108 protein-coding genes and 2 tRNA genes (2 of these 110 only partly in view) are annotated in these 111318 nt (G+C 68.6%); 49 read left to right on the forward strand and 61 right to left on the reverse strand.

The window, feature by feature from the left end; all coding sequences use genetic code 11:
• From DFP88_RS05555 to DFP88_RS05585, 7 genes are all read left to right on the forward strand, one after another.
• Positions 1-789, forward strand: the 3' portion of a protein-coding gene (locus DFP88_RS05555; RefSeq protein WP_425450819.1) for a flagellar basal body P-ring protein FlgI. It extends 294 nt beyond the left edge of the window; only the last 789 of its 1083 coding nucleotides appear in the window; its start codon lies beyond the left edge, outside the window; the stop codon is at positions 787-789.
• Positions 789-1085 carry a rod-binding protein gene (locus DFP88_RS05560; protein WP_110813483.1) on the forward strand — a complete coding sequence of 99 codons (297 nt, stop codon included), beginning with the start codon at positions 789-791 and terminating at the stop codon, positions 1083-1085. Before DFP88_RS05555 ends, DFP88_RS05560 begins: the two co-directional genes overlap by 1 nt.
• Positions 1082-1429: a hypothetical protein gene (locus DFP88_RS05565; protein ID WP_110813484.1), complete on the forward strand. Its 348-nt coding sequence runs from the start codon at positions 1082-1084 to the stop codon at positions 1427-1429. The genes DFP88_RS05560 and DFP88_RS05565 overlap by 4 nt, the downstream gene beginning before the upstream one ends.
• Before the next feature lie 182 nt (positions 1430-1611).
• A complete protein-coding gene (locus tag DFP88_RS05570; RefSeq protein WP_110813485.1) occupies positions 1612-2499 on the forward strand; it encodes a flagellin N-terminal helical domain-containing protein in 888 nt (295 codons plus the stop codon).
• A 103-nt stretch (positions 2500-2602) separates the two neighbouring features.
• Entirely contained in the window at positions 2603-3037 is a 435-nt protein-coding gene (locus tag DFP88_RS05575) for a flagellar biosynthesis regulator FlaF (RefSeq protein WP_110813486.1), read from the forward strand.
• A gap of 10 nt (positions 3038-3047) precedes the next feature.
• Positions 3048-3455: a flagellar biosynthesis repressor FlbT gene (locus DFP88_RS05580; RefSeq protein WP_110813487.1), complete on the forward strand. Its 408-nt coding sequence runs from the start codon at positions 3048-3050 to the stop codon at positions 3453-3455.
• Positions 3452-4288 carry a DUF1217 domain-containing protein gene (locus DFP88_RS05585; RefSeq protein ID WP_110813488.1) on the forward strand — a complete coding sequence of 279 codons (837 nt, stop codon included), beginning with the start codon at positions 3452-3454 and terminating at the stop codon, positions 4286-4288. Before DFP88_RS05580 ends, DFP88_RS05585 begins: the two co-directional genes overlap by 4 nt.
• On the opposite strand, the gene DFP88_RS05590 is transcribed toward DFP88_RS05585, so the two are convergent.
• The 13 genes from DFP88_RS05590 to DFP88_RS05650 form a co-directional block, all read right to left on the reverse strand.
• Positions 4285-4473 (reverse strand): hypothetical protein, encoded by a 189-nt coding sequence (locus DFP88_RS05590; protein WP_110813489.1) that lies wholly within the window; start codon positions 4471-4473, stop codon positions 4285-4287. The two genes, DFP88_RS05585 and DFP88_RS05590, sit on opposite strands and share 4 nt — an antisense overlap.
• A gap of 65 nt (positions 4474-4538) precedes the next feature.
• Entirely contained in the window at positions 4539-5588 is a 1050-nt protein-coding gene (locus DFP88_RS05595; protein ID WP_110813490.1) for a phosphatase domain-containing protein, read from the reverse strand.
• A gap of 43 nt (positions 5589-5631) precedes the next feature.
• Positions 5632-6828, reverse strand: coding sequence for a PQQ-dependent sugar dehydrogenase (locus DFP88_RS05600; protein ID WP_110813491.1), 1197 nt, complete (start codon positions 6826-6828; stop codon positions 5632-5634).
• A complete protein-coding gene (locus DFP88_RS05605; protein ID WP_110813492.1) occupies positions 6825-7046 on the reverse strand; it encodes a hypothetical protein in 222 nt (73 codons plus the stop codon). Before DFP88_RS05605 ends, DFP88_RS05600 begins: the two co-directional genes overlap by 4 nt.
• A gap of 75 nt (positions 7047-7121) precedes the next feature.
• Positions 7122-7787: an FtsZ-binding protein FzlA gene (fzlA, locus tag DFP88_RS05610; protein WP_110813493.1), complete on the reverse strand. Its 666-nt coding sequence runs from the start codon at positions 7785-7787 to the stop codon at positions 7122-7124.
• 71 nt (positions 7788-7858) lie between these two features.
• Complete coding sequence (mtgA, locus tag DFP88_RS05615) at positions 7859-8548, reverse strand: monofunctional biosynthetic peptidoglycan transglycosylase (RefSeq protein WP_110813494.1); 690 nt, start codon at positions 8546-8548, stop codon at positions 7859-7861.
• Between the two features lie 112 nt (positions 8549-8660).
• Complete coding sequence (gene gltB / locus DFP88_RS05620) at positions 8661-13208, reverse strand: glutamate synthase large subunit (protein WP_110813495.1); 4548 nt, start codon at positions 13206-13208, stop codon at positions 8661-8663.
• A complete protein-coding gene (locus tag DFP88_RS05625) occupies positions 13208-13642 on the reverse strand; it encodes a GFA family protein (RefSeq protein ID WP_110813496.1) in 435 nt (144 codons plus the stop codon). The genes gltB and DFP88_RS05625 overlap by 1 nt, the downstream gene beginning before the upstream one ends.
• Complete coding sequence (locus DFP88_RS05630; RefSeq protein ID WP_110813497.1) at positions 13639-14100, reverse strand: GFA family protein; 462 nt, start codon at positions 14098-14100, stop codon at positions 13639-13641. The genes DFP88_RS05625 and DFP88_RS05630 overlap by 4 nt, the downstream gene beginning before the upstream one ends.
• Positions 14101-14167: 67 nt before the next feature.
• Complete coding sequence (locus DFP88_RS05635) at positions 14168-14947, reverse strand: hypothetical protein (RefSeq protein ID WP_110813498.1); 780 nt, start codon at positions 14945-14947, stop codon at positions 14168-14170.
• Positions 14948-15055: 108 nt separating this feature from the next.
• Complete coding sequence (locus tag DFP88_RS05640; RefSeq protein ID WP_110813499.1) at positions 15056-16492, reverse strand: NAD(P)-dependent oxidoreductase; 1437 nt, start codon at positions 16490-16492, stop codon at positions 15056-15058.
• A 149-nt stretch (positions 16493-16641) separates the two neighbouring features.
• Positions 16642-17439 (reverse strand): undecaprenyl-diphosphate phosphatase, encoded by a 798-nt coding sequence (locus tag DFP88_RS05645; RefSeq protein ID WP_245904706.1) that lies wholly within the window; start codon positions 17437-17439, stop codon positions 16642-16644.
• A 3-nt stretch (positions 17440-17442) separates the two neighbouring features.
• Positions 17443-18426: a complex I NDUFA9 subunit family protein gene (locus DFP88_RS05650; protein WP_110813500.1), complete on the reverse strand. Its 984-nt coding sequence runs from the start codon at positions 18424-18426 to the stop codon at positions 17443-17445.
• 179 nt (positions 18427-18605) lie between these two features.
• Here DFP88_RS05650 and DFP88_RS05655 point away from each other — a divergent pair.
• Together DFP88_RS05655 and DFP88_RS05660 are read left to right on the forward strand one after the other, a co-directional pair.
• Positions 18606-18692, forward strand: a tRNA-Leu gene (locus tag DFP88_RS05655).
• Between the two features lie 151 nt (positions 18693-18843).
• On the forward strand, positions 18844-20493 hold the full coding sequence (locus DFP88_RS05660) for a hypothetical protein (RefSeq protein ID WP_220032294.1): 1650 nt from the start codon (positions 18844-18846) through the stop codon (positions 20491-20493).
• A 34-nt stretch (positions 20494-20527) separates the two neighbouring features.
• On the opposite strand, the gene DFP88_RS05665 is transcribed toward DFP88_RS05660, so the two are convergent.
• The 3 genes from DFP88_RS05665 to DFP88_RS05675 are packed head-to-tail and all read right to left on the reverse strand — an operon-like array spanning position 20528 to position 22580.
• A complete protein-coding gene (locus tag DFP88_RS05665; RefSeq protein WP_110813501.1) occupies positions 20528-21325 on the reverse strand; it encodes a metal ABC transporter permease in 798 nt (265 codons plus the stop codon).
• 2 nt (positions 21326-21327) lie between these two features.
• On the reverse strand, positions 21328-22095 hold the full coding sequence (locus tag DFP88_RS05670) for a metal ABC transporter ATP-binding protein (protein WP_110813502.1): 768 nt from the start codon (positions 22093-22095) through the stop codon (positions 21328-21330).
• Entirely contained in the window at positions 22092-22580 is a 489-nt protein-coding gene (locus tag DFP88_RS05675; protein ID WP_110813503.1) for a transcriptional repressor, read from the reverse strand. Before DFP88_RS05675 ends, DFP88_RS05670 begins: the two co-directional genes overlap by 4 nt.
• 94 nt (positions 22581-22674) lie before the next feature.
• On the opposite strand from DFP88_RS05675, the gene DFP88_RS05680 reads away from it, so the two are divergent.
• The 11 genes from DFP88_RS05680 to DFP88_RS05730 all read left to right on the forward strand — a co-directional run bounded on the left by DFP88_RS05680 (position 22675) and on the right by DFP88_RS05730 (position 30768).
• Positions 22675-23607 (forward strand): zinc ABC transporter substrate-binding protein, encoded by a 933-nt coding sequence (locus tag DFP88_RS05680; protein ID WP_110813504.1) that lies wholly within the window; start codon positions 22675-22677, stop codon positions 23605-23607.
• Between the two features lie 85 nt (positions 23608-23692).
• Positions 23693-24391: a zinc uptake protein ZrgA gene (zrgA, locus tag DFP88_RS05685; protein ID WP_245904707.1), complete on the forward strand. Its 699-nt coding sequence runs from the start codon at positions 23693-23695 to the stop codon at positions 24389-24391.
• A gap of 4 nt (positions 24392-24395) precedes the next feature.
• A complete protein-coding gene (locus DFP88_RS05690) occupies positions 24396-25112 on the forward strand; it encodes an ABC transporter ATP-binding protein (RefSeq protein WP_110813505.1) in 717 nt (238 codons plus the stop codon).
• Positions 25112-26362, forward strand: coding sequence for an ABC transporter permease (locus tag DFP88_RS05695; RefSeq protein WP_110814149.1), 1251 nt, complete (start codon positions 25112-25114; stop codon positions 26360-26362). Before DFP88_RS05690 ends, DFP88_RS05695 begins: the two co-directional genes overlap by 1 nt.
• 14 nt (positions 26363-26376) lie before the next feature.
• Complete coding sequence (locus DFP88_RS05700; protein ID WP_110813506.1) at positions 26377-26892, forward strand: DUF3299 domain-containing protein; 516 nt, start codon at positions 26377-26379, stop codon at positions 26890-26892.
• Between the two features lie 82 nt (positions 26893-26974).
• A complete protein-coding gene (locus DFP88_RS05705; protein ID WP_110813507.1) occupies positions 26975-27586 on the forward strand; it encodes a ribonuclease D in 612 nt (203 codons plus the stop codon).
• Positions 27587-27590: 4 nt separating this feature from the next.
• Positions 27591-28178 carry an LPS export ABC transporter periplasmic protein LptC gene (gene lptC / locus DFP88_RS05710; RefSeq protein WP_110813508.1) on the forward strand — a complete coding sequence of 196 codons (588 nt, stop codon included), beginning with the start codon at positions 27591-27593 and terminating at the stop codon, positions 28176-28178.
• A gap of 11 nt (positions 28179-28189) precedes the next feature.
• On the forward strand, positions 28190-28690 hold the full coding sequence (locus DFP88_RS05715; protein WP_110813509.1) for an LptA/OstA family protein: 501 nt from the start codon (positions 28190-28192) through the stop codon (positions 28688-28690).
• Positions 28690-29442: an LPS export ABC transporter ATP-binding protein gene (gene lptB, locus DFP88_RS05720; RefSeq protein WP_110813510.1), complete on the forward strand. Its 753-nt coding sequence runs from the start codon at positions 28690-28692 to the stop codon at positions 29440-29442. Before DFP88_RS05715 ends, lptB begins: the two co-directional genes overlap by 1 nt.
• Before the next feature lie 224 nt (positions 29443-29666).
• Positions 29667-30251 carry a ribosome hibernation-promoting factor, HPF/YfiA family gene (gene hpf, locus DFP88_RS05725; protein ID WP_110813511.1) on the forward strand — a complete coding sequence of 195 codons (585 nt, stop codon included), beginning with the start codon at positions 29667-29669 and terminating at the stop codon, positions 30249-30251.
• A 52-nt stretch (positions 30252-30303) separates the two neighbouring features.
• Entirely contained in the window at positions 30304-30768 is a 465-nt protein-coding gene (locus DFP88_RS05730; RefSeq protein ID WP_110813512.1) for a PTS sugar transporter subunit IIA, read from the forward strand.
• On the opposite strand, the gene DFP88_RS05735 is transcribed toward DFP88_RS05730, so the two are convergent.
• The 6 genes from DFP88_RS05735 to cysQ form a co-directional block, all read right to left on the reverse strand.
• Positions 30765-32192, reverse strand: coding sequence for a sulfotransferase family 2 domain-containing protein (locus tag DFP88_RS05735; protein WP_110813513.1), 1428 nt, complete (start codon positions 32190-32192; stop codon positions 30765-30767). The genes DFP88_RS05730 and DFP88_RS05735 overlap by 4 nt on opposite strands.
• 1 nt (position 32193) lies before the next feature.
• A complete protein-coding gene (locus DFP88_RS05740; protein WP_110813514.1) occupies positions 32194-33891 on the reverse strand; it encodes a DUF5927 domain-containing protein in 1698 nt (565 codons plus the stop codon).
• A complete protein-coding gene (locus DFP88_RS05745; RefSeq protein WP_245904708.1) occupies positions 33888-34892 on the reverse strand; it encodes a glycosyltransferase family 2 protein in 1005 nt (334 codons plus the stop codon). Before DFP88_RS05745 ends, DFP88_RS05740 begins: the two co-directional genes overlap by 4 nt.
• A 99-nt stretch (positions 34893-34991) precedes the next feature.
• The gene (locus DFP88_RS05750; protein ID WP_342767689.1) at positions 34992-35993 is read right to left on the reverse strand and encodes a glycosyltransferase family 2 protein; all 1002 of its coding nucleotides are present in this window, start codon (positions 35991-35993) and stop codon (positions 34992-34994) included.
• Positions 35994-36054: 61 nt separating this feature from the next.
• Positions 36055-36948 (reverse strand): UTP--glucose-1-phosphate uridylyltransferase GalU, encoded by an 894-nt coding sequence (galU, locus tag DFP88_RS05755; RefSeq protein WP_110813516.1) that lies wholly within the window; start codon positions 36946-36948, stop codon positions 36055-36057.
• Positions 36949-37161: 213 nt separating this feature from the next.
• Entirely contained in the window at positions 37162-37962 is an 801-nt protein-coding gene (cysQ, locus tag DFP88_RS05760) for a 3'(2'),5'-bisphosphate nucleotidase CysQ (protein ID WP_110813517.1), read from the reverse strand.
• A gap of 109 nt (positions 37963-38071) precedes the next feature.
• Between cysQ and DFP88_RS05765 the strand changes: the two genes are divergently transcribed.
• Together DFP88_RS05765 and DFP88_RS05770 are read left to right on the forward strand one after the other, a co-directional pair.
• Positions 38072-38878, forward strand: a complete 807-nt coding sequence (locus tag DFP88_RS05765) for an ABC transporter permease (RefSeq protein ID WP_110813518.1) — start codon at positions 38072-38074, stop codon at positions 38876-38878.
• A 57-nt stretch (positions 38879-38935) separates the two neighbouring features.
• Positions 38936-39868 carry an arginase family protein gene (locus DFP88_RS05770; protein WP_110813519.1) on the forward strand — a complete coding sequence of 311 codons (933 nt, stop codon included), beginning with the start codon at positions 38936-38938 and terminating at the stop codon, positions 39866-39868.
• A 6-nt stretch (positions 39869-39874) separates the two neighbouring features.
• On the opposite strand, the gene DFP88_RS05775 is transcribed toward DFP88_RS05770, so the two are convergent.
• Complete coding sequence (locus DFP88_RS05775; protein WP_110813520.1) at positions 39875-40480, reverse strand: alpha-ketoglutarate-dependent dioxygenase AlkB family protein; 606 nt, start codon at positions 40478-40480, stop codon at positions 39875-39877.
• Positions 40481-40681: 201 nt separating this feature from the next.
• On the opposite strand from DFP88_RS05775, the gene dnaK reads away from it, so the two are divergent.
• The 3 genes from dnaK to radC all read left to right on the forward strand — a co-directional run bounded on the left by dnaK (position 40682) and on the right by radC (position 44715).
• Entirely contained in the window at positions 40682-42604 is a 1923-nt protein-coding gene (dnaK, locus tag DFP88_RS05780; protein ID WP_110813521.1) for a molecular chaperone DnaK, read from the forward strand.
• A 77-nt stretch (positions 42605-42681) separates the two neighbouring features.
• Positions 42682-43848, forward strand: a complete 1167-nt coding sequence (gene dnaJ / locus DFP88_RS05785) for a molecular chaperone DnaJ (protein WP_110813522.1) — start codon at positions 42682-42684, stop codon at positions 43846-43848.
• Between the two features lie 36 nt (positions 43849-43884).
• Complete coding sequence (gene radC / locus DFP88_RS05790; RefSeq protein WP_110813523.1) at positions 43885-44715, forward strand: RadC family protein; 831 nt, start codon at positions 43885-43887, stop codon at positions 44713-44715.
• 140 nt (positions 44716-44855) lie between these two features.
• Here radC and DFP88_RS05795 read toward each other — a convergent pair whose 3' ends face one another.
• From DFP88_RS05795 to secA, 3 genes are all read right to left on the reverse strand, one after another.
• On the reverse strand, positions 44856-46421 hold the full coding sequence (locus tag DFP88_RS05795) for a phosphate ABC transporter substrate-binding/OmpA family protein (RefSeq protein ID WP_181418568.1): 1566 nt from the start codon (positions 46419-46421) through the stop codon (positions 44856-44858).
• A 136-nt stretch (positions 46422-46557) separates the two neighbouring features.
• The gene (locus DFP88_RS05800) at positions 46558-46743 is read right to left on the reverse strand and encodes a hypothetical protein (protein WP_146227428.1); all 186 of its coding nucleotides are present in this window, start codon (positions 46741-46743) and stop codon (positions 46558-46560) included.
• Positions 46744-46888: 145 nt separating this feature from the next.
• A complete protein-coding gene (secA, locus tag DFP88_RS05805; protein ID WP_110813526.1) occupies positions 46889-49636 on the reverse strand; it encodes a preprotein translocase subunit SecA in 2748 nt (915 codons plus the stop codon).
• A 186-nt stretch (positions 49637-49822) separates the two neighbouring features.
• Between secA and DFP88_RS05810 the strand changes: the two genes are divergently transcribed.
• The 4 genes from DFP88_RS05810 to DFP88_RS16995 all read left to right on the forward strand — a co-directional run bounded on the left by DFP88_RS05810 (position 49823) and on the right by DFP88_RS16995 (position 52664).
• On the forward strand, positions 49823-50737 hold the full coding sequence (locus tag DFP88_RS05810) for a peptidylprolyl isomerase (RefSeq protein ID WP_181418569.1): 915 nt from the start codon (positions 49823-49825) through the stop codon (positions 50735-50737).
• Between the two features lie 7 nt (positions 50738-50744).
• On the forward strand, positions 50745-51962 hold the full coding sequence (gene argJ, locus DFP88_RS05815) for a bifunctional glutamate N-acetyltransferase/amino-acid acetyltransferase ArgJ (protein ID WP_110813527.1): 1218 nt from the start codon (positions 50745-50747) through the stop codon (positions 51960-51962).
• The gene (locus DFP88_RS05820; protein ID WP_110813528.1) at positions 51959-52360 is read left to right on the forward strand and encodes a (deoxy)nucleoside triphosphate pyrophosphohydrolase; all 402 of its coding nucleotides are present in this window, start codon (positions 51959-51961) and stop codon (positions 52358-52360) included. Before argJ ends, DFP88_RS05820 begins: the two co-directional genes overlap by 4 nt.
• Positions 52361-52517: 157 nt before the next feature.
• Positions 52518-52664 (forward strand): hypothetical protein, encoded by a 147-nt coding sequence (locus tag DFP88_RS16995; protein WP_181418570.1) that lies wholly within the window; start codon positions 52518-52520, stop codon positions 52662-52664.
• 190 nt (positions 52665-52854) lie between these two features.
• Here DFP88_RS16995 and infB read toward each other — a convergent pair whose 3' ends face one another.
• From infB to rimP, 4 genes are read right to left on the reverse strand one after another with little or no spacing between them, the layout of a single operon-like run.
• Positions 52855-55377 carry a translation initiation factor IF-2 gene (infB, locus tag DFP88_RS05825; protein ID WP_110813529.1) on the reverse strand — a complete coding sequence of 841 codons (2523 nt, stop codon included), beginning with the start codon at positions 55375-55377 and terminating at the stop codon, positions 52855-52857.
• A 9-nt stretch (positions 55378-55386) separates the two neighbouring features.
• Positions 55387-56004 (reverse strand): RNA-binding protein, encoded by a 618-nt coding sequence (locus tag DFP88_RS05830; RefSeq protein ID WP_110813530.1) that lies wholly within the window; start codon positions 56002-56004, stop codon positions 55387-55389.
• Positions 56004-57623 carry a transcription termination factor NusA gene (gene nusA, locus DFP88_RS05835; RefSeq protein WP_110813531.1) on the reverse strand — a complete coding sequence of 540 codons (1620 nt, stop codon included), beginning with the start codon at positions 57621-57623 and terminating at the stop codon, positions 56004-56006. The genes DFP88_RS05830 and nusA overlap by 1 nt, the downstream gene beginning before the upstream one ends.
• Positions 57624-57629: 6 nt before the next feature.
• Complete coding sequence (gene rimP, locus DFP88_RS05840; RefSeq protein WP_110813532.1) at positions 57630-58211, reverse strand: ribosome maturation factor RimP; 582 nt, start codon at positions 58209-58211, stop codon at positions 57630-57632.
• 208 nt (positions 58212-58419) lie between these two features.
• Here rimP and DFP88_RS05845 point away from each other — a divergent pair, with 208 nt between their 5' ends.
• Positions 58420-59820 (forward strand): MFS transporter, encoded by a 1401-nt coding sequence (locus DFP88_RS05845; RefSeq protein ID WP_220032295.1) that lies wholly within the window; start codon positions 58420-58422, stop codon positions 59818-59820.
• Between the two features lie 3 nt (positions 59821-59823).
• Here DFP88_RS05845 and DFP88_RS05850 read toward each other — a convergent pair whose 3' ends face one another.
• From DFP88_RS05850 to dapF, 5 genes are all read right to left on the reverse strand, one after another.
• Entirely contained in the window at positions 59824-61071 is a 1248-nt protein-coding gene (locus DFP88_RS05850) for an Hsp70 family protein (RefSeq protein WP_110813533.1), read from the reverse strand.
• Between the two features lie 61 nt (positions 61072-61132).
• A complete protein-coding gene (locus DFP88_RS05855) occupies positions 61133-62173 on the reverse strand; it encodes a DUF475 domain-containing protein (protein WP_220032296.1) in 1041 nt (346 codons plus the stop codon).
• 83 nt (positions 62174-62256) lie between these two features.
• Complete coding sequence (locus DFP88_RS05860) at positions 62257-63696, reverse strand: ABC transporter substrate-binding protein (RefSeq protein WP_245904709.1); 1440 nt, start codon at positions 63694-63696, stop codon at positions 62257-62259.
• Between the two features lie 128 nt (positions 63697-63824).
• Positions 63825-65075 (reverse strand): tRNA (N(6)-L-threonylcarbamoyladenosine(37)-C(2))-methylthiotransferase MtaB, encoded by a 1251-nt coding sequence (gene mtaB / locus DFP88_RS05865; RefSeq protein ID WP_110813536.1) that lies wholly within the window; start codon positions 65073-65075, stop codon positions 63825-63827.
• On the reverse strand, positions 65075-65899 hold the full coding sequence (dapF, locus tag DFP88_RS05870; RefSeq protein WP_245904710.1) for a diaminopimelate epimerase: 825 nt from the start codon (positions 65897-65899) through the stop codon (positions 65075-65077). The genes mtaB and dapF overlap by 1 nt, the downstream gene beginning before the upstream one ends.
• A 96-nt stretch (positions 65900-65995) precedes the next feature.
• Here dapF and DFP88_RS05875 point away from each other — a divergent pair.
• Positions 65996-66071, forward strand: a tRNA-Lys gene (locus DFP88_RS05875).
• Between the two features lie 209 nt (positions 66072-66280).
• On the opposite strand, the gene DFP88_RS16825 is transcribed toward DFP88_RS05875, so the two are convergent.
• The 3 genes from DFP88_RS16825 to DFP88_RS05885 all read right to left on the reverse strand — a co-directional run bounded on the left by DFP88_RS16825 (position 66281) and on the right by DFP88_RS05885 (position 68546).
• Positions 66281-66934 carry a hypothetical protein gene (locus DFP88_RS16825; protein ID WP_146227430.1) on the reverse strand — a complete coding sequence of 218 codons (654 nt, stop codon included), beginning with the start codon at positions 66932-66934 and terminating at the stop codon, positions 66281-66283.
• A gap of 295 nt (positions 66935-67229) precedes the next feature.
• Complete coding sequence (locus DFP88_RS05880; RefSeq protein WP_110813538.1) at positions 67230-67706, reverse strand: dihydrofolate reductase; 477 nt, start codon at positions 67704-67706, stop codon at positions 67230-67232.
• A 9-nt stretch (positions 67707-67715) separates the two neighbouring features.
• On the reverse strand, positions 67716-68546 hold the full coding sequence (locus DFP88_RS05885; protein WP_110813539.1) for a thymidylate synthase: 831 nt from the start codon (positions 68544-68546) through the stop codon (positions 67716-67718).
• A 154-nt stretch (positions 68547-68700) separates the two neighbouring features.
• Here DFP88_RS05885 and hslV point away from each other — a divergent pair, with 154 nt between their 5' ends.
• Genes hslV through hslU form a run of 3 tightly spaced genes read left to right on the forward strand, consistent with a single transcriptional unit; the run spans position 68701 to position 71640 of the window.
• Positions 68701-69267 carry an ATP-dependent protease subunit HslV gene (gene hslV / locus DFP88_RS05890; RefSeq protein ID WP_110813540.1) on the forward strand — a complete coding sequence of 189 codons (567 nt, stop codon included), beginning with the start codon at positions 68701-68703 and terminating at the stop codon, positions 69265-69267.
• On the forward strand, positions 69264-70328 hold the full coding sequence (locus tag DFP88_RS05895; protein WP_110813541.1) for a hypothetical protein: 1065 nt from the start codon (positions 69264-69266) through the stop codon (positions 70326-70328). Before hslV ends, DFP88_RS05895 begins: the two co-directional genes overlap by 4 nt.
• A 10-nt stretch (positions 70329-70338) precedes the next feature.
• A complete protein-coding gene (gene hslU / locus DFP88_RS05900; protein ID WP_110813542.1) occupies positions 70339-71640 on the forward strand; it encodes an ATP-dependent protease ATPase subunit HslU in 1302 nt (433 codons plus the stop codon).
• 86 nt (positions 71641-71726) lie between these two features.
• On the opposite strand, the gene DFP88_RS05905 is transcribed toward hslU, so the two are convergent.
• Positions 71727-72518, reverse strand: a complete 792-nt coding sequence (locus DFP88_RS05905; RefSeq protein ID WP_245904711.1) for a metallophosphoesterase family protein — start codon at positions 72516-72518, stop codon at positions 71727-71729.
• The gene (locus DFP88_RS05910) at positions 72515-73453 is read right to left on the reverse strand and encodes a diacylglycerol/lipid kinase family protein (protein ID WP_110813543.1); all 939 of its coding nucleotides are present in this window, start codon (positions 73451-73453) and stop codon (positions 72515-72517) included. Before DFP88_RS05910 ends, DFP88_RS05905 begins: the two co-directional genes overlap by 4 nt.
• A gap of 126 nt (positions 73454-73579) precedes the next feature.
• Between DFP88_RS05910 and DFP88_RS05915 the strand changes: the two genes are divergently transcribed.
• A complete protein-coding gene (locus tag DFP88_RS05915) occupies positions 73580-74821 on the forward strand; it encodes an MFS transporter (RefSeq protein WP_245904712.1) in 1242 nt (413 codons plus the stop codon).
• Here the strand turns inward: DFP88_RS05915 and DFP88_RS05920 are convergent.
• From DFP88_RS05920 to DFP88_RS05930, 3 genes are read right to left on the reverse strand one after another with little or no spacing between them, the layout of a single operon-like run.
• Positions 74804-75415 (reverse strand): Smr/MutS family protein, encoded by a 612-nt coding sequence (locus DFP88_RS05920; protein ID WP_110813545.1) that lies wholly within the window; start codon positions 75413-75415, stop codon positions 74804-74806. The two genes, DFP88_RS05915 and DFP88_RS05920, sit on opposite strands and share 18 nt — an antisense overlap.
• A complete protein-coding gene (mltA, locus tag DFP88_RS05925; protein ID WP_110813546.1) occupies positions 75412-76470 on the reverse strand; it encodes a murein transglycosylase A in 1059 nt (352 codons plus the stop codon). Before mltA ends, DFP88_RS05920 begins: the two co-directional genes overlap by 4 nt.
• Complete coding sequence (locus tag DFP88_RS05930) at positions 76467-77126, reverse strand: Tim44/TimA family putative adaptor protein (RefSeq protein ID WP_110813547.1); 660 nt, start codon at positions 77124-77126, stop codon at positions 76467-76469. The genes mltA and DFP88_RS05930 overlap by 4 nt, the downstream gene beginning before the upstream one ends.
• A 140-nt stretch (positions 77127-77266) precedes the next feature.
• Here DFP88_RS05930 and DFP88_RS05935 point away from each other — a divergent pair, with 140 nt between their 5' ends.
• Positions 77267-77776: an FxsA family protein gene (locus tag DFP88_RS05935; protein WP_110813548.1), complete on the forward strand. Its 510-nt coding sequence runs from the start codon at positions 77267-77269 to the stop codon at positions 77774-77776.
• 79 nt (positions 77777-77855) lie between these two features.
• Positions 77856-78386 carry a protein-export chaperone SecB gene (secB, locus tag DFP88_RS05940; RefSeq protein ID WP_110813549.1) on the forward strand — a complete coding sequence of 177 codons (531 nt, stop codon included), beginning with the start codon at positions 77856-77858 and terminating at the stop codon, positions 78384-78386.
• Between the two features lie 4 nt (positions 78387-78390).
• Here secB and dnaQ read toward each other — a convergent pair whose 3' ends face one another.
• From dnaQ to DFP88_RS05960, 4 genes are read right to left on the reverse strand one after another with little or no spacing between them, the layout of a single operon-like run.
• Entirely contained in the window at positions 78391-79089 is a 699-nt protein-coding gene (gene dnaQ, locus DFP88_RS05945) for a DNA polymerase III subunit epsilon (RefSeq protein ID WP_110813550.1), read from the reverse strand.
• On the reverse strand, positions 79064-79687 hold the full coding sequence (gene coaE / locus DFP88_RS05950) for a dephospho-CoA kinase (RefSeq protein WP_110813551.1): 624 nt from the start codon (positions 79685-79687) through the stop codon (positions 79064-79066). Before coaE ends, dnaQ begins: the two co-directional genes overlap by 26 nt.
• Complete coding sequence (locus DFP88_RS05955) at positions 79684-80520, reverse strand: shikimate dehydrogenase (RefSeq protein WP_110813552.1); 837 nt, start codon at positions 80518-80520, stop codon at positions 79684-79686. The genes coaE and DFP88_RS05955 overlap by 4 nt, the downstream gene beginning before the upstream one ends.
• Complete coding sequence (locus DFP88_RS05960) at positions 80517-81101, reverse strand: Maf family protein (protein WP_342767690.1); 585 nt, start codon at positions 81099-81101, stop codon at positions 80517-80519. Before DFP88_RS05960 ends, DFP88_RS05955 begins: the two co-directional genes overlap by 4 nt.
• A 430-nt stretch (positions 81102-81531) precedes the next feature.
• Here DFP88_RS05960 and hemJ point away from each other — a divergent pair, with 430 nt between their 5' ends.
• The 7 genes from hemJ to DFP88_RS05995 all read left to right on the forward strand — a co-directional run bounded on the left by hemJ (position 81532) and on the right by DFP88_RS05995 (position 88845).
• Positions 81532-81984, forward strand: a complete 453-nt coding sequence (hemJ, locus tag DFP88_RS05965; RefSeq protein ID WP_110813554.1) for a protoporphyrinogen oxidase HemJ — start codon at positions 81532-81534, stop codon at positions 81982-81984.
• A 130-nt stretch (positions 81985-82114) separates the two neighbouring features.
• Complete coding sequence (gene rho / locus DFP88_RS05970) at positions 82115-83389, forward strand: transcription termination factor Rho (protein WP_110813555.1); 1275 nt, start codon at positions 82115-82117, stop codon at positions 83387-83389.
• 7 nt (positions 83390-83396) lie between these two features.
• On the forward strand, positions 83397-84683 hold the full coding sequence (gene mnmE, locus DFP88_RS05975; protein WP_110813556.1) for a tRNA uridine-5-carboxymethylaminomethyl(34) synthesis GTPase MnmE: 1287 nt from the start codon (positions 83397-83399) through the stop codon (positions 84681-84683).
• Between the two features lie 2 nt (positions 84684-84685).
• Positions 84686-86563: a tRNA uridine-5-carboxymethylaminomethyl(34) synthesis enzyme MnmG gene (mnmG, locus tag DFP88_RS05980; RefSeq protein WP_110813557.1), complete on the forward strand. Its 1878-nt coding sequence runs from the start codon at positions 84686-84688 to the stop codon at positions 86561-86563.
• Complete coding sequence (rsmG, locus tag DFP88_RS05985) at positions 86563-87168, forward strand: 16S rRNA (guanine(527)-N(7))-methyltransferase RsmG (protein WP_110813558.1); 606 nt, start codon at positions 86563-86565, stop codon at positions 87166-87168. The genes mnmG and rsmG overlap by 1 nt, the downstream gene beginning before the upstream one ends.
• Positions 87158-87970, forward strand: coding sequence for a ParA family protein (locus DFP88_RS05990; RefSeq protein ID WP_281268155.1), 813 nt, complete (start codon positions 87158-87160; stop codon positions 87968-87970). The genes rsmG and DFP88_RS05990 overlap by 11 nt, the downstream gene beginning before the upstream one ends.
• Positions 87967-88845: a ParB/RepB/Spo0J family partition protein gene (locus tag DFP88_RS05995; protein ID WP_110813559.1), complete on the forward strand. Its 879-nt coding sequence runs from the start codon at positions 87967-87969 to the stop codon at positions 88843-88845. The genes DFP88_RS05990 and DFP88_RS05995 overlap by 4 nt, the downstream gene beginning before the upstream one ends.
• Before the next feature lie 14 nt (positions 88846-88859).
• On the opposite strand, the gene hemW is transcribed toward DFP88_RS05995, so the two are convergent.
• From hemW to rph, 3 genes are read right to left on the reverse strand one after another with little or no spacing between them, the layout of a single operon-like run.
• On the reverse strand, positions 88860-90002 hold the full coding sequence (gene hemW / locus DFP88_RS06000) for a radical SAM family heme chaperone HemW (protein ID WP_110814155.1): 1143 nt from the start codon (positions 90000-90002) through the stop codon (positions 88860-88862).
• A gap of 19 nt (positions 90003-90021) precedes the next feature.
• Positions 90022-90660 (reverse strand): RdgB/HAM1 family non-canonical purine NTP pyrophosphatase, encoded by a 639-nt coding sequence (gene rdgB / locus DFP88_RS06005; protein ID WP_110813560.1) that lies wholly within the window; start codon positions 90658-90660, stop codon positions 90022-90024.
• Positions 90657-91364, reverse strand: coding sequence for a ribonuclease PH (rph, locus tag DFP88_RS06010; protein ID WP_110813561.1), 708 nt, complete (start codon positions 91362-91364; stop codon positions 90657-90659). The genes rdgB and rph overlap by 4 nt, the downstream gene beginning before the upstream one ends.
• A 167-nt stretch (positions 91365-91531) precedes the next feature.
• On the opposite strand from rph, the gene hrcA reads away from it, so the two are divergent.
• Together hrcA and DFP88_RS06020 are read left to right on the forward strand one after the other, a co-directional pair.
• Positions 91532-92563, forward strand: coding sequence for a heat-inducible transcriptional repressor HrcA (gene hrcA, locus DFP88_RS06015; RefSeq protein WP_425450813.1), 1032 nt, complete (start codon positions 91532-91534; stop codon positions 92561-92563).
• A 41-nt stretch (positions 92564-92604) separates the two neighbouring features.
• Complete coding sequence (locus DFP88_RS06020; protein WP_110813563.1) at positions 92605-93237, forward strand: nucleotide exchange factor GrpE; 633 nt, start codon at positions 92605-92607, stop codon at positions 93235-93237.
• An 81-nt stretch (positions 93238-93318) separates the two neighbouring features.
• Here the strand turns inward: DFP88_RS06020 and mutS are convergent, their stop codons facing one another.
• Together mutS and msrA are read right to left on the reverse strand one after the other, a co-directional pair.
• On the reverse strand, positions 93319-95937 hold the full coding sequence (mutS, locus tag DFP88_RS06025) for a DNA mismatch repair protein MutS (protein WP_110813564.1): 2619 nt from the start codon (positions 95935-95937) through the stop codon (positions 93319-93321).
• Between the two features lie 61 nt (positions 95938-95998).
• Positions 95999-96649, reverse strand: coding sequence for a peptide-methionine (S)-S-oxide reductase MsrA (gene msrA, locus DFP88_RS06030; protein ID WP_110813565.1), 651 nt, complete (start codon positions 96647-96649; stop codon positions 95999-96001).
• A 199-nt stretch (positions 96650-96848) separates the two neighbouring features.
• Between msrA and DFP88_RS06035 the strand changes: the two genes are divergently transcribed.
• Both DFP88_RS06035 and DFP88_RS06040 read left to right on the forward strand, forming a co-directional pair.
• Positions 96849-97538 carry a sulfotransferase-like domain-containing protein gene (locus tag DFP88_RS06035; RefSeq protein ID WP_110813566.1) on the forward strand — a complete coding sequence of 230 codons (690 nt, stop codon included), beginning with the start codon at positions 96849-96851 and terminating at the stop codon, positions 97536-97538.
• A gap of 61 nt (positions 97539-97599) precedes the next feature.
• Positions 97600-98208 carry a histidine phosphatase family protein gene (locus DFP88_RS06040; RefSeq protein ID WP_220032297.1) on the forward strand — a complete coding sequence of 203 codons (609 nt, stop codon included), beginning with the start codon at positions 97600-97602 and terminating at the stop codon, positions 98206-98208.
• Positions 98209-98343: 135 nt separating this feature from the next.
• Here the strand turns inward: DFP88_RS06040 and DFP88_RS06045 are convergent, their stop codons facing one another.
• Together DFP88_RS06045 and DFP88_RS06050 are read right to left on the reverse strand one after the other, a co-directional pair.
• The gene (locus DFP88_RS06045; RefSeq protein WP_110813567.1) at positions 98344-99447 is read right to left on the reverse strand and encodes a 5-methyltetrahydropteroyltriglutamate--homocysteine S-methyltransferase; all 1104 of its coding nucleotides are present in this window, start codon (positions 99445-99447) and stop codon (positions 98344-98346) included.
• A 172-nt stretch (positions 99448-99619) separates the two neighbouring features.
• Complete coding sequence (locus DFP88_RS06050; RefSeq protein ID WP_110813568.1) at positions 99620-100855, reverse strand: argininosuccinate synthase; 1236 nt, start codon at positions 100853-100855, stop codon at positions 99620-99622.
• 128 nt (positions 100856-100983) lie between these two features.
• On the opposite strand from DFP88_RS06050, the gene DFP88_RS06055 reads away from it, so the two are divergent.
• Positions 100984-101742 carry a hypothetical protein gene (locus DFP88_RS06055; protein WP_110813569.1) on the forward strand — a complete coding sequence of 253 codons (759 nt, stop codon included), beginning with the start codon at positions 100984-100986 and terminating at the stop codon, positions 101740-101742.
• Here the strand turns inward: DFP88_RS06055 and DFP88_RS17000 are convergent.
• The 7 genes from DFP88_RS17000 to DFP88_RS06090 all read right to left on the reverse strand — a co-directional run.
• The gene (locus DFP88_RS17000; protein WP_110813570.1) at positions 101739-103256 is read right to left on the reverse strand and encodes a PhnE/PtxC family ABC transporter permease; all 1518 of its coding nucleotides are present in this window, start codon (positions 103254-103256) and stop codon (positions 101739-101741) included. The two genes, DFP88_RS06055 and DFP88_RS17000, sit on opposite strands and share 4 nt — an antisense overlap.
• The gene (locus DFP88_RS06065) at positions 103249-103908 is read right to left on the reverse strand and encodes an ATP-binding cassette domain-containing protein (RefSeq protein ID WP_110813571.1); all 660 of its coding nucleotides are present in this window, start codon (positions 103906-103908) and stop codon (positions 103249-103251) included. Before DFP88_RS06065 ends, DFP88_RS17000 begins: the two co-directional genes overlap by 8 nt.
• Entirely contained in the window at positions 103905-104756 is an 852-nt protein-coding gene (locus DFP88_RS06070; protein ID WP_110813572.1) for a putative selenate ABC transporter substrate-binding protein, read from the reverse strand. Before DFP88_RS06070 ends, DFP88_RS06065 begins: the two co-directional genes overlap by 4 nt.
• Positions 104757-104834: 78 nt before the next feature.
• Positions 104835-107054 (reverse strand): FepA family TonB-dependent siderophore receptor, encoded by a 2220-nt coding sequence (locus DFP88_RS06075; protein ID WP_110813573.1) that lies wholly within the window; start codon positions 107052-107054, stop codon positions 104835-104837.
• A gap of 173 nt (positions 107055-107227) precedes the next feature.
• Entirely contained in the window at positions 107228-111049 is a 3822-nt protein-coding gene (locus DFP88_RS06080; protein WP_110813574.1) for a non-ribosomal peptide synthetase, read from the reverse strand.
• On the reverse strand, positions 111046-111282 hold the full coding sequence (locus DFP88_RS06085) for a phosphopantetheine-binding protein (protein WP_110813575.1): 237 nt from the start codon (positions 111280-111282) through the stop codon (positions 111046-111048). Before DFP88_RS06085 ends, DFP88_RS06080 begins: the two co-directional genes overlap by 4 nt.
• Positions 111269-111318, reverse strand: partial view of a (2,3-dihydroxybenzoyl)adenylate synthase gene (locus DFP88_RS06090; RefSeq protein ID WP_245904713.1) — the 3' end only. 1591 nt of this gene lie beyond the right edge of the window; 50 of the gene's 1641 nt are visible here — the last part of the coding sequence; its start codon lies beyond the right edge, outside the window; it ends in the stop codon at positions 111269-111271. Before DFP88_RS06090 ends, DFP88_RS06085 begins: the two co-directional genes overlap by 14 nt.

A 111318-nucleotide genomic window follows, 5' to 3' on the forward strand; every position in this document is an offset into this window, starting at 1 on the left:
AACACCATCGACGTGGTGGTCAGCAGCCTCGGCGATGCGGACAGCCTGCGCGGCGGCACGCTGATCGTCACCCCGCTCTCGGGCGCCGACGGCGAAGTCTATGCCGTGGCACAGGGGCCGATCGCCGTGGCCGGCTACGCGGCGCAGGGCATCAATGCCAGCATCGTCGAGGGCGTCCCCACCGTCGCCCGGATCGAGAACGGCGCCACGGTCGAGAACGAGATCGCCTTCGCCTTCGACAGCCTCGATTCGGTGCGCATCTCGCTCCGGGTGCCGGATTTCACCACCGCCCAGCGGGTGGAAGAGGCGATCAACGGCGCACTCGGCGCCAATACCGCCCGCGCGCTCGATGCCACGACGATCGAGGTGAACCCCTATGAGAAGGGCGATCTGCCCGGCTTCATGGCCGCGATCGAGGGGCTGCGCGTGACGCCCGACAGCATGGCCCGCGTGGTGATCGACGCCCGCTCCGGCACCATCGTGATCGGCCAGAACGTCCGCATCGACCGCGTCGCCGTCAGCCAGGGCGGGCTGACGGTCACCGTGCGCGAGGATATCGAGGTCAGCCAGCCGGAGCCCTTCAGCATCGGCGAGACGGTCGTGGTGCCGCAGACCTCCGTCGCGGTGGAAGAGCGCGAGGCGAATTTCTCGATCCTCGAGGGGGACGTCAGCCTGCAGCGGCTTGTCGACGGGCTGAACGCCATCGGCCTCGGCGCGACCGAGACCATCAGCATCCTGCAGGCGCTCAAGGCGGCGGGCGCCCTTCATGCCGATCTGGAGATCATCTGATGACCGAGGTGACAGCCCCCCAGCCCGCCCTGCCCTCCCGCACCCCGGCGCGCGAAAGCGAAGCCGCAGCCACCGCGCGGGAGTTCGAGGCGATGTTCCTGACCCAGACCGTCGAGGAGATGCTGCGCACCGTCGACATGGGCAGCTTCGGCGGCGGCGAGGCCGAGGAGATCTGGCGCGGCTTCCTGGCGCAGGCCTATGCCAGCGAGATCGCCGCTGGCGGCGGCACCGGCATCGCCCGCAGCGTCGAGGCCAGCATCGAGGCCTATCAGGCCCGCATGGGTGAGGACGAATGACCGCGCCCGTCGCCGCCCTCACCGTGCTCCTGACCGAAGAGATCGCCGCCATCCGCCGCGGCGACCTGCCGGTGATCGACAGGCTCGCGCCAGAGAAGGCCCGCCTCGCCGCCCTGATCGAGGCGCAGGATCCGTCCAAGACGCCCGAGGGCCTGCCCGAGCTGCGCGCCCTGATCGCCGAGGACGCGCGGTTGCTGGACATGCTGACCGAGGCGACCGCCGGCCTTGCCGCCGAGCTGCGCCGGGTCCGCGACCGCCATTCGCTCAAGGGGCTATACGGCCGCTCCGGCGATCCGGCCCCCGCGCAGCCCGGCGCATCGGGCCGGTTCGACCGGACCTGGTAGGGACCGCGCCCGCACAATTGCGGCGCAAAAGGGGCGCAAACACCCCGCAAGCCACGGATAAGACACACAAACCGTAACCCGCGCAAAACCGGGGCCGCCAATATCACCATCACGGCCCCGCAGCGGGCTCGCTTCGTCAGAAAGACGAAACCAGTGACCAGAACAGATCACGGAGAAGACGCATGTCGTCCATTCTGACCAACAACAGCGCGATGAATGCGCTGACCACCCTTCGCGGCATCAACAGCAACCTGTCCACCACGCAGGACCGCATCTCGAGCGGCCTGAAGGTCGCCAGCGCGAAGGACAACGCCTCCTACTTCTCGATCGCCAAGACGATGAGCTCCGAGAGCTCGATGAACAAGGCGGTCAACGACGGCCTGACGCTGGCCCGCGGCTCCATCGCGACCGCGTCGCTGGGCGCCGAGAGCATGGTCGAGATGACCACCCAGCTGAAGGACCTGCTCTCCACCGCGCTGCAGGACACCGTCGACAAGGAGACGATCCAGGAGTCTGTCAACAACCTGCTGTCGAACATGCGCAACTCGATCAGCCAGGCCAGCTACAACGGGCAGAACCTCCTGGCCGCCGACAGCACGGGCACCACGATCATCACCGGCGTCAGCTCCTCCTACGACTCGGCGAACAAAACCGGCTCGGTCAGCACCACCGAGATCACCGTGGCCGCCACGGACCTGGGCACCATGCTGATTAGCGCAGCCGACGGCGGCACCGGCATCGGTTCGATCGACCTGACGACCGACGCTGATGGCGATGGCACTCCCGACATGAGCGTTGCGGATGCGCTCGCGCTCGCCAGCGCTGCCGTCGCCCAGTCCACCTCCGCCGCCGCCACCCTCGGCTCGGCCGAGAAGACGCTCGAGCAGCAGCAGGAGTTCCTGACCAACCTGACCGACAAGATCGACAGCGGCGTCGGCTCGCTCGTTGATGCCGACATGGAGAGCGAGGCCGCGCGCCTTCAGGCCCTTCAGGTCCAGCAGCAGCTGGCCAGCCAGGCTCTGTCGATCGCGAACTCCGCGCCGCAGAACATCCTGAGCCTGTTCCGCTAACGGGTGATCGCGGGGCGGGCCTTCGGGCCCGCCCCGTCCTTTTCGGCCCGCGGTGGCCGGAACACGCGCCCGCAGAAGCGGGCCGCAGCGAGGAGCAGAAGCCATGAGCGTTGCCGCCTACAGAAATACCCTTCGCGAAAGCGATTCCCCCCGCCATATCGAACGCCGCCTGCTGGCCGAGGCCGCCGCCCGGATCGAGGCCTTTGCCCCGGCCTTCGACGGCGACAGCGCCCGCACCGCGCGGCTGTCGATCCTTGCCTCGGGCCTGCGCGAGGCGCTGGTGCGCAATCAGAGCCTCTGGGCCGCGCTGCGCCTCGACCTCGCCGAGGCCGGGAATGGCCTCGCTCCGGCGCTGCGGGCACAGCTCATCTCGATCTCGGCCTGGGTCGACCGCCAGACTACCGCCGCCCTGCGCGGCAGGGACAGCGTCGGCCCGCTGGTCGAGGTGAACCGCGCCATCGTCGACGGCCTCTCGGCCCGCCCCGCGCAGCCCGCGACCGAGGCGCAGGCCGCCGCCTCCGTCTCTCTGGCGACGTGAGGGGGACGGCATGGCACTCAAGCTGACGCTCAAGCCGAACGAACGGATCATCGTCAACGGCTGCGCCCTGCGCAACAGCGGGCGGCGGCACGTGATGATCGTCGAAAGCCAGGCCGATGTCGTCCGCGGGCAGGACCTGCTCGATGCCGAGGCCGCCGCCACCCCGGCGGCGCAGGTCTACTTCCTCGTGCAGACCGCCCTGACCCGCTCCGACCTGCGCGAGGCGCTGGCCCCCGCGATCCGCGACCGCCTCGCGACGCTCTCGGCGACCAGTTTCGCCTCGGCGCATCGCGGCGACCTGATGGAAGCCGCGACCTTCATCGCCATGGGCGATTTCTACAAGGCGCTGCGCGCCCTGCGCCCGATGATGCGCGAAGAGGCCGCGGCCCTGCCGCAGGCAGAGGACAGCGCGGCATGATCCCGATCGCCGGCATGGGCGCCTCGGTGGGGCTGACGCTCTCGACCGCCACGCGCGAGCGGCAGATGGCGCTGATCGAGACCGGCGCAATGCAATCGCGCGAGATCGAGGCCTTTCGCAGCCGGATCGACGATATCCAGACCGTCGACCAGCTGATCGCCGATCCTGAGGTCTACCGCTTCGTGATGAAGGCCCATGACCTCGAGGATCAGATCTTCGGCAAGGCGATGATCCGCAAGATCCTGCAAAGCGACGACAGCGAGCCGGGCGCGCTGATCAACAGGATGACCGACCCCCGGTTCGAGGCGCTCTACGACGGCCTCGGCTTCACCGAAGGCGGCACCGTCAACGAGAATACCAAGGATCCCGCCTGGATCGAGGGCCTGGTGGACCGCTACGTCGAGCAGGCCTTCATCAACGACGCCGCCGCGCAGAACGAGGCCGTTGGCCAGGCGCTGACCTTCCGCCGCGACGCAGCCTCGGTGCGCAGCTGGTACGACGTCCTCGGCAATCCCGCGCTCAGCCGGGTGCTGCGCGGCGCCTTGGGCATCCCGGAAGCCGTCGCCGGCATCGACCTCGACCGGCAGGTCGAGATGTTCGCGGGCAAGATGGATCTTTCGGACCTGAAGGACCCGCGGGAAGTCGAAAGCATCCTGCGCCGCTACACCGCCCTGACGGATGCCAAGAGCGGCGCCGCCGCGGCCTCGAGCGCGGCGGTCCAGCTCATGGCGGGCGCGCAGGCCAGCGCCTCGGGAAACTGGACGCCGCGGCTGCTGGATATCAGCGCCATCGACGTCTCGGTCCTTTCCGGCGCCTCGGCCTACCGGCGCTAGGCCCGCACCCCGCGCGCGATGCGCATGAAATGCGCCAGCCGGCTGTCGCTGCGGCTTTGCGGGCGTGCATGCAGCAGGCGGGCCTGCTTCATGGGCGCATCCATCCGGTCGATGACGAGGTAGCGCTTCACCCTGTCGCTGCCGCGCGGCTGATGCGTATGGGCGATGATGCCGCTGTGGTCCATGCCGATTCCTCCCCAGGTCCTGAGCATGGGTTACCATAGCGTAAATCACGCCGGATTCATCATGGTCATTCCGCCGAAACGGCCCTCGGTACGGCGGCGGACCCTGCGGCAAAGGGCGCCTCGTCCCGCGGCATCCCCCCCGGCATGACGGCTCCGTAGTGCTGAACGAGATCGGTCGGAACGCCGGCCTCCTCCAGCGCGGCCAGCGCCTCGGGCTCTGCCTCGCGGCCGGCGTTGCGCAGGACGACGCGCAGGATACGGCCCGGATGCCGCGCGGCGGCGGCGGCATAGATGGCGGCGTCGTGCTGGCCGGTATCGCCGATCAGCACGAAGCGCAGGCCCGGATTGGCGGCCAGGATCAGATCGATCGCTCGCCCCTTGTGACCGAAGTGCCCCGAGGGGGCCTTCTCGGCGGCGCTGAGGCCGAGGTCGCGCAGGAACAGCGGCCCGCGCACCAGCCCGGCGCGGGCGAAGATCGCCTCGAGGAAGTCATGCAGGTTCCAGGGCGAGGAGCTGACGTAGAAGACCGGGCTGCCGCGCAGCGCGAGGCGGTCCAGAAGCTCTGCCGCATCGGGATGCACCCGCCGGGTCAGCACGTTGCCCGTCAGCGATACCCAGAGGTTCCGCGGCAGCGACCATGCGCCGGTATGCATGAGCGTGTCGTCGATATCGCTGATCGTGCCGAAGCGCGCCCCGGGCTGCGTCGCCAGAACCGGCAGGACCGCCCGCGCCTCGGGCGTATCCGCGATCTCGACCGGGACCTGCAGCCAGCCGCTGCGCCCGGCGCGCGGGACGGTCAGGGTGAAATACCCCTCGGCATCGGTGACCGCGCTGACCCCGGCATCCGGGACACGGACCGTGACGCCCGCCACCTCGTCGGTCAGGAACAGAGACAGCATCTGGCGCAGGTTGATCCAGACACTCTGGTCCGCCCGCGGCTCGTGCCGCCGCACGTGGCTCAGGACGCGGCCCCGCGCGACAAGGCTGTCCGGCGTGGAATAACCGACGTAGCCGGCGATGACCGGGGCGCTGTCGCCCCGGCGGTGGCTGCGGGCCCAGAGCCAGTCGAGCGCCCGCTCGACCCGCAGGCCGAGACGCCGCAGCAGCCGGCGCAAGGGCCGGGGCGATCTGCGGCGCCTCTGCGTCACCGAACCGCGCTCATTGCGCCGGGCTGATCCGGACAACGGCGCCGTTGTCGTAGTCGGTCAGCGCCAGCACATCGCCGTTCGGCGCCACCTCGACGTCGCGGACACGGCCGAGGTCCGTGGCTATCCGCTCCTCGCCGACGACGCGGCCGTCCTTGATCTGCAGCCGGACCACGCCGCCCGGGCGCAGCGAGGCGATCAGCAGGTCGCCCTCCCAGCCCTCGAAGGCATCGGCGTCGTAGAACTGCGCACCGCTGGGCGCGATCACCGGGTCCCAGTAGTAGACCGGCTCCTCGAAGCCTTCGGCCCGCGCCTGCGCACTGCCGATGGCGCCGCCGTCGTAGCGCAGCCCGTAGCTGACCTCGGGCCAGCCGTAGTTCAGCCCCGGCTCGACAAGGTTCAGCTCGTCGCCGCCTGCGGGCCCATGCTCGATCTCCCAGAGCTGGCCATCCGCATCCATGGCAAGGCCCTGCGGGTTACGGTGCCCGGTGCTCCAGATCGCCGGCTCCCAGCCCTCCAGCTGCGGATTGCCCTCGGGAATGGATCCGTCGGGCAGGATGCGGATCACCTTGCCGTAGGTCGTGGAGTTGTCCTGCGCCAGCTGCCTGTTCGCATCCGAGAAATGCTCGCCCATGCTGACGAAGAGGTGCCCCTCGCCGTCGAACATCAACCGGCTGCCGTAATGCGCCGGGGTATCGGCGGGCGGCGTCTGCAGGAAGATGTCCTCGACCCCGCTCAGCCCCGACAGATCCTCGGCCAGGGTGCCACGGGCGACGGCGGTGACGGTGCCCCCCTCGACCTGCTTGGAATAGGTGAAATAGACCATGCGGTCGCTGCCGAAATCGGGGCCGGTCGTGACGTCCAGCATCCCGCCCTGCTCGCGGGCATCGACCTGCGGCAGGCCCGACAGCGGCTCCGACAGGCTGCCGTCCTCGCCCAGCACGCGCAGGCGGCCCGCCCGCTCGGTCACCAGCCAGCCGCCTTCGGGCAGCGGCGCGATGCCCCAGGGATGGACCAGCCCGTCGACCACCGTGGTGGGGCTGACGGCGGTTTCGGCCAGCGCCGGGGCGCGGGTCTGGTTCTCGAAGGCCGGCTCGAAATCGGCGTTCTTCGGCCCCTGCTCGACAGGGGCGCCGGTCGGTACGGCATCCTGCGCCGCGGCGCAGGCCGGAAGCAGCGCGGCGAGCGCCAGTGTCAGTCGCGTCGTCATGTCTCGTCCTCCTTGGATTGCGAGACAAGGGTAGGACGCGCCGCCGCGCCCGCCAGCCGCGACGGGGCCCGGCGCGCCGCCCCGGCGATCACCCGATCGTCATCGCGCGCCAGCGCTCGCGCCCCGGGACTCGCATCGGCCCGGCAGAGGCCCAGCGCGGCGACCCTGTCGTCGAAGGCGCGCGCGTGACACCGCTGCGTAAGACCCGTGCTCTTCATGTTTCCTCAAGTACTCTCGGGGGGAGTCGCCGCAAGGCGACGGGGGGCAGACAGCCCCCCTCTCCGGCCAGAGGATCAGAAATCGAGGTCGGCGTAATGCGCGGGCTGCGGGAACCCCGGCACCTGGTCGGCAAGGATGGACCGGAAGGCCGGCCGCGACTTGATCTTGGCATACCAGTCCTTGACCGTCTCGGAGCGGTTCCAGTCCACGTCCGAGATGTAGTCGAGGCAGCTCAGATGCGCCGCGGCGGCGAAATCGGCCAGGCTCAGCTCGGGCCCGGCCAGCCAGCGCCGCTGCTCCAGCAGGTAGTGCATGTAATCGAGGTGGTACTTGATCGCCCGGGCACCGGCCTTGACCATGGTGCTGTCGGGATAACCGCCGCCCATCAGCTTCTTGAACAAGCGCTCGGTCATCAGCCGGGTGGTGACTTCCTCGTTGAACTTGTCGTCGAACCAGGCGGTCAGGCGGCGCACCTCGTAGCGGGCTTCGGGGTCCTTGGGCATCAGCGCCGGCTCGGGATGCGTTTCCTCGAGGTATTCGCAGATCGCCTGGCTCTCAGCCATCATGCGGCTGCCGAACTTGAGGATCGGCACCTTGCCCGCAGGATTGCGGCGCAGGAAGTCCGCCTCCTTGTCCCAGTATCGCTCCTCGACCAGCTCCACCTCGATGCGCTTCTCGGCCAGGACCAGGCGGACCTTGCGGCAATAGGGGGACAGGGCGAAATGATACAGACGGTTCATCGGGAAAGGCTCCGGTCGGCACGGTGCTGGCCGCTTGTGCAGCATGGGCCGCGTGGCTTCAAGGGGCGGGCTCAGCCCTGCTCGAAACAGGCGGCGCGGCCGTCGGCCTCGATGGTGGCGGCGCCGGACAGGATGGACCGCGCGCGGGCCCGCAGCGCCTCCGTCGGGTTGGCCGGATCGCGCGTCCTCGGGCTGGGCAGGATCGCGGCAAGGCGCGCGGCCTGCACCGGGGTCAGATCCGCCGCCGAGACGCCGAACCAGTGCCGTGCCGCCGCCTCCACGCCGAAGACGCCCTCGCCCATCTCGGCGACATTGAGATAGATCTCGAGGATGCGGCGCTTGGGCCAGATGGCCTCGCTGACCGGCGTGATCGCTGCCTCGATCCCCTTGCGCAGCCAGCTGCGGTCCTGCCAGAGGTAGACGTTCTTGATCACCTGCTGGCTGATAGTGCTGCCGCCACGGCTGCCGCCCGCCTCCAGCGCGGCGCGGATCGCATCGAGGTCGAGGCCCCAGTGCTCGCAGAAATCCGCATCCTCCGCCGCGACGGCGGCGCGGGCCATGACGGGGGCGATACGCTCCATCGGCACCCACTCCCGCTCGACACTGCCCAGGCGCCGGGCCTCGGACAGGATATAGGGCGTCGTCGGCGGCGGCAGGACGCGCAGCACCAGAAGCGATAGCGCCAAGGCCCCGACCAGCGCCAGAAGGCCCAGCACCAGCCAGCGGCGCAGCCGCCGCAGGGGCCGTCTCAGCAGCCTCATCGCGGGCCTCGGGTCGGGGCGGAAGAAAGGGTCGTCGTCATGCCCGCATAAGCGCCATGGCCGGCGGGGCGGTCAAGCGGATCGGGGGCGACTGCTGCCGCCCCCGCATGGGTCATTCCGCCGGAACGGCCCGCTCCTCGATCGAGAGGGGGTGCGAGAGATGGCGCAGCATCTCCTTGGGGCAGACCTGCAGGAAGTTCGCCTGCTCCTGGTCCCAGTGCTGCAGGATCTCGGCGGCCTTGAGGCTGCCGGTCTCCTTCTGGTGCCGCTCGATCAGCGCGTGCAGCTGGCGCTGCCAGTGGCTGACCGTGACCGGGCAGGTCACCAGCGTCTCCATGTTCATCAGCGCGGGGGCCCGCCCCTCGGGGTCATAGAGATAGGCCATGCCGCCGGTCATCCCGGCCCCGAAGTTCGCGCCGATGGAGCCGAGGATCACCGCGACGCCGCCGGTCATGTATTCGCAGCCGTTGGTGCCGACCCCCTCGACCACGACATGCGCGCCCGAGTTGCGGACCGCGAAGCGCTCACCGGCGCGGCCGGCGGCGAAGAGGTACCCCTCGGTCGCGCCGTAGAGCACCGTGTTGCCGATGATCGTGTTCTCGGCAGCGACCAGCGGGCTGGCCATCGGCGGGCGCACGACGATGGTCCCGCCCGAGAGGCCCTTGCCGACGTAGTCGTTGGCATCGCCCGACACCTCGAGCTTCAGCCCCGGCGCGGCAAAGGCGCCAAGCGATTGCCCGGCCGATCCCTTGAGCTTCACGTGCAGGTGGTCGGGCTGCAGCGCGTTGCGCATGCCGAAGTTCTTGACGATATGCGCCGAGACCCGCGTGCCGATGGTGCGATGCGTGTTCTGCACCGCGTATTCCAGCTGCATCTTCTCGCCGTCGTTCAGGAAGCGCGCGGCATCGCGCACGATCTCGGCGTCGAGCGTGTCCATCACCTCGTTGCGCGGCTTGTTGCGGTCGTAGGTGATGTGCTGGGCGCCATCGACGGTGATCAGCAGCGGGTTCAGGTCCAGATCGTCCAGATGCGCCGCGCCGCGGCTGACCTGCGTCAGCAGATCCGCCCGCCCGATCACGTCATCAAGGCTGCGCGCCCCGATGGAGGCGAGGATCTCGCGCACCTCGGTGGCGTAGAAGGTGATCAGGTTCACCACCTTGTCCGCCGTGCCGGTGTACTTCTCGCGCAGGGCCTTGTCCTGCGTGCAGACGCCGACGGGGCAGGTGTTGGACTGGCACTGGCGCACCATGATGCAGCCCATGGCGATCAGCGCGGCGGTGCCGATGCCGTATTCCTCGGCCCCCATCATCGCCGCCATGACGATGTCGCGGCCCGTGCGCAGCCCGCCGTCGGTGCGCAGCGTGACCCGGCTGCGCAGGTTGTTCATCGCCAGCACCTGATGCGCCTCGGTCAGGCCCATCTCCCAGGGCAGACCCGCGTACTTGATCGAGGTCGCGGGGGATGCCCCGGTGCCGCCGTTGTGCCCCGAGATCAGGATCACGTCGGCCTTGGCCTTGGCCACGCCGGCGGCAATCGTGCCGACGCCGGAGGATGAGACCAGCTTCACCGTCACCTTGGCGCGCGGGTTGATCTGCTTGAGGTCGTAGATCAGCTGCGCCAGGTCCTCGATCGAGTAGATATCGTGGTGAGGCGGCGGGCTGATCAGCGTCACGCCAGGCGTCGAATGGCGCAGCCTTGCGATCAGCTCGGTCACCTTCATGCCCGGAAGCTGGCCACCCTCGCCGGGCTTGGCGCCCTGCGCGACCTTGATCTCAAGCTCTTCGCAGGCGCCGAGGTATTCCGCCGTCACGCCGAAGCGGCCCGAGGCGACCTGCTTGATCTTGGCGCTGGGGTTGTCGCCATTGCTCTCGGGGTGGAAGTGCGCCGGATCCTCGCCGCCCTCGCCGCTGTCGGATTTCGCGCCGATGCGGTTCATCGCGACGTTCAGCGTCTTGTGCGCCTCGGGCGAGAGGGCGCCCAGCGACATGCCGGGCGTGACGAAACGCTTGCGGATCGCGGTGATGCTCTCGACCTCTTCGATCGGGATCGCCTCGCCCAGCGGCTTGATCGCCAGAAGATCGCGCAGGTGGATCGGCGGATTCGCCTGCATGGCGCGCGCGTACTGCGTCCACAGCTCGTAGCTCGCGCGGTCGCAGGCGGCCTGCATCATGTGCATGGTCGTCGCTTCCCAGGCGTGCTTCTCGCCGGCGCGGCGCGCCTTGTAGAAGCCGCCGATCGGCAGGGTGGCGACGGAATTGCCGGCCTGGATCCAGCCCCTGGCATGGACCTCTTCCAGCTTCTTCTGGATGCCGGCGACGCCGATGCCCGAGATCCGGCTGTGCATGCCGGGGAAATACTCGGCGCACATCGCACGCGACAGGCCCACCGCCTCGAAGTTCAGACCGCCGCGATAGGAGGAGATCACGCTGATCCCCATCTTCGCCATGATCTTCAGCAGGCCGGCATCGACGGCGGCGCGGTAGCGGCGCATCGCCTCGCTCAGGGTGCCGTCGATCAGCCCGCGCGCGATGCGGTCGGCGATGGAATCCTGCGCCAGATAGGCGTTCACCGTCGTCGCGCCCGAGCTGATCAGGACCGCGAAGTAATGCGGATCGATGCATTCAGCCGACCGCACGTTGACCGAGCAGAAGGTGCGCAGACCCTTGCGCGTCAGCCACGAATGCACGGCCGAAGTCGCGAGGATCATCGGCATCGCGACGCGCGTCTCGTCCTGGTTCTGATCGCTCAGCACGATGTGCCCGGCGCCGGAACGCACGGCCTCTTCCGCCTCGCCGCGGATCCGCTCGAGCGCGCGGCCCAGCGCGTCCCGCCCGCCGCCGGCGGGGAAGGTGCAGTCGATATGCGCGACACTCTCGCCGAACTGCTCGACCATGGCGTCGAATTCGGAATTGGCGACGAAGGGGCTTTCGAGGACGAGGATCTCGGTCTGGCCCGAGTTCTCGTCGAGCACGTTCTTGAGGTTCCCGAACCGGGTCTTGAGGCTCATCACCCGGTTTTCACGCAAGGAGTCGATCGGCGGGTTCGTCACCTGGCTGAAGTTCTGCCGGAAGAAATGCGACAGCGGCCGGTACTTGGTCGAGAGCACGGCGGAAGGGGTGTCGTCGCCCATCGAGGCGATCATCTCCTTGCCGTCCTCGGCCATCGGCGCGAGCACCTGCTCCAGCTCTTCGAGGCTGTAGCCGGCGGCGATCTGGCGGCGGCGCAGCTCGGCGCCGTCGAACAGCGGCTCTTCGGGGACGTCGTGCAGGATCTGGCTGAGGTCGGTGACCTTCTCGATCCAGTCGCCGAAGGGCTGGCTGGCGGCCAGCTTGTCCTTGATCTCGGTGTCGTGGAACAGCGCACCCTCGGCCATGTCCACGGCGATCATCTGCCCGGGGCCCAGCGCCCCCTTATCGACGGCGTCACGCTCGTCGAAGGGGACCATGCCGGCCTCGGATCCGGCGACCAGCAGCCCCTCGCCGGTGACGACGTAGCGCAGCGGGCGCAGCCCGTTGCGGTCGAGCCCGGCGCAGACCCAGCGGCCGTCGGTCATCGCCAGCGCGGCGGGCCCGTCCCAGGGCTCCATCACCGCGTTGCAGTAGGAATACATGTCCTGCCAGGCCGCGGGCATCTCGTCGGTGGATTTCGCCCAGGCTTCGGGGACCAGCATGGTCTTGGCCATCGGCGCGTTGCGGCCCGCGCGCACCAGCGCCTCGAACACCGAATCGAGCGCGGCGGAATCGGAGCTGCCCTGCGGCACGATCGGCTTGATGTCCTCGGCCAGCTCTCCGAAGGCCGAGGAGGCCATGCGGATCTCGTGGGACTTCATCCAGTTGACGTTGCCCTTGAGGGTGTTGATCTCGCCGTTATGGGCCAGCATCCGGAAGGGCTGGGCCAGCCACCACTGCGGGAAGGTATTGGTCGAATACCGCTGGTGATAGATCGCGAAGGCGGACTCGAAGCGGTCGTCCAGCAGATCGGGATAGAATTCGGCCACGTCCTGCGCCAGCATCATCCCCTTGTAGATGATCGACCGGCAGGACAGCGAGGCGAGATACAGCTCGCGCACCCCTGCGGCGGCGCTCGCGCGCTCGATCCGGCGGCGGGTGATGTAGAGCTCGCGCTCGAACTCTTCCTCGGACTGGTCCTTCTCGCAGCGGATCAGGATCTGCTCGATCTCGGGGCGGGTGGCATTCGCCTTCTCGCCCAGAACGCCGATGTTCACCGGCACGTGCCGCCAGCCGTAGATGTAATGCCCCATCCGCAGCACCTCGGTCTCGACGATGGTGCGGCAGGTCTCTTGCGCGGAAAAATCCGTGCGCGGCAGGAAGACCTGGCCAACGGCGACGGGCTTGCCCTCGACCGGCTCGTGGCCGGTGCGGCGGATCTGGTCGTCGAAGAAGCTGCGCGGGATCTGCACGTGGATGCCGGCCCCGTCGCCGGTCTTGCCGTCGGCATCGACCGCGCCGCGGTGCCAGACCGCCTTGAGCGCCTGGATGCCCTTGACCACCACGTCGCGGCTGGCGCTGCCGTCGATCGCCACCACGAGGCCGACGCCGCAGGAGGCATGCTCGTCATCCTCGCGGTACAGGCCCTCGCGCGCCATGCGGGCGCGCTTCGCGGTCTCGTCCCGGACCCAGGAGTCGTCGTAATTGGTCATCAGGCGTCTCCTTCGACATGTTGATTACCGGCCTCCCATTCCGCGCGGGTGGCGCGGGCATGGGCTCCGGACAGACGGACCGAGGCCATGGCCCGGTCGGTGTAGATTTCCGAATGCAGCGGCCAGTCGGCCGCCGCGTCGAACAGGCCCGGCATCAGGTCGTAACCCGGTGCCGCGCGATCAGTGTCGCGCATCCACAGATGCGCGCCGCAGGTGCCGCAGAAGGCCCGCTCGGCAAAGCCGGTCGAGGCATGGCGCACCACCGGGCCAGTGACCTGCACGGCCTCGTCCTCGGCATGGAAGCTGAGGAAAAGCCCGCCGGTCCAGCGCTGGCACAGGCGGCAGTGGCAGGCGCCGAGGCGCGCATCATGGGCGCCCTCGACGCTCAGGGTGACGGCGCCGCAGAGGCAGTGGCCGGTGATCGCGGCGCTCATGCCGTGGCTCCTTCCGCAGGGGCGTAGAGCGCCAGGATCTCGGCCTCCGTCCGGCGCGGGTGGTCGCCGTGCAGGGCATAGGCCTCTGGCTTGCGGTCGATGAAGATCTCGCCCGTCATCGCGATGCCCGAGGGATCGTCGAAGAGGCCCAGCAGCACCTCGAAGACATCGCGCTCGCGCTTGCCCGGATCGGTGACCCGGTACCACAGCGCCGATCCGCACTGGCGGCAAAAGGCGCGCTCGGCCCAGCAGGAGGACTGGTAGGTGCCGATGTGCCAATCGCCCGTCACCGCCAGCCCCTCCGCCGGCACGGAGACAGCCATGAAGGGGCCGCCGACCCAGCGCTGGCACATGCGGCAATGGCAGGCATTGAACTGCTCGTCCGCCCCCTGCGCGGTAAAGCGGACGGAGCCGCAGAGGCAGCCGCCGCTGCGTGCCGGACCCAAGGCGCCGCTCATCCCCGGGCCTCCGCCTGCGGCAGGCCGCGGCGCACCGCCGCCAGGGGCCGGGGGCCGATTGCGCGGATCACGCCGGAGCCTCGGACAGGCCGAGATCGAGCTGCGACATCATCGCTGAGCAGCCGTAGCGCGGCACGGAAGAGAGGAACCCTTCCTCCCCCGGAAAGGCGAAGGCCGCGGGGCGCGAATCGCTGCTGTAGCTGTCGTTCGGCGTGGTCACGCTGCGGGTGCCCGACACGAAGCTGCGCCAGTCGCGGTTGATGAACTCGTTCCCCTCGCTGCGCCAGACTTCCTGCTTGGTCGCGGGGTCGATGGCCCGCACCTGGAACTCCGTCTGCTCGAGCGTGACGCCATCGACGGTCACCGTCTCGCCGGTCAGGCGGTCCTCGCCGACGTAGCGGGTGCGCAGGCCGGTCCCTTCCTGCCGGGTGATGAAATCGAACCCGTCGCGGCCCGTCGCGGCCAGCTCTGTGAAGGAGGCGGGATCGCGCGGGCCGGGCTGCAGCGTCTCGACGCTGCCGGCCAGCAGGTGACGGCTTTCGATCCATTGCGTCTCGGCGTCGATGAGGCCGATGTAGGTCATCCCCTCCTCGTCCATGTCGACCCGGCGCTGGTGGCCGCCGGGATCGCCGGAGCAGGTGAACATGTGGCTGACGACGCAGTCGCGCTTCTGGACGGTGACATAGGCCTCGCAGCCGGCGGGCAGCTGGAACAGCTGCTCGGGCAGGCTGCTGTCGGGCAGCGCCTCCTGCGCCGGGGTGGCGACGGGCGCCAGGCACAGCGCGGCAAGGGCCGTCCGCAGCGAGGCGACGGCGAGGCGATGGGATAGAGGCAGTCCTTCGATCATGCGACCTCTCAGAAGATCCCTGCGGCGGCGGGAGGGGCCCTGCGCGTGCCCCGGCGGCAGCCTCAGCGTAGCATCGGTATCGGCGCCGGACAGAGCCGGCCCTCGGCCCTATTCGGCCGCGACGGCCGCGGCGCCCTGCCCGAGGTAGTCCAGGATCGCCTGCGCGCACTCGCGCCCGTCGCGGATCGCCCAGACCACGAGGCTGGCGCCGCGCACGATGTCGCCGGCGGCATAGACCCCATCGAGAGAGGTCTGGCCGGTCCCGAACTCTGCCCGCACTGTGCCCCAGCGCGTAACCTCGAGCCCATCGGTGCCCCAGAGCTGCGGCAGATCCTCGGGTTCGAACCCCAGCGCCTTGATGACCAGATCGACCGGCTCCGAATAATCGGCCCCCTCGACCAGCTCGGGCGCGCGGCGGCCGGTGGCATCGGGCGGGCCAAGGCGCATCTGGTGGATCTCCACCGTTTCGACGCGGTCACCGGCAAAGCCCTTGGGCGCCGAGAGCCAGGCGAACTCCACGCCCTCTTCCTCGGCATTGGCGACCTCGCGCTGGCTGCCGGGCATGTTCGCCTTGTCGCGGCGGTAGAGGCATTTGACCGACTCGGCGCCCTGCCGAATGGCGGTGCGCACGCAGTCCATCGCCGTGTCGCCGCCGCCGATGACGACGACGCGCTTGCCGCGGGCGTCCAGCTCTCCGCTGTCGAACTCCGGCACCTCGTCACCGAAGCTCTTGCGGTTCGAGGCGGTGAGGTAATCGATCGCGCGGACGATGCCGCCCGCCTCGCTGCCCGGCGCCACAAGGTCGCGCGTCTTGTAGACGCCCGTGGCGATCAGCACCGCGTCGTGCCGGCCGCGGATCGCGTCGAAGCTGAGATCCTCGCCCACGGTGCAGTTCAGCACGAATTCCACGCCGCCGTCCTGCTGCTGCTTCACGCGGCGCATGACCACGTCCTTCTCCAGCTTGAAGCCGGGGATGCCGTAGGTCATCAGCCCGCCGGCGCGGTCGTAGCGGTCGTAGATCGTGACCTGCACACCGGCCTGCCGCAGCATGTCTGCCGCCGCCATGCCGGCAGGGCCGGCGCCGATGATACCGACGCTCTCGGGCCGCTCCTGCGCGGGAGAGACGGGTTCGACCCAGCCCTCGTCCCAGGCGGTGTCGGTGATGAACTTCTCGACCGAGCCGATGGTGACGGTGCCGTGGCCCGCCTGCTCGATCACGCAATTGCCTTCACACAGACGGTCCTGCGGGCAGATGCGGCCGCAGATCTCGGGGAAGGTATTGGTGGACTGGCTGATCTCCCAGGCCTCGCGCAGGCGGCCCTGCGCGGTCAGCCGCAGCCAGTCGGGGATGTTGTTGTGCAGCGGGCAATGCGTCTGGCAGTAGGGCACGCCGCACTGGCTGCAGCGCCCGGCCTGCTCGCCGGCGCGGTCGCGGGCGTAATCGGCGTAGATCTCGCCGAAATCCTCGCGGCGCAGCATCGGCGGCCGCTTCTCGGGCATGCTGCGCTCGACCGAGACAAACTTCAGCATCTTTTCTTCGGCCATGACTCGCTCTCGTGCTAGCTGCTGAATGCCCAATACAGCAGGCTAGGACGACATAAAAGTCAGCAATACTGACCCTTCTGGCAGTATTATTGCGTCAGAGGCAATTTTCTACTTGGAGAAAGCCCGAAAAGGGTCAGCTATGCTTACCCTCAGGCGCCCAGCGACAGGCCGATCAGGGCCAGCGTCCCCACCACGATGCGCCACCAGCCGAAAAGCGCATAGCCCCGGCGACTGACGAAGCCGAGCAGCCAGCGCACCACCAGCGCCGCGCTGACGAAGGCCGAGACGAAGCCGATCACGATCAGCCAGGTTGCCGACCAGTCCAGCATGTCGCGCGTCTTGTAGATGTCGTAGGCCACGGCGCCCATCATCGTCGGCATCGACAGAAAGAAGCTGAACTCTGCCGCGGCCCGCTTGCTCACCCCCATCAGCAGCGCGCCGACGATGGTCGCGCCCGAGCGGCTGGTGCCGGGGATCATGGCAAGGCACTGGACGAAGCCGATGACGATGGCCGTGAGGATCGGGATATCCTCGGTCTCCTGATACCGGGGGGTCAGCGTCATCTTGTCGACGTAGATCAGGACGAAGCCGCCGAGGATCAGCATCACGGCGATCAGCATCGGCGTCTCGAAGAGCACCGTCTTGATGATCGGATGAGCGATGACGCCGATCACGGCCGCCGGCAGGAAAGCCAGCAGCACCGCCGCGACAAGCCGCCGGGCCCGGGGATCGTGCGGCGCATCGCGCAGGATGGTGAAAAGACGCCCGGACCAGACCAGAAGCAGCGCCAGGATCGCGCCCAGCTGGATCACCACCTCGAAGGTGCGGCCCGCGCTTTCGAAGCCCAGGAAATGGCCCAGCAGCAGCAGGTGCCCGGTCGAGGAGACCGGCAGGAATTCCGTGATCCCCTCGACGGCGCCGAGGATCAGCGCGATCAGCGCCTGCAAGGGTCAGTCCCGCCGCAGGTTGCGGGCGGATTCCTTGATCTCGGCGTATTGGCCCGAGGTGCGGAAGCGCCAGAGATACTCGGGCAGGATCGAGCCCATGGAGATCGGCTTGAGGCCCAGCGCGTCGAAGCCGCGCGCCCCCTCTGCCACCACGTTGTCGCGGCGCAGCTGCGCGACCTGGTCGCCGGTCAGCGGCGCCTTGATCAGCCCGAAGCTAAGGCGCTCGACCAGCCCCATCCCGCCGGCCATGAGACCGGCCAGGCCGAAGGGCATGTTCACGATCAGCTTGCGGCGCCGGATGACGCCCAGCATCTCCTGCATCAGCTCGCGGAAAGTCATCACGTCCGGGCCGCCCAGCTCGTAGACCCCGGGCTCTGCGGCGCCGGTGGCCACCAGCTCGACCGCGCGGGCGACGTCGTCGACATAGACCGGCTGGAACCGCGTGTCCGCGCCCACCACCGGCAGGATCGGCCCGCTCATGGCGGCGAAGCGGTTGAAGAACTCGTCCTCGCGCCCGAAGATGATCGAGGGGCGCAGGATGACCGCCTGCGGCATGTGCCGCAGCACCGCGGCCTCGCCGGCGGCCTTGCTGCGGGCATAGTCGCTGTCGCTGTCCGCGTCCGCGCCGATGGCCGAGACATGGACCATGCGCGCCACGCCAAGCTCGGCGGCGATGCGGGCGATCCGCTCGGGCCCCTCGTGCTGGATGGCGTCAAAGGTATTGGCGCCGCTCTCGGACAGAACGCCGACGCAGTTGATGACGACATCGGCGCCCTGCATCACCGTGCGCACGCTCTCGTCGTCGCGGATGTTGCACAGCACCGGGGCGACCTGTCCGACCACGCCGTAGATGCGCGTGCCCGAGGCGTCCTCGTCGTAGGGATGGCGGCAGGCGATGCGGATGCGCCAGCCCTGCGCCGCCATGCGCTGCGCGATGTACCGGCCGAGGAACCCCGATCCGCCGTAGATGGTCACCAGTCCGCTCATCGGCCCCGTCCTTTCACGCGTCTATCCGCGGTCTAGCGTCATGGCCCGCCTGCGGCAAGCGGGCTCCGGCACGCCAGAGAAACCCGTCGCCCTGTCGCCGCCCTTACGTCACCCGCCGCCTTGGCGAAATCGCGTTGACACCGCAACGAGGCCCCTCTAAACGCCGCTCCACGCAACCTGCCCAGGTGGCGGAATTGGTAGACGCGCTGGCTTCAGGTGCCAGTGATCGAAAGGTCGTGGAGGTTCGAGTCCTCTCCTGGGCACCATATCCCCTCCCTTAGCATTCCGCACGGTATCGCGCAGCCCTTCGGGCCGATCTCGTACAGTAAGCCGTGATCGCCGTCTTGTGCGTCTATGGCCTTCGCCTTCCGCGCGATCGCGTGCTAGGTGGCGCGGGACATCAAGGGGATCTCCAGCATGGCTTCTGCGACCTTCGACATTTCGGCGCTCAACCTCGTGGAAGGCCGCGACGGCTTCTTCACGGTAGAGGCCGAAGGCACCTACGAGACGCTGTCCGTCTCGCTCCTCGTCGCGAACGGCCTGGGCGCGGCGGATTTCTCGCTGCGGCAGGTTTCCTCCGCGACGGTGGAGACGAACGGCTACAAGCGCGAGAGCGCGAACTACAGCTATTCCGCGCTGGCCGACGGGCTGGCCGAAGGCACGGAGCGGGCGCAGCTGCAGGTCACGCTCGACGGCCAGGTCTACGACACCATCGCCCTGAGCATCACCGACAACCGGCCCGCCACCGGCGCTGTCGGCATCGCCGGCACCGCGGCGCAGGGGCAGCTTCTGCAGGCCCAGAACCAGTCCCTCGGCGATCCCGAGGGGCTGCAGTCCATCGCCTGGTCCTGGACCCGCGACGGGGCCGTCATCGCCGGGGCGCAGGGCCAGTCCTACCGCCTGACGCAGGCCGATGTGGGCAAGGCCATCGCCGCCCGCGCCACCATCACCGATAACCTCGGCGAGACGAGCACCGTTACCAGCGATCCGACCCGCGACGTGACCAATGTCAACGACAGCCCCCGGGGCGCCGTCACGATCCAGGGCAACGCGGCCATCGACGAGACGCTGAAGGCGGATCTGTCGGGCCTGTCGGATGCCGACGGGCTGGGAACGCCGCGCTACCAGTGGCTGGCCGACGGCGAGGCGATCGCCGGCGCGACCGCCGCGACGCTGCTGCTGGACGAGACGCTCGTCTCCTCGCGCATCTCGCTGCAGGTGGCCTATACCGACGGCTACGGCACGCAGGAAAACGTCACCAGCGCAGCGACGGCCGCCGTTGCCGCGGGGCTGACGCTGACCGGCACCCCGCAGGCCGACCGGCTGCAGGGCGGCAACGGCGGCGACGTCATCTCGGGCCTCGCGGGGAACGACCAGCTCTTCGGCGGCAACGGCGATGACCGGCTTTACGGCGGCGGCGGCGACGACCGGCTGCTGGGCGAGGCGGGCGACGACCGGCTCGAGGGCGGCGACGGGCGCGACATGCTGAACGGCGGCGACGGCGACGACATGATCTTCGGCGGCAGCTCCGCCGCGGACCTGCGGGACGTCATCTACGGCGGCGCCGGGAACGACGTGATCGACGCCGGCTACGGAAACGACCTGATCATGGGCGGCGCCGGCGCCGACAGCATGGCGGGCGGCTACGGGGCCGATACGGTCATCGGCAACGAAGGCGCCGACATCCTGACCGGCGCGGCCTTCGGCGACCTGCTCTACGGCGGCGACGGCTTCGACTTCCTCAACGGGGGCTTCGGCTCGGACCGTCTGAACGGCGGCGCCGGCCCGGACCGCTTCTACCATGCCGGCGTCGCCGGGCATGGCAACGACTGGATCCAGGACTACGCGGCGACCGACGGGGACCGTCTGGTCTGGGGCGGCGATCCGGCGGCAACGGCAGAGCAGTTCCAGATCAACCTCGCGCAGACGGCGAATGCCGGCGGCGCGGCGCAGGAGGCCTTCGTGATCTACAAGCCGACCGGCCAGATCATCTGGGCCCTCGTCGACGGCGGCGCGCAGCAGGATATCCGCCTGCAGATCGGCGCGGACGTCTTCGACCTCGCCTGATCCTGCGGCCCCCGCCCGTCCCGGGCGGGGGCACTCAGCCTCGGTTCCCCGCGAACCGCCCGGCCAGCCGCGACAGGGCGTAAAGCAGCGCGGCGACGCAGACGATCGCCGGGCCTGTCGGCGCATCGGTCCAGAGAGACCCGTAAAGCCCGCCCAGCGCCGCCAGAACGGCAAGCCCCGTCGCCAGCGCCGCCATGCCCTCGGGCGTGCGGGCGAAGGGGCGTGCGGCGGCGGCGGGAATGACCAGCAGCGCGCCGATCAGCAGCGCGCCCACCACCTGGATCGCCACCGCCACCACCAGCGCAAGCGCCATGGTCAGCACCAGCCGCTCGCGCGCGGGGTGCAGGCCGGCGGCATGGGCCAGCTCCGGCCCCAACGTCGTGGTCAGCAGCGCCGACCAGCGCCAGACGACCAGCGCCACCACCAGCGCGGCACCGCCCCAGATCATCCCCAGATCATAGCGCGAGACGGCGAGGATATCGCCGAAGAGGTAGCTTTGCAGGTCGACCCGGACCTGCGGCAGGAAGGACACCGCCACCAGCCCCACCGCCAGCGCCGAATGAGCGACCACGCCCAGAAGCGTATCGGTCGCCTGGCTGCGCCCCGACAGGGCTGCCACCGTCAGCGCGGCGATCAGGCAGACCGCCAGAACGCCCAGCGCCAGCGGCAGGCTCAGCGCCAGCGACAGCGCCACGCCCAGGATCGCGGCATGGCTGGTCGCATCGCTGAAATAGGCCAGCCGCCGCCAGACGACGAAGCAGCCCAGCGGCGCCGCGGCCAGCGCGACACCCACGGCCGCCAGGGCGGCACGGGTCAGGAAATCGTCCAGCATGGTCAGCCCGCCGCCCGCGCGTCGTCGTGGTGATGATGGTGGTGGTGGCCCGGATCGTGCCGGTGGCCGCGATGCTCGTGCCGGTACAGCGCCAGCGCGCCCTGCGTCCCCTCGCCGAAGAGGCGGCGGTAATCGGGCGCCTCGGCCACGACCTCGGGCGTGCCCTCGCAGCAGATATGTCCGTTCAGGCAGATCACCCGGTCAGAGGCGCTCATCACCACGTGCAGGTCATGGCTGACCATGAGCACGGCGCAGCCGGTCTCGGCGCGCAGATCCTCGATCCGGCGGTAGAAGGCGGCCGCCCCCGGCTGGTCGAGGCCGGCGGTCGCCTCGTCCAGCAGCAGAAGATCGGGCTCGGCCAGCAGCGCCCGCGCCAGCAGGACGCGCTGAAGCTGCCCGCCGGACAGGCCGGCGACCTGCCGGGTGGAGATGTCGGGCACCCCGGCCCGCTCGAGCGCCTCCTGCGCCGCCGCGGCGCTGGTCCGGCGCGGCAACCCGAGGAAGCGGCGCACCGTCAGCGGCAGCGTCGGATCGATCGCCAGCCGCTGCGGCACATAGCCCAGCCGCAGCCCCGGCGCGCGGGTGATGCGCCCGGCAAAGGGCCGTTCTGAGCCGACGATGGCCCGCAGCAGGGTCGACTTGCCCGAGCCGTTGGGGCCGACGACGGTCACGATCTCGCCGCGCCCGATGCTGAAATCGACATCGCTCAGCGCCGTGGCGCCGCCGTAGCGCACGCTCAGGCCCTTGGCCTCGATCAGCGGCCGGCTCACGCCGGGGCGCCTTGCGGGGCATCCTGGCAGAGGGGGCACAGACCCTCGGCCTCGCGCACCGTGCGCTCGATTCGAAAGCCGCTTTCCACGGCGGCGCGCCCCAGCTCGCCCTGCGCGGGATCGGTCTCGGATTCGACCACCAGCGCGCAGTTGCGGCAGATCAGGAAGGCCGGCGTATGGCCGCTGCCGAAATGGGCGCAGGCAATGAAGCCGTTCAGCCGCTCGATCCGGTGCACGAAGCCGTGCTTGACCAGAAAATCGAGCGCCCGGTAGGCGACGGGCGGCTGCGATCCCAGCCCCTCGGCGCGCAGGATGTCGAGGATCTCGTAGGCGCCCATCGCCTTGTGCTCGCTCAGCAGGATCTCGAGGACGCGGCGCCGGACGGGGGTGAACTGCAGCTTCTCCGCGGCGCAATGACGCTCCGCGGCCTCCACGCCCCCGGCGACGCAGCTGGCGTGATCGTGGCTGTGGAAACCGATGGACATGGGCCCTCCCGGGGGGACGTAGAAAAGCGTTGTGATACAGTGGCGGCAGGGCTATGCGCCTCCGTCGTCTGTTATGTAATCACAGGAACGTCCCATGTCCAACATCCCGGCGCGCCTCATTGCCTTTGTCGCCGCCTGCCTTGCCTGCGGCGCCGCCGCGGCCGAGGTGCCGCGCGTGGTGACGGACGTGGCCCCGGTGCAGTCCCTCGTGGCGCGGGCGATGGAGGGGCTGGGCGAGCCTGCGATGCTGGTCCAGCCCGGCACATCGCCGCACAGCTACACGCTGCGCCCCTCGGATGCGCAGGCGCTGCAGCAGGCCGACCTCGTGGTCTGGATCGGGCCTACCCTGACCCCCTGGCTGGCGCGGCCCATCGCCTCGCTGGCCGAGCAGGCCGAGATCCTGCCGCTGCTGGAGCAGGAGGGCACCATCCGCCTGCCGCTGCGGGCGCAGGAGGATTTCCTCGCGCAGGATCAGGGCGAAGAGCCGGCCGGGCATGACCACGGCACCTTCGATCCGCATGCCTGGCTCGACCCCGAGAACGGCAAGCGCTGGCTGACCGTCATCGCCGAGGCACTGCAGAGGCTGGACCCCGAGAACGCCGAAACCTACGCCGCCAATGCCGAGGCGGGGCGGGCCGAGATTGACGCCGCCACCGCCGAGACCGCGCAGGCGCTGCAGCCCGTGCGGGGCCTGCGCTACATCGTGTTCCACGATGCCTTCCACTACTTCGAGGACCGCTTCGACATGCCCGCCGCGGGCGCCGTGGCGCTGTCGGACGCCACCGATCCCGGCCCCGCCCGGCTGCAGGCCCTCAAGCAGGAGGTCGCGGACCTCGACGTGACCTGCGCCCTCGCCGAGCCGCAATTCGACCCCGGCCTGCTGGAAAGCGTGATCGAGGGGAGCGGTGCGCGGATCCGCCTTATCGACCCGCTGGCCAGCCGGATCGAACCCGGCCCGGACCTCTATCCCCAAATGCTGCGAAGCCTCGGGGCAGAGCTTGCCGCCTGCGCCGAGGAGGGCGCCTGACCTCCGGGCCGCGCGAGGCGATCGCTTGCGCATCCTCCGCTCCGGCGAATAAGGTATAACGTAACAAGCTTTAGCGAGGATTCCCATGACGCACCGCCTTATGATCGCCGCCCTCGGGCTCGCCGCCGCTGCCGGCACCGCGCAGGCGCAAGAGACCCGCGAGCTCGGCCCGCACGAGCATGGCACCGGGCTGCTGAACATCGCCGTCGACGGCGACCAGCTGCTGATCGAGCTCGAGGCGCCGGGCGCCGACATCACCGGCTTTGAACATGCGCCCAGCACCGAGGCGCAGGAAACCGCCGTCGAAGAGGCCCGCGAGGCGCTGTCCCGCCCGCTGGAGCTTTTCGTGCTGACGGGCGATGCCGGCTGCACGCTGGACGACGCCACGGTCGAGATCGTCGCCGGCGCGCATGACCACGGCGACGAAGAGCATGAGCATGAGCACGCCGAGGACGCAGGCGAGCATGACCACGATCATGACGAGGCCGAGCACGAGGATCACGAGCACGAAGAGCACGATCACGATCACGAAGAGGCCGGGCACGACGACCACGACCACGACCACGACCACGACCATGCCGAAGGCGCCCAGCACAACGAGTACCACGCCAGCTACGCGATGACCTGCGAGTCCATCGACGCGCTGACCGGCATCGACTTCGCTTACTTCGAGCGCTTCGAGAACGCCCAGCGCCTGAACGGGCAGATGATCTCGGATGCCGGCACCTCGGGCTTCGAGGTCACCCGCGACGCGCCGAGCGTCGATCTCGCCGACCGCATCTGATCCGATGGCCGAGGCGCTCGCCCTGACGGATGTCGCGTTCCGCTGGCCCGGGCGGGCAGGCTTCGGCCTGTCCGTGCCGGGCTGGCGCGTGGCGGCGGGCGCAAGGCTGCTGCTGCTGGGCGAGAGCGGGTCGGGCAAATCCACCCTGCTCAGCCTGATCTGCGGCATCAACCGGCCCGACAGGGGCCGGGTCGAGGTCGATGGCACCGACCTCGGCGCGCTGGGGTCCACCCGGCGCGACAGGGTCAGGGCCGAGCGCATCGGCGTCGTCTTCCAGCAGTTCAACCTGCTGCCCTATGCCTCGCCCACCGACAACATCTGCCTGCCGCTGCGCTTCGCGCCCGAGCGGCGGCAGCGGGCCGAGGCGGCGGGCCGTGGCGGCGCGCGGGCCGAGGCGCGGCGCCTGATGACCGCGCTGAAGCTGCCGGAAGAGGCGATCGACGCGCCCCGCGCCGGCCTGCTGAGCGTCGGCCAGCAGCAGCGCATCGCCGTGGCCCGCGCGCTGATCGGCGCGCCGCCGCTGCTGATCGCGGACGAGCCGACCTCCGCGCTGGACGCGGGCAGCCAGGATGCCTTCCTCGACTTGCTCTTCACGCAATGCGAGGCCGCGGGCACGACGCTGATCATGGTCAGCCACGACGACCGCCTTGCCCCCCGCTTCGACGATGCGATCCGGCTCGAGGATATCGCGACGATTCAAAGGACCGGCTTCGCCGCATGATACTGACGCGCCTTGCCTTTCGCTCTCTCATCGCCCGGCGGATCACCGTCGGGCTTACCATTTTGTCGATCGCGCTGTCGGTCGCCCTCTTCATGGGCGTGGAGAAGGTGCGCACCGGGGCCAAGGGCAGCTTCGCCGACACGATCTCGGACACCGACCTGATCGTCGGCGCGCGCTCGGGGTCTGTGCAGCTGCTGCTCTACTCGGTCTTCCGCATCGGGAACGCGACCAACAACATCACCTGGCAAAGCTACCAGGAGATCGCGGAACGCCCCGAGGTCGACTGGATGGTGCCGATCAGCCTTGGCGACAGCCACCACCAGTTCCGCGTCATGGGCACGACAGAGGCCTATTTCGACCGCTACCATTTCCGCGGCGGGCGCAGCCTGTCCTTCGCGCAAGGCGGGCGCATGGACGACCTCTTCGACGCGGTGATCGGCGCCGATGTCGCGCGCGAGCTGGGGTACGAGCTCGGCGATCCCATTGTCGTGGCCCATGGCATCGCCTCCTTTACCGAGCATGACGACCTGCCTTTCCGCGTGGCGGGGATCCTCGACCGGACAGGAACGCCGGTGGACCGCACGGTGATCGTCGGCCTCGATGCGATCACCGCGATCCACGTCGACTGGCAGGGCGGCGCCCGTGCGCCCGGCCAGACCACCCCGGCGGAGGAGCTGCGGCAGATGGACCTGACGCCGGACGCGGTGACGGCGGCCATGGTTGGCGTGAAGAACCGCATCCAGATCTTCCAGCTTCAGCGCTGGATCAACGAGTACCCCTCCGAGCCGCTGCTGGCGGTGCTGCCCGGCGTCGCGCTGCAGGAGCTTTGGGGCATCGTCGGCATCGCCGAGACGGCGCTGATCGGCGTGTCGGGCATGGTCGTGGCGACCGCGCTGATCGGCATGGCGGCGATGATCTTCTCGGGCCTGAACGAGCGGCGGCGCGAGATGGCGATCCTGCGCGCCAATGGTGCGAGGCCCCTCACCATCATGGGGCTGCTGACGCTCGAGGCGGCGATGATGGCGCTGGCGGGCGCGCTTCTCGGTGCCGTGATGCTTTATCTGGGGCTCTGGCTAGCGCAGCCCTGGATCGATGCCGCCTTCGGGCTTTATCTAACCATCGACGCGCCCAGCGCGCGCGAGGGGATGGTGCTGGTCACCGTCGTCCTGGCCGGCGCGGCGACCGGGCTGCTTCCGGCGCTGCGCGCCTACCGGCTGTCGCTGGCCGATGGCATGACACCGCGAACCTGAGACGGAGACCGAGGATGACCAAAGGCCCCACCCGCCGCACCCTTCTGGCCGCCGGCACCGCCTTCGCCGCCCTGCCCCGTGCCGCCCGCGCGGACCAGCCCATCGAGCTGGGCTGGGACGATCTGCTGCCCACGGGCGAAGAGGCCGTCTCCCTCGAATCGCTGGGCGGCAGCGGCGTGGTCGAGCACGAGCAGCTCTCGACCGGGTTCGAGCAGGCCCCCGCCGCGGGCGTGACGACCGAATATGACGGCAAGGTGATCCGCCTGCCCGGCTACGTGGTGCCGCTGGATTACGCCGGCACCGGGGTCACGGCCTTCCTTCTGGTGCCCTATGTCGGGGCCTGCGTGCATGTCCCGCCGCCGCCGGCCAACCAGCTGGTCATGGTCACCAGCGACACGCCCTACGAGGTTTCGGGCCTGTTCGACCCGGTCTGGGTTGAGGGGCTTTTCGGGTCTGCCGCAACCGCGACGGAGCTGGCCGATGTGGGCTATTCGCTGGCGGCGCAGGACATCCGGCCCTACCGCGGCTGACCCATCGCCTTGCCCGTGCCGCAAGCGGTGCGTATCTGTCGCCCCGAGATCACGAGCCAGGATCACAAGGCGGAGCACGGGCATGGCGAACTTCCTCTACCAGGGCGACCTGCCCGACGGGTTGGATCTGGGCCCCTCCGTCGCCATCGACTGCGAGGCGATGGGGCTGAACCACAAGCGCGACCGCCTGTGCCTTGTGCAGATGTCCTCGGGCGACGGGAACTGCCACCTCGTGCAGGTCGCCCCCGGCCAGACCGAGGCGCCGAACCTGCAGCGCCTGCTGGCCGACCCCGAGGTGTTGAAGCTGTTCCATTTCGGCCGCTTCGACATCGCCGCCATGGCGCAGACCTTCGGCACGCTGGCCGCGCCGGTCTATTGCACCAAGATCGCCTCGAAGCTGGTGCGCACCTTCACCGACCGCCACGGGCTCAAGTACCTGCTGAACGACCTGTGCGGCATCGACGTCTCCAAGCAGCAGCAGCAATCCGACTGGGGCGCCGAGACGCTGACCGAGGCGCAGCTGGACTACGCCGCCTCGGACGTGCTGCACCTGCACAAGCTGAAGGATGCGCTCGACGTGATGCTGGCGCGCGAGGGGCGCACGGCGCTGGCGCAGCAGTGCTTCGATTTCTTGCCGACGCGCGCGCAACTCGATCTCGAGGGCTGGCCCGAGATCGACATCTTCGCGCATTGACCCGGTGGCGGGCAGCATCTCCCGCCACTCCCGCCTCGTCGGCTGGGCCAAGGTCCTGCTGCCGCTGGCGGCGCTTTGCCTGCTGTCGACCATGTTCCTGCTGGCCCGCGCGCCCGGCGGCACCTCCGACATCCCCTTCGCCGAGATCGAGGAGATCGCGCGCGAGCAGCGCATCGCCGCGCCGCGTTTTTCCGGCGTCGCGGCGAATGGCGCGGATATCGAGGTTTCGGCCCGCACCGCCCGCCCTGAAGGCGCACTCTTCACCATCGACGCGCCGCGCGCGCGCATGCTCCTGCCCGGCGGCGGCGAGGTGACCGTCACCTCGGGCAGCGGCACGATCAGCGCCGATGGCCGCAGCGCGCGCCTTACCGACCTTGCGCATGTCGACTCCACCCTCGGCTACCAGATGGAGACCGCGGGGATGGAGGCCGATCTCGATACCGGCAGGCTCTCCTCGCTGGGCCCGCTGGAGGTGCGCGCACCCTACGGCGCCCTGACCGCGGGGGCGCTGACCCTCGATGCCTCGGACGCGGGGGGCGAGAGCCTGGTCTTCTCCGGCGGCGTCCGCCTCCTATATCGACCGGAACCCTGAAGGATATGCCGATGCGCCGCCTGACCGCCCTGCTGTTCGTCCTGATCGCCGATATGGTCGCCGGGCTGATGCCCGGCATGGCCTCGGCCCAGACGGGCGTGGCCCTTGGCGGGCTGTCGGTCGATCCCTCGGCCGAGGTCGAGGTGACGGCCGACAGCCTGACGGTCGACCGCGCCGGCGGCGGCGCCACCTTCGCCGGCAACGTGGTGATCGGACAGGGCGAGATGCGCCTCTCGGCAGCGCGGGTCGAGGTGACCTACGACGAGGCCTCGGGCGATATCACCCGCCTCGCCGCCAGCGGCGGCGTGACGCTGGCCACCGCGAGCGAGGCGGCCGAGGCCGAGGAAGCCGTCTACGACCTGACCGCCGGCACGGTGACCATGACCGGAGAGGTGCTGCTGACGCAGGGCGGCACCGCCCTGTCCTCCGAGCGGATGGTGGTCGACATCGCCTCGGGCAACGCCCAGCTCGACGGGCGGGTGCGCACCGTCCTGAACCCGGACGCCCCGTGATGCCGGAGCTGACCGTGACGCAGGGCGATGCCGGCCTCGAGGTGCGCGGGCTGCGCAAGAGCTATCGCCGCCGCCCGGTGATCCGCGACGTCTCGCTGCACCTCGACCGGGGCGAGGTGGTGGCCCTTCTCGGGCCGAACGGATCGGGCAAGACGACCTGTTTCTACGCCATCGCCGGGCTGGTTCCGGCCGACGGTGGGCAGGTGCTGATCGACGGGCAGGACGTCTCGCGCCTGCCGATGTACCGCCGCGCGCGGATGGGCATCGGCTACCTGCCCCAAGAGATGAGCATCTTTCGCGGCCTCTCGGTCGAGGACAACATCCTCGCCATCCTCGAGCTGAGCGAGCCGGATCGCACCAGCCGCCGCGAAAAGCTTGAGGAGCTGCTGTCCGATTTCTCCATCGGCCACCTGCGCCGCGCGCCCGCGCTGGCCCTCTCGGGCGGTGAGCGGCGGCGGGTCGAGATCGCCCGCTGCCTCGCCGCGGGGCCGGATTTCGTGCTGCTGGACGAACCCTTCGCCGGGGTTGATCCGATCGCGGTGAACGATATCCGCACCCTTGTCGCCGACCTCAAGACGCGCGGGCTGGGCGTGCTGATCACCGATCACAACGTCCGCGAGACGCTGGGCATCGTCGACCGCGCCTATATCCTGAACGAGGGCGTCGTGCTGATGAGCGGCTCCGCCGAGGAGGTGGTCCGCGACGAGAACGTGCGCCGCGTCTACCTCGGCCAAGGATTCAAGGTTGATTGACCTTGGCGCAGCCGCGCGATTGACAGGACACCGCCGGCCCGTGTCATCTTGGTGTCATGACGACTCCGGTTGCCACGTCCAGCTTCGCCATCCGGCAGGCCCAGCCCGCCCGGTACCGCGCTGCGACAAGGGCGGAGCCGTCGCATTTCCCGGAGCCGGCAGCCGACGACCGCGCAGCGCGCGGCCCGGCTGACCGAGCCCGGGGCAACCTCAGGAGGGTTCGGATGCGCTACCAGATCAGCGGAAAGCAGATCGATATCGGCGAGGCGCTGCAGACGCATGTGCGCACGCAGCTTGGCGAGACGCTGGAGAAATATGCCGGTCGGCCGACCGACGCCTCAATCGTCTTCTCGCGCGTCGCGCATGAGTATTCCTGCGAGGCGGTGGTGCATCTGTCGACCGGGCTGAACCTCTCGGCGCGCGCCCGCGCGACCGAGATCTACGCCGCCTTCGATGCCTGCGACGAGAAGATGGGCAAGCAGCTGCGCCGGTACAAGCGCCGGTTGAAAGATCACCACCGGACGCGCCCGGATCCTGTTGAACTTCTCGGCGCCGACTCCTATATCCTCGCGCCGACGGAAGAGAACGACGACATGGAAGGCGCCGACCACGATTCCCTGGCCCCGATGATCGTGGCCGAGATGGAGACGCAGATCCCGTCTCTTTCCGTGGGGGAAGCCGTCATGCAACTTGAACTGGCCGAGGCGCCGCTGCTCGTCTTCCGCAACGAGAAGCATAGCGGGATCAACGTGGTTTATCGCCGCGAAGACGGCAATTTCGGGTGGATAGACCCACGCGGCTCGCGCTAAGGGGCGCGCGAGCGACCAGAGGGCCGGGCAGCCGGCGAAAGGGAACGACGCGATGCATATTTCCCAGATCCTTCCTCCGGACGGCGTGAAGGTCCTGTCCTCCATCAGCAGCAAGAAGCGGCTCTTCCAGGATCTGGGAGAGCTCGCCGAAACCCGCTACGCGCAGGCCGCCCCCCTGGTTGTCGAGGCCCTGATGGAGCGCGAGGCCCTGGGCCCCACCGCCGTGGGCCACGGCGTCGCCCTGCCCCATGCCCGGCTGGACAAGCTGGACCGCGTGCTGGGCCTCTTCATGAAGCTCGAGAAGCCGCTGGATTTCGACGCCATCGACCGCCAGCCCGTCGACCTGATCTTCTGCCTGCTGGCCCCCGGCGGCAGCGGGGTCGAGCACCTCAAGGCGCTGGCGCTGGTCTCTCGCACGATGCGCGATAGCAACGTCTGCAGCAAGCTGCGCGCGAACAGCGACACCGCAACGCTGCATGCCATCCTGACCGAGGCGCCGGCGATCAAGGCCGCCTAGGTCGGCGCCCCTCCGCGCCAGTCGGAGAAGCCCAGAAGATCGTAGTCCCGGGCGAAGGCTCTTCGCACCGCGGCCTCGACATCCGGCCCGTAGAGCGCATCCAGCCGCGCGATCAGCGGATCCTCCGCCAGCGCGAGCGGCGGGGGATCGCAGTCCACCAGCGCGGCGATCACCCCCAGCTCCGCCTCTAGCGTTTCCTCCCGCAGGATCATGTCCGGCGGCAGCGCCGCGCCGAAGCCGCGCAGGATGTCGACCTGCGGCATCCAGGCCCGATCGATGCGATGCGGCGTCCGGCCGGCGAGGTTGTCCGACAGAAAGGCCAGAAAGGCGAGGAAGGCGGCGCGCTCCTCCTCTGCCGGCCAGCCGGGCTGCGCGCTGACCCTCATGCCGTAGCGGCGCCAGACCCAGGCACGGATGGCCGCGAAGCACTCTGGCCCCTGCGCCACCATGTGCCGGCGAAAACAGGCATAGGCCCGCAGCACCGGGTGGCGCAGGACGGTAAAGCGCCGGTGCTGCGGATGCGCCCGCTGCCAGTCTCGCAGGCTGCGCCAGCGAAAACCGCTGCGCGGCGCCGCCCCGCCGTCCAGCGCGGAAAGCCATTCGCCGACGACGGCCTCTGGCCCCGAGGCGATGGGCTGGAACAGCAGCGGCGCGGCAGGCGCCGCGATGTAGCGCGGGATTGCCGCACCGGGCGGGCGGGGCGCGCCGAAATCGGGCGCCGCGCCCGCCTCCAGCCCCCAGGCGTCCAGACCGGCCAGCGCCTCTTGCATCTGTCCAGGATTCTCGACCCGCTCGCAGAGCGGCAGGATGCCCTGCCGCTTGAACCTTGTCTGCAGCCGCTCGAGCCGCGCAGGCACCCCCAGCCATGCGGCGAGGCCGTTCAGCACCTCGAGCGAATTCAGATCCTCGTAGTCCAGCGCGAATCCCGACTGGCCGGAGCATTGCAGCGCGCGCTGCACGTGGTGGTGAAAGCGCGCCGTCTCATCAACATGCGCCTCGAAGGCCTCGGCGTCGAAGCGGACGCGTGCGGTCTTCGCGCGGCGCGCGTCGGTCAGCCGCCACTGCCCCGTCGCCACCGCGATCCCGCGGCTGACGTAGGTTTCCAGCGGATTGCGCGTGAGGATGACCTTCGCGACCCCCGGATCCTCCAGCAGCGCCGGCAGCACGCGCGGGTCGTGATCCGAGAAGTAGCGAAACCCGTTCAGCCCGGGCGCCGCCCTGATCCGCGCCAGCAGAGCCAGCGGATCGGCGTCGCGCTCCTCCTGGGTCATGCCAAGCAGCTGCGGCGTGTTCGGATGACCGAGGAAGGAGGGATTGAAGGCCTCGCCATGGCACATGACCCCGTCCAGCGCCGCGAGATTGCTGTCGAGGAAGTTCGACCCGGTCCGCATCCCGGCCAGCACGACGAAGCTGTGGAAAGGCATCTCAGGCGCGCTCCGCGCGGCGGGCGGGGGGCGCGGGGACGGCCCGCAGCTCTCCGGTCAGCTGGGGGTGCATCCCGGCGTTGCGAAGCGCCTGCAGGAAATCCGGCAGGCCCTCCATATCCGCCAGCGCCGGCAGGGCGCGGCGCGGGGCGGGGCCACCGAGGGTATCCTCGATCGCCTCCTGCAGCCGCTCCTCCGGCGCCTCCAGCGCCTCGGCCAGGGTCCAGATGCGGACGCGCGCCCTCGCCCAGGGCGAGCGAAGCGCGGCCAGATGCTCGGCCTCGATGCGCTGAAGCCGCGCCGCCTCCGCGCGGCGGCGGGCAAAGGGCATCGGCGCCCGGTGCAGCGGGATCATCCAGGCGCCAGAGATCACGCTGATGACGGCATTGGGATCCTTGGCGAGATCCCAGTGGATGGCCTGAGTGTCGCGCGGCCCGAAGGAGAAGCACTGCCTCTGGCCGCGGGTGTTCCAGATCAGGTTCGAAAGGAACATCTGGGCATGGTAGTCGCGCAGCGTCGCGCTGTCCGAAAGCCCGCCGGCATAGCCGGTGGCGCCGCCCGCGAACTCCGCCCGCTCGGGCGCGAAGAGATGGCCGTGCACCGCAGCCCCCTGCCCCGCCTCTGCCAGCTGCCGCGCCAGCCATGGGGCAAAGCCGTCGAAGACCTCTGCGACCCCCTCGAAGACGCTGTAGGGCGCCGCGGTGAGCGGCAGGTTCAGGTGCGGTGCGGGCAGCCGTCCTTGCATGATCAGCCCCGCGCGCCCGCGCAACCGCTGCTCCGCCGCGCGGGCGAAGACCCGTTCAATCCGGCCCGGATCGGGCAGGCGCAGCGGCTCCGCCGGGGCGCTGTCGGCCTGCAGGAAGGCCTCGTAGAGACGCTCTGCCCCCGGCCAGGCCTTGCGCGCGACAAAGCAGCCCGACCGCCGCAGCAGCGGCAGGTGATCGTCGTAAAGGATATGGGGCCGGCCGAGGAAATCGAAGGTCGAGGCCGTGAGGCTGCGGCTTTCGATCCGGTCGGACCAGCGGCGCGCCATGGTCTGGAAATAGCTTTCGTCCGGGATCCAGACCTGCCGGAAATACCGGTCGATCGCCGCGCGATCCGGGTCGTTCAGGATACGCTGCAGGGTCTGGCGCGTCAGGCACCACCACTGCGATCCCATATGCGGCACGAGGCCAGCGGGCATGCGCCGCCGCACCCCCAGCCGCCGCTGCAGCGCGACATGGGCATCAAAGAGCCGCCGCTGCCGCTTCCAGGAGAAGGGAAAACGCAGGGTGAACCGTTCCTCGCCCAGCCCGCCGCGGGTCCAGGTGACGTCCCGCACGGTCGCGCTTTCGATGAAATTGGTCTCCGGATGCGCCTCGAGGTAGGCCCGCAGCTCCGCCACAGGGCGCAGCGGCAGGCAGGAACCGGAGGCGAGGAAGACGCGATCGGCCTCTTCGAAGCGGTCCAGCATCAGCGCGGCGGCGGCCTGCGTGGCGGCGACCAGCTCCCAGCTGCCCCATTCGCAGCGAAAGCGCGGCGCGAAGACCAGCCTGTCGCGCAGGTCGGCCAGCGATCCGGCGAAGGCCCGGTAATCGGCTTCCGGCACGGCGGCATCGACATGCACCACCAGCGGGCAGCCGGCGGCGTACCAGTGCCGGATCACCTGCTCGGCCCGGTCGAGGGCGCTGTGCACCAGCATGACGATCCCGAGGCTCATGCCCAGTGTCCCCGCGAGATCAGGCCAAGCCCCTCGAGCTGGCGCCAGCCGGCATAGCGCTCGCTCCAGCTGCCCCAGAGCGGCGCGAGGCCGATCGCGGCATAGGCGCCGTATTCGCGTCCGCCGGCGAAATGCTGGCGGCGGGCCCGTTCCTCTCCGGCCTTGGCGGTGAAGGAGGCGAGCATCTTGGTGTGCAGCAGGACCCCGCAGGCGGTCTCGCCACCGTCGCGGTCGTAGGTCTGGTTCAACCCGCGCGGCAGCATCATGTGCGTGGCGCTGACGTAGACGCTGCGGCGCGACCAGCGCACCAGCGGCACCTTGTTCAGGGCCGGGGCGCACCATGGCTCTGCGGCGAAGTAGGCACGGGCGCGCGGCCCGCCCTGGATCCAGGGGTTCTTGTGGCCGGGATTGCGCTGCAGCACGTAGTTTCCGCCATCGAACCAGGACAGGATGCGCAGCGGATCCTCGCCGCGGCGGTAGGCCGCCACGTCTTCGGGGTTGCGGGGGTAGAGGTCCAGCAGCATGGCGGCAAAGCTGCGCAGGTCGGAGGCATCCAGCCAGTCCGCCAGCGCCGGCAGCGGGCGGCTGTCGCAGAAGGGAAAGACCAGAAGCTCGTCGGGATCGACGGTCAGGCACCAGCGGCCGCAGCCGTGCCGGCGCAGCAGCGCGTTCATCCAGTCCATGCCGCAGCGCGCGGCGCGGTAGCTCGCCCCGGTGGCATAGAGCGTCACATCCGGCTGTCTCGCCGCCCAGTCGCCGCCGCCGTCGGTCGAGGCATTGTCGACCATCACGAAGTGGCGCACGCCCAGCGCGCGGTAATAGTCCAGAAAATGCGGCAGGCGCAGGTATTCATTGCGAAAGACGGTAAAGACGGTGACCCCGCCCGCCGGGGCGGGCGCGTCGCGGCCCGAGACGAGCCGAAGCTCGCGCGCCTTGCGCCGGGCGCGCAGCTGCAGGCGGCGGCGCTGCAAGCGCAAGCGATAGGCGTCGAGCAAGCTCACCTGAAACAGCGCTCCCGTTCCGGGCCGGAAGTGATTCCGCGGCCCTGTCAGAGCGTCCAGCCTATTGCGCCAATGGTTTACCGCGGCTTACCCACGATTTCAGGGCCAGCCCCCGCGCGACATCAGCCCCAGCGCCACCAGCTGCCGCCAGCCGGTGTAGCGGGTCGATTGCGGGGTCTTCAGTACCGGATCCCCCATCAGCGCGCGTTGGTAGGCCGCGGCGCGGGCGGGATCGCCGAAGTGCTGCCGGCGCACCAGCTCCTCGGCGGATTTCTCGACGATGGCGCCGAGGAACTTGCCGTGCAGCAGCACGCCGGTCAGCGCCTCGCCGCCCGCGCTGGCGTAGGTGCGGTTCAGCCGGGGCGGCAGCAGGGTATGGGCGGCATTGAGGTAGGCGTAGCGCCGGTGCCAGCGCACCAGCGGCACCTTGTTCAGCGTCGGCGCCCGGCGCGGCGCATCGGCGAAGAAGGCCCGGGCCCGCGGCCCGCCCTGGATCCACAGCGCCTGACCCGGGGCCTGCTGGCGCAGGGTGTAGTTCCCCGCGTCGAACCACAGCAGATCCTCGGGCGCCCCCGCCTCGGACAGCCGCCCCTGCGGGTAGAGATCCAGCATCAGCGCACCAAGCGCCTCCTGCCCGCCGTGATCGAGCCAGGCGGTCAGCGCCGGCAGCGGACGCGTGGTCCAGAAGGGGTAGATCAGCCGCTCGTCGGCATCGAGGGTCAGGCACCAGCGGCCATGCCCGTGCCGCATCAAAAGCCAGCCCAGCCAGTCCATGCCGAAGCGCGCGTCGCGGTAGCTGGCGGCAGTGCTCCAGACAGAGACGTCGGGCTGTGCGGCCAGAAAGGCGAGGCTGCCGTCGTCGCTGCCGTTGTCGACGAAGAGGAAGTGATCCACGCCCAGCCTGCGGTGGTGGTCGAGAAACAGCGGCAGCTGCGCCATCTCGTTGCGCAGGCAGCACAGGCACAGGATCGCGCCGCGCGGCAGGCCGCGGGTCCGGTCGATGCGGGGGGTGAGGGCGTGGCGGGCGCGGAAGGCCCGCCAGAGCAGGCGCTGGCGTTTGCGGCGCAGGCGCAGCGCCTGCCGAAGCTGTGCGGTCCGCACAGCCGTCAGGCCGGGGCGCGATGCAGCCGTTCCGCCGTCATCGCCCCCCAGCCACCGGGCCCTACTGGGCCGCGTCCTTGATCGAGACCATCTCGCGCAGGTAGGCGCCGAACTCCTCGGAGAGGTCGTCGCGCGCCAGGCCGTAGGCCACGGTCGCCTGCAGGAAACCGGCCTTGGAGCCGCAGTCGAAGCGCTCGCCGCGGAAGCGGAAGCCGTAGACGCCCTTGTCGCCGTTCAGCTGCGCCGCGATGGCATCGGTCAGCTGGATCTCTCCGCCCGCGCCCTTCTCGACCGACTCGAGGCTTTTCATCACCTCGGGTGTCAGGATGTAGCGGCCGATCACGGCAAGGTTCGACGGCGCCTCTTCCGGCTTCGGCTTCTCGACCATGGAGCGGACGCGCACCGTGTCGCTGCCGTCGTCCTCGACGTCGAGGATGCCGTAGGAGCTGGTCTTGTCGTTCGACACTTCCATCGCCGCGACGATGCTGCCGCCGGTCCTTTCGTAGGCCTCGGTCATCTGCTGCAGGCAGGGCTTGTCAGCAGAGATGACGTCGTCCGGCAGGATCACGGCGAAGGGCTCGTCGCCGATCAGCTTGCGCGCGCACCAGACCGCATGGCCGAGGCCCAGCGCCTGGTGCTGGCGGATATAGGCGATCGCGCCCGAGGGCATGTAGGTGGACTTCAGCGTGTCGAGCAGCTTGTCCTTGCCCTTCGCCTCGAGCTGACGCTCGAGCTCGGGGGAGTGGTCGAAGTAGTCCTCGAGCGCGGACTTCCCGCGCGAGGTCACGAAGATGAACTCCGTGATGCCGGCGGCGCGCGCCTCGTCGATGGCGTATTGGATCAGCGGCTGATCCACGAGAGTCATGATTTCCTTCGGCACCGATTTGGTCGCCGGCAGAAAGCGCGTTCCAAGTCCCGCGACGGGAAAGACAGCCTTGGTGACACGTTGCGTCATCTGAATTCCTCTTGCTCCGCGCCACGAACTCGGCGCGGGTTATGTTGGGCGAAGCCTAGCATCAGACGTAGCACGGCGGGAAGCGCGCAGAGCGTTTCCACGTCCATACCCGCGTATTTTCGCCATCAAACTGCCCGAATCGGATAAAGCTCCGGCGCCCTTCAATCAACCCTGCGTTGATCCTATCCGAGGCCCGCGGTCGTCAAGGCAGAATCACTCTGCCGACTTCAGATCCGTGCCGGGGGAATGGGCGATGAAGAAAGGGTTCTCGAAGCCGGGCTTGCCGTAGGTCAGCGGGCTGTGATCGTCGAAGCGGACGACATAGCCGCCCGCCCCCGACAGAACGGCATGGCCAGCGGCCGTGTCCCATTCCATCGTCCGGCCAAGGCGCGGGTAGAGATCGGCCTCGCCCGTCGCGACGAGGCAGAACTTGAGCGAGGATCCCGCGCTCTTCATGTCGGCGATGCCGTACTTGTTGATGTAGGTATCGGTCGCCTCGTCGCGGTGCGACTTGGAGGCGACGACGCGCAGCGCGGCATTGTCCGGCGTGGCGACCGAAAGCGGCTGCACCGGCCCGGCAGCATCGGGATCGAAGGCGCCGCTTTCCTCGACCGTGCGGCCATCGGCCTCGGTGTAGAACAGGCGGTTGCGCGCCGGGGCGAAGACCACGCCGCGGACCGGCACGCCGTTCTCGACATAGGCGATGTTCACGGTGAAATCGCCGCGGCGCTGGACGAACTCCTTGGTGCCGTCGAGCGGATCGACGATCAGGAAGGTCTGCGCGCTTTGCCCATGGGTCGCGGCCTGCTCCTCGGTGACGAGGGGCACATCCGGGAAGGCGTCGCGCAGCCCCTCCGAGATCAGGGCATCGGCGGCCTCGTCGGCCCGGGTCACGGGAGAGTCGTCCTCCTTGGACCGGACATCGAAATCCTCGGATTGGTAGATGGTCATGATCTCCGATCCGGCCCGGATCGCGAGGGACCGCATCACCTGCGTCAGCTTGTCCATGTCCATGGCGGCGCTCCTTGCTGTGCCGGGACCGTTGCCCCGGCGGTTGCGCGCCACTATGGTCAGCCTTGGGTGGATGGGCAACTCACGGTGCTGCCGGTGGCAGCGGAGGATCATGGTCCCTTCCTATGCACGCGGCGCCGCCGGGCTGGCGCACCGCATCTACCACACTGCCGTCAGGGACATCCGCAAGGCGCATCGCAACGCGGTGGCCGGCCTTCTGATGACCATCGCGCAGGCGGTGATCTTCCTCAGCGCCTTCTGGCTGATGTTCACCCTGCTGGGGCAGCGCGGCTTCGCCATCCGCGGCGATTTCCTGCTGTACCTGATGACCGGCATCTTCCTGTTCCTGACCCATACCAAGACGCTGACGGCGGTGGCCAAGGCCGAGGGGCCGACCTCTCCGATGATGGCCCATGCGCCGCTGAACACCGCGATCACCATCAGCGCCGCGGCGCTGAGCACGCTTTACCTGCAGATCCTCTCGCTGACCGCGATCCTCGGCGCCTACCACGTGATCGTCACGCCGATCGCCATCGACAAGCCCGTCGGCGCGCTGGCGATGCTGCTGCTCGCCTGGATCACAGGCGTGGGGGCCGGCACGATCCTGATGGCCCTCAAGCCCTGGTACCCCGAGGCGGTCACGCTGGTCTCGCAGATCTACTCCCGCGCCAGCATGATCCTTTCGGGCAAGATGTTCGTCGCCAACATGTTGCCGGGCTACCTGCTGGGGCTGTTCGACTGGAACCCGCTGTTCCACGTCATCGATCAGGAGCGGGGCTTCGTCTTTCGCAACTACAACCCGCAGTTCACCTCGCCGTGGTATCCGCTCTGGGTCGGGCTGGCGCTGATCGTGATCGGCATGATGGGAGAGTTCTATACTCGACGCCATGCCTCGATCAGCTGGGGCGCGGGGCGCTAGCTTGCACCCGCGCCGCCTCTGCGCTTGTCTGCCGCCGCAAGGCACAGGAGGCAGGTGATGGCGGCAGGAACGCTGGGACGGATGTTCGGGGCGACGCAGACAGGGACCTTCCTCGGCCTGCCCGCCGCCCGGGCCGAGGCGCTGGAGGGCGCGCGTGTCGCCATCCTCGGCGCCGATACCGCGACGCCCTACCCCTCTGTCGGGGCCTATTGCGCCGGCGGTCCGGCGGCGATCCGGGCCGGGTCGGGCGATCTTGCCGCGAACAGGGGGCATGTGAACTTCGACCACGGCGCCCTTGCCCTGCCCGAGGGCAGCGCCGTCGATTGCGGCGACATCCCCCTGGCGCAGGACCCGGCCGAGACGCGCATGCGGATCGCCGAGGCGATCGAGGCCGTGGCCCGTGCGGGCGCCGTGCCGGTGCTTCTGGGCGGCGATGATTCCATTCCCATCCCGGTGATCGAGGCGCTTGGCCGCGCCTCACCCGAGCCGCTGTGGATCGTGCAGATCGACGCGCATATCGACTGGCGCGACGAGGTCGAGGGCGAGAGGTACGGACTGAGCTCCACCATCCGCCGCGCCTCCGAGATGGCGCATGTCGAAGGCATCATCCAGATCGGCCAGCGCGGCATCGGCTCCGCCCGCATGAGCGACGCCGAGGATGCGCGCGCCTGGGGTGCCACGCTGGTTTCGGGCCGGGCCATGGCCGGTGGTGCCGATCCGCTGGCCACCCTGCCCGAGGGGGCGCGGGTCTGCGTGGTCTTCGACTGCGATGCGCTCGACCCGTCGATCATGCCGGCCATCGTCGCCCGCACCGCCGGCGGACTGGGCTATTGGCAGGCGGTGGATCTGGTCGAGCGCATCGCCGCGCGCGGCCGTATCGCCGGGCTGACAATGGCCGAGTTCATGCCGGAGCGGGACATCGACGGGCTGGGCGCCGCAACGGCGGCGCAGCTTCTGACAAGCTGGCTGGGGGTGCTGACGCGGGCCTAAGCCGCCTCAGGTCACCACGCGCAGCGTCAGGTTGATCCGCCCGCCGCCCTCGAGCAGGCTCGAGGACCCGCTGCGCACCCGGTCGATGCCGTGATGCGCCAGCCGCGCCGGCCCGCCCAAAACCGCCACGTCGCCCGAGCGCAGCCAGACCGACCCGCTCGGGCTGGGCTTCTCGACCTGGCCGACGCGGAAGAGCGCCTCGTCCCCGAGCGAGATCGAGACGACCGGGCAGTCGAAATCCGCCTCGTCCTTGTCCTGGTGCAGGCCCATCTTCGCGGCCCCGCGGTAGAGGTTGACCAGGCAGCACTCCGGCGCCCGCGCGCAGCCCGAGACGTCGTTCCAGATCGCCAGGACCTCCTGCGGGATCGCGGGCCAGGGCTGCCCCGTCTCGGGATGCGCCTCCTCGTAGCGGTAGCCGCGGCGGTCGGCGACCCAGCCGAAGCGCCCCGCGGCGGTCATCCGCACGCTCATCGGGCCGCGCCGGGTCACCGGGCGGTAGAAGGGCGCCTGCGCCACGACCCGGCGCAGGGCCGCGACGAGAGCCGCCTGATCCTGCGGCCCGAGGTAGCCGTGCAGGATGCGCGCGCCGTTCAGGCTGGTTTCAGAGGTCATCGCCCAGTCTCTCCAATTCGGTCTATCGGGGGTGAAATTTGCCCTCAGGCCCGATCACGGGGCCGTTGCAGCGCCAAAACCGCCTCCCTATATAGCCCAGTGATCGGCAGTGGGTGTCACCCGGTGCCGTTTCCTGCAAGGGGCGGATGCCTCGACGGGTCCGCCCCGTTCAAACCGCCTGATAAAGAGGGATTTGACACTATGGCCAAAGTCATTGGCATCGACCTCGGGACCACCAACTCCTGCGTCGCGATCATGGACGGCAGCCAGCCGCGCGTGATCGAGAACGCCGAGGGTGCCCGCACCACACCGTCCATCGTCGCCTTCACCGACGACGAGCGTCTCGTCGGCCAGGCCGCCAAGCGGCAGGCCGTGACGAACCCGAACAACACCATCTACGCCGTGAAGCGCCTGATCGGCCGCCGCACGACCGACGCCGAAGTGGACAAGGACAAGGACCTCGTCCCCTACAAGATCGTCGACGGCGGCAACGGCGACGCCTGGGTCGAGGTGAAGGGCGACAAGTACTCGCCCAGCCAGATTTCCGCCTTCACGCTGCAGAAGATGAAGGAAACTGCCGAAAGCTATCTCGGCGAAGAGGTCACGCAGGCGGTCATCACCGTCCCGGCCTACTTCAACGACCAGCAGCGTCAGGCCACCAAGGACGCCGGCAAGATCGCCGGCCTCGAAGTCCTGCGCATCATCAACGAGCCGACGGCCGCCGCTCTGGCCTATGGTCTCGACAAGAAGGAAACCAAGACGATCGCGGTCTACGACCTCGGCGGCGGGACCTTCGACGTCACCATCCTCGAGATCGACGACGGCCTCTTCGAGGTGAAATCCACCAACGGGGACACCTTCCTCGGCGGTGAGGATTTCGACATGCGCATCGTGAACTACCTCGCCGAGGAGTTCAAAAAAGAGCACAACGTCGATCTCAAGAAGGACAAGATGGCGCTGCAGCGCCTGAAGGAAGCGGCCGAGAAGGCCAAGATCGAGCTGTCCTCCTCGACCCAGACCGAGATCAACCAGCCGTTCATCTCGATGGACCCCTCGGCCGGCACGCCGCTGCACATGGTCATGAAGCTGACCCGTGCGAAGGTGGAAAGCCTCGTCGGCGACCTGATCAAGCGTTCGATGAAGCCCTGCGAGGCCGCGCTCAAGGATGCCGGCGTCAGCAAGGACGAGATCGACGAGGTCGTCCTCGTCGGCGGCATGACCCGCATGCCCAAGGTCGTCGAAGAGGTGACGAAGTTCTTCGGCAAGGAGCCGCACAAGGGCGTGAACCCCGACGAGGTCGTGGCCCTCGGCGCCGCCATCCAGGCGGGCGTGCTGCAGGGTGACGTCAAGGACGTCGTGCTGCTGGACGTGACCCCGCTGTCGATGGGCATCGAGACGCTGGGCGGCGTCTTCACCCGGCTGATCGACCGCAACACCACGATCCCGACCAAGAAGAGCCAGATCTTCTCGACCGCCGAGGACAACCAGAACGCCGTGACGATCCGGGTCTTCCAGGGCGAGCGCGAGATGGCGGCCGACAACAAGATGCTCGGCCAGTTCAACCTCGAGAACATCCCCCCGGCGCCGCGCGGCATGCCGCAGATCGAGGTGACCTTCGACATCGACGCCAACGGCATCGTCAACGTGTCCGCCAAGGACAAGGCGACGAACAAGGAGCAGAAGATCACCATTCAGGCTTCGGGCGGTCTCAACGACGACGAGATCGAGCGCATGGTGAAAGAGGCCGAGACCAACGCCGAGTCGGACAAGAAGCGGCGCGATCTGGTCGAGGCGCGGAACCAGGCCGAGAGCCTGATCCACACCACTGAGAAGTCGCTCGAAGAGCACAGCGACAAGGTCGATCCCTCCACCGTCGAGGCGATCGAGCTGGCCATCGCCGCGCTCAAGGACGAGGTCGAGGGTGACAACCCCGACAAGATCCGCAGCGGCATCCAGAACGTCTCGGAAGCGGCGATGAAGCTGGGCGAGGCGATCTACAAGTCGCAGCAGTCCGGCGAGGATGACGGCGAGGCGGCGCCCGAGGGGGCCGACGAGCAGGGCAGCGACGAAGACGTCGTCGATGCCGATTTCGAGGACCTGGGCGAAGACAAGCGTGGCCGCTAAGCCACGATCCTGACGGATAAGGACCGGTCCGGCCAGCCGGGCCGGTCCTTTACGTTTGGCGAGAGGTAGCAACACGCATGGCTAAACGCGATTATTACGATGTGCTGGGCATCCAGAAGGGTGCCGGGGCAGACGAGATCAAGAAGGCGTACCGGCGCAAGGCCAAGGAGCTTCACCCGGACCGCAACGCCGACAATCCCAATGCAGAGACCGCGTTCAAGGAAGCGAACGAGGCCTATGACGTCCTGAAGGACGAGAACAAGAAGGCGGCCTACGACCGCTACGGCCACGCTGCCTTCGAAGGCGGCATGGGCGGCGGACGCCCCGGTGCCGGCGGCGGAGCCGGCGGGTTCCGCGGGCAGGGCGACTTCGCCAGCGCCTTTTCCGATGTCTTCGACGATCTCTTCGGCGATTTCATGGGCGGCCGGCAGGGCGGCGGCGGTGGCCGGCAGCGTGCCAGCCGCGGCAACGACCTGCGCTTCAACCTGAAGATCAGCCTTGAAGAGGCCTACAGCGGGCTGTCGAAGACCGTTCAGGTCCCCACCGCCGTCACCTGCGGCGCCTGCCACGGCACCGGCGCCGAGGACGGATCCGAGCCGGTGACCTGCCCGACCTGTTCGGGCATGGGCAAGGTGCGCGCGCAGCAGGGCTTCTTCACGGTCGAGCGGACCTGCCCCACCTGCAACGGCCTGGGCCAGATCATCAAGGATCCCTGTCAGGTCTGCCACGGCGCGGGCCGGGTCGAGAAGGAAAAGAGCCTCTCGGTCAATATCCCCAGGGGGGTTGAGACCGGCACTCGCATCCGGCTTGCCGGTGAGGGCGAGGCCGGCCTGCGCGGCGGGCCGACGGGCGATCTCTACATCTTCATCGAGGTGAAGGATCACCCGCTGTTCCAACGCGAGGGCAACGACCTGCACTGCCGCGTGCCGGTGTCCATGGCGACGGCCGCGCTTGGCGGCGACATCGAGGTGCCCAGCATCGACGGTGGCCGCAGCCGGGTGAAGATCCCCGAAGGCAGCCAGACCGGGCGGCAGATGCGCCTGCGCGGCAAGGGCATGCCGGGGCTGCGCGGCGGCCCCTCGGGCGACATGTACATCGAGCTGCTGGCCGAGACGCCGGTCAACCTGACCACGCGCCAGAAGGAGCTGCTGCGGGAATTCGACGCCCTGAGCGAGGCAAACAACCCGCAGACCAGCAAGTTCTTTTCGGCCGTCAAAGGCTTCTGGGATTCGATGAAGGGTTAACCTGCCGGTAACCATCTGGATGATCTAACGAATTCCATGGTTACAGACTCTCATTTCTCCGAGGCCCCGCTGCCGTTCCCAGAGTTGTCTCAGGGGACGGCGGCGCTCCCCCTTCCCAATCCGGAGCCTGCGCCTCTGCCGGAGGCCGACAGCGACGAGGCCACCGCCGGACAGCCGCTGAAGGGCGGAAAACTGCCCTCCTACATCGCGGATCACCGCAAGCGCCTGCGCGAGCGGTTCATGGCCGGCGGCACCGGGGCCATGCCGGATTACGAGCTTCTGGAACTGCTGCTCTTCCGCGCCATTCCGCGTCAGGACGTGAAGCCGCTGGCCCGCCGCCTCATCGATGCCTTCGGCGACCTGAGCGGCGTCCTGTCGGCCCCCCAGGGCCGCCTGCTGAAGATCGCGGGCGTGGGAGAGGCCGTGGTGACGGAGCTGAAGATCGCGGAGGCCGCCGCGCATCGCATGGCCCGCGCCAAGATCATGCAGCGGCCCGTGATCTCGAGCTGGGATTCGGTTCTGGACTATTGCCACACCGTCATGGCCCACCGCGAGACGGAGCAGTTCCGCATCCTCTTTCTAGACCGGCGCAACGTGCTGATCGCCGACGAGGAGCAGGCCAAGGGGACGGTCGACCATGTCCCCGTCTATCCGCGCGAGGTGGTGAAGCGGGCGCTGGAGTTGAACGCGAGCGCCCTGATCCTCGTGCACAACCACCCCTCGGGCGATCCCACCCCGTCGGACGCCGATATCCGCATGACCGCGCAGATCGAGGCGGCGGCCAAGACCATGGGCATCACGGTCCACGACCACCTCGTGATCGGCCGGTCTCGAGAGTTGAGCTTCAGGTCGGAGGGCTTGCTCTAGCGGCGCCCCGGGAGCGGTGGACGCCCTCGGGTCAGATCGCCCGCGGGGCAGCCCGGATGACAAGGAAACCGGGTAGATCGCGCTCTCTGCCGAATATCACAGCCAGCCCTGCGGCGGCCCATCGCCCGCGCGCTGCCCGGTCACTCCTCCTGCACCCATAGCTCTACCCGGCGGCTCGCGGTGCGGCCGAGGGTCGATCGAGAGCAGCCCATCGGCAGCGCCTCGCCCAGCCCGGCGATCTGCACCGTCACGCCTTGCGGCAGGCCTCCGCCCAGCAGGCGCAGCAACTCGTCCCGCACCGCCCGCGCCCGGTCCTCCGACAGGCTGCGGTTCGAGACCCAGTCCCCCAGCCCGTCGCTGAACCCGGCCAGCAGAAGCCGCCGCCCGCGGTAGCTGCCGTCCCGGATCGCCTGGGCCAGCTGCCGCAGGTGCGACTCCGAAAGCGGGTCGAGCTGGGCGTCCCCGCTGTCGAAGCGGAAGGTCGGCGACAGCCGCAGGCGCGCGCCCAGCACACGCATCACGCGCTGCAACTCGGTCAGCGGGACACCGTCGGCCCCGGGGCCGGCGGCAGCGATCGCGCTCGCCAGCCGGCCGCCCTGGGCCGAAAGCGGGATGCGCAGCGGCAGGGTGCCCGCGACGCCAGAGCGGCGCAGGACCATCTGCGCCTCAGGCGTGTCGATCCAGGCAAGGAAGGCCGCCGCCTCGGGCGCGAAGCGCCGCGCCGGCAGGTAAAGGGCGAGCGGCTGCGTCAGCGGGTAATCCGCGGTGGCCACCGTCTCGGGCAGGGCGTGGCCCTGCAAGCCGCAGCCCCCGTGCAGCGCCAGAGGCTCTGCCGGATCGGTGGCGCCGAAGGGCACGAGGCCGATCCCGCCCGCGTCCCGCGCCACCGCCGCCGCCACCGCGCCGGCGGAGGCGTGCCGGACCGCGTCCGGGGCCAGTTCCCCGTCGCCCAGCAGCGCGAGCAGCGCCCCCTGCAGCTGCCCGTCGTCTTCGGGCCCGAGGTGCAGCGTCAGCGGCAGCGCCGCGCCGCCGAGGTCCTGCCAGTCGGTGATCCGTCCGGCCAGCACCTCGGCCAGATCCTCGGGCGTCAGGTCGCGCAGGCCCTGGCCCGGGGCGGCGATCGGCACCAGCGCGTCGAAGGCGATCAGCCGCGCCCGCCGCGGCGCCTCCATCGCGCCGAGCCCGGCGTCCCGCGCGAGGGCGATCTCCTCTGCCGTCATCGGGCGGGCGGCGAGCGCGACGTCGGCCTCCTCCGCAAGGAGATCGGCGATGCCGTCCTCGGTCGAGGTGCGGCGCAGGCTCAGCGCCAGAACCGGCCCCTCCTCGTCCTCAATCAGGTAGGCGGTGCGCCCACCCGGGACCGCCTCTTGCGACAGCGCATGGCCGAGGCTGCGGGCATAGCCCTCGATCAGCGCCGGCAGGATCAGATCCCCGAGGCGACTTGCGCCCGATAGGCGCAGCTGCGGAACGAAGTTTTTGGGGTCGGGGCAGGCGGCGCCGGTGCAGAGATCCGCGTCGTAGACAAGCGACACCGCGCCTTCGGGCGTCGCGAGCCGCAGGTAGGTCCCGTCAAAGCCGAGAACCGGCCCCGTCAGCACGAGGCCGCCGGCCCCGACCCGCGCGCTGCCGGGAGGCGGCGGAAAGACCGGCGCCGCGATGTCGGGGCTGTGCTGCGCCGTGGCCGCAGCCGGGACCAGACAGATCAAGGCCAGACAGGGGCCGATCCGGCCAAGGCGCCGTGCGTGCCGTGATATCCACCCTACCGCGATCATCGAGCAGCCAGTCTCGGTCCCGGCAGGCGGTTTGGCAAGTACGGGCGCCTGCGCCCGCGAGGGCCGGGCATCAGGCGGACACGACCACGCCCAGCGACGCGAGATGGGAATGCAGGGCCAGCTCATGCGTCATGTGAAGCGGCTGGCCGTCCTCCTCGCCATAGAAAAGTTCGATCAGGGCGGCGCCATTCAACACGATGACCAGCGCCGCTGCCGCGACGGCGAAGCCGACCGCCGCGATGATGATGCCTTTCATGGAAACCATGGCCACTCCCTCGAACTCGCTTGCGCGAGAGGATCACCGCCGAAACGGGCTTCCTGCGGACGAAGAGTGGTCCCCGCCGGGGCGAGACCATGGCCAGACTGGGGCGCGCCGACGCATCACGCGCCGGCGCTGCCTGTCACAGCTTGCCGTGGCAGTGCTTGAACTTCTTGCCCGAGCCGCAGGGGCACAGGTCGTTCCGGCCGGGATTGCCCCAGCTGGCCGGATCGTTCTCGTCGAAGCCGTCAACGGGCGCACCGGCCCCTTCGAGCGCGGGCTGCGCGGCGGCGGGCGTGGCCGCAGCCGCCGGGGCGCTGGCCGTCGCGCTGCGCGAGGCGACCGCCTGCTCCTGCGTCCGGCGCTGCTGCTCGGCGGCGCGTTGCATCATTTCTTGCTGCTCTTCGGCGGTCATCGGGCGCAGATGGGCCAGCCGCTCGGTCACGTCGCTGCGCAGGCTGTCGAGAAGCGTCTCGAACAACTGGAAAGCCTCGGTCTTGTATTCGTTCAGCGGGTCGCGCTGCGCGTAGCCGCGGAAACCCACGACCGAGCGCAGATGCTCAAGCAGCAGCAGATGCTCGCGCCACTTGGCGTCGATGGTCTGCAGCAGCACCTGCTTTTCGATGTTGCGCATGGTTCCGGCGCCGAAAGCCTCGGCCTTCTCGGACATGTACTTGTCCGAGGCCTCTTCGAGCCGCTCGCGGATGTCGCCGTCGTCGACGCCCTCTTCCTCGGCCCAGGCCATGACCGGCAGGTCCTGGTTCAGGACGCGGATCACCTCGGCATAGAGGCCCTCGGTGTCCCACTGGTCGGCATAGGCGCGGGCCGGAACGTGCTGGGCGACCATGTCGTCGATCACCTGATGGCGCATGTCGCGCGCGATCTCGGAAAGGTCCTTGGCTTCCATGATCTCGCGGCGCTGCGCGAAAATCACCTTGCGCTGCTCGTTCATCACGTCGTCGAACTTCAGCAGCTGCTTGCGGATGTCGAAGTTGCGTCCCTCGACCTTGGCCTGTGCACGCTCGAGGCTCTTGTTCACCCAAGGGTGCACGATGGCCTCGCCGTCTTTCATGCCCAGCGTCGAGAGGACCTTGTCCAGACGCTCGGAGCCGAAGATCCGCATCAGGTCGTCTTCCAGCGACAGGAAGAAGGAGCTGCGGCCCGGATCGCCCTGCCGGCCGGAGCGGCCGCGCAGCTGGTTGTCGATGCGGCGGCTCTCGTGCCGTTCGGTCGCGAGGACGTAAAGCCCCCCGGCCTCGAGGACCTTGGCCTTGTCGCCGGCATGCTCGGCCTCGATCCGGGTCCGCACCGCGTCGGGATCGGCCTCGGGGTCGGCGTCGAGCGCGGCGAGCACCTTCATGTCGACGTTGCCGCCCAGCTGGATGTCGGTGCCGCGGCCGGCCATGTTGGTGGCGATGGTCACCGCGCCCGGACGCCCGGCCTCGGCGACGATATGCGCCTCCTGCTCGTGGTGGCGGGCGTTCAGCACGTTGTGGGCGACATCGGCGCTCGTCAGAAGCTGGCTGAGCACCTCGGACTTCTCGATCGAGGTGGTGCCGACCAGCGTCGGCTGGCCCTTGGCGTGGGCGACCTTGATCGCCTCGACGATGCCGGCGAACTTCTCCTGCGCGGTGCGATAGACCTGATCGTCCTCGTCGACGCGGGCGATGGGCCGGTTCGTCGGCACCTCGACCACGCCGAGGCCGTAGATCTCGGCGAATTCGTCGGCCTCGGTCAGTGCGGTGCCGGTCATGCCCGACAGCCGGTTGTAGAGGCGGAAGTAGTTCTGGAACGTCACGCTCGCGAGGGTCACGTTCTCGGGCTGGATCTCGGTCCGCTCCTTGGCCTCGATGGCCTGGTGCAGGCCATCGGAGAGGCGGCGCCCGTGCATCATCCGACCCGTGAACTCGTCGATCAGCACGACGTTGCCGTCGCGCACGATGTAGTCCTTGTCGCGGGTATAGAGCTTGTGCGCCCGCAGGGCCTGGTTGACGTGGTGCACGACGGTCGTGCTCTCGGGATCGTAGAGCGTCTGCTCCTCGGGCAGGATGCCAGCGCGGTGCAGCCGCTCCTCGAGGAACTCGTTCCCGTCGTCGGTGAAGGTCACGCCGCGGGTCTTTTCGTCCAGCGTGTAATGCTCTTCCGTCAGCTCGGGGATCAGCAGGTCGACCTGGCGATACAGATCGCTGCGGTCCTGGCTGGGGCCAGAGATGATCAGCGGCGTCCGCGCCTCGTCGATGAGGATGGAGTCCACCTCGTCCACGATCGCGAAGTTGTGGCCGCGCTGGTTCATCTGGCTGAGATCGGCCTTCATGTTGTCGCGAAGGTAGTCGAAGCCCAGCTCGTTGTTGGTGGCGTAGGTGATGTCGGCGGCGTAGGCGCCCTTCTTCTCGGCCTCGGGCTGCTGCGGATAGACCACGCCCGTGGTCAGGCCGAGCGCGCCGTAGACCTTGCTCATCCATTCGGCGTCGCGCTTGGCGAGGTAGTCGTTCACGGTGACGACATGCACGCCCTTGCCGGACAGCGCGTTGAGGTAGGCCGGGAAAGTGGCGACAAGCGTCTTGCCCTCACCCGTCTTCATCTCGGCGATATTGCCCTGGTGCAGGAAGATGCCGCCCATCAACTGCACGTCGAAGGCGCGCAGCCCGAGGGCGCGCTTCGCGGCCTCGCGGCAGGTGGCAAAGGCCTCTGGCAGCAGGTCGTCCAGGCTTTCGCCCTTCGCGGCCCGCTCCTTGAAGGCGGCGGTGCGCGCCTTCAGCCCCTCGTCGTCCAGCGCCTGAACCTCTGGCTCGAGCGCGTTGATCTTCTCGACCAGAGGCCTTGCGGCCTTGACCTTGCGATCGTTCGGAGTCCCGAAGACCTTCTTGGCGAGCGATCCAATACCTATCATTCGAGGCTTCCTCGGCGACTGTCTGCGATGTGAGGGAGAGGTCGCTTGCTGCGCCGTCGGCTCCGACCTAAGTAGTGGTCCAGCGCGGCCCGCCCTGCGATGCCTGCTGGCGATGTAGGGGTGGGCCGCAGGACTGTCAACGTCGCGCCCATGGTCCGACCATCGGTGTGGCGAAGGAGGAATTCCATGAACTATCGCAGCCTATCGCTGGCCGCCATCCTGGCCGCCGGAACCGCGATGCCCGCCCTCGCGCAGGACGACACCGCCACGACCGAGACCGAGGCCACCACCACCGAGGCCGAGAGCACCGGCGGTGACGAGGCCCAGAGCACGGCCTCTGCCTCCGACGTCGTGGTCACGGTCAACGGCACCGAGATCACGCTGGGCGAGATGATCATCGCCCGCAACCAGCTGCCGGCGCAGTACCAGCAGCTTCCGCCCGAGGCGCTGTTCGACGGGCTGGTCAACCAGATCGTCCAGCAGCAGGTGCTGGCCGACACCGTCGACGGCACCCCCGAGCGTGTCGAGTTCGCGCTGAGCAACGAGCGGCGCAGCCTGCTCGCCGGCGAGGCGGTGAACGCGCTGATGGGCGAAGGCCCCTCGGACGAAGAGCTGCAGGCCGCCTACGACGAGGCCTTCGCCGATGTCGAGCCGGTGACCGAGTACCACGCCCGTCACATCCTGGTGGACACTCAGGACGAGGCCACCGCCGTGATCGAGCGCCTGAATGCCGGCGAGGATTTCGACGCCGTCGCGCAGGAAGTCTCGACCGACACCGGGTCGGGCGCGCAGGGCGGCGACCTTGGCTGGTTCGCCGATGGCATGATGGTCCAGCCGTTCCAGGACGCGGTCTCCGAGCTGGAGCCGGGCGAGATGTCCGAGCCGGTCGAGACCCAGTTCGGCTGGCACGTGATCGAGCTGCAGGACACCCGCATGCAGGAGGCGCCCAGCCTCGACGAGGTGCGCGACCAGCTGACGCAGCAGATCCAGCAGCAGCAGGTCGAGGATCGCCTGGCCGAGCTCGAGGGCGAAGCCGAGATCACGCGTAACGAGGACATCGCCCCCTCGGCCCTGTCCGACACGTCCCTTCTCGCGGACTGACACGGGCATGGCAGTCTCTCCGCTGGCCCCCGCGGCCTTTCCGGACCTGCCCCAGATCGGCGGCGTGCGCTTTTCCAGCGCCGCCGCCGGTGTGCGCTACAAAGGGCGCACCGATGTGATGCTGGCGGTCATTGATCCGGGCAGCACCGTCGCCGGGGTCTTCACCCGGTCCGCAACGCGCAGCGCCCCGGTCCTCGATTGCGAGGCCAAGCTCGCGGCCCCGGCCTCCGAGGGGGGCTATGCCTTCCTCGTGAATTCCGGCAACTCCAATGCCTTCACCGGTTCGGCCGGCGAAACCGCCGTCCACGGCCTGACCGCGGCGACCTCCGCCGCGACCGGCGTGCCGGAGGCCAACATCCTGACCGCCTCGACCGGCGTGATCGGAGAGCCGCTGCCCTGGGAGCGTATTCGCGACGCTCTGGACGGGTTGAACGGCTCCCTCGCGCCCGATGGCATCGCCGGCGCCGCCCGCGCGATCATGACGACCGACACCTTCCCCAAGGGTGCCAGCGCCGAGGTTCAGGTGGGCGGCAAAGCCGTCCGCATCGCCGGCATGGCCAAGGGATCGGGCATGATCGCCCCCGACATGGCGACGATGCTGGTCTATATCTTCACCGACGCCGCCTATGATCGCGCTGCCCTTCAGGCACTGCTGCGGCGGCTGACGGACCGCACCTTCAACTGCATCACCGTCGATAGCGACACCTCGACCTCCGACAGCCTGCTGATGGCGGCGACCGGGGCCTCGGGCGTCGATGCGACCGGGGATGACGCTTTCGCCGAGGCGCTGGAAGGCGTGATGCTCGACCTCGCGCATCAGGTCGTGCGCGACGGCGAAGGAGCGACGAAATTCGTCGAGATCGCCGTGACCGGCGCTGAGGACGACGCCGATGCCCGCAAGGTGGCCATGGCCATCGCCAACTCTCCCCTCGTGAAGACCGCCATCGCGGGCGAGGATCCGAACTGGGGCCGCATCGTCATGGCCGTCGGCAAATCCGGCGCCAAGGCCGACCGCGACCTGCTGTCGATCCGGCTTGGCGAAACCCTCGTCGCCGAAAAGGGCTGGGTCAGCCCCGACTACCGCGAAGAGGCGGGCGCGGCCTACATGAAGCAGCAGGAGCTGGTGATCGGCGTCGACCTCGGCCTCGGTCAGGGGTCGGCCAAGGCCTGGACCTGCGATCTGACCCACGGCTACATCGAGATCAACGCCGACTACCGCTCGTGACCCGGATCGTTCTTGTTTCGGCCGTCGCCCTTGTCGACGTGGAGGGGCGCGTGCTTCTGGCACAGCGCCCCCAGGGCAAGTCCCTTGCCGGGCTCTGGGAATTTCCCGGCGGCAAGGTCGAGCCCGGCGAAAGCCCCGAGGCGGCGCTGATCCGCGAGCTGCAGGAAGAGCTGGGGATCGAGACCTGGGATTCCTGCCTCGCCCCGCTGACCTTCGCCAGCCATGCCTACGACGATTTTCACCTGCTGATGCCGCTCTTCGCCTGTCGCCGCTGGCGGGGCGTCCCCCGCGGCCGGGAGGGGCAGGCCCTATCCTGGGTGCGGCCGAATCGCATGCGGGACTACCCGATGCCCCCGGCCGACCTGCCATTGATCCCGATCCTGCGCGACCTGCTGTGAAGGGCCGGATCGGCCCTTTTTGCTGCTGAATGATGCAAAAGCTTCATGACAGGGCGTCAGATAGTTTATATTTTGATCGTTAAATCATCAAAAACCATCTTCGCAGGATGTTTTTTCGGCCTATAGTGGAACCTATCGGGCAGAGAGGGAACAAGACATGCTGAAGACCATCACGCTGGGAAGCTGCGTTCAGGTGCAGGGCCTTCTCGTGAAGCAGTTGGAAGACGGATCGCTCGTGGTGAGCGTCGGTGATCGGACCTACCGGGGGCGCCCGGTCAGCGCGGCGCCGGCGGCCTTCGCCTAACGATCCGACTGTCCAGGGAGGCCGCGGGTTCTGGGAGGAGACCGCGGCGCACAAAGGGGTAGCCCATCGGGGCTGCCCCTTTTTTTTCATGCCGGTCCTCGCGGCGCAGCGCCGCCCGCGAGCACCGCCCCGCGATACGAAAAAAGGGCGGCCCAGAGGGCCGCCCTTGTCACTCTCGAAGATCAGCGGATCAAAGCGACCGCTTGACCGTCTCGCGCTCGAAGATCTCGATCACGTCGCCGACCTTGACGTCCTCGTAGCGCTCGAAGGCCATGCCGCACTCGGTGCCGGACTGCACCTCGTTGACCTGGTCCTTGAACCGCTGAAGCGTCTTCAGCGTGCCCTCGTGGATCACCACGTTGTCGCGCAGCAGGCGGACACCGGCAGAGCGGCGCGCCACGCCTTCGGTCACGAGGCAGCCGGCGACGTTGCCGACGTTCGACACCTTGAAGACCTCGCGGATTTCCGCGTAGCCGATGAAGTGCTCGCGCACCTCGTCGGACAGCAGACCCGAGGCAGCCGCCTTGATGTCGTCCACGAGGTCGTAGATCACGCTGTAGTAGCGGATTTCCACGCCCTTCTGGTGCGCCGACTGCCGCGCCGGGGCATTGGCCCGGACGTTGAAGCCTAGGACCGGCGCCTTCGACGCCTCGGCCAGGCCGACATCGGATTCGGTGATCGCGCCGACACCGTAGTGCAGCACCCGCACGCGGACCTCGTCGTTGCCGACCTTCTCCAGCGCCTGGACGATGGCCTCGGCAGACCCCTGCACGTCGGCCTTCATCACGATCGGCAGCTCCGACACGTTCTCGTCAGCCTTGGCCTTGGCCATCAGCTGTTCGAGAGAGGTGGCGGCACCGGCGGCGGCACGCTTTTCCTTGGCGGCATTGGCACGGTATTCCGCGATCTCGCGGGCCTGCGCCTCGGTGGAGACGACGTTCAACACGTCTCCCGCACCGGGCGTGCCGTCGAGGCCGAGAACCTCGACCGGAACCGAAGGACCGGCTTCCTCGACGCGCTCGCCCTTGTCATTGATGAGCGCGCGCACCTTGCCCCACTGCTCGCCGACGACGAAGATGTCGCCGCGCCGCAGGGTGCCGTTCTGCACGAGGACGGTCGCGACCGGGCCGCGGCCCACGTCGAGCTGCGCCTCGATCACCGCGGCCTGGGCCGAGCGGTTCGGGTTCGCCTTGAGCTCAAGCACTTCGGACTGAAGCGCGATCGCCTCGAGCAGCTCGTCGAGGCCCTTGCCGGTGGTGGCAGAGACTTCGACGTCCTGCACGTCGCCGGACATCTTCTCGACGATGACCTCGTGCTGCAGCAGCGAGGTGCGGACCTTGCCCGGGTTCGCCTCGTGCTTGTCGACCTTGTTGATCGCGACGATCATCGGAACGCCGGCCGCCTTGGCATGGTCGATCGCTTCGATGGTCTGCGGCATCACGGCGTCATCCGCCGCGACAACCAGAACCACGATATCCGTCACCTGCGCGCCACGGGCCCGCATGGAGGTGAAGGCCGCGTGACCCGGCGTGTCGAGGAAGGTCAGCATCTTGCCCGTGGAGCTATCCTGCACCTGATAGGCGCCGATATGCTGGGTGATGCCGCCGGCCTCGCCGGAGACGACCTTTGCCTTGCGGATCGCGTCGAGAAGCGAAGTCTTGCCGTGGTCGACGTGGCCCATCACGGTGATGATCGGCGCGCGATCCAGCAGATCCTCGGCCTTGTCCTCGGTCTGCTCGATAACCTGCTCCACGTCTGCGTCGGAGACGCGCTGCACGCGGTGACCGAATTCGTCGATCACCAGCTCGGCGGTATCGGCGTCGATCGACTGGTTCTGCGTCGCCATGATGCCCATGTTCATCAGCGATTTCACCACGTCGGCCACGCGCTCGGCCATACGGTTGGCCAGCTCGCCCACCGTGATCGCCTCGGGCAGCTGAACGTCGCGCACGACCTTCTCGCGCTGGACGGGGCCGCCCATCGCCTTCTGCCGCGCCCGCTCCTGCTTGCGGCGCATCTGCGCCATAGAGCGCTGGCGGCCACCCTCGTTACCCGAGAGCGCCTGGTTCAGCGTCAGCTTGCCGGAGCGGCGGCTGTCGTCGCTCTTGCCGGGCTTGGCGGTCTTTGTCTTGTCGCCGCGGGTATCGCCGCGGTCGCGGTCGGGCTTGCGCGCCGTGCCTGCGGGGCGGGGTCCGCCGGCGCTGGCATCGGCAACAGCCTCGGCCGAGGGCTTGGAGGTCGTGGCAGCGGGGGCGTTGGCCCGGCGCTTTTCCTCTTCGGCTTCGCGCTTCTTGCGCTCTTCCTCTTCGGCCTTGGCCTTGAGCGCCTCTTCGCGTTCGCGATCCTCGCGCTCCTTGGCCTCGATCTCGGCCCGGCGCCGCTCGCGCTCTTCGGCGCGTGCCTGCTCCTCGGCCTCGCGCTTGGCCGTCTCTTCGGCCTCGCGCGACCGGGCCATGGCGAGCGCTTTCATCCGGCGCTCGAGCTCGGCCTCGGAGATGCCTGCGGGACGCTTCGACGGATCGCCTTTGACAGCGGCGCCGCCAGCCCCGCCCTGTGCCGTCTGGGCACCGGGCTTGGCGACAACGCGCTTGCGCTTCGTCTCCACGACAACGTTCTTCGTGCGCCCATGGCTGAAGCTTTGCTTCACGTTTCCGGGACGCGAGCCGGAGCCGCGCAGACCAAGGGGTTTCTTGCCGTCCGTCGTATCGTTCATCTAGCTTACTTATCCTTCCCGGCGATCCGTACGATCACCGTTCCCCACTCGCAAGCCGCGCAGCTTTGCGGCTTCGTCTACAACACGGTCACTGAGTCCGCCTGATGCGAGCGCGCCATGTATCACACTTTGCCGTCCGAATGCCAAACCCAATTCCTGTTGACTCAGGCAATCGAAGTAGCGCGCACCCGTCGGCGTCCAAAGCTTGGTCTTGCCGCGTACCGAACCATCGCTCGCCTGCAGCAGCACCCTGACATTTTCAGCCGCAAGCGCGGCCTTGACCTTCTCGAAGCCGCAGACCGCGAGCCCCGCCTTTCGCGCCAGGGCGATCAGCTCGACCAGGCGGCGGGCCAGCTGGCGCTCGACCTCGTCGGTCAGCCCCTCCGGCACCTCGACCTTGTTCTTGGCACCACGCGCGAACTGGCCGCGCGTGGCCTTGTCCATGACCTCGCGGTCGGCGGTGACCCACATGCCGCGTCCGGGCAGCTTGCCCAGCACGTCGGGGACCACCCCGCCCTCGGGGCCGACGACGAAACGGATCAGCCCGTTCTTCGGCTGCGTCTCGCCGGTAACGATGCAGCGCCGCTCGGGCCCGTCCTCGTGTTTCGTCGCTCCGCCCCGCGTCATCAGGCCCCTTCGCTTTCCTCTTCGGCGTCGTCCTCGGCGGTCTCCTCGCCGAGCAGCTCGTCGGGGTCGACCCAGCCCAGCGAAACGCGGGCCGTCATCACCATTTCCTGCGCCTCTTCGAGGCTCACGTCGAAGGGCTCGAGCACGCCGTCGTCCTTGACCCGCTGACCGTCGACATTGGTCCAGCCGCCGGCAAGTTCCCAGTCGGCGCAGGTTGCGAAATCCTCGAGCGTCTTGACGTCGTCCTTCGCCAGCGCCTCGACCATCTGGGGCGTCAGGCCGGGGAACGAGATCAGACTGTCCTCGGCACCCAGCTCCCGCGCCTTGTCCAGCGCGGCCTTGTTCTGGGCTTCGATATGGTCGCGAGCGCGGGCCTGAAGCTCTGCGGCGGTATCGTCGTCGACACCGTCGATCACCAGCAGCTCGTCGAGGTCTACATATGCGACCTCGTCGAGATTTGTGAAGCCCTCGGAAACAAGAAGCTGCGCGAAGAATTCGTCGAGATCGAGCGCATCGACGAAAAGCTTCGTCCGCTGTTCGAACTCGGCCTGGCGGCGCTTCGATTCCTCTTCCTCGGTCATGATGTCGATGTCGAGACCGGTCAGCTGGCTTGCCAGACGCACGTTCTGACCGCGACGGCCGATGGCGAGGGACAGCTGCTCTTCGGGGACGACGACCTCGATCCGCTCGGCGTCCTCGTCGAAGACCACCTTGCTGACCTCGGCCGGCTGCAGCGCGTTCACGAGGAAGGTCGGCATGTCCTCGTTCCAGGGGATGATGTCGATCTTCTCGCCCTGAAGCTCGCCCACCACGGCCTGAACGCGGCTGCCGCGCATGCCGACGCAGGCGCCGACGGGGTCGATGCTGCCGTCATGGCTGATCACGGCGATCTTGGCGCGGCTGCCCGGGTCGCGGGCCACGGCCTTGATCTCGATGATGCCCTCGTAGATCTCGGGCACTTCCATCTTGAACAGCTCGGCCATGAACTGCGGATCGGTCCGGCTGAGGAAGATCTGCGGGCCACGAACCTCGCGCCGCACGTCCTTGACGTAGCAGCGGATGCGGTCGTTGGGCCGGTAGGCCTCGCGGCCGATCTTCTCGTTGCGGCGCAGCACGGCCTCGCCGGCGCCCGGCAGTTCGACCACCAGGTTGCCGTATTCCTCGCGCTTGACCGTCGCGTTGACGATGGTGCCGGCGCGGTCCTTGAATTCCTCGTACTGGCGCTCGCGCTCGGCCTCGCGGACGCGCTGCAGGATCACCTGCTTGGCGCTCTGCGCGGCGATGCGGCCCAGCTCCACCGGCGGGACCTCTTCGGAGTAGGTGTCGCCGACCTGCGGGTTCTCGAGGTAGTCCTTCGCTTGGGCGACGGTCATCTCGGCCTGGTAGTTCTCAAGCTCCTCGTCCGCGACGACGGTGCGCACGCGGGTGAAGGTCGCGCGACCGGTCTTGCGATCGATGTCCACGCGGATGTCCATCTCGGCGCCGTAGCGCGACTTGGCGGCGCGGGCGAGCGACTCTTCCATCGCCTCGACCACGAGGCCGGGGTCGATCAGCTTCTCGCGCGCCACGGCCTCTGCGGTCTGCAGCAGCTCGAGCTGGTTGGCGGAGGTGATTGCCATTGGTCCTTACTCCTCATCGCCGTCGATGACGGTCTCAACTTCGTCGTACTGGGCCTCGTCGATCTGGCCCGCATCCTTGCGCGTCTTCAGAACCTCGCGGATCAGCTCGTCCGTGAGCACCAGCTTCGCGTCCGACAGCCAGTCGAACTGCAAGCCGATGGTGACCTCTTCGCCGCTGTCCAGCTCGATCAGCACCTCGGAGCCCTCGGTGCCGCGCAGCCAGCCCTTGAAGCGGCGGCGGCCGTCGATCAGCTCCGTGGTCTCGATCTTGGCGACATAGCCGTCCCACTGGTCGAAATCCTTCAGCCGGGTCAGCGGCCGGTCGATGCCGGGGGAGGACACCTCGAGCGTATAGGCGTCGATGATCGGATCCTCCACGTCCAGAACGGCCGAGATCGCGGTCGATACGGTGGCGCAATCGTCCACCTCCATCGTGCCGTCGGGCTTCTGGGCCATGACCTGCAGGATCGCGGTCTTGCCGGCCATCAGCCGCACGCGCACGAGCTCGAAACCCAGATCCTCGATCACGGGCTGGATGATCTCCGCGACGCGGCGGTCCATGGCGGCCTTGGCGACGAGGTCGGACATGCCTTACCTCCAAATACAAAAAAACGGGCGCGCGGCCCGTTGATATTTCCCGGTGGGCGCCGGGGGTGGAGGCCGGCGCGCCGCTGTCGATGGGTCATATAGGCCGCGGGCCGCGAAGGTGCAAGAGGATCCGCCCCCTCGACACCGGCCATGGGGGGCCTATGCCTGTGCGGTGGCATCCCGGCGCAGCAGGCAAAGGCACGAGAGTTTGATCATCCGCATCCCCGCCCTGCGCCTGACCCCGCTGATCCTCGCCGTCGCGCTCTTCATGGAGCAGATGGATTCGACCGTCATTGCAACCGCCCTGCCCGCCATCGCCAGCGACATCGGCAGCGATCCCATCGCGCTGAAGCTGGCGCTGACCTCGTATTTCGTGGCGCTGGCGATCTTCATCCCCGCCTCGGGCTGGATCGCCGACCGCTTTGGCGCGGTCAACGTCTTCCGCGCGGCGATCGCGGTCTTCATGCTCGGCTCGCTCGCCTGCTCGCTCTCCTATTCGCTCGGCAGCTTCGTCAGCGCGCGCTTCCTGCAGGGAATCGGCGCGGCGATGATGTCGCCGGTGGGCCGGATGCTGCTGGTCCGCGGCACGCCCAAGGCCGAACTGGTCAATGCCATGGCCTGGCTGACGATCCCGGCGCTGATGGGGCCGGTGACCGGGCCGCTGATCGGCGGCTTCCTGACCACCTACCTCTCGTGGCACTGGATCTTCTGGATCAACATCCCCGTCGGGCTGATCGGCATCGTGCTGGCGACGAAGTACCTGCAGATCCCCGAGGTCGAGGCGCCGGGCCGGCTCGACTTCATCGGCTTCCTGCTGTCGGGGCTGGCCTGCGCGGGGCTGGTTCTGGGGCTGTCCATCGCCTCGCTTCCGGCGCTGCCGCCGGTGCTGGGGGTGGCGATGGTGGCGGTGGGCCTCGTCTCGGGGGCGCTCTTCGTGCGGCGCAGCCTGCGGCGCCCGGTGCCGCTGCTGGACCTGCGGCTGCTGTCGCGGCCGATGTTCCGCGATGCCACCATCGCCGGCTTCGTCTTTCGCATCGGCCTCGGCGCGATGCCCTTCCTTTTGCCGCTGATGCTGCAGCTCGGCTTCGGGCTGACGCCGTTCCAGTCCGGCGCGATCACCTTCGTCTCGGCCCTCGGCGCGGTGGTGACCAAGTTCTTCGTCGCCCGCGTCTATGGCCGCTTCGGCCTGCCGCGCACGCTAGGCGTCTGCGCGCTGATCGCGGGCGCGCTGACGGCGGTGCATGGCCTCTTTACCCCGGAAACGCCCTGGGCGGCGATGATGGCGGTGCTGCTGGCGGCGGGGGTCATGCGCTCGATGTTCTTCACCGGCAACAACGCCTTTGCCTTCGGCGATATCGACGCGCCCGAGGCCGGTCATGCCAGCGCCCTCACCTCGGTCGGGCAGCAGCTGTCGATCGCCAGCGGGGTCGCGGTGGCCGGGCTGATCCTCGAATCGTTGCAGGCGCTGACCGGCGAGGGGCTGCAGCTGGTGCATTTCCACATCGCCTTCGCCATCGTCGGCGCGATCTCGGCGGTGGCGGGGCTGCTGTACCTGCGGCTACCCTCGGACGCGGGGGCCGATCTGGCCGGCAAGGCGCCGGCGCACTAGGCCTCAGCCGAACTTGCGCCGCGCGTCGAGGGCGAGGCCGGTGCCGACGCTGCCGAAGTTGTCGCCGCTGGTCACCGGCGCATCGGGCAGCACCTGCGCCACCCGCCGCTGCAGGATCGGCAGGCTGGAAGAGCCGCCCGTCATGAAGACCGTGCCGATGTCGCCCGGCGTCAGCCCCGCCTGCCCCAGCACCCGGCGGATCGCATCCTCGATGCGCGCGGCCAGCGGCTCTACCGCCGTCTCGAAGGCGGCGCGGCTGACGGGGGTATCCTCGGCCTCGGCCGCCTCACCCAGCCGCAGCATGGCCTGATCCGCGTCGGTCAGCCCGATCTTCGCCGCCTCGACCGCCATGGCGACGGCATGGCCGCGCCGCTCCTCGACGACATGCAGCATCCGCTCGACCAGCGCCGGCTCGTCCGCCTCGCGCAGCAGGGCCTTGAGGTCGCGCACGGTGGCGGGGCTGTAGATGCGGTTGATCCTGTGCCAGCTGGCCAGGTCGACATAGTAGTGCCGCGGCATCCGCCCGGACCCGCCGCGCACGGCGGTATCCATGCCCAGATGCGGCATCGCCTGCGACAGGCTGAGCAGCCGGTCGAAATCGGTGCCGCCCACGCGGATGCCGTCGTTGGCGAGGATGTCCTGCACCCGGTCGGTGGCTTTCGCCCGCTGCGGCGAAACGCGGACGATGGAAAAGTCCGAGGTGCCGCCGCCGATATCGACGATCAGCACAAGCTCCTCGTCCGCGATTCCGGCCTCGTAGCGCAGGGCGGCGGCGATGGGCTCGTACTGGAACGAGACCTCGGAGAAGCCGGCGTCGCGAGCGATCCGCTCCAGCACGTCCTGCGCCGCCTCGTCGCCGTCGGCATCGTCGTCGACGAAGTGCACCGGGCGGCCCAGCACGACGCGGTCCGCCCCGCCGGCAAGGTCGATCTGCCGCTTCAGATGGCCGAAGAACTGCTCGATCAGGTCCGAGAAGGCAAAGCGCCGCCCGCCGATGGAGGTCGTCTCGTAGATAAGCGAGGAGCCGAGCGTGGATTTCAGTGCGCGCAGCAGGCGCCCTTCTTCTCCGTCGACATAGGCCTGAACGGCGGCGCGCCCGAAAAGCGGCTGCGGCTCGTCCTCTTCGATGAACATCGCGGAAGGGATCGCGTCGTGGTCCCCTTCGACCGCGATCAGCCCCGCGCCTTCTGCGTCCGCGACCCCGACGGTGGAATTGGACGTGCCGAAGTCGATACCGAAATGACGGGTCATGGCGGCGCCTCCCAGATGCGGAAGGCCCCGATTACCGCCGGCGATCCGCGGCGTAAAGGCGTCAGGCCTCGCGCGCGGCGCGCTTGTTGAACCGGAGCGAGGACAGCAGCGACAGCCCGATCATCGTCGCGCCGATCAGCCCGGTGATCAGCTCGGGGATGTGCCACAGCGTCTGCAGGAACATGATGACCGAGAGCGCGAGGATCGACCAGAAGGCCCCGTGTTCGAGGTAGCGGAACTGCGTCAGCGTCTGCTTTTCCACCAGCATGATGGTCATCGACCGGACGTACATCGCGCCGATGCCAAGGCCGATGGCGATCAGGAAGAGGTTCTGCGTCAGCGCGAAGGCGCCGATCACCCCGTCGAAGCTGAAGGAGGCGTCCAGCACCTCGAGATACAGGAACGCGCCCAGACCGCCCGCTGCGGCGCCGCCCTTGACCTCTGCCTCCGCGTCCAGGACCTGGCCCAGCGCCTCGACCGCCTGAAACACCACGAGGCCGAGCAGAGCGGCGAAAAGGAAGCTCGCGTCATGCCGGTTCGGCAGCGCCAGCGTGACGAGCAGGATCACGAGGCAGACGAGGCCCGTCGCGATCCCCTGGATCGAGGCGATGGAGCGCAGGCGGCATTCGACGGTGCCGAACCAGTCGATGTCCTTCTCCTCGTCGATGAAGAAGCCCAGCGCCACCATCATCAGGAAGGCGCCGCCGAAGGCCGCGATCGACAGATGCGCCTCGTCCATCAGGCGCGCGTATTCGTCCGGCTGCGACCAGGCGAGGACCACGGCCTGCCATGGCCCGACCTGCGCCGCCACCGCGACGACGGCCAGCGGGAAGACGATGCGCATGCCGAAGACGGCGATGATGATGCCCCAGGTCAGGAACCTGTGGCGCCAGACCGGCGCCATGGTCTTGAGCTTGTTGGCATTGACGATGGCATTGTCGAAGCTGAGCGAGATCTCCAGCACCGCAAGGATCGAAGCGACCAGGAAGAAGCCCGCCGCCCCCTGCGCCCCGCCGGTTTGCCAGCCGAGAAACCCCGCAAGGACAAGGCCGCAAAGGGTGAAGGCGAAAGCCCACCGGAAATAATGCCAGGTCGTCGCCAAGATCGGCCTCCCGCTGCTGCTGCTGCGTCAGGATATGGACATGGCGAGGGCAAAGGCCAACCCCGTTCGCGGGCGGCGCCCTCTCAGGCGAACCACCAACGCTCGCAGATGCGGTGACTGTCGAGGTCCCAGACAGAGCCGATGGCCTCTGGATGCGCCAGCGCGGTCGAGGCGGCATCGAGGAAATCGGCATGGACCGGCACCGCGACCGCACCCTCGCGGGCGATCTGGCCCTGCATCCGCCCGTAGATTGCGCGCCGCTCCTCGCTGTCCGGCGTGCTGCGCGCCTGCCGCATCAGGCCGGCGAGGCGGCCGTCGAACGGCAAGCCCCACTCGCTGCCCGGGGCCAGTGCTGCGGCGAACATCCAGTCCTCGGTCAGCCGCCCTGCCGAGGCGGTAAGGCGCAGCGGCGCCGCCTCGTCCTCGGACGCGATCCGAAGCCCCAGGCCAACCCGCTGCGCGCCCTCCTGCAGAAGGCGCGCCGCCTCGGCCGCGCCCGGATGGACATGCGGATCGGCCCGCACCGCAAGCTCCATCCCCTCGAGCCCCGCGACCTGCAGGATGTAGCGCGCCTGATCCGGGTCGCGATGCGGCGACAGGCCGTCGTCCCAGTAGGAATTGGCCGGCCCGAGGGGGTGGTCGCTGGCGACACGGCCATGCCCGGCCAGAACCTGGTCGAGCATGGCTGGCCGGTCGATCCCCGCCTTGAGCGCGAGGCTGATCATGGCGTTATGCAGTCGCGACAGTCCGGGCTGCATCGCAAAGCCGAGATGCGCGTTGCCGGTGGTGGCGATCACCTCGACCCCGCGCCGGGCGCGCAGGGCCGCGACCTGCTGCGGCGGCAGACGGTCGATGGCATCGACGCGCCCGTCCTCCAGCGCCCGGATCCGGGCCGCGCCACCCGGAATGGCCAGCGCCTCCACCGCGTCGAACCAGCCGGCGCGACCGTCCTTGTAGTGCCCCTCGACGCGGGTCAGCAGCGCGCGATGGCCGGGTTCGAAGCGCTCGACCCGGTAGAGGCCGGTGCCGATGCCCTGCGCCATGGCCTGCCGGATCCGGTCCGCCGGGTAGATCAGCAAGTGATAGTCCGACAGCAGGAAGGGGAAATCGGCATTGCCCGAGGCCAGGATGAAGCGGAGCCGGTGATCGCCCAGCGCCTCCATCCCCGTCACATCGGCCAGCAGCGGCGCGGCGGGCGACGGCCCGTCCATGTGCAGGCGGTAGGAGGCGATGACATCGCGCGCGGTGAAGGGGGTGCCATCGTGGAACCGCACGCCGCGGCGCAGGGTGAACTCCCATGTGGCGGCATCGGGGCTGGCTTCCCAGCCCTCGGCCAGCTCTCCGACCAGCTCGCCGGTAGCGGCGATCTCGGTCAGGCAGTCGAAGACCGCGCCATGCCCAAGGGTCGCCATGAAGCTGTCGTCGTGCCCGCGCGCATCCCAGCAATCGGTCGCATGCGCCCCGGCAAGGCCCAGACGCAGCGTGCCGCCCCGGCTTTGCGCCCGAAGCGGCAGGCCGGTCACGGACAAAAGGCCCGCGGCGGCGCCGCTGGCGATCAATCCGCGTCTGCTGAGCCTTGGCATGGGCCCTTCTCCGGTCCCGGTGGCAACGTCAGAAGCCTACACGCAAAGGTGCCGTGCGGGGACCCCCGTCAGGCGATCAGCCGCCCGTCCCGATCCGCCACGACGGTCACCTCTTCGATCACGCCCTCGCGGCGCGGGGCGGCAAGGTGCACCTCCGCGAATTGCTCCGTCCGGCCCATATGGGGGTTTTCCATCAAGATACGATGACAGCGCCCGACCTGCGCCGCGCGGTGCCGCGCCTCGGCCGCCTGCCCGGCGGCGCGCAGCCGGGCGGCCCGCTCCTTGATCGCGCCGCCCTGCACCTGCGGCATCTTCGCGGCGGGCGTGCCGGGCCGGGGCGAGTAGGGAAAGACGTGCAGCCAGGTCAGGTCGCAGGCCTCGACCATGCGCAGGGCGTTGTCGAACATCGCCTCCGTCTCGGTCGGGAAGCCGGCGATGATGTCGGCGCCGAAAGTCATCTCGGGGCGCAGACGCCGCGCCTCTTCGCAGAAGCGGATCGCATCACCGCTCAGGTGCCGCCGCTTCATCCGCTTGAGGATCATGTCGTCGCCGTGTTGCAGGCTCAGGTGCAGATGCGGCATCAGCCGCTCTTCCTCGGCGATGGCGCGCAGCAGCGCCTCGTCCACCTCGATCGAATCGATGGAGCTGATGCGCAGCCGCGGCAGATCCGGCACCAGCTTGAGGATGCGGCGCACCAGATCGCCCAGCCGCGGCTGGCCCGGCAGATCGGCGCCCCAGCTCGTCAGGTCCACGCCGGTCAGCACGACCTCGTTGTAGCGGCGCTCCGACAGGCGGCGGATCTGGTCGACGACGACGCCTGCCGGAACGCTGCGAGAATTGCCGCGGCCATAGGGGATGATGCAGAAGGTGCAGCGGTGATCGCAGCCGTTCTGCACCTGCACATAGGCGCGGGAGCGTGTGCCGAAGCCGTCGATCAGGTGACCGGCGGTCTCCTTCACCGACATGATGTCGTCGACCTGCACCGGCTCCGTCCCGCCGGCGGCGAGGCCGGCCCATGTGCCGAGCTGCATCTTCTCGGTATTGCCGACGACCATGTCGACCTCGTCCATCGCGGCAAAGCGCTCGGGCTCCACCTGCGCGGCGCAGCCGGTGACGATCATCTTCGCGTTCGGGTTCTCGCGGCGCAGGCGGCGAATCTCCTGCCGCGCCTTGCGCACCGCCTCGGCGGTGACGGCGCAGGTGTTCACGATCACCGCGTCCTCGAGGCCGGCGGCAGCGGCAAGCTCGGTCATCGCCTCGGTCTCGTAGGCGTTGAGCCGGCAGCCGAGGGTCGAGAATTTCGGGGCGACGCGATCCATCACAGCCTCCATTCGCCGTCGAAGACATGGGCGGTGGGGCCGGTCATCCAGACGCCGTCCTCGCGCCAGTCGATCACCAGCGTGCCGCCGTCCAGCACCACCTCTGCCCGGCGCCCGGTCAGCCCGCGCCGCGCCGCCGCCACCGCCACCGCGCAGGAGGAACTGCCGGAGGCCAGCGTGATGCCGGCCCCCCGTTCCCAGACCCGCATGCGCAGGCGGTCCGGCCCAAGGAGCGAGGCCCATTGCACGTTGGTCCGCTGAGGGAACAGCGGGTCATGCTCGGCCTCGGGACCGAAGGCGGCCAGATCTACCGCCTCGGCGTCCTCGACGAAGAAGGTGCAATGCGGGTTTCCCATGCCGGTCGCCGTGGGGGCGCCGGGGATCGGCAGCGAGAGTGTGTCCATGGCGCGCACCAGCGGAATCTCCGCCCAGTCCAGCAGCGGCTGGCCCATGTTCACAGAGGTCAGCCCATCGCCCGCATCCACCGCCTCGAGCACGCCGCGCTCGGTCCGCAGGCGCAAACCGCCCTGCCCCAGCCGCGCCATCTCCCAGGCCGCGATGCAGCGCGTGGCATTGCCGCAGGTCGCCGAGGGCGAGCCATCGGCATTAAGGAACCGCAGCGCCAGATCGGCCCCCGCCGCATCCTCGATCACCGCAAGCTGGTCGTAGCCCACGCCGCGCTGCCGGTCGGCCATGGCGGGCGCCGCCGCTTCGGCAAGCGCGGCAAGCCCGCCCGCATCCCCGCGCGCGTCGACGACGACGAAATCGTTGCCCAGCCCGTGCATCTTCATGAAGGGCAAAATGGTGCGAGGGTCCTGTTGCATGAGGCGCGCCTATAACGAACCGCGCGTCACCATGAAAGAGGACACGCGAAAACCTGCTTGACCCCCGGCCGCACCCCTTCTAGGTAGCCCGCCTGTGAGCCGGTAGCTCAGTTGGTAGAGCAACTGACTTTTAATCAGTAGGTCCAGGGTTCGAACCCCTGCCGGCTCACCACTTCCTTCATCGAACAGCACTGCTGGGTCCCGCCCGCTGCTGCACGGGTACGGCACCCGACGCGCAGGCCGGTCGCACACGTCGCATCGCAGGCCATCCCGACGGAAGGTCACTGGACCTTGGTATGTATACCTCTGGGTTGAGCATCGCCTGCGAAACAGGTCGGACGGACCGTGATGCAGGTGTTCTGGATGACCGTCGAAACCCTTCTAACTGCCAACCTCGTCGATACAGCTTTGCGATATGTCTTCTAGCAAAGCCACAAATTCGGCCGAGTCAGAAGGATCCATGTAGAAAGAAAACCTATAACTACTTAGGGGGCTTCTGATCTGAACGCCGGAGCAGTACCGTGTGACTTCAAACGACTGAGAGAAGGAATCAGGATCGATTTCCTCGTTGTATCGTCTACTCAGGACCCTGAGTCTGGAATCGACGTCCGTCGGGAAATTCTGATATTCCTCGTCCCTGATCTGAGAGCTCTGTTCGTTGGCAAAGCGCAATACCCGATTGTACCACGACCGGTACGGGTAGGTGACGCTGCCCCTTAAAATTTCATGCGGGGTGCCGGAAAGGTCTCTTATTTCAGCGGCTTCCCGGACCGCATCGAGAACACGAACGTCGATGTATTTCGTTGTGGATGAATAGCTGTCTCCTGCCTCACAAGCCCTCGGCCGCTCCAGGTCAAGGCGAATCTTGCATCCCTCGACGCTTCCATTCACTTCGGAAACCAACGACTGACCATCAAAGTCGAAGACCTGCCGATGTAGTATCTCCGCGATGCGATCGGTTTCATCGGCATATGCAACAAGCGGTGACAAGCCCATGAACTGGGCAAGCAGAAAAACCCGAAACACTGCCTTCATGCCTTTGACTTTCTCGGGCTGGGACTGACGGTCGAATCGGGCACGCCGTCCGCCCGCTTGAATACTTGGTTGTTTATAGCGCGAACTCTTGCAAGCGCCGCTGCTCGTGTATCGCATCCATATAAACACGGGCCGGCTCGAAAGAGGCGAACCTGTCTGCTCAAAGGCGGAAATCTCGGCGCGGAAACACAATATCCCCGACAAGGACAGATGTTATTCCGCCGCCCAAGGGGCAGGCCATTCGATCTACGTGATCTATCTTATCGGGCGCCACATACGCCCGTACCGCAGGGCCTCAGCGCCGCAGAAGCTCTCGCGCCATGCAATCCGGCCCCTCGCCGCCCAGCGGCTGCCGGTGAAGCTCGCGCCAGGCGGCCTCGTCGAAATCGGGGAAGAAGGCATCGGCCCCCTCGACGTCCCGGTCGACCTCGGTGATCAGCAGCCGGTCGGCCAGCGGCAACAGACCCTCGTAGATCGCGCTGCCGCCGATGCCGTGGATGCGGAACCGGCCCTCGGACCGCGCCAGCTCCAGCGCGGCCTCGGGCGAGGGGCAGACATGCTCGGCCAGCCCGGCATCGCGCGAGACGACGATGTTGAGGCGGTTCTTCAGCGGCGCCGAGGGCAGGCTTTCCCATGTGCGGCGACCCATGATGACCGCGCCGCCCAGAGTCTCGCGCTGGAACAGGCGCAGATCCTCGGGCTTGGTCCAGGGAATCGTGCCGTCCCGGCCGATGGCACCATTCCGGGCGCGGGCGACGATCAGGGTCAGCATGGCGGCACCTCAGACAGCGACCGGGGCCTTGATCCCCGGCGCGGGGTCGTACCCTTCGATGATGAAATCGTCATAGCGGAAATCGAAGAGCGAGGGCACCTCCCGCGCCAGCCGCAGGCTGGGCAGCGGGCGCGGATCACGGGCGAGCTGCGTCTCCACCTGCTCCAGGTGGTTGAGGTAGATATGCGCATCGCCGATGGAATGGACGAAATCGCCGGGCTCGTAGCCGGTGACATGCGCCAGCATCACCGCCAGCATCGCGTAGGAGGCGATGTTGAAGGGCACGCCGAGGAACATGTCGGCCGAGCGCTGGTACAGCTGCAGGTGCAGCTTGCCGCCCAGGATGCGCACCTGCCACAGCGTATGGCAGGGCGGCAGCGCCATCTGCCAGATCTCGCCGGGGTTCCAGGCCGTCACGATCAGCCGGCGGCTGTCGGGTGTGCTGCGGATCGCCTCGACCAGCTGCGCGATCTGGTCGACCTCGCCCAGCAGGACGCGGGCGGCGCCATCGTCGCCGACCGCCTCGCGCTGGGTGGGGAAATGCCGCCACTGGTGGCCGTAGATCGGCCCGAGATCGCCATTCTCATCCGCCCAGGCGTCCCAGATCGAGACGCCGTTCTCCTTGAGATAGGCGATGTTCGTGTCACCGGCGAGGAACCATAAAAGCTCGTGGATGATCGAGCGCAGGTGCAGCTTCTTGGTCGTGACCAGAGGGAACCCATCGGCCAGCGGATAGCGGCACTGCATCCCGAAGTACGAGATCGTGCCCGTTCCGGTCCGGTCGGTCGAGCGGATGCCTTGGTCGCGCACGCAGCGCAGGGCGTCGAGATATTGGTGCACGCGGCCTCCGGTCCTGTCTTGTGGTCTCAGACTAGCGGATCCCGGCGCGAAGAGGAATCCACGACGCGGCGCGATGCCGCCCCCGCACAGCCCCGTCCCTTGACTGCCGCGCCGCAATGCGCAGCTAAGGGGGACGGTTCGACCAAGGAGACCCATGATGTCCGAAGACTTTCCCGGCTGGCACGGCACCACGATTATCGGCGTGCGCAAGGGCGGGCGCGTGGTGATCGCGGGCGACGGGCAGGTCACGCTGGGCCAGACCGTCATCAAGGGCACCGCCCGCAAGGTGCGCCGCCTCTCCCCCGGCGGGCACGAGGTCGTCGCGGGCTTCGCCGGCTCGACCGCCGATGCCTTCACCCTGCTCGAACGGCTGGAGAAGAAGCTCGAGGCGACGCCCGGCCAGCTTCAGCGCGCCAGCGTGGAACTGGCCAAGGACTGGCGCACCGACAAGTACCTGCAAAAGCTCGAGGCGATGCTGATCGTCACCGACGGCGACCAGCTTTTCGTGATCACCGGCGCCGGTGACGTGCTGGAACCCGAGTTCGACGTTGCCGCCATCGGATCAGGCGGGAACTACGCCCTCGCCGCCGCGCGGGGCATGATGGACACCGACAAGGACGCCGAGCAGGTGGCCCGCGATGCCATGCAGATCGCCGCCGACATCTGCGTCTACACCAACGGCAACCTGACGGTGGAAACGCTCGAAGGGCGCGCCGGATGATCGAAGGGGCCGATCTGCGGGCGGCGGTCGGCGCCGGCCTCATCTCGGAAAAGCAGGCCGCCGACCTGACGGCCCTCGCGCAGTCGCGCAGCGGCGCGCGCGAGGCGCTGCGCCCGGGCGACGAACCGTTCGAGCTGTTCCGCGGCTTCAACGAGATCTTCATCCTCGTCGGCCTCGCCATCGTCACCTTCAGCGGCTTCGGCGTGGCCGGTGTGCTGCTGCTGCAGTGGCCGATGCATGCGCAGGAGGTGGCGGGCATCGCGACGGCCCTTGGCCTGCTGCTTCTGTGGCTGCTGGCCGAGTATTTCGTCCGCCGCCGCCGCATGGTGGCCCCGGCCATCGCGCTGTCGGTGATCACGGCCATCGTGCTGGTCCTCGGGCTGGTCCAGCTTTTCGCGCAGCCCTTCATGGTGGCGCAGGCCGACTACAGCAGCCTGATCCTGCCGGTGGTGCTGGGCACGCTGGCGATGGCGGTCTTCTGGTGGCGCTTTCGCGTGCCCTTCGCCATGGCGGTGATCGCGCTGGGGCTCTTCGCCGCCGCGCTGCTGACCGCCGCCACCCGCGCCGGCAGCCCCGAGACGCCGACCGAGCTGTTCCTGCTCTCGGCGAACGGCATCTTCGCCTGGGTGACCCTGGCGGTGGGGCTGCTGGTCTTCGCCGCCGCCATGGCCTTCGACACCTCGGACCCGCACCGGGTCACGCGCCGCGCCTCATCCGGGTTCTGGCTGCATGTCGTCGCCGCCCCGGCGATCGTGAACACCGTCGCCCTCTCGCTCCTGCAGATGGAGGGGGCGGGCCCGCGCGTCACCCTTTTCGCCTTTCTCGCACTGATCGCGCTCGTCGCCATCGTCATCGACCGCCGCTCCTTCCTGATGGCGGCGATCGGCTACGTGGTGGCTGTGACGACCCGCGCCATCGACCAGGCCGGCGTGGCCTTCCTGATCCTCGGGCTGGGCGTGGCGATGCTGCTGCTCGGCGCCTTCTGGGAACGCTTCCGCGCCCTCATCCTGCGTGCGCTGCCCATGGCGGGCCTGCGCCGCTACCTTCCCCCTTCCGTGTAAAGAGGCTCCCATGACCGACCTCACCCCCCGCGACATCGTCGCGGAACTCGACCGTTTCATCATCGGCCAGGCCGAGGCCAAGCGCGCCACCGCCGTCGCCCTGCGCGGGCGCTGGCGCCGCAAGCAGCTGCCGCCCGAGCTTCAGGACGAGGTCTACCCGAAGAACATCCTGATGATCGGCCCCACCGGCGTCGGCAAGACCGAGATCAGCCGCCGCCTCGCCAAGCTGGCGCGCGCTCCCTTCCTCAAGGTCGAGGCGACGAAGTTCACCGAGGTCGGCTACGTCGGCCGCGACGTGGAGCAGATCATCCGCGACCTGCTGGACAACGCCATCATCCAGACGCGCGAGCAGATGCGCGAGGACGTCAAGGCCTCGGCCCATCAGGCCGCCGAGGACCGGGTGATCGCCGCCGTCGCCGGCGAGGGCGCACGCGAGCAGACGCGCGAGATGTTCCGCCGCAAGCTCAAGGCCGGGGAGCTGGACGACACGGTGATCGAGCTGGAGATCGCCGATACCACCAACCCCTTCCAGTCGATGGACATCCCCGGCCAGCCCGGCGCCGGCATGGCCAACCTCGGCGATATCTTCGGCAAAATGACCGGCGGCCGCCGCGTGAAGAAGAAGATGCGCGTCGCCGACAGCTACGACGTGCTGATCGCCGACGAGGCCGACAAGCTGCTCGACGACGAGAAGGTCACCCGCGCCGCCGTCGAATCGGTCGAGCAGAATGGCATCGTCTTCCTCGACGAGATCGACAAGGTCTGCGCCAAGTCCGACGCCCGCGGCGGCGACGTCTCCCGCGAGGGTGTGCAGCGCGACCTGCTGCCGCTGATCGAGGGGACGACCGTCAGCACCAAGCACGGGCCGGTGCGCACCGACCACATCCTCTTCATCGCCTCCGGCGCCTTCCACGTCGCCAAACCCTCGGACCTGCTGCCCGAGCTTCAGGGCCGCCTGCCGATCCGGGTGGAACTGCGCGCCTTGACCGAAGAGGATTTCGTCCGCATCCTGACCGAGACCGACAACGCCCTGACCCGCCAGTACACCGCGCTGATGGGGACCGAGGGCGTCACGGTCGAATTCACCACCCCCGGCATCCACGCCCTCGCGCGCATCGCCGCCGAGGTGAACACCGCGGTCGAGAACATCGGCGCCCGCCGTCTCTACACGGTGATGGAGCGGGTCTTCGAAGAGCTCAGCTTCGAGGCGCCCGATCAAGGCGGCACGACGGTGACGGTCGACGAGGCCTTCGTCGAAAAGCACCTGGGCGAGCTCTCGCGCTCGACCGACCTCTCGCGCTACGTGCTCTAGGCCCATCTTCTCTTTGCAAATATCCCGGGGGGCGCGAGCCGCAGGCGAGCGGGGGCTGGCCCCCCGCCGACGCCAACACAGGCGGATCACCCGGCCTCGCGCCAGCCCTCCGCATCTTTCTCGAAGCGCACCGTCTCGGCGAGATCGAACCGCGGGCTTTCGCCTGCGACGTAGCGCTCGACCCTGATGCGGCCCTGTTCCACGTGTAACAGGTTCACGCTGTTCGGCTCGTCCCGCACCCGCGTCGACAAGCCCGTGCCGGCCTGAACCAGCAGCACGCGTGGCTCTGCCGTCAACGGCGCGACGGCGGCGTTGTGCAGGTGCCCCGACAGCACGACATCCGCGCCGCAATCGCCCAGTTCCGCCACGGCGGAGCGGGCGCCGCGCATCAGCCGCTTCTCGACCTCGGGCCCGTGCTCGAGCGGGTGATGCATCATCACGACATGGATGCGCCCGTCGTCACGCCCCTGAAAGGCACGGCAGACCCGGTCCCGCGTGTGGCGCGAGATGCGACCGCGCTGCCAGGAAAAGCGGTTCACCGTATTCACGCTGACGACCGAGACCGCCTCGTCGTGCCACTCGGGCTCGAGGTTGCGGGAGATGATGCGCTTGTAGCGGCCGAAGGGCTTGGCGAAGCGCAGCCAGATGTTGTCGAGCGGCGTGTCGTGGTTGCCGGGCGTCACCAGCACCGGCGGCTCCAGCCGGTCGATGAAGGCGCGCGCCTCCTCGAACTGGTGCTCCCGCGCGCGCTGGGTAAGGTCGCCGGAAAAGGCCACGAGGTCGGGCGCGAGATCGTTCGTCAGATCGACCAGCGGGTCCAGCAGGTCGGGCCGCGTCTTGCCGAAATGCAGGTCGGAGATATGAAGGATGCGCCTCATTCCTGCGGCCCCCCCTCGGGGTGGATCAGCAGCAGCGCCCCCTGCATCATCTCGAAGGACAGCGGGCTTTTCATCGGGAACTTCTCACCGTCGCAGGCCACGAGGCAGCGGCGGTGCCGCGTCTCGATCTCGAGGCTGTCGGTGCAGATCAGCTCGAAGCCCCGGCTCAAGTCCATCTTGTGGATCGCCAGCCGCAGCGCATCGCGCAGCAGGCCAAGACGCCCCTCGTCGGGGGCCACGAAGACGGCGAACTTGCCCTCGCGGATACACGCCGCCCCATCCAGACCGAAATGCTCGAGCTGGTAGGCGCTCCGCGCCACGAAGACGAGCGGCGTGCGCAGCTGCCGCACCTCGCCGTTCGCGCGAAGTGTCAGCTGCAGCGGCCTCTTGTAGCGCCAGAACGTCCGCAGAACCGACCAATGCGCCGCGATGCGGCGGCGACCCCAGCGCTTGTAGACGCTCTCGCGCTCTTTCAGGATCGCGGGATAGACGCCGAGGCTGGCATTGTTCAGGAAAGGCCGGCCCTCGACGGCGCCCAGATCGATGGGCCGGGCCGCGCCTTCGGCGATCAGACGCGCCGCCTCCTGCGGGTCCTCGGGGATACCGTAGCCACGGGCGAAGAAGTTGAAGGTGCCAAGCGGCAGCACCCCCATGGTGCGCCCGCTGTTCACCAGCGCCTCCGAGACTGCCATGATCGTGCCGTCGCCGCCCGCGGCGACCACGGTGCCGAAGCCGTCGCGCACCGCCTGCCGCGCGGCAGAAGGGATCGAGGCGCCCTTCTTCACCCGCCGCAGCACCGCCCTGTCGCCAAGGATCGTCATCGCCTGGTCGACCGCCCCGTCGCCGCGGCTGTTGCGGCCGGAGCCTTCGTTGCAGATCACGCAGATCTCGTCTGCACGGGCCGGGGCCGCGTGTGCCTGCGTCATGTCCTTCATCTTCGGTCCTTCGCTTCGGCGCTTGGCATGGAAACGCCCCATCCGCCGCCTGGGTCCAGAAAGCGGCGCAGCCGCTTTGCCATTCCAGCCCCGCTGGGGCAGAACCCGTGGCAGGAGGACCCTTCCTTGACATCCTATCTGCGTTTCTTGCGTGACAACGCGCCCTTCCTCTCGGCCGGGCTGCTCTTCACCGTCATGTCCAGCTTCGGGCAGACCTTCTTCATCTCGGTCTTCGCGGGCGAGATCATGGAGGCTTTCGATCTGTCGAACGGCGGCTGGGGGCTGATCTACACGCTCGGCACCACCGCCTCGGCGGTGGTGATGGTCTGGGCCGGGGCGCTGACGGACCGCTTCCGCGCAAGGGCGCTGGGGCTAGCGGTGATGCTGCTGCTGGCCTTCGCCTGCACCCTGATGGCGCTGGTGCCGGGGCATTGGAACGCGGCGCTGGTCCTCGTGATCTTTCTTCTGCGCTTCGCCGGGCAGGGGATGATGACCCATATCGCCATGGTGGCCATGGCGCGCTGGTTCGTCGGCACGCGCGGGCGGGCGCTGTCGATCGCCTCGATGGGGGCGCCGCTGGGGCAGGCCATCTTCCCGGTGATCTTCGTCGCCGCCATGGGCTTCGTCTCGTGGCGCGTGCTCTGGCTGGTCGCGGCGCTCGTGCTGCTGATCGCCACGCCCATCGCGCAGGCCCTCCTGCGGCAGGAGCGGACGCCGCAGGCGATCAGCGCCGGCGGCAAGGGGGACGGGGCGGCCGGCATGCTCGGCCTGCACTGGACCCGCGCGATGGGCCTGAAGCACTGGCTGTTCTGGGCGATGATCCCCGTCATCCTCGGCCCGCCGGCCTGGGGCACGGCGCTGTTCTTCCAGCAGGTGAACCTTGCCGAGGTGAAGGGCTGGACGCTGGCCGGCTTCGTCGCCTTGATGCCGCTTTTCACGGCTGTCGCCGTCGCCTCGACCTTCGTCAGTGGCTGGGCGCTGGACCGGGTCGGGGCAGGGCGGCTGCTGCCGCTAGCAATGATCCCCTGGGCGGCTGGCTTCGCGCTGATGGCGCAGGCGCAGTCGCTGGTCGGCGCGGGCCTCGCGCTGGTGCTGATCGGGATCGGCAGCGGCGCGCAATCGACGCTGCCCGCCGCCTTCTGGGCCGAATACTACGGCACCCGCCACATCGGCTCGATCAAGGCGGCGGCGGCGGCGGTCATGGTCTTCGGCTCGGCCATCGGGCCGGGCGTCTCGGGCGTGCTGATCGATGCCGGCATTAGCTTTCCGTCGCAGATGCTGGGCTATTCGGCGTATTTCCTGGCCGCCGGCCTTTGCACCTTCCTGGCGCTGCGGGCGGTGCCGCGCCCCTCAGCGCAACCGGCGTAGGTAGACGTAATAGGCGCCCTCGCCGCCGTGGCGGAAATGCGCGGGCGTGATCTGCAGCACCGCCTGCGCCAAGGGGGGCAAATTCAGCCAATGCGGCACCTCGTGGCGCAGCTGGCCGTGGCGCACCGGCATCGGGGCATCGCCCTCCTTCGGACGGCCCTTGCCGGTGATCACCAGCACCAGCCGCCGGCCCTGCGCCTGGCTCGTCAGGATGAAACCGGCTAGCGCCGGATGCGCATCGGCCAGCGTCATGCCGTGCAGGTCGATCCGCCCCTCGGGCCGCAGCTTGCCCTTCTTGAGCCTGCCGTGCGCCTTGGCGTCCATCCGCACCGGCGCCGCCTTTAGCCGGCTGGGAAGCGGGTCCAGCAGGTCATGGGGCCGAGCGGCCTGCGCCTTCTGCCCGACCTGGAAGGCCTGCGCCGGGGGCGGCATCTGGGCATTGTCGGGGCGGGATGTCTCGGCCGGGGGCGCTTTGGGGGCAGGGGCCTCCTCCTCGTGCCGGGCAGGCCTGCGGTGAAGCGGATCGGCCTGCCGCGCGACAGAGTTCCACAGATCCCGCTCCTCGGGCGAGAGGTCGCGCCGCCGCCGTCTCATCCGTCCGCCGTGGCCAGCTGAACAGGCATCATGTCCCAGGCGCGCTGGATCGGCAGCAGTGTCACGATCCGCCCGCTGTCGCGCACCCGCCCGGCGCGGCTGCCGGCGCCGGATCCGGTGCCGAAGAAGATGTCGCCGCGCTGTGCGCCCTTGATCGCGCTGCCGGTATCCTGCGCCACCATCAGCCGGTTCATCGGCACGGTGCCCTGCGCCTCGATCCAGACCGGCGCGCCCAGCGGCACATGCGCCGGATCCACCGCAAGGCTGCGCAGCGGCGTCAGCGACCGGTTCATCGCGCCGAGCGGGCCGCGATCGGCGGGCACCTCGTTCACGACGCGGAAGAAGACGTAAGAGCGGTTGTGCCACATGAGCTCGCGCCCCGCGTCGGGATTGCGGTTGATCCAGCTGCGGATCACGGCGGCAGAGACCTGGTGCGTATCGTATTCGCCGCGCGCCACCAGCTCCTGCCCGATACTGTCGTAGGGCTGGCCGTTGGCCCCGGCGTAGCCCAGACGGATCACCGTTCCGCCGGGCATCCGGATCCGGCCGGAGCCCTGGATCTGCAGGAAGAACAGGTCGACCGGATCGACCCAGGCGATCTCGAGGTCCTGCCCCGAGAGGATGCCGTCTTCCTCGATCTGGCGCCGGGTGGGCCATGGATCAGAGGGCGGATCTTCGGGCAGGCGGTAGACCGGCGCGGTGTAGCGGCCCTGCGGCCGGGTGCGGCCGACGATCTGCGGCTCGTAATAGCCGGTAAAAAGGCCCTCCTCCTCGGTGCCGATCTGCACCGGCAGGAAGAAGGCCTCGAAGAAGGCGCGGGCGTCGCGGGTCTCGGCCGAGAGGGCGCAGAGCACCTGCCAGTCCTGATCTCTCAGATCGCGGCAGGTCTCGCGGAAGGCATCGAGGGCGGCGCCATGGTCGTCCTCCTCCCAGCCCTCGAGATCCGCGAAGGAGAGCATCGCGACATCCGGCTCCGCGGCGCCATTCGCCGCGACGCCGGTCGACAAGCCGACGGAAAGCAGACCCGCCGCGGCCAGAGCGCCGCCGCGGATCATTCGCCCGTCGCGACCAGCAGCCAGTTCGGATCGTCGTTGCCCATGGTGCGGGCAAAGGTCCAGACGTCGCTCTGGGTGCGGATCTCGGAGGCAGAGCCTTCGACCACCTCGCCCTCGGCGTTGCGGACTACGGTCGTCATCTCGGCCACGAAGCGGATCGCGATCTCGCCCTCGCGGCTGCTCTCGTCGAAGGTGGCCTCGCGGACCGAAACCTCGCGGATGCCCGCGATGCTGCTGTCGACGCTCAGCCCCTGCGCCTCGCGCTCTGCGACGACTTCGGCGAAGGCGGCATGGACATCCTCGGACAGGAAGGCGCGTACCTCCTCGAGGTCGCCGTTCTCGAAGGCCATGAGGATCATCTCGTAGGCGCCGCGCGCCCCCTGCAGGAACTCGCCCAGCGAGAAAGAGGGCTCCGCCGCCTTCATCGCGGAAAGCGCCTGCGCCGAGGGGCTGCCCTCGGGGACGTGATCGACGATATCGTGATCGGGCCCACCCTCGATGACCTCGAAGTCGGGGCGCCCGACGCGTTTGGACTTGTCCTGCGGGACGGGGGGCTTCTCGAACCCCTCGCGCGTCCCGAGCACGCCGCGCAGACGCAGGATCAGGAAGATCGCGATGCCGGCAAGCACCAGAAGCTGAAGGATCGGAGAGTACATCGACACCTCTTGATCGGACGCGGCCCCGGGTGGCCTTGGCGTTTGTGTGGTACCGCACTTATGTAGACGTTGAGCGCTATCAAGTCCACCAAGGCCCTCCAGCGCGGGTGCCCAACGACGCAAGACCGGAAAGACCGCCAATGTATCTGCTGATCGCCTTCCTTCTCGTGCCGCTGATCGAGATTGGCCTGTTTATTCAGGTCGGCGGGGCGATCGGACTTTGGCCAACGCTGGCCATCGTCGTCCTGACGGCCCTTGCCGGCACCATCCTCGTGCGGCGCGAGGGAATGGATGCGCTCGCCCGCCTGCGCGGCGCGATGCAGGAGCTGAAGGACCCCAGCCGGCCGCTCGCCGATGGCGCGATGATCCTCTTTGCCGGCGCGCTTCTGCTGACGCCGGGCTTCTTCACCGATGCCTGCGGCTTTCTCTTGCTGATCCCGGGGGTGCGCGGCCGCCTTTACGCGCAGCTGCGCAAGCGCGTGAAGATGCAGGAGTTCCGCGTCGGCGGGCACCCCCGGCAGCCCTATCCCGGCGCCGGCCCGCAGCCCGGCCCGAACGAGCCCTGGCGCGGCCCGGTCGTCGATGCCGACTACGAGGAGCTGCCCCCGCGCGAGCCGGGTGCAGGCCACTCGGGCTGGACCAAGCATTGATCCATCCCCGGTCCCGCAGCGCGTTGAGGCCGGGGGGACAGGCTGCTAGAGCTTGTTCAAACCTTACGGAGGACACGTCATGGCAGATACGCCCGATACACCGAACGGCGCCGATACCGGCGCCGCGGATGCCCAGCAGCAGCCCAAGATCACCCAGCGCGTCGTCGCACAGTACATCCGCGACCTCAGCTTCGAGAACGCGCTGGCGCAGAAGGGCCTGACCGGCGACCTGACGCCCGAGATCCAGGTGCAGGTGAACCTCGACGCGCGCAAGCGCGGGCAGGAGAGCCAGTACGAGGTGATCACCAAGCTGAACATCACCTCGAAGACCAAGGAAGGCGGCGAGCCTCTCTTCGTGCTCGAGATCGAATATGCCGGCGTGTTCCAGATCGAGGGCGTGCCGCAGGAGCAGCTGCACCCCTACCTGCTGATCGAATGCCCGCGCATCACCTTCCCGTTCCTGCGCCGCGTCGTCTCGGACGTCACGCGCGACGGTGGCTTCCCGCCGCTGAACCTCGAGATGATCGATTTCGTGCAGCTCTACCGCAACGAGATCCAGCGCCGCGCCCAGTCGCAGCAGGCCGACCAGACGCCCGCCGGCACCGCCTGATCGCTTAATCCCCCTTGGCGAGGCTCTGCCACAGCGGCGCCTCGCCAAGCGTGGCCACGAAGGCCTCATGCGCCTCGGCCTCTTGCTGCGTCAGCCGCGAGGGCAGGGGCGTCGGACGCGGGCGCGGGCGCCAGTCGGTGCCTTGCCCCTCGCTGCCCGAGCGGCGGCTCGCATCCAGCGACAGGCCCGGCTGCCGGCCACCGATCAGCTCAAGATAAACTTCGGCGAGGATCTCGCTGTCGAGAAGCGCGCCGTGCAGCGTGCGCGAGGCGTTGTCGATGCCGAAGCGCCGGCACAGCGCGTCGAGTGAGGCGGGAGAGCCGGGAAACTTGCGCCGCGCAATGGCCAGCGTGTCCACCGCCTGCTCCATCGGCAGCTGAGGCCGCCCGCACCAGCCGAACTCCGCGTTCAGGAAGCGCATGTCGAAGGCGGCATTGTGGATGATCAGCTTGGAATCGCCCAGAAAGGCGATGACCTCGTCCACGACCTGCTCGAAGACCGGCTGCTTGGACAGGAACTCGTCCCCCAACCCGTGCACCTTGAAGGCCTCTTCCGGCATGGAGCGCTTGGGGTTGATGTACTTGTGAAGCTGCTTGCCCGTGGGCACGTGGTTCAGCAGCTCGACGGCGCCGATCTCGACGATGCGGTCGCCCTCCTGCGGGTCGAAACCGGTCGTTTCAGTGTCGAGAACCACTTCCCGCATCGTGCTGCCCTCCGGCGATCTTGGCCCTGATCTCGGCCACCAGCCTTCGCACGGCGGCGCGGGCGCCGTCCAGTGACAGCGTCTCGATGACATGATCCGCGCGGGCGCGTTTTTCCGCGTCCGGCATCTGCCGCGCGCGGATGGAGGCGAGGGCCTCTGCCGTCATGCCGGGACGCGCCAGAACCCGCGCCTCCTGCACCTCCGGCGGGGCGGTGACGACGAGGACCGCGTCGCAAAGCCCTTCGAGCCCGGTCTCGAAGAGCAGGGGGATGTCGAGCAGCACCAGATCGGCCCGGGTTCGCTCCAGGAACGCCGCCCGATCCGCCGCGACGAGCGGATGCACCGCAGCCTCGAGCCGGGGCAGGGCGCCCGGATCGCCCGCGAGGATCGCCTTGAGCGCGGGGCGCGAGACGGCGCCATCCTCGATAGCCTCGGGCCAGAGTGCGCCGACAGGCCCCACTGCCGCGCCACCGGGCGCATAGAGGCGGTGCACAGCGGCATCGGCATCCCAGACCGGCACGCCTTCGTCCCTGATCATCTCCGCGGTGGTGGATTTCCCCATGCCGATGGAGCCGGTGAGGCCCAGCCGGTAGGTCATGCGTCCGAGAGCACCGCCTGGCGCGCGGCATCGTCGACCTCGGGCCTCGTGCCGAAGAACCGCTCGAAGGCCGGAACGGCCTGGTGCAGCAGCATCCCAAGGCCATCGACCGTCACGCAGCCCGCCGCCTCGGCCCGTTCGAGAAGCGGTGTGCGCAGCGGCGTGTAGACGATGTCGGTCACCACGGTCTCGGGGCGCAGCGCATCCAGCGGCAGGCGGAACTCGGCGGCGCCGGTCATGCCCATGGTGGTGGTATTCACCAGCGTCTGCACATCGCCGATCATCTCGCCCGCGTGGTGCCAGTCCACGACCTGCACTTTGTTGCCGAAGGCGCGGTGCAGCGCCTCGGCCTTGGTGCGGGTGCGGTTGGCGAGGCGGATATCGGTGGCGCCATCCTCGATCAGCGCCGCGATGACGCCGCGGGCGGCACCGCCGGCCCCCAGCACGGCGACGGGGCCGGATCCGGCGCTCCACCCTGGGGCGCCGGCGCGGATATTGGCGAGAAAGCCGTAGCCGTCGGTATTGTCGGCAAGGATCCGGCCATCCGCCTGGAAGATCAGAAGGTTCGCGGCGCCGACGAGAGTCGCGCGGTCCGTGACACGATCCGCGATCGCGAGCGCGGCGACCTTGTGCGGCACAGTAACGTTGACGCCGACCACGCCCATTTTCGGCAGCATGCGCACAACCTCGGCGAGATCGTCCTCCGCGACCTCGAAGGCGGTGTAATCGCCGGGCAGGCCGTAGCGCGCCAGCCAGTGACGATGCAGCGCGGGGCTGCGGGAATGGCCGATCGGTCGGCCGATGACCCCTGCAAGCGGAAGACGATCGGTCATGCGTCTATCTGCCCCCGCAGGATGAGATGGTTCAAGAGTTCTGTCAGCGGCATGCCCATGACGGTAAAGTAGTCCCCCTGCACCATGGTAAACAGGCGAACGCCTTCTTCTTCCAGCTTGTAGGCGCCGGCGGAACCTTTGATCGACGGCCAGTTGCGGTCGACATATCCCTTTAGCCAATGGTCCGAGGCATCGCGCATGATCATTCGCACCGTGCCGACATGGCGCCAGACCGGGCGTCCTTCCTCGACCAGAACGGCAGCCGACAACAGCCTGTGCGTGCGTCCACGCAGGGCGCGAAGCTGATCGAGCGCCGCCTGCGGCGTCTCGGGCTTGCCGTAGAGCTGCCCCTCGCAATCGAGGATCTGATCGCAGCCCAGAACCAGCGCCTCAGGCCGGCGGGCGCCGCCGCGCATCGCCTTCAATTCGGCCAACGCACCGGCGATATCGGGGGCAGGGGCCCCCTCGGCTACCAGCGCCTCGCGCAGGGCGGCTTCGTCGACGCGGACCGGCGCCACCTCAAAGGGCACGCGTGCCGCGCGCAGCAGAGCGGCACGCGTTTGCGAGCCGGAGGCGAGCACCAGGGGCCGGGCCCCGGCCGGCGGCTCGGGGAGAGCCGGGCTATCTGCGTCTGTGGACAAGGTGTTGGACAGCTCTGCGGGGGAATCGGGTCACGGGATGGGGACGGATCCAGACCGAACCGCCGCCACGGGAAAACTGGCCGATTCAGCCCCAGAACGAAACCTGTTTCTGCACCCGTGGATGGGGACAAACTGGTGCTGTGCACAAAATCCGAGGCCGCGAGAGTCAAGATGAGTCGTCCACGCACCTGGATCCGTAATCCATTGGCAGAGAACGATATTCGGATTCAGCACCCCGCCCGGATCCGGGCAGGGCCCGTGGACAGTCTTGTGGACGACTCTGGGGCGAGAGGTTATCCCCAGCACATCTAACACCTTCATCCCTTTTAAAATCTTCGATTTAAAGAGAGATGCCCGACCGGAGACGCGCATGACCGACTGGCTGATCACGGCCTATCCTTGGACCAAGACCGGCCATATCGTCGCGATGGTCGCCTGGATGGCGGGCATGTTCTATCTGCCGCGCCTCTTCGTCTATCACGCGGAACGCGCGCAGACGGGGGACGAGGTCGATGCGACGTTCCGGGTCATGGAACGTAAGCTACTGAAACTGATCATGAATCCGGCAATGATCGCGACCTGGACGTTCGGGCTTCTGCTGGTTCTCACGCCGGGCGTGGTCAGCTGGAGCGAGCCCTGGCCCTGGATCAAGGCCCTGGCCGTGCTGGGGATGAGCGGCCTTCACGGCTGGCTGGGAGGACGGCAGCGCGACTTCGAACAGGGACGCAACCGGATCCGAGGCCGGTCTTTCCGCATGATCAACGAGATCCCGACCCTTCTGCTGCTGGTCATCGTCGTCGCCGTCGTGGTCCGCCCCTTCTAGGCCCGGATCCGGGCGCGCGATTGACGCGGAACGCGCCGTCGCCTATGTGACCCCTGTACCCCCGTCCGGGGGCTGCATCTCATTTCCCAGCTTTGACGAAGCCGGCCCGACGCCGGCGAGGATCCGTTTCATGTCCCTGGACCGTTTGAACCTGTCCGATCTCAAGGCGCAAAGCCCCAAGGATCTCCTGAGCCTCGCCGAAGAGCTGGAGATCGAGAACGCCTCGACCATGCGCAAGGGCGACATGATGTTCGCCATCCTCAAGGAGCGCGCGGAAGAGGACTGGGTGATCGGCGGCGACGGCGTCCTCGAGGTGCTCCAGGATGGCTTCGGCTTTCTCCGCAGCCCCGAAGCGAATTACCTGCCGGGTCCCGACGATATCTACGTCAGCCCCGACATGATCCGGATCCATTCGCTGCGCACCGGCGACACCGTCGCCGGCGTGATCAGCGAGCCGGGCGACAATGAGCGCTACTTCGCGCTGATGAGCGTCGAATCGATCAACTTCGAGGCGCCGGAGAAGGCGAAGCACAAGGTTGCCTTCGACAACCTGACGCCGCTCTATCCCGACCAGCGCCTGACGATGGAAGTCGAGGGCGAGCAGCCGACGCGCGACCGCTCTGCCCGGATCATCGACCTCGTCTCGCCCATCGGTAAGGGCCAGCGGAGCCTGATCGTGGCGCCGCCGCGGACCGGCAAGACGGTGCTGCTGCAGAACATCGCCAATTCGATCGAGAAGAATCACCCCGAGTGCTACCTGATCGTGCTGCTCATCGACGAGCGGCCCGAAGAGGTCACCGACATGCAGCGCAGCGTGAAGGGGGAGGTCGTCTCCTCGACCTTCGACGAGCCTGCAACGCGCCACGTCGCCGTCAGTGAGATGGTGATCGAGAAGGCCAAGCGCCTGGTCGAGCACAAGCGCGACGTCGTCATCCTGCTCGATTCGATCACCCGCCTCGGCCGCGCCTTCAACACCACCGTGCCCTCCTCGGGCAAGGTGCTGACCGGCGGCGTCGATGCCAACGCGCTGCAGCGTCCGAAGCGATTCTTCGGCGCCGCGCGGAACATCGAGGAGGGCGGGTCCCTCACCATCATCGCGACCGCGCTGATCGATACCGGCAGCCGCATGGACGAGGTGATCTTCGAAGAGTTCAAGGGCACCGGTAACTCCGAGATCGTGCTGGACCGCAAGATCGCGGACAAACGGGTCTTCCCGGCGATGGATATCCTCCGCTCCGGGACACGGAAGGAGGATCTGCTTATCGAGAAGGGTGATCTGCAGAAGACCTATGTCCTCCGCCGGATCCTGAACCCGATGGGGACAACGGATGCGATGGAGTTCCTGATCTCCAAGCTCAAGCAGACGAAATCGAACGCAGAATTCTTCGATTCGATGAACACCTGAGGGTGTCATGTCCGCCCAGACGATCTTCGCCCTGGCCACGGCGCGGGGCCGCGCCGGCATCGCCGTCATCCGGCTTTCGGGGCCCGATGCGCTGACGGCCGCTGCCGCCCTCGCGGGGGCATTGCCCGAAGCGGGTCGCAGCCTGCGCCGCCTGCATGACGGGGATGGAGAGATCCTGGACGAGGCGCTCGTCCTGACATTCGCTCCGCGTCGCAGTTTTACCGGCGAAGCCGTCGTGGAGTTCCAATGCCACGGCAGTATGGCCGTGGTGTCCGCTGTCCTGGGCACGCTGGGGCAGAACCCGCTGCTGCGACCGGCTGAAGCCGGTGAATTTACGCGGCGCGCGCTGGAGAATGGGCGGCTGGACTTGGCCCGGGTCGAGGGGCTCGCCGATCTCATCGACGCGGAGACGGAGGCGCAGCGCCGTCATGCCGTACGCGTCTTCGGCGGTGCGCTCCGCGCCCTTGTCGAAGGCTGGCGGGCCGATCTACTGCGCGCTGCGGCCCTGATCGAGGCCACGATCGATTTCGCCGACGAAGATGTCCCTGTCGACGTGCTGCCCGAGGTTGCGGAGCTGCTGAACGGCGTGATGGGAGAGGTGCAAAGCGAGTTGCGGGGAATCGGCGCGGCCGAGCGGCTTCGCGAGGGCTTCGAAGTCGCCATCGTCGGGCGCCCGAACCTCGGAAAGTCCACTCTTCTCAATCGCTTGGCAGGACGCGACGCCGCCATCACCTCGACCGTCGCGGGAACGACCCGTGACGTCATCGAGGTGCGCATGGATCTGGCCGGGCTGCCGGTGACGCTCCTCGATACTGCCGGGTTGCGCGAGAGTGCCGATGAGGTCGAACGGATCGGGGTCGAGCGGGCGAAGGCGCGGGCGGCGCAGGCGGACCTGCGGGTGCACCTGGTGCAGAATGAGGGCGACGCGCCGGAAATAGGTCTTGAGGCCGACGATATCATTCTCGTGGCCAAGAGCGACTCGCCCAGACCGGGCGGAATCTCCGGGGTAACTGGCGCTGGCGTCGAGGAGTTGATCGGCCATATCGGCGAGACGTTGTCCCGCCGCGCGGCCGGGGCAGGGACCGCGTCTCGAGCGCGGCATCGGCGATCCCTGCTGATCGCGGACGAGCATCTGGGTAGGGCCCTTGAATTGATCGGCCAAGGGGCAGATAACCCGGATCTCATCGCCGAAGAGCTGCGTCGCGGAATTCGGGCGCTCGAGGAAATGGTCGGCCGCATTGATGTAGAAGAGGTTCTCGGAGAGATATTCTCGAGCTTCTGCATCGGAAAGTGAGGATGTTCCACGTGAAACATTCAGCATTTGACGTCATCGTGGTCGGAGGCGGCCATGCCGGGGCCGAGGCGGCCCATGCCGCGGCGCGATCCGGCGCCCGGACAGCGATGATCACGCTGCGGCTTTCGGGCATCGGCGTCATGTCCTGCAACCCGGCCATCGGCGGGCTTGGCAAAGGGCATCTCGTTCGCGAGATCGACGCCTTGGACGGTCTGATGGGTCGGGTCGCGGATCGCGCCGGGCTACAGTTCCGGCTTCTTAACCGGCGGAAGGGCCCGGCCGTGCAGGGGCCCCGCAGCCAGTCGGATCGCGAAGTCTACCGCACCACGATGCTTGAGGCGCTGCAGGGTACGCCCAATCTGACGATACTCGAGGCCGAAGTCTCGGATCTTAAGGTCGCCGGTGAGGAGGTTCAGGGCGTATTCCTGGCCGACGGGTCGGAGATCACTGCCGCCGCCGTCGTTCTGACGACTGGCACCTTCTTGCGCGGTGTCATCCATATCGGTGAGGAAAGCCGCGAGGGTGGCCGCGCGGGTGATAACGCGTCGAACGCCTTGGCCCGGCGCATCGCGGATCTGGGGCTGCCGCTTGGGCGGTTGAAGACCGGTACGCCGCCACGGCTTGCGCGGAACTCTATCGACTGGGACAGCCTCGAGGAGCAGCCCGGCGACGCCGACCCCGTCATGCTGTCGTTCCTGAGTAAGGGGCCCAGCCTGCGCCAGGTCTCCTGCGCCATAACGCATACGAATGCCCGAACGCATGAGATCATCAGCGAGAATCTGACGCGGTCGGCGATGTACGGTGGCTACATGTCGTCGATTGGTCCGCGCTACTGCCCCTCGATCGAGGACAAGGTTGTCCGCTTCGCCGACAAGACCTCTCACCAGATCTTCCTCGAGCCGGAGGGTCTGTCCAGCGATCTGGTCTACCCGAACGGCATCTCCACATCCTTGCCGGCGGCGGTGCAAGACTACTACGTTCGGAGTATCAGAGGCCTCGAACAGGCTATCATCGTGCAGCCCGGCTACGCGATCGAGTACGATTACATCGACCCAAGAGCCCTGCGCCCCTCATTGGAGGTGAAGGATGTCGGTGGCCTTTATCTGGCTGGCCAGATCAACGGCACCACTGGCTATGAGGAAGCAGCGGCGCAGGGCCTCTTCGCCGGCATCAACGCCGCGCGGCGTGGTCGGGAGCAGGAGGCGATCGGCCTGAGCCGGAGCACCTCCTACCTGGGCGTGATGATCGACGACCTGACGACGCGTGGCGTGACTGAGCCGTACCGGATGTTTACGTCGCGAGCTGAGTTCCGCCTCAGTCTTCGCGCCGATAATGCGGATCAGAGGCTGACACCGCTGGGGCGAGAGACTGGTTTGGTTTCGGATGATCGTTGGACTGCCTTCCAGAAGAAGGTGGCCGACATTGCAGAAGTCCGCGCAACGGCTCGCGACCAAATCGTCTCGGCCACACAAATGGTGGCGGTTGGCCTGACTCCTCCCTCGAGCGGCGAAAAGCGATCGCTGTTGGAGGTCATGGCCTCGGCATCACTCACCGCAAATCAGGTAAGTCAACTATGCGAGCCGCTTGGTGCGTCTGACAATTCTATCGTTCAGCAGGTTCAGACCGAAGCGCTGTACAAGACTTATGAGGATCGTCAGAGCAGGGATGCCGCTGCCTTGCAGGCGGAGGAAGGCAAGGCGCTTCCGGCCGATCTAGATTACGACGCGATTGATGGCCTGTCGTCCGAAATTCGTCGCAAGCTGAAGGATCATCGACCGGCCAACCTCGGGCAGGCGGCGCGCATCGAAGGTATGACTCCCTCCGCCAGCTTGCTGCTCATCGCTGCGCTGCGCCGTCGTGACCTTGCTAGGGCGTCGTGATGCACGAAGTATCAAGCGATGTTTCACGTGAAACGGAGGAAAGGCTGCAGAGGTTCGCCGATCTCCTCAGGAAGTGGTCGAGCAAGATAAACCTCGTGTCCGCAAGAGACATAGAGTTTCTTTGGGATCGCCATATCCGGGATTGCCTGCAACTCCTTCCGCTCGTGCCTCAAGGCGCCACACGATGGGTCGACATGGGCAGCGGTGGCGGGCTGCCCGGCGTCGTCTTGGGCTGCGTCTTCGCAGACGGAAACGGGCCCAGGATGACGATGATCGAAAGCGATCAGCGCAAGGCGACCTTCCTGCGGACTTGCATTCGCGAGCTGAACCTGCGTGCCGAAGTGATCTCTGAGCGCGTCGAGAGGGTGGAGCCTCAAGCCGGAGATGTCGTTAGCGCCCGGGCCCTCGCCGCCCTCCCGGACCTTCTGCCATGGGTTCATCGCCATCTTGCGCCAGACGGTGTCGCCATCCTGCCCAAGGGGCGCACCGCAGCCTCCGAGATCGCCGCGGCGCAGCAGCACTGGCACTTCGATTTGCAGCAGACGGCCAGCGCATTCGGCGATGGCAGCATTCTCGTTCTAAGGGATATTCAACGTGCCGCCTGAAACCAGCCGTCGACTGCCGCGTATCCTGGCGGTGGTGAACCAGAAGGGCGGGGTGGGAAAAACTACGACCGCCATCAACCTTGGCGCCTCGCTCGCGGCCTCGGGGCGGCGTGTTCATCTCGTCGATCTTGATCCGCAGGGCAACGCATCGACGGGTCTCGGGTCGGAGGCGATGACGCGGGACCATTCGACCTATGACCTCCTGCTTGGCGATGCGGCTCTGTCAGAGGCCTCGCGGCCCACGCAGATCGAGAACCTGTGGCTCGTGCCCTCGACTAGCGACCTGAGCTCCGCTGATATCGACCTGATGACGAACGAGCGGCGGACACATCTCCTGCGGAATGTCCTTCGGGCAGAGAGTGTCGCCTCTCTCGGCGCCGATTACGTGCTGATCGATTGCCCGCCTTCGCTCAACATCCTGACCCTGAACGCGATGGTGGCCGCAGATGCCCTCGTGGTGCCGTTGCAGGCCGAATTCTTCGCGCTCGAGGGGTTGTCGCAGCTCATGCTGACCCTGCGCGAAGTGCGACAAAGCGCGAACCCGGCGCTGCGCATCGAAGGGGTGGTCCTGACCATGTACGACCGTCGAAACAACCTGTCTCAGCAGGTGGAGGCGGACGCGCGCGGGACCCTGGGGGAGATGGTGTTCCAGACCGTCATTCCCCGCAACGTCCGACTGAGTGAGGCGCCGTCTCATGCGCTGTCGGTTCTTGAGTATGATCCGCAGTCCAGCGGGGCGAGGGCCTACAAGGCGCTTGCCGGAGAATTGATGGCGCGGGAAGCAAGGGAGGTCGCCGAATGACCGACAAGACAGTGAGGCCGCGTGGCCTCGGGCGAGGGTTATCTGCGCTGATGGCTGATGTATCGACCCCCGAACCGGAGGCGCACAAACCGCGCCGGCCGGACCTGATGGTCCCGGTGGAGCGGATCTTCCCGAACCCGGACCAGCCGCGCCGCCATTTCGCGGAAGAGGCCCTGGCCGAGCTTGCCGCCTCGATGAAGGATCGCGGCGTCATTCAGCCGCTCATCGTGCGGCCCCATGACGACGGCGAGCGATACGAGATCGTCGCCGGTGAGCGTCGGTGGCGTGCGGCTCAACTGGCGCAGCTGCACGAGGTGCCTGTCCTGGTGCGGCATTACACCGACACCGAGGTTCTCGAGGTCGCGATCATCGAGAACATCCAGCGCGCCGACCTCAATCCGGTCGACGAAGCTGCCGGATATCGGCAGTTGATGGATCGATTTGGTCATACGCAGGAACAGCTGGCCTCCGCACTTGGGAAAAGCCGCAGCCACATCGCGAACCTGATGCGACTCCTCGGTCTGCCGCAAGAGGTGCAGGATCTCCTGACGGAGGGTCGTCTGACAGCGGGTCATGCCCGGACGCTCGTCGGCAATCCTCGCGCCTCCGAGATCGCGCAGCAGATCGTGGCGAAAGGGTTGTCGGTTCGGGCGGCCGAAGCGCTCGCTCGCAAACCCGATGCGGCGCCGAGGCCGCGGAAGCCGCGTCCGGAGAAGGACGCCGATACCCAGGCCATCGAGCGAGAGCTGTCGGCTACGCTGAAGATGGGCGTGACGATCGATCATGCGGCGGACGGGCAGGGCGGCAGCCTGACCCTGAAGTACCGCGACCTCGAGCAGCTGGACGATCTGCTCCGCGCCCTCTCAGGCGACTGAGGCCGAAGCCCCCGTCACAGAAGAGCGCGGAGAACTCCGTTGAGGACGGGCCGACCGGTGGGCGTGACCTGCAGGCGCTCGCCGGTCAGCCTGATCAGGCCGTCGTCTTCCAAGTCATTGATGTTGCTAAGTTTATCGCGCAGAGGACCCAGTCGACCCAGGTCCACGCCCTCGGACATGCGCAGGCCCATCAGCAGCAGTTCCTCGTCACGGGCCTCTGCCGTTAGCGCCTCGCGTGCCGATTCGCCGTGGCCTTGGCCCTCGACGGCTGCAAGCCAGGCGCCGGGGGCGCGCGGTGCCTCGGTGGCGTAGCGGGTGCCGGCATGGGTCAACCGGCCATGTGCGCCGGGCCCGATCCCGGCCCAGTCGCCGCTGCGCCAATAGATCAGGTTGTGCCGGCTTTCCGCACCCTCGCGGGCATGGTTCGACACTTCGTAACCCGACAGGCCTGCGGCCTCGGTTTCCTCTTGCGTGATGTCCCACAGGTCAGCGGCGCGATCCTCGTCCGGCAGCCCCTTCAGCTTTCCGGCCGCCAGGCGTGCGCCGAAGGCCGTGCCCTCTTCGACCGTGAGCTGGTAGAGCGACAGGTGATCGGGCGCGAGCGCGAGGGCCTGTCGAAGCTCCTCGCGCCAGGCCTCGGGCGTTTGATCCTGCCGGGCATAGATCAGGTCGAAGCTGACGCGCTCGAACAGGTCACGCGCGGTCTCGACCGCCGAGAGGGCCTGCTCTGCACTGTGCAGGCGGCCCAAATGCTTGAGGTCGGCGTCGTTCATCGCCTGCACGCCGAGCGAGACGCGGTTGACGCCGGCGGCGCGGAACCCTTCGAGCCGCGCCGCTTCGACGGAGGTTGGATTGGCCTCCAGCGTCACTTCCAGGTCGTTGGCGGGGGTCCAGTGCCGCGCAATCCGGTCGAGGATCGCGCCGACGAGGGCAGGGGGCATCAGGCTGGGCGTGCCGCCGCCGAAGAAGACGGAGGTCAGGATGCGCCCGCGGGTCTCTTCCGCGATCCGGTCGATTTCGGAGAGGAAGGCCCTTTGCCAGCGGTCGTGGTCCACGAAGGCCACGACATGGCTGTTGAAATCGCAGTAGGGACACTTCGCCTGGCAGAAGGGCCAGTGCAGGTAGAGACCGAAGCCCCCGACCTGCCAAGGCTCCAGACCGGCGGAGGTGCCGCCCTCAGCCAATCGCAGTGTCTCCGCGCGGGGACAGGCAGCCCTCGACGAAGGCGGCCAGCGCCTTGCCGCGGTGGCTGATCCGGCTCTTCTCCTCGGGGGTCATCTCGGCAAAGGTCCGGGTCTCGCCCTCGGGCTGGAAGATCGGGTCGTAGCCGTGCCCCTGCGTGCCGCGCATCGGCCAGACGATCTGTCCGGGCATGCGCCCTTCGAAGACACGGTCCTCGCCATTGGGCCAGGCCAGCACCAGCGTGCAACAGAAAGCGGCGGTCCAGGGCTGGGGGGCGGCGCTGTCCTGCAGCTCCTCGCGCACCCGGTCCATCGCCATGGTGAAGTCGCGGCCATTAGGCGTCTCGGCCCAATCGGCGGTATGCACGCCCGGCTTCCCGCTGAGCGCATCGATCACGACGCCGCTGTCATCGGCCAGCGCGGGAAGGCCGGTCGCCTTGGCGGCGGCATGGGCCTTGATCCGGGCATTGCCGACAAAGGTTTCCTCTGTCTCCTCCGGTTCCGGCAGGGCGTGATCGGCGTTCGAGGTTACCGTCAGCCCGTGCGGCGCCAGAAGATCGCGCAGCTCCGCCAGCTTTCCAGCGTTATGCGTGGCCACCACGAGGGATTCGCCAGCGCGCAGGCGCCGGCTCATGCCGATGCCGCCTTCTGCATCTCGGCCAGCTGGGCGCAGCCGCCTTCGGCCAGGCCCAGAAGCTGGTCCATCTCGGCATGGCTGAAGGTCGCGCCCTCGGCGGACATCTGGATCTCGATCAGCTTGTCGCCGGTCAGCACGAAGTTCCCGTCGACCCCGGCCTCGCTGTCCTCGGCGTAGTCGAGGTCCAGCACAGCCTGCCCGGCATAAAGACCGCAGCTGACGGCGGTGACCGGCGCCGAAAGCGGGTCGGTGGTGATCAGCTTGGCCTTCATCAGCCGGTTCACGGCCAGCCGCAGGGCGACCCAGCCGCCGGTGATCGAGGCGCAGCGGGTGCCGCCATCGGCCTGGATCACGTCGCAATCGACGGTGATCTGCCGCTCGCCCAGGGCGTGGCGGTCGATCCCGGCACGCAGCGAGCGGCCGATCAGGCGCTGGATCTCCTGCGTGCGGCCGGTCTGCTTGTCCTTGGCCTCGCGCCGGCCACGGGTGGTCGTGGCGCGCGGCAGCATGCCGTATTCCGCCGTGACCCAGCCCTGGCCAGAGTTGCGCAGGAAGGGGGGCACGCGCTCTTCGACGCTGGCGGTGCAGAGGACATGGGTGTCGCCCATGCGGATCAGGCAGGAGCCCTCGGCGTGCTTGTTCACATCCGTCTCGATGGACACTACGCGCAGCGCGTCCTTGTCGCGTCCCGATGGCCGCATCGCGGACCTCCTTCACCAATTGACGTTCCGGCCTGCGCATACTGCGCCGGCAGGGCAATTCCAACCCGTGCGCGCGGGGCGCCGTTGACGTCTGCCCCGCCCTGCCGCTAAATTCCGCCGCTGGATCAGGACCCCGCATGCCCGAGATTTCACCACGCCTCGAAGACATGAGTGACCGGACGCGCGAAGTCTTTCGCCGCGTGGTCGAGGGCTATCTCGAGACCGGGGCGCCGGTGGGATCGCGCAGCCTGACCCGCACCCTGTCCGAGCAGGTGAGCGCCGCGACGATCCGCAACGTGATGCAGGATCTCGAATACCTCGGCCTGCTGGGCAGCCCGCATGTCAGCGCCGGGCGCGTGCCGACGCAGGCGGGGCTGCGGATGTTCGTCGACGGGCTGCTCGAGGTCGGCGACGTGACCGGCGACGACCGCCGCACCCTCGACAGCTCCTCGATGCAGGGGGGTGGTGATGTCGCCAGCGTGCTCGACCGCGTGGGGCAGGCGCTTTCCGGGATTACCCGCGGCGCAAGCCTCGTCCTGACGCCCAAGCACGAGGCGCCGATCCGGCATATCGAGTTCGTCTCGCTCTCGCCCGAGCGGGCGCTGGTGGTGCTGGTCTTCGCCGACGGGCAGGTCGAGAACCGCCTCTTCACGCCGCCGCCCGGCCAGACGCAGTCCTCGATGCAGGAGGCCGGGAATTTCCTTTCGGCCATCGCCAATGGCCGCACCCTGTCGGAGCTGGGCTCCGTCGTGGACCGTGCCATCGTCGAGCGGCGGCAGGAGATCGACAGCCTCGCCCGCCAGCTGGTGGAAAGCGGCGCGGTGTCCTGGATCGACCGCGGCGAGCAGACCGAGCGGCTGATCGTGCGCGGGCGCGGCAACCTGCTGGACGGCAGCGGGGCCCTCGATCTTGACCGGATCCGGACGCTCTTCGACGACCTCGAGCACAAGCGCGATATCGCGCGGTTTCTGGGTCTGGCCGAAGAGGGCGAGGGGGTGCGCATTTTCATCGGCTCCGAGAACGCGCTTTTCTCTCTTTCGGGTTCCTCTTTGGTGGTTTCTCCTTATATGAACGCCGACCGCAGGATCGTCGGCGCCGTCGGCGTGATCGGCCCGACGCGGCTCAATTACGGCCGCATCGTGCCGCTGGTGGATTATACGGCGCAGCTGGTCGGAAAGCTGGTTTCCGACCGCTCTTGAACGACAAGACGACTACTTCAAAGGACCGACGAAGGACCGACATGGCAGAGAAAGACGAGAAGCTTCAAAGCCTCGACGAGCTGGCCGCCGAAGCGGATGCGATGGCCGATCAGGACGGCACCGAGGAGGGGCAGGCCCCAGCCGGCGCGCCGGATCCGGATGCCGAAGCCGGCTTCGACTTCACGCAGGCCGGCAGCGAGAGCGGGTCCGAGGTGCAGGCCCTGCGCGCCGAGCTTGAGGAGATGAAGGACCGCTTCGTCCGTACGCTGGCCGAGGCCGAGAACACCCGCAAGCGGGCCGAGCGCGATCGCCGCGAGGCCGAGACCTACGGCGGCTCCAAGCTCGCGCGCGACCTGCTGCCGGTCTACGACAACATGCAGCGCGCCCTTGGCGCCATCGCCGAGGAGCAGCGCGAGGCGAACAAGTCCCTCGTCGAGGGGATCGAGCTGACCATGCGCGAGCTGGTCAATGTCTTCTCGCGCCACGGCATGACGAAGATCACGCCCGAGGTCGGCGCCCGTTTCGATCCGCAGCAGCACGAGGCGATGTTCGAGGCGCCGGTGCCGAACACGAAGCAGGGCGACATCATCCAGGTGATGGCCGACGGTTTCATGCTGCACGACCGGCTTCTGCGCCCGGCGCAGGTGGGCGTCAGCTCCACGCCCGCGGCCTGATCGCCGGCTGCCGGCGGCGGAGCGAGGGGCCAGCCCCTCGCGCTCCCCGGAGTATTTCTCGAAACATGAAGGGGGCGGGCGCTAGTCCGCCCCCAGGGCCTTCAGCCTATAGACCAGATCCAGCGCCTCGCGCGGGGAGAGGGCGTCGGGGCTGACTTCGGCGAGTTCCTCTTCGATGCGGGAGGTCTGCCGTTTCGCGGGGGGCGGCGCAGCGGCGGCGAAGAGCGGCAGCTCGTCGATCAGCGCCTGCGGCCGTCCGCCTTCGCGCGCGCCGGACTCCAGCGCCTCGAGCACGACGCGGGCGCGGGTCACCACGGCCTCCGGCAGGCCCGCGAGCCGCGCCACCTGCACGCCGTAGCTGCGATCCGCCGTGCCGCGTCGCACCTCGTGCAGGAAGACGACATCGCCCTTGAACTCGCGCACCGCGACAGTGGCGGTGGCGACGCCCGAGAGCTGGCCGGCGAGCTGCGTCAGCTCGTGGTAATGCGTGGCGAAGATGCCGCGGCAGCGGTTGACGCCGTGCAGGTGTTCCAGCACCGCCCAAGCGATCGAGAGGCCGTCCCATGTGGCCGTGCCGCGCCCGATCTCGTCGAGGATCACCAGCGCGCGGTCGTCGGCCTGGTTCAGGATCGCCGCCGTCTCGACCATCTCGACCATGAAGGTCGAGCGGCCGCGGGCGAGGTCGTCGCTGGCGCCGACGCGGCTGAAGATCTGGCTGACGAGGCCGATATGGGCCTTTTTCGCGGGGACGTAGCTGCCCGCCTGCGCCAGCACCGCGATCAGCGCGTTCTGCCGCAGGAAGGTGGATTTGCCGGCCATGTTCGGCCCGGTCAGCAGCCAGAGCGGCTCTGTGCTGAGGCTGCAGTCGTTGCCGATGAAGCTTTGGCCCGCGCGCTTCAGGGCGCGTTCGACCACCGGGTGGCGGCCCCGGTCGACGCTGAAGGCGCGGCTGTCGTCGAGGTCGGGGCGGCACCAGTCCTCGCCCCGCGCGAGGTCGGCGAAGCTGCTGGCCAGGTCGACCTCGGCCAGCGCGCGGGCCAGCACGCCCAAGGGGCCGGCGGCTGCAAGCACCGCTCCGCGCAGGCTGTCGAAGAGGCGCCGCTCGAGGTCGAGGGCGAGGCCGCCGGCATTCAGGATGCGGGTCTCCAGCTCGCTGAGTTCCTGCGTGGTGAAGCGCAGCTGGTTGGCGGTGGTCTGGCGGTGGCGGAAGACCGCGTTCAGCGGCGGGGCGAGCATCTTCTCGGCATGGGTGGCGGTGACTTCTACGAAGTAGCCCAGCACGTTGTTGTGCTTGATCTTCAGGGCCTGGATGCCGCTGGTCTCGATATACTCGGCCTGCATCCCGGCGATCACGCCGCGCCCCTCGTCGCGCAGGCGGCGCGCTTCGTCGAGGTCGGCGTCGTGGCCGGGCGCAATATAGCCGCCGTCGCGTGCGAGAAGCGGCGGCTCGGCCACAAGCGCCTGGTCCAGCAGGTCGTGCAGCTCCTCGAGGCCGGTCAGGTTCCCCGCGGCCTCGGCCAGCAGGTCCGGCAGGGCGGCGCCATCGAGCGTAGCGGCGATCTGCGTCGCCGCCTCAAGCGTGCCGCGGATGGCGGCGAGGTCGCGCGGGCCGCCGCGCTCCAGCGCCAGTCGTGACAGGGCGCGGTCGAGATCGGCGGCGCCGCGCAGGTGGCCGCGCAGTGCCTCGCCGAGCTGCGGCGCCTCGGTCAGATGGGCGACGGCGGCCTGCCGCGCCCGGATCACCTCCAGCCGCCGCGAGGGGCCGGAGAGCCGCGCCTCGAGGAGGCGCGCGCCGGCGGCCGTCACAGTGCGGTCCACGGCGCCCAGAAGCGCCCCCTCGCGCCCGCCGTCCTGCGCCCGCACGAGTTCCAGCGAGCGGCGGGTGGCGGCGTCGATGCGCATGGCCGATTGCCGATCCTCGCGCTGCGGCGGGCGCAGCAGCGGCAGGCGGCCGCGCTGCGTGATCTCAAGATACTGCACCAGCGCGGCGAGGGCCGCGATCTCGGCCCGCTCGAAGGCGCCGAAGGCATCGAGCGAGGCGACCTCGTAGAGGCTGCACAGCCGTTGCAGCCCGCTGCCGCTGTCGAAGGCGCCGCGCCCCAGCTCGGTGACCACGGCGCCGGTCTCTTCCTCCAGCGCATCGAAGCCGGGGTCGGCTTCGGCGATCAGCACCTCCTTCGGGGTCAGACGTGCCAGTTCCGGCCCGAGGGCAGGGCGCGGGCAGGGCATGACAGAGACGCTGCCCGTCGACATATCGGCCCAGGCCAGCGCGCCCTCGCCCCGCACCTCTCCCCATGCGGCAAGGTAGTTATGCCGCCGCGCGTCGAGCAGGGCCTCCTCGGTCAGCGTGCCGGGGGTGACGAGGCGCACGACCTCGCGTTTCACGACCGACTTGCTGCCGCGTTTCTTCGCCTCTGCCGGATCCTCCATCTGCTCGGCGATGGCGACGCGAAAGCCCTTGCGGATCAGCGTCAGCAGGTAGCCCTCGGCGGAATGGACCGGCACGCCGCACATGGCGATATCCTCGCCCAGGTGCTTGCCGCGCTTGGTCAGGGCGATGTCCAGCGCCTCGGCGGCCGCCACGGCGTCGTCGAAGAACATCTCGTAGAAGTCGCCCATGCGGTAGAACAGCAGCGCGTCCGGAACCCCGGCCTTGATCTCGAGGAATTGCGCCATCATCGGCGTCGCGCTGTCCGTCATCCCGCCCCCATGTCTGCGATGCGGCGAGACTACCGGGGGCGGGGGCGAGGGTGAAGCGCGATCAGCTGTCGTCCTTGTGCAGGAACGGGGCGTCAGGCCCCCAGACCGCCTCGACCCGCGCGTCGCGGCCGCAGCCCTCGCGGTAGCGCGTGTAGGCGACATTCTTCGGCACGAAGAGGCCGACGCTGGTCGCCGGCAGCCGGTCTTCGGCCAGGTAGTAGTCCTGGTGGTAGTCCTCGGCCTCGTAGAAGGGGCCCGCCGGCAGGACCGGGGTCGCGACCTCCTGCCCCAGCTCGGCCTCCGCCTCGGCCTTGGCGGCCAGAGCGGCCTCCTCCTGCGCCGGGGTGGCGAAGATGGCCGTGCGGTACTGGTCGCCGCGGTCGCAGAACTGCCCGCCCACGTCCAGCGGATCGACCGAGCGGAAGAAGAGGTGCATCAGCTCTTCGTAGCTGACGACGCTGGGGTCGTAGTGGATCTCGGCGGCCTCGTAGTAATCCGTCCGGCCCGAGGCGACCTCGTCGTAGGTCGGGTTCGGCGCGGTGCCGCCGGCATAGCCGGAGACGACCTCGCTCACCCCCTCGACGCTTTCGAAATCGGCCTCCACGCACCAGAAGCAGCCGCCGGCGACGATGGCGGTCGCCTCCTCCTGCGCGAGGGCTGGGCCAGCAAGCGCGGCGCTGGCGACGAGGGTGGCAATCAGGGTGCGATGCATGGGCTAATCCTCCGGTAGCTCAAGGAGTAACGCAGGCCGCCTCGATTCGTGTCGTCACGTCTCATTGATCTGGACCTGACGCGCCGCCCGCGCCATCGTCGCGGGATGACCCATGCCGATCCTGTTCCGCCCCGTCCCATGCAGCGCCCTCGCAGCCAATCCGCCGGATCCGGCCCCCGTGAACAAAGATCGTGACGCCATGAGGATAGCCGCCTGGTCCGGCCCGCGGAACCTTTCGACCGCGATGATGTATGCTTTCGCGCAGCGCGCCGATTGCGACGTGCGGGACGAGCCCTTCTATGCCGCCTACCTGTCGCGCACCGGCCTCGACCACCCGATGCGCGAGGCTGTGCTGGCCAGCCAGCCCCGCGACGCCGCGCAGGTGCCGGAGGGGTTTTCCGGCACGCCGCATCTCTATCTGAAGCTGATGGCGCATCACGCCCTCGCCGGCTTCCCGATGGATTGGGCGGAGGGCGCGCGCCACCTGCACCTGATCCGCCACCCGGCCCGGGTGATCGCCAGCTACGGCGTGAAACGGGCCGAGATGACGCTCGAGGATATCGGTTTCCCGCAGCAGGCCGCGCTGTTCGAGCGTTTCGGCGGCACCGTCCTCGACAGCGTCACGATCCGCGCCGATCCTGAGGCTGCGCTGCGCGCCCTCTGCGCCGCGCTGGAGCTGCCCTTCGATCCGGCAATGCTGTCCTGGCCCTCAGGCGGCTGCGACCGCGACGGCGCCTGGGCGCCGCATTGGTACGGCGCGGTCCATGGCTCCACCGGCTTCGCCGATCCCGAGGGCCCGCTCCCCGTGCTGGAAGGCGCCGCGCGTGACCTCTGCGAGGCCGCCTTGCCCTATTACGAGGCGCTCGAGGCGCATCGCCTGCGGCCCTGAGCGCCGGGAGACGTTGGGCACCGGGGCTGTTTGGCTGCGGTGAAGGCCGGCGGTGCGGATAATGTCGGAGCAGAGCGATCCAATGGCCTTGGGGATGAAAGATTCAGTCGTGCACCACCCAGACCTCTACATACTCCGTCACGGCGAAACGGTCTGGAACCGAGAAGGCCGGTTTCAAGGTCACGCGGATTCTCCACTGACGGAAAAAGGACGGACGCAAGCCCTGCGGCAGAGAGCCTTGCTGACAGCCGTCGGCTCAGCGCCTGAGAAACGCTTTTGCAGCCCCCAAGGCAGAGCGGTGCAGACCGCGCAACTCGCCCTTGATGGGGCCGAGCCAGTGATCTTCGACGACCGATTGAAAGAGATACATTTCGGGTCGTGGGAAGGCCGCACACGAGAAGACATTAGATCGGTGATCGACTGCCCTTTCGAAAGCGGCCTTTGGTATTTCAGAAGCCCCGGAGGCGAGACCTTTGGGTCGATCTCCTGCCGCGTGCGATCGTTTCTGGCCGACCTCTCAGAACCGGCGACCGTCGTGACCCATGGCATAACCTCCATCGTGCTGCGCGGTCTGTGCCTGGGGCTGGATCAGGCCGGCATGTTGAAACTGCCCAAGCACCAAGGGTGCATCTTCCACCTGTCGGCAGGCAAGGAGACCATCCTTCTTTGATTGCCCCGAGAGGCTGGCACCTCGGAGCGCAAGCCGCTGGGTGCGCAGCGGGTCCGAGGTAGGCGCCTCCGCTCATGGGCCATGCAAAAGGGGGCCGCAGGGCCCCCTTCTACCGTCATTCTTTCGGGCTGTGCCTCAGACCTCGCCCCAGATCGCCTCGGCGGTCTTCACGACAAGCTCCAGCTTGCGGGCCTGGTCGTCGTAGGTGACCGAATTGCCTTCCTCGGTCGAGGCAAAGCCGCATTGCGGCGCGATGCCCAGCTGGTCGAGGTCGGCGTATTTCGCGGCCTCGTCGAAGTGGCGCTTCAGGTCGTCCATGCTCTCCAGATCACCGGTCTTGGTGGTGATGAAGCCCGGCAGGACGCGCTTCTTGCCTTTGGGCAGCAGCTTCAGCGGCTCGAGGCCCCCGGCCCGCTCGGTGTCGTATTCCATGAAATAGATATCGACATCGGTCTTGTTGAAGATCGCATCCGCGGCCTGATCGTAGCCGCCCGTCGCGGCGAAGGTCGATTTGAAGTTGCCGCGGCACATGTGCATGCCGATCAGCATGTCCGAGGGCCGGTCCTTGATCGCCTCGTTCAGCATCCAGGCATACTGGTCGATCAGCCAGTCCGGATCCTGCCCGGCCTCCTTCTTCGCGGCCCGGTGCTTGGGATCGCAGAGATAGGCGAAGAAGATGTCGTCCATCTGCAGGTAACGGCAGCCGATGTCGTAGAAGGCGCGGGTCGCCTTGGCATAGGTCGCGGCGAGATCGGCGAACATCGCCTCGGGGTTCTCGCGGTACTCGGGGACATGGATGTCCTCGGGCAGCACCCGGAAATGGCAGGCCGAGGGGCCGGGGATCGAGATCTTCGGCACCACGTCGGTGTGGTCGCGCACGAAGGCGAAATGCTCCAGCATCGGGTGATTATCGGGAAAGTCGAAGCGCTCGCGCACCACCGGCGTCACCGGGATCGCCGTGGTCGCGGAAAAACCGATGCCGCCCTCGCGCCGCTCGAGGTCGAGGCCGGTCAGCGCATCCATGAAGTCGTAGTGCCAGAAGGCGCGCCGCGCCTCGCCGTCGGTGACGGCCTTCAGCCCGACATTCTCCTGCATCTTGATCAGGCCCGGGATCTCGCGATCCTCGATCTCCTTCAGCTCGAGGCCGGTGACCCCGGCCTTGCGCGCCTCGTGGATCGGCTGCGGGCGCAGCAGGCTGCCGACGTGATCGGCGCGGAACGGCGGTTGAAGATCGCTCATGACATCTGCTCCTCTAGAGGTGCCGGAGATCTCGCCCGCGCGCCGCTGGGCGTCAACCTCATGACCCGCGCCCGGATCATGAGATCGCTTCATGACGAAGTGAGGCGCGTGCCCCCTTCATGTTTCGAAAAATACTCCGGGGGTGCGGGGGCTGGCCCCCGCTCCCGCCGTGTCAGCCCTTGAGCCGCCGGGCCCGCGCCGCCAGCAGCTTCAGCCGCAGCGCGTTCAGGCGGATGAAGCCCTGCGCATCGGTCTGGTCGTAGGCGCCGGCATCCTCCTCGAAGGTCACATGCGCCTCGGAATACAGGCTGTTCTCGCTCCAGCGGGCCACGCTGCGCACCGACCCCTTGTAAAGCTTCAGCCGCACCGTGCCCGACACCAGGGTCTGGCTGGCGTCGATCGCCGCCTGCAGCATCTCGCGCTCGGGGCTGAACCAGAAGCCGTTGTAGATCAGCTCCGCGTAGCGCGGCATCAGGCTGTCCTTGAGGTGCCCGGCGCCCGAATCGAGCGTGATCTGCTCGATCCCGCGATGCGCCTCGAGCAGGATCGTGCCGCCCGGCGTCTCGTAGATGCCGCGGGACTTCATGCCCACGAAGCGGTTTTCCACGAGGTCGAGGATGCCGATGCCGTGCTTGGCGCCCAGCTCGTTCAGCCGGGTCAGGATCGTGGCCGGGCTCATCGCCTCGCCGTCGATGGCCACGGCATCGCCCTTCTCGAAGGTCACCTCGATCATCTCGGGGGTGTCCGGCGCATCCTCGGGGCGGGTGATGCGCTGCAGCACGTAATCGGGCGCCTCCTGCGCCGGGTCTTCCAGAACCCGCCCCTCGGAGGAAGTGTGCAGAAGGTTCGCGTCGACGCTGAAGGGCGCCTCGCCGCGCTTGTTCTTGGCGATCGGGATCTGGTTCGCCTCGGCGAATTCCAGCAGCTTCGTGCGGCTGGTCAGGTCCCATTCCCGCCAGGGCGCGATCACCCGGATGTCGGGGTTCAGGGCATAGGCCGCCAGCTCGAAGCGGACCTGGTCGTTGCCCTTGCCGGTGGCGCCATGGGCGATGGCATCGGCGCCGGTCTCCTCGGCGATCTCGACCAGCCGCTTGGAGATCAGCGGCCGCGCGATCGAGGTGCCCAGCAGGTACTGCCCCTCGTAAAGCGCATTGGCGCGGAACATCGGGTTGACGAAGTCGCGCACGAATTCCTCGCGCACGTCCTCGATGTAGATGTTCTCGGGCTTGATCCCCAGCATCTCGGCCTTGGCCCGCGCCGGCTCCAGCTCTTCGCCCTGGCCGAGGTCGGCGGTGAAGGTCACCACCTCGCATCGATACTCGGTCTGCAGCCACTTGAGGATGATCGATGTGTCCAGTCCGCCGGAATAGGCGAGGACGACCTTCTTGGGGGCAGGCTGCAGGGCCATGTGTCTCTCCTTGTTACGGGTTAGGCGCCTAGCCGCTTTCCCATGGGACAGCAAGCGAGGGGCGCCATTGACCCCCCGCGCCGGCCCGTGTCTGCTGCGCGCGAAGGCGGCTGGAAAGGATTTCGGATATGAGCGGCGCGATCGTCACGCACTCCGTGCAGCTTGTGCGGCGCAACATCGGCGAGGCGCTGCGGGTCTCTCTGGTGCCGCTGGCCGTGGCGACGGTTCTGATCGGCCTGATCACGGCCTTCTTCGGCCCCGAGGTGCCACTGCAGCCGGGGACCGAAGAGGCGCCCGCGCCCGCGGATCTCGCCGCCACGCTGATCGTGCTGGCCGTCACCGTCACCGTCGGCATCCTCTGCGCGGCCTGGGCTGCGGTCGCCTGGCATCGCTTCGTCCTGCTCGAGGAATATCCAGGCTGGATTCCGCCCTTCGCGGGGCGCCCGGTCGGCGCCTATGCGCTGCGTTCGTTCCAGTTGTCGCTGGTGGTCATCGCGATCATGGTCCCGATCAGTCTGGTCTTCGCGCTGATCGCCACCCTGCTGCCCTTCGTCTTTCTCGTCTTCCTCGCGATCTTCTTCGCGGCCAGCTACCTGTCGCTGCGCTTCGGCCTGATCCTGCCCGCCACGGCGGTCGGAGAAACGATGAGCCTGCGCGCGGCCTGGGCGGCCTCGGCCAGCGCGAGCAACGGCATCGCGGTGGCCGCCGTGGTCCTGGCGGCCCTGCAGATCGTCCTCGCCCTTGCGGTGCAGGGCCTCGCCCTGGCCGGGCTGGGCATCCTCGCCTTCGCGGCGGATATCGTGGTGAACTGGCTGTCGCTGATGCTTGGCATCGCGGTCCTGACCACGATCTACGGCGTCACGGTCGAGGGGCGGCGTCTGGGCTAGTCCATCGCCCGGCCGGGATCGACCCGGCTTGTGACCGGCCCCGCGGCCAGGCGCATCCGCCCCCGCAGGTGCGACGAGACGAGGTCGATCGCCAGCGTCAGCAACCCCATAGCCACCAGCAGCAGCACCGCCCGGTCGAGCCGCAGCTGCTGGATCGCGGCATCGACGTGGAAGCCCAGCGTGGCGACGCCGATCAGCCCGAAGATCGCGCTGTCGCGCACGATGATCTCCCAGCGATACAGAAGCAGCGCGAGGAAGGCCGGGAACTGCCGCGGCAGAAGCTCCCACCCCCAGAGGGTCAGCCCGCGCGGCGCATCGGGCCGCAGGGCAAGGCCCTGCGCCTGCCGCCCCAGCAGATGCGCGATGATCGCGCCGTTGTGCAGACCCAGCGCCAGCACGGCGGGCAGCATCGAGGGGCCGAGGCATTGCAGCAGGATGAAGGCCAGCATGTAGTCGGGGATGTTGCGCAGCACCGCCAGCAGCGCATCGCCCAGCACCGCGCCCACGCGCCCCGTCACCCGCCGCACCATCAGCGGAAAGCCAAGGCCCGCGATCAGCGCCGCCAGCGCCAGCGCAAGCTGCGACAGCACCAGCGTGACCAGCGTGCCGGGCGCGATCTGCCCGGCGATCATCTCCCACAGCCAGGCCGGCAGCGCCGCGAGATCGCCCTGCCGCAGCGGCGCGGGCACGATGTCCTGCGCGAAGCGCATCAGGATGCCGCTGCCCATGGGCGGCACATCGACCTGCGCCAGCAGCACCAGCGCGCCCAGCAGGTACAGCGGCACCAGCCGCCAGCGCAGCCAGAGCCGCAGCGGCAGGATGATCGCGAAGAAGCACAGAAGAACCGCCGCCGCCTCGGCGTAGTCGGCCTGGCGGAAATAGCTTTCCATCAGGAAGCCCAGCGTCGGCAGCCCGACGAAGCCCAGCACGGCGGAGGAACGCAGCCCGCATTCCATCCGGTAGGCCGCGTAGGACAGCATCTGCGGCATGGCCAGCGGCAGCCGGGTCCAGAGCAGCGCGCTGAGGGTCCCGGTGCCGCGCGGCAGGGCGCTGGCGGCGCCGGCATCGACCTCCTCGAGGTATTCGGCAAAGACCTTGGCGAAGATGCCGGCATAGGGCAGGGCGATGGCCAGCACGCCGGTCAGAGGCGACAGGCCTGTCACCTGCATCAGCAGCAGCGCCCAGAACAACTCGTGGATGGAGCGCAGGGCAACGCAGAGCCCGCGCACGGCGGGGTGGCGATAGGCGGGCGCCATGACCAGCCCCGCCAGCGCGCCGCAGGTCACGCCGACCAGCGCGAAGGCCAGCGTCAGCGCCGCCGCATGCAGCAGCGGCAGCGCCTGTCCGAAATCGGGATGCAGCAAACCGCGTGCCATCTGCGCCAGCATCGCCGCCGGATCCGGCGCGAGCAGCCGCAGGTCCGCCAGCGCGAAGGCCAGCGCCGTCACCAGCGCGAAGCCGGCCAGCACATGCGTCCGGCGCAGCGGCGGCCTGACCGTGCCGCGATCAGTCATAAAGCGGGCTCAGCGCCTCGAGGCTGAGGTCGCGGGCCGGGGCGTCGATCAGCACCGCGCCATCCTTCAGCCCGACGATGCGGGTCGCCGTCGCCAAGGCCGCCTCGCGGTCGTGCAGGGCAAGCACCAGTGTCTGAAACCGCCCTGTCAGGGCCTCCAGCAGCGCCGCCCCCTGCACCGGATCGACCGCGCTGACAGGTTCGTCGCCCAGAACGGCATCGCCGCCGCGGAACAGCGCGCGGGCCAGCGCCGTGCGCTGCCGCTGCCCGCCCGACAGCGCCTCGACCGGGCGCCTCTCGAACCCCGACAGGCCGACTTCGGCGATGACCGGGTCCGTGGCCGCGCGCTCGCGCGCCAGCGGGCGGACGAGGTTCAGCAGGTTGTAGGCGGACCGATGATCGTCGAGCCGCCCCATCCAGACGTTATGATGCACCGAGAGCGGCCCGACGAGGCCGTGGTCCTGCGGGATCAGCGCAATGCGCCCCGGCAGCCGGTCCCGGATCGCGCTCAGCAGGGTCGATTTCCCGGCCCCGCTGCGGCCCAGCAGCACCAGCCGCTCGCCCGCGTGCAGGGTCAGGTGCAAACCGGACAGGACCGGCTGGCCGGGCCAGCCGATATCCTCGCCCTCGAAGCGGACGAGCGCCTCTGTCACTCGATCAGGTCGAGCTGGCGCGCGGTCTCCTCGATCGGGGCGTAAAGCGCGTTGTCGGCCTCGATGAAGGCGCTGCGGGGGAACTGCTCCAGCAGCACGGGGTCTTCCATGCCGATCAGCGCCGCCTGCACGCGATCGGCAAAGCCTTCGCCCCAGCGGGCATCGACATCGCCGCGGATGGTCCAGTTGTAGTCGGGGTAGGCCGGGGTCTTCCACACCACGGTGGTGTTCTCGACCTCGGGCGCGCCCTCGGTCACCGCCTGCTCGTAGACGCTGAAGTTCAGCGCGCCGACCTCGTAGGCGCCGGAGGAGACGAGGCGCAGGGTCTGCCCGTGGTCGCCCGAGAAGCCGACGTCGGCGAAGTAGTCCTCGGGCGCCTCGCCCGTCTCTTCGCGGATGTAGAACTCGGGCATCAGCCGGCCCGAGGTGCTGGTCTGCGCGCCGAAGGTGAAGCGCAGGCCTTCCATGTCCGGGAAGTCGTCCGAGGCTTCGATGCCGGTCTCGTCGTTGGCGATGAAGTAGGTCACAAATTGCGCATCCTCGGCGCCCTGCGCGATGGCGCGGCTTTCGGGGACCAGCATCCGCGCCTGCACGCCCGAGAGCCCGCCAAACCAGGCCAGCTGGATCTGGTCGTTGCGGAAGGCGGTGACGGCGGCGGCGTAGCTTTTGACCGGGATGTATTCGACCGGCACCTCGAGCGTCTCGGACAGGTAATCCGCGACCTGGCCAAAGCGCTCGGTCAGGCGCGTCTCGTCGTCGTCGGGGATGGCCGAGAAATAGAGCGTGTCCTGCGCAGCGGCAGAGCCGGCGGCGAGGGTGGCGACGAGGGCGAGGGGCGCGAGACGCATGGTGTCATCCGGATACTGGGTCGTTTGCCGCTGGTTAGCGCACCCGCCCCCGCTTGGCGAGGGCGGGCGGCAGGGGCCCTAGAAGCTGGCCGAAAGACCGACGAAGACGGATCGGCCCGGCTCGTTGTAGGTGTTCGCGCCCTCGCCCGACCGCAGCAGCCGCTCGTCGAAGAGGTTCTTGATCCCGCCCTTCAGCGCGACCGCCTCGGTGAGCTGGTAGGTCGTCGTCAGCCCGAAGAGGGTATAGGGATCGACCGGATCGGTATCCTCGATCTCGGCGCCGCTGGTAACGCTGGTCTGCGCGGCGGGCGTCTCGCCGTAGTGCGTCAGGTAGAGGTTCAGGGTCCAGGCGTCGGTGGCCTGCCAGTCGAGGCTGCTGTTGATCGTGTAGTCCGGCACCAGAGACAGCGGATCGCCCGTCACCTTGTTCTCGGAATCCATCACGGTGGCATTGGTCGACCATGTCAGAGTCTCGCTCAGCGGGACGCTCAGGTTCGCCTCGAGGCCCTGGATCGTCGCCTCAGTCACGTTCTGCCAGCGGAAGACCTTGCTACTCCGGCCGTCGCGGGTGTCGTAGATCCCGACCGGCTCCAGCCCGGCGGTGATCTTGTCGTCGTAGTCGTTGTGGAAGTAGGTCACGCCCGCAACCACGCCGCCCGCGCCGCGATAGGCCAGCCCGATCTCGCTGTTCCACGATGTCTCGTGGTCCAGATCCGCGTTGCCGAGGATGTAGCAGCCGCCACTACTGCTTTGGTTGACCGGGCATCCGTTCCCGCGCGTGTAGTACAGGTAATCGGGGTTCAGCTGGAACAGGTTCGGCGCCTTGAAGGCCCGGCTGATGCCCAGCTTCAGCTCGAAGGCGCTGCTCATCTGCCATGTCGCGTTGACGCTGGGCGAGAGGGTGAAGCCCGCCTCGCTGTGCAGATCGGCGCGCAGGCCCGAGGTCAGCGTCCAGGCATCCGAGAGCTGCCAGTTCTCCTCGGCGTAAAGACCCAGCGAATGGGCGTCGGTCGTCGGATCGCGGTCTTCCGACGCGGTCGCCGTGCCATCGACGTCGGTGTTGAGGTCGAGGCCGTTGTCCACGGTCTCGTCGTCCATCCACTCGCCGCGGTACTCGGCGCCGAAGGTCAGCGTGCGCGCGGCGCGGACGATGTTCCATTCGGACTTGGCGGTCACGGTGTCCAGCGTGATGGTGCTGGTGTCGGTGGAGTTGATCGTGCCCTCGCCGCCGCCGGCGAAGCCCTCGGTCAGGCGCTCGTTCTCGCTATGCTCCCATTGCAGGTAGCTTTGCGAATCGCCGAAGCCGTAGAGGCCGTCGTGGCTGAGGGCGAGCGTCCGGCGGTCGATCCGGTTGGTCTCTTCCCCGATCAGGTCGATCACTTCGCCCGCGTCATCCTCGACGTCGTCCACCACGCCGCGGAACAGCGAATCGCCCGCGTATGCGTTGGACTGGCGGCTGAGGCCAAGCTCCGCGCCCCAAGTGTGCATGGCATTCGGGCGGTAATCGAGCGCGATGTTGCCATCGGTGTTGTTCACCCCTTCGCGGCCTGCGTAGACGGTTTCACCTTCGTCCACCGCATCGGCGTTCAGCGCGGGATCGTCGCCCTCGGTCTCGTTCCGGTTCAGGTAGGCGCGGTAGGACAGCGTCTCTGACAGCGGCCCGCCGAACAGCACGTTGGCGCGGCGGGACCCGCCCTCGAGGCTGTCCTCGGGGCGCTCGTAATGGAGACTAAAGGTCACGAAGCGCTCTGCGGGCCGCTTGGTGATGATGTTCACCACGCCGCCCGATGCGCCGGATCCGTAGCGGGCGGCGGCCGGGCCGCGCAGGACCTCGATCCGCTCGACCAGCTCGGCCGGGACCCAGTTCGAATCGCCCCGCGTGTCCCGCTCGCCCGAGCGGCCCATGCGGACAGAGTTGCGCGACAGGGCCGGGCGCCCGTCGATCAGGATCAGCGTGTTCTCTGGCCCCATGCCGCGCAAGTCGATCTGGCGGTTGTTGCCGCGCTGGCCTGTGGTGGTGTTGCCGGTCAGGTTCACGCCGGGCTGGCGGCGGATGATCTCGGAGATGTCGTTGGCCGGGGGATAGGCCTCGAGATCCTCTTCCGAGATGGTCGAGACACCGGGCGCCTGCTTCAGCTCCTCCGAGGCGGCCTGCACGATGATCGGGTCGAGCGTAACGGGCAGGTCGAGGTCATAGGCGCCGAGACCTGCCTCCTGCGCGCCCGCCGGGGCGGCCAGCGCCGCGACGACGGCGAGGAGAGAGGGTCCCCGGAACCGGCCGGAGAGGGAATGGGTCATGGCAGCGTCCTTTTCGTTTCGGAAGCCGCGAGTCGTCTGTCTTGTCTGCTAGGGACTGGATGGAGGCACGCAGGTGGGAATGTGAGGCCCTGCTAAGGGGCAGCATGAACCTTATCAATTCTGTCGGGTATCTCGGCGCGGCAGAGTGACATTTGCGCGACAGGAGGGGCGGATCAGGCGCCCGAGAGGTGCGGCGCAAGGAGGGCGGCGACCTGCGCGCTCGCCTCGGCTCCGGTCATCTGGGCATGGCGCAGCGGCAGCGCCTCGGTCTGCAGCTTGCCGCAGAGCGGGCGCCACATCTCGGGCTTCAGGCGCCCGGAGGTGTGCTCCCGTGCCGCGGCGACATGCAGCAGGGGGCCCTTGAGCGCCCGGTCCTCGTGGCGCCGGACGAGGGCGTTCGTCCCCTGCACCGCGCGCACGACGCCCTCGGCCACAGCGGGGGGCAGCAGGCCCAAAGGACTGCCGCGCTCGCGGAGAAAGGCAAGGATCTGCGCCTTCTCCACCAGCTCCGGATACGCTTCCGGGTCGATCCCCGACAGCGCCAGCAGGGCGCGCAGCGCGTCGCTGCGGTTCGGTTCGGGATCGTCCCGCCAGGCCGCGGCGGGATAGGCGTCGAGCAGGCAGAGCGCGCCCAGCGTCAGCCCCGCCCGCTCGACCTGAACCGCCAATTCCTGCGCGAGGATGCCGCCAAGCGACCAGCCGAGCAGGTGCACCGGGGCGCCCTTGGGGTGCTGCGTCAGGATCCGTGCAAGGTAGCCCGAGGCCAGCGCCTCAAGACTGCCCGGAAGCGTTTCGCCGGGGTCGAGCGCGGGCGACTGGACCCCGACCACCGGCCGGTTCGGCAGCGCCCGCGCGAGGTCGCGGTAGCACCAGGCCAGCCCGCCGGCGGGATGCACCGCGTAAAGCGGCGGCAGCGCGCCGGAGCCGAGGCGGATCAGCGGGCCGAGGCCGTGGTCGGCGCGGTCCAGGCGCTGGGCGAGGGCGGCGACGCCCGGTGCCTCGAACACAGCGCCGAGACCGGGATCGCGGCCCAGCCGCTCTTCCAGCAGCAGCGTCAGCCGCACTGCCGAGAGGCTGTCGCCGCCAAGGGCGAAGAATTCCGCCTCGGCGCTGGGCGGCGCGGGGAGGTCCAGCACCTCGGCCATGGCCTGCGCGACGATTGCCTCCGCGCCCGGCGCGGGGGCGCGCCCCTGCTGCACCGCGATTTCTGGCGCGGGCAGGGCGCGGCGGTCGAGCTTGCCGTTGGCGGTCAGCGGCAGCGCCTCCATCGCGACATAGGCGGCGGGGCGCATCGCTGCGGGCAGGGTTCCGGCGGCGGCCTCGCGCAGCGCCTCCAGTCCCGCGCCGGGGCACAGCACGACATGGGCCACCAGTAGCATCCCCGGCCGCCCCTCGCGCCCGGTGACGGCGGCATCAAGCACGAGGCCGGTGCGGCGCAGACCGGCGGCGACCTCTCCGGGTTCGACCCTTACGCCGCGGATCTTCAGCTGGTCGTCGGCGCGGCCAAGGTAGTCGATGGCCCCGTCCGCCCGCCGCCGCGCCCTGTCGCCGGTGTCGTACATCCGCGCGCCCGGCACGAAGGGATCGGGCAGGAAGCGGGCCTGCGTCAGGTCGTCCCGGTTCAGGTAGCCGCGCGCCAGCTGCCGCCCGGCAATCCAGAGCGTGCCGGCGAGGCCCTGCGGCAGAGGGCGGCGGTGGTCGTCCAGGATGTAGAGACGCGTGTTCCAGACCGGGTGGCCGATGGGCACGGGCTGGCTGTCGTCGCCAGCCCCCGCGTCCCAGAAGGAGACGTCCACCGCCGCCTCCGTCGGTCCGTAGAGGTTGTGCAGCTGCGCGGTCAGCCGCTGGTGCACCGCGTCGCGCAGGGCGGCGGGCAGCGCCTCGCCGCTGGTGAAAAGGCGCAGCGGCGGCAGGCCGGCGCTTTCCTTCGCGCGCAGGAAGAGGGTCAGCATCGAGGGGACGAAGTGCAGCGTGGTGATGCCATGGGCGCGGATCAGCCCGGCAATGGTGGCCGGGTCGCGATGCGCGCTGGGCGGCGCCATGGCCAGCCGCGCGCCGCAGATCAGCGGCAGGAAGAATTCCCAGACCGAGACATCGAAGGTGGCGGGCGTCTTCTGCAGGATGCGGTCGGCGGGTCCGATCCCGTACTGGTCGCGCATCCACAGCAGGCGGTTCACGATGGCGGAATGTTCCACGACGACCCCCTTGGGCGCGCCGGTGGAGCCTGAGGTGAAGATGACATAGGCCGGATCGCCGGGCGCCGGCCCCTCCGGCGCGGCGCCTGTCGTGGGCCAGTCGCTGGGGCGCAGGGTGAGCAGCAGCCCCTCCTCCTCCGCCAGCAAGGCCACCGGCTGCGCCGTCTCGAAGATCGCCTGCTTGCGGCTTTCCGGATCCTCCGGATCCACCGGCAGGTAGGCGGCACCGCTGCGCATCACGGCCAGCAGCGCCACGACCAGCCCGGCAGAGCGGGGGAGGGAGACCGCGACGATGCGCCCCGGCCCGGCGCCGCGCCGCGCCAGCTCTGCCGCCAGCGCCGCGCTTCGGGTGTCGAGATCGGCGGCAGTCAGGCTCTCGCTCTCACTTGTGACGGCCAGCGCCTGCGGGTCGCGCGCCAGCCCTTCGGCGATCAGGGCGGTCAGCGTTGTCTCGGGCACCGGGTGCGCCGTGGCATTGGCGCCATGCACCTCGGCCAGCGCCTCCTCCGGCGTAGCGAGCGGCACCTGCGACAGGCTTTCGGCGGCGAGGGCAGCCGTCAGGAAGGCCATGAGGCGATCCGCGTGGCCCTGCACCTCGGCCCTTGTGTAGAGACTGGGATTGGCGTCGATCTCCAGCGTCAGACCCTGTTCCGGCAGGCCGCGCAGGGTCACGGTGATGTCGTCGACGGAGCCGGCGCCCGTTACCTCCATCCGCGCGGTGCAGCCCGCAATCGCCGGAGCCGCCTCGAAAGGCAGGATGTTGACCAGCGGCCCGTGCAGCCGCCGCGTCCCGCCGATGCGCCCCAGCCGGCGGCGCAGGACCTCGGACCGAAAGCGCCCGTGCCGCCGCGTCTGCCGCAGGTCCTGCGCGACCTCGGAGGCGAAGACCTCGAGCGGGGCGCCCTCGTCCCCCCGCAGCCGCAGCGGCAGCACGTTGACCATGGTGCAGGGCACGCGGGCGGCCTTGCTGCCCATGCGGCCCATATGCGGCACGCCCAGCACCGCCTCGCCGCTGTTTCCCGTGAAACGCCGGACATAGGCGCCGACCAGCGCCACGGCCATGTCGGGCCAGGAGAGGTCCGCCGCCTCGGCCCGCTGCGCGAGGCGCTGGGCGAGCCTATCGGGCAGGGGCAGCCGCGCGCGGTGAAAGGCATGGGCCGAAACGGCGCGCCCCTCGGCAAGACCCGTGACCTCCGGCAGATCGGCGAGGGCCGCGTCCCAGAAGGCAAGGTCCCGCGCGCGCTTGTCACCGTCGCGATAGGCGGCATCCTCCTCGACCGCGCGGGCGAGCGGAGACAGCGCCGGGGGCGCCTTTTGCCCCTGCACCGCGGCGGAATAAAGATCGCCCACCCGCCGGGTGATCAGGATCATGCCATAGCCGTCGAGCGCGAGGTGATGCGCCATCTGGTGCCAGAGGAACCGCTCCGGCCCCAGCCGGTACAGCGTGAAACAGGCAAGAGGGCCCCGCGCCAGGTTGGCCGGCTGGGCCTCTGCCGCGTGGATCGCGGCAAGGGCCTCGGCCTCGGGCTCGGCGGCGGACGAAACGTCCACATACTGCGGCTCCGGGGGCGCCCCGACACTCTGCTGCACCCCCTCCGGCCCCTGGGAAAAGCGCAGCGACAGCGCCTCGGCCTCGCCGATCATCCGGGACACGGCATCCTGGAACAGCGCCACGTCGAGCGGGCCGTCGATCCGGGTATACTGCCCGGTGTTGAAGACGGGGTTCTCGGGGTCGAGCGCCTGGGCATACCAGATGCCCTCCTGCGCCTCGGTCAGCGGCGCGCCCCCGGCGGCGATCATGCGCCCGCCGACTGCCGCGCCTGCACCACGGCCCACCAGCCGGACAGCGTCGGCTCTTCCATGAAGGCGCCGTAGTCAAGGCCGGGCAGACGCTCTTCCCAGGCCATCAGCAGGCGCATCGCGCGCATGGAATCGATGCCAAGGTCGGCGAGGTTCTCGTCGGGGTCGATATCCTCCGGCGCCTCGTGCACCACCCGCGCCACGTCGGCGCGCATCTCGTCAAATGTCAGCATCGCTCTCTCCTTCCAGCGCGGCGGCGCGCAGGCGGG

It is taken from the genome of Pseudoroseicyclus aestuarii, from assembly GCF_003217255.1.
Classification (GTDB): Bacteria; Pseudomonadota; Alphaproteobacteria; order Rhodobacterales; family Rhodobacteraceae; genus Pseudoroseicyclus; species Pseudoroseicyclus aestuarii.

What these genes read in the sequence shown, in the direction of transcription:
- DFP88_RS05635 (WP_110813498.1), bottom strand. Translation starts at nt 14,947, where the DNA reads ATGATCGAAGGACTGCCTCTATCCCATCGCCTCGCCGTCGCCTCGCTG.
- DFP88_RS06080 (WP_110813574.1), bottom strand. Translation starts at nt 111,049, where the DNA reads ATGATCGCCGCCGGGGGCGCGCCGCTGACCGAGGCGCAGGAGGGCATC.
- DFP88_RS05600 (WP_110813491.1), bottom strand. Translation starts at nt 6,828, where the DNA reads ATGACGACGCGACTGACACTGGCGCTCGCCGCGCTGCTTCCGGCCTGC.
- dnaQ (WP_110813550.1), bottom strand. Translation starts at nt 79,089, where the DNA reads ATGCGGGAAGTGGTTCTCGACACTGAAACGACCGGTTTCGACCCGCAG.
- DFP88_RS05930 (WP_110813547.1), bottom strand. Translation starts at nt 77,126, where the DNA reads ATGTACTCTCCGATCCTTCAGCTTCTGGTGCTTGCCGGCATCGCGATC.
- DFP88_RS16995 (WP_181418570.1), top strand. Translation starts at nt 52,518, where the DNA reads ATGCTGAAGACCATCACGCTGGGAAGCTGCGTTCAGGTGCAGGGCCTT.
- rsmG (WP_110813558.1), top strand. Translation starts at nt 86,563, where the DNA reads ATGCACGAAGTATCAAGCGATGTTTCACGTGAAACGGAGGAAAGGCTG.
- DFP88_RS05690 (WP_110813505.1), top strand. Translation starts at nt 24,396, where the DNA reads ATGGCCGAGGCGCTCGCCCTGACGGATGTCGCGTTCCGCTGGCCCGGG.
- infB (WP_110813529.1), bottom strand. Translation starts at nt 55,377, where the DNA reads ATGAACGATACGACGGACGGCAAGAAACCCCTTGGTCTGCGCGGCTCC.
- dapF (WP_245904710.1), bottom strand. Translation starts at nt 65,899, where the DNA reads ATGCAACAGGACCCTCGCACCATTTTGCCCTTCATGAAGATGCACGGG.
- DFP88_RS05570 (WP_110813485.1), top strand. Translation starts at nt 1,612, where the DNA reads ATGTCGTCCATTCTGACCAACAACAGCGCGATGAATGCGCTGACCACC.
- DFP88_RS05650 (WP_110813500.1), bottom strand. Translation starts at nt 18,426, where the DNA reads ATGAGCGGACTGGTGACCATCTACGGCGGATCGGGGTTCCTCGGCCGG.
- DFP88_RS05565 (WP_110813484.1), top strand. Translation starts at nt 1,082, where the DNA reads ATGACCGCGCCCGTCGCCGCCCTCACCGTGCTCCTGACCGAAGAGATC.
- rph (WP_110813561.1), bottom strand. Translation starts at nt 91,364, where the DNA reads ATGCGGCCATCGGGACGCGACAAGGACGCGCTGCGCGTAGTGTCCATC.
- DFP88_RS05810 (WP_181418569.1), top strand. Translation starts at nt 49,823, where the DNA reads ATGAACTATCGCAGCCTATCGCTGGCCGCCATCCTGGCCGCCGGAACC.
- DFP88_RS05955 (WP_110813552.1), bottom strand. Translation starts at nt 80,520, where the DNA reads ATGACCGATCGTCTTCCGCTTGCAGGGGTCATCGGCCGACCGATCGGC.
- DFP88_RS05665 (WP_110813501.1), bottom strand. Translation starts at nt 21,325, where the DNA reads ATGCTGGACGATTTCCTGACCCGTGCCGCCCTGGCGGCCGTGGGTGTC.
- DFP88_RS05850 (WP_110813533.1), bottom strand. Translation starts at nt 61,071, where the DNA reads ATGACCCGTCATTTCGGTATCGACTTCGGCACGTCCAATTCCACCGTC.
- DFP88_RS05560 (WP_110813483.1), top strand. Translation starts at nt 789, where the DNA reads ATGACCGAGGTGACAGCCCCCCAGCCCGCCCTGCCCTCCCGCACCCCG.
- DFP88_RS05765 (WP_110813518.1), top strand. Translation starts at nt 38,072, where the DNA reads ATGGTCCCTTCCTATGCACGCGGCGCCGCCGGGCTGGCGCACCGCATC.
- DFP88_RS05640 (WP_110813499.1), bottom strand. Translation starts at nt 16,492, where the DNA reads ATGGCCGAAGAAAAGATGCTGAAGTTTGTCTCGGTCGAGCGCAGCATG.
- DFP88_RS05775 (WP_110813520.1), bottom strand. Translation starts at nt 40,480, where the DNA reads ATGACCTCTGAAACCAGCCTGAACGGCGCGCGCATCCTGCACGGCTAC.
- DFP88_RS16825 (WP_146227430.1), bottom strand. Translation starts at nt 66,934, where the DNA reads ATGAAGGCAGTGTTTCGGGTTTTTCTGCTTGCCCAGTTCATGGGCTTG.
- DFP88_RS06045 (WP_110813567.1), bottom strand. Translation starts at nt 99,447, where the DNA reads ATGAGCGATCTTCAACCGCCGTTCCGCGCCGATCACGTCGGCAGCCTG.
- DFP88_RS05660 (WP_220032294.1), top strand. Translation starts at nt 18,844, where the DNA reads ATGGCTTCTGCGACCTTCGACATTTCGGCGCTCAACCTCGTGGAAGGC.
- rho (WP_110813555.1), top strand. Translation starts at nt 82,115, where the DNA reads ATGTCCCTGGACCGTTTGAACCTGTCCGATCTCAAGGCGCAAAGCCCC.
- DFP88_RS05630 (WP_110813497.1), bottom strand. Translation starts at nt 14,100, where the DNA reads ATGAGCGGCGCCTTGGGTCCGGCACGCAGCGGCGGCTGCCTCTGCGGC.
- fzlA (WP_110813493.1), bottom strand. Translation starts at nt 7,787, where the DNA reads ATGAACCGTCTGTATCATTTCGCCCTGTCCCCCTATTGCCGCAAGGTC.
- hpf (WP_110813511.1), top strand. Translation starts at nt 29,667, where the DNA reads ATGCGCTACCAGATCAGCGGAAAGCAGATCGATATCGGCGAGGCGCTG.
- DFP88_RS05905 (WP_245904711.1), bottom strand. Translation starts at nt 72,518, where the DNA reads ATGAGGCGCATCCTTCATATCTCCGACCTGCATTTCGGCAAGACGCGG.
- dnaK (WP_110813521.1), top strand. Translation starts at nt 40,682, where the DNA reads ATGGCCAAAGTCATTGGCATCGACCTCGGGACCACCAACTCCTGCGTC.
- DFP88_RS17000 (WP_110813570.1), bottom strand. Translation starts at nt 103,256, where the DNA reads ATGACTGATCGCGGCACGGTCAGGCCGCCGCTGCGCCGGACGCATGTG.
- rdgB (WP_110813560.1), bottom strand. Translation starts at nt 90,660, where the DNA reads ATGAGCCGGCGCCTGCGCGCTGGCGAATCCCTCGTGGTGGCCACGCAT.
- DFP88_RS06040 (WP_220032297.1), top strand. Translation starts at nt 97,600, where the DNA reads ATGTCGGAGCAGAGCGATCCAATGGCCTTGGGGATGAAAGATTCAGTC.
- argJ (WP_110813527.1), top strand. Translation starts at nt 50,745, where the DNA reads ATGGCAGTCTCTCCGCTGGCCCCCGCGGCCTTTCCGGACCTGCCCCAG.
- mtaB (WP_110813536.1), bottom strand. Translation starts at nt 65,075, where the DNA reads ATGGATCGCGTCGCCCCGAAATTCTCGACCCTCGGCTGCCGGCTCAAC.
- DFP88_RS06070 (WP_110813572.1), bottom strand. Translation starts at nt 104,756, where the DNA reads ATGCGTCTCGCGCCCCTCGCCCTCGTCGCCACCCTCGCCGCCGGCTCT.
- DFP88_RS05575 (WP_110813486.1), top strand. Translation starts at nt 2,603, where the DNA reads ATGAGCGTTGCCGCCTACAGAAATACCCTTCGCGAAAGCGATTCCCCC.
- DFP88_RS05770 (WP_110813519.1), top strand. Translation starts at nt 38,936, where the DNA reads ATGGCGGCAGGAACGCTGGGACGGATGTTCGGGGCGACGCAGACAGGG.
- hslU (WP_110813542.1), top strand. Translation starts at nt 70,339, where the DNA reads ATGACCGACCTCACCCCCCGCGACATCGTCGCGGAACTCGACCGTTTC.
- galU (WP_110813516.1), bottom strand. Translation starts at nt 36,948, where the DNA reads ATGACGCAACGTGTCACCAAGGCTGTCTTTCCCGTCGCGGGACTTGGA.
- mltA (WP_110813546.1), bottom strand. Translation starts at nt 76,470, where the DNA reads ATGATCCGCGGCGGCGCTCTGGCCGCGGCGGGTCTGCTTTCCGTCGGC.
- DFP88_RS05995 (WP_110813559.1), top strand. Translation starts at nt 87,967, where the DNA reads ATGACCGACAAGACAGTGAGGCCGCGTGGCCTCGGGCGAGGGTTATCT.
- DFP88_RS05740 (WP_110813514.1), bottom strand. Translation starts at nt 33,891, where the DNA reads ATGAGCCTCGGGATCGTCATGCTGGTGCACAGCGCCCTCGACCGGGCC.
- DFP88_RS06075 (WP_110813573.1), bottom strand. Translation starts at nt 107,054, where the DNA reads ATGACCCATTCCCTCTCCGGCCGGTTCCGGGGACCCTCTCTCCTCGCC.
- DFP88_RS05700 (WP_110813506.1), top strand. Translation starts at nt 26,377, where the DNA reads ATGACCAAAGGCCCCACCCGCCGCACCCTTCTGGCCGCCGGCACCGCC.
- coaE (WP_110813551.1), bottom strand. Translation starts at nt 79,687, where the DNA reads ATGACCTACCGGCTGGGCCTCACCGGCTCCATCGGCATGGGGAAATCC.
- radC (WP_110813523.1), top strand. Translation starts at nt 43,885, where the DNA reads ATGGTTACAGACTCTCATTTCTCCGAGGCCCCGCTGCCGTTCCCAGAG.
- mnmE (WP_110813556.1), top strand. Translation starts at nt 83,397, where the DNA reads ATGTCCGCCCAGACGATCTTCGCCCTGGCCACGGCGCGGGGCCGCGCC.
- cysQ (WP_110813517.1), bottom strand. Translation starts at nt 37,962, where the DNA reads ATGGACATGGACAAGCTGACGCAGGTGATGCGGTCCCTCGCGATCCGG.
- DFP88_RS06020 (WP_110813563.1), top strand. Translation starts at nt 92,605, where the DNA reads ATGGCAGAGAAAGACGAGAAGCTTCAAAGCCTCGACGAGCTGGCCGCC.
- mtgA (WP_110813494.1), bottom strand. Translation starts at nt 8,548, where the DNA reads ATGAGGCTGCTGAGACGGCCCCTGCGGCGGCTGCGCCGCTGGCTGGTG.
- DFP88_RS05920 (WP_110813545.1), bottom strand. Translation starts at nt 75,415, where the DNA reads ATGAGACGGCGGCGGCGCGACCTCTCGCCCGAGGAGCGGGATCTGTGG.
- DFP88_RS05625 (WP_110813496.1), bottom strand. Translation starts at nt 13,642, where the DNA reads ATGAGCGCCGCGATCACCGGCCACTGCCTCTGCGGCGCCGTCACCCTG.
- DFP88_RS05730 (WP_110813512.1), top strand. Translation starts at nt 30,304, where the DNA reads ATGCATATTTCCCAGATCCTTCCTCCGGACGGCGTGAAGGTCCTGTCC.
- DFP88_RS05605 (WP_110813492.1), bottom strand. Translation starts at nt 7,046, where the DNA reads ATGAAGAGCACGGGTCTTACGCAGCGGTGTCACGCGCGCGCCTTCGAC.
- DFP88_RS05585 (WP_110813488.1), top strand. Translation starts at nt 3,452, where the DNA reads ATGATCCCGATCGCCGGCATGGGCGCCTCGGTGGGGCTGACGCTCTCG.
- DFP88_RS05735 (WP_110813513.1), bottom strand. Translation starts at nt 32,192, where the DNA reads ATGCCTTTCCACAGCTTCGTCGTGCTGGCCGGGATGCGGACCGGGTCG.
- DFP88_RS05800 (WP_146227428.1), bottom strand. Translation starts at nt 46,743, where the DNA reads ATGAAAGGCATCATCATCGCGGCGGTCGGCTTCGCCGTCGCGGCAGCG.
- DFP88_RS05675 (WP_110813503.1), bottom strand. Translation starts at nt 22,580, where the DNA reads ATGTCCATCGGTTTCCACAGCCACGATCACGCCAGCTGCGTCGCCGGG.
- DFP88_RS06035 (WP_110813566.1), top strand. Translation starts at nt 96,849, where the DNA reads ATGAGGATAGCCGCCTGGTCCGGCCCGCGGAACCTTTCGACCGCGATG.
- DFP88_RS05580 (WP_110813487.1), top strand. Translation starts at nt 3,048, where the DNA reads ATGGCACTCAAGCTGACGCTCAAGCCGAACGAACGGATCATCGTCAAC.
- DFP88_RS05680 (WP_110813504.1), top strand. Translation starts at nt 22,675, where the DNA reads ATGTCCAACATCCCGGCGCGCCTCATTGCCTTTGTCGCCGCCTGCCTT.
- nusA (WP_110813531.1), bottom strand. Translation starts at nt 57,623, where the DNA reads ATGGCAATCACCTCCGCCAACCAGCTCGAGCTGCTGCAGACCGCAGAG.
- DFP88_RS06050 (WP_110813568.1), bottom strand. Translation starts at nt 100,855, where the DNA reads ATGGCCCTGCAGCCTGCCCCCAAGAAGGTCGTCCTCGCCTATTCCGGC.
- DFP88_RS06085 (WP_110813575.1), bottom strand. Translation starts at nt 111,282, where the DNA reads ATGCTGACATTTGACGAGATGCGCGCCGACGTGGCGCGGGTGGTGCAC.
- DFP88_RS05935 (WP_110813548.1), top strand. Translation starts at nt 77,267, where the DNA reads ATGTATCTGCTGATCGCCTTCCTTCTCGTGCCGCTGATCGAGATTGGC.
- hslV (WP_110813540.1), top strand. Translation starts at nt 68,701, where the DNA reads ATGATGTCCGAAGACTTTCCCGGCTGGCACGGCACCACGATTATCGGC.
- secA (WP_110813526.1), bottom strand. Translation starts at nt 49,636, where the DNA reads ATGATAGGTATTGGATCGCTCGCCAAGAAGGTCTTCGGGACTCCGAAC.
- DFP88_RS05715 (WP_110813509.1), top strand. Translation starts at nt 28,190, where the DNA reads ATGCGCCGCCTGACCGCCCTGCTGTTCGTCCTGATCGCCGATATGGTC.
- zrgA (WP_245904707.1), top strand. Translation starts at nt 23,693, where the DNA reads ATGACGCACCGCCTTATGATCGCCGCCCTCGGGCTCGCCGCCGCTGCC.
- rimP (WP_110813532.1), bottom strand. Translation starts at nt 58,211, where the DNA reads ATGTCCGACCTCGTCGCCAAGGCCGCCATGGACCGCCGCGTCGCGGAG.
- DFP88_RS05830 (WP_110813530.1), bottom strand. Translation starts at nt 56,004, where the DNA reads ATGACGCGGGGCGGAGCGACGAAACACGAGGACGGGCCCGAGCGGCGC.
- dnaJ (WP_110813522.1), top strand. Translation starts at nt 42,682, where the DNA reads ATGGCTAAACGCGATTATTACGATGTGCTGGGCATCCAGAAGGGTGCC.
- DFP88_RS05880 (WP_110813538.1), bottom strand. Translation starts at nt 67,706, where the DNA reads ATGCTGACCCTGATCGTCGCCCGCGCCCGGAATGGTGCCATCGGCCGG.
- gltB (WP_110813495.1), bottom strand. Translation starts at nt 13,208, where the DNA reads ATGACCAATTACGACGACTCCTGGGTCCGGGACGAGACCGCGAAGCGC.
- hrcA (WP_425450813.1), top strand. Translation starts at nt 91,532, where the DNA reads ATGAGTGACCGGACGCGCGAAGTCTTTCGCCGCGTGGTCGAGGGCTAT.
- hemJ (WP_110813554.1), top strand. Translation starts at nt 81,532, where the DNA reads ATGACCGACTGGCTGATCACGGCCTATCCTTGGACCAAGACCGGCCAT.
- DFP88_RS05705 (WP_110813507.1), top strand. Translation starts at nt 26,975, where the DNA reads ATGGCGAACTTCCTCTACCAGGGCGACCTGCCCGACGGGTTGGATCTG.
- DFP88_RS06055 (WP_110813569.1), top strand. Translation starts at nt 100,984, where the DNA reads ATGAGCGGCGCGATCGTCACGCACTCCGTGCAGCTTGTGCGGCGCAAC.
- msrA (WP_110813565.1), bottom strand. Translation starts at nt 96,649, where the DNA reads ATGCATCGCACCCTGATTGCCACCCTCGTCGCCAGCGCCGCGCTTGCT.
- DFP88_RS05895 (WP_110813541.1), top strand. Translation starts at nt 69,264, where the DNA reads ATGATCGAAGGGGCCGATCTGCGGGCGGCGGTCGGCGCCGGCCTCATC.
- mutS (WP_110813564.1), bottom strand. Translation starts at nt 95,937, where the DNA reads ATGACGGACAGCGCGACGCCGATGATGGCGCAATTCCTCGAGATCAAG.
- lptB (WP_110813510.1), top strand. Translation starts at nt 28,690, where the DNA reads ATGCCGGAGCTGACCGTGACGCAGGGCGATGCCGGCCTCGAGGTGCGC.
- DFP88_RS05910 (WP_110813543.1), bottom strand. Translation starts at nt 73,453, where the DNA reads ATGAAGGACATGACGCAGGCACACGCGGCCCCGGCCCGTGCAGACGAG.
- secB (WP_110813549.1), top strand. Translation starts at nt 77,856, where the DNA reads ATGGCAGATACGCCCGATACACCGAACGGCGCCGATACCGGCGCCGCG.
- DFP88_RS05590 (WP_110813489.1), bottom strand. Translation starts at nt 4,473, where the DNA reads ATGGACCACAGCGGCATCATCGCCCATACGCATCAGCCGCGCGGCAGC.
- mnmG (WP_110813557.1), top strand. Translation starts at nt 84,686, where the DNA reads ATGTTCCACGTGAAACATTCAGCATTTGACGTCATCGTGGTCGGAGGC.